This window comes from Arthrobacter sp. C152 (assembly GCF_054890965.1).
In genome coordinates this window covers 110,847-204,466 of sequence record NZ_JBTZSU010000007.1, presented here as the reverse complement: position 1 = coordinate 204,466, position 93,620 = coordinate 110,847, and the positions used below count along the sequence as shown (strand labels likewise).

Here is a 93,620-nt window from a genome sequence, read left to right as displayed (position 1 = left end):
AGGGGGAGGAGACACCGCGCCTTGGTAGAAACCGAAGAACGAGGAAAGACATCGGGGGGAACGGTCGGGGCACCTGCCCGGCCGCGCCTGACAGGGCCGGTGCGGCGGTCAGCCGCACCGGCCCTTAACACCAGCGTCGACTCAGGCCGCTCCCATAGACTGGGACCATGACGCAGCAGAACCTCAGCTCTCCCGGCCCTGACGATTTCGACCCCTCCGCCAGTTCCCTGGCCGGCCAGGTGGACAACTCGGTGATGGCTGAACTGCTGTCCATCCGTTCGAGCATCGACAACATCGACGCCACCCTGGTCTACCTGCTGGCGGAGCGTTTCAAGGCCACGCAAAAAGTGGGCTTCCTGAAGGCTGCCCACCGGCTGCCCGCCGGCGATCCCGGGCGGGAGGCGGCCCAGATCGCCCGCCTCCGGCGCCTGGCGGAGGACGCGCACCTGGATCCCGCGTTCGCGGAAAAGTTCCTGAACTTCATCATCGGCGAGGTGATCCGCCACCATGAGGCCATCGCGGAGGACCACCAGGCCGCATCCGGACCGCAGGCCTCCGCACTGAGGTGAGCGGGGAACAGCGGCAGCCCGGCAGCGGGAAGCTTCCGACCACGGCTGCCCCACCGACCGAAGTAACTGCCACAGGGCTGGGCCCGTGGCCCGGCGAGGATCCGCTTGAAGCCGCGCGCATCATCAGGGGCGAGCTGGGCAGTCCGCACCTGCCGTTCCTCGCCGAGCTGCCGGACCGCGGTGTCGGGTCTGATGCCGTGGGCCGCACCGCTTCGCTGCTGGAGGAGCTTGCGGCCGACGTCCAGCCTTACGGCTGGCGGCTCGTTGACCGTCCCGGCAAGGACAGCCGGAGGGCCGCTTCCGCGCTGTCCACGGACATCAACGTCCTGGCCGACGTAGCCGGGGCGGAGGAGTCCTCCGCCCCGGAGCTCAAGGTCCAGCTGGTGGGCCCGCTCAGCCTGGCAGCCGGCCTGCACCTGCACAACGGTGAGCGTGCCGTGGTGGATCACGGCGCCCGCCGGGACCTTGCCGAGTCGCTGGCGGCAGGTGTTGGCAGCTACCTCGCCCGGGTTTCGGCGGCCGTGCCCGGCGCCCGGCTGGTGGTCCAGATGGACGAGCCGGACATCGCGGCGGTGCTGGCGGGGGCGATACCCACCGCCAGCGGCTACCGCACGCTCAGGGCCGTTCCGGCGTCTGAGGCCCGTGAGTCCTGGCGTGTGGTCCTGGATGCGCTGCGCTCCGCCGGGGCGGCGGAAATCGTGGTGTCTGTGCCGGAGATAGAAGCACCGTTCGAGCAGATCCTGGCGGCCGGGGCGGACGGCATCGCGGTGCCGCTGAAGGCCCTGACCAACCGTCAATGGGAGCAGCTGGCCGGGGCGGTGGAGGCCGGCAAACGGCTCTGGGCCGGCGCCTTGGACGTCTCCGGCGGTGCGCTGCCCAAGGTGGCCGACTGCGTGGACTCGGTCTGGCGCCCGTGGCGCCAGCTGGGGCTTTCCGCATCCCTGCTCGGCGCGATCCGGGTGACGCCGGCGGCCGGGCTGGCCGGCCACACGCCCGCGCAGGCCACGGCTGTCCTGGGCACGCTCACCCAGCTTGCCGACGGACTGAACCAGCGTGCGCTGGGGTAGGCCTCAGACCCGGTTTTCCCAGCGGTCCGGCTGGGCGTAGCGCGGCAGGAAGCTTTGCGCGGCGCTGCCGCCGGTGTAGGGGCGGAGCCTGTAGTCGAAGGCCCCGGCGTACACCAGGACCAGGCCAATCTGCGGCTGGATCACCTTGACCTGGATGCGGTGCCTTCCGCTGCTGCCCGCCGCCGGATCCCACCATTGTTCGGCGTACGCCTTGGCATCCAGTGCGGCGGGAAGCGGTATCCGCAGCGGGCCGATGAACAGCCGTGAAGCCTCGGAGACACCGCGGAGCCTTCCCTCCGGGGTGACGCTGAGGTTCAGGTCCGTCACCAGCCGCCGGAACCGGCCCACGTAGTCCACCAGCTGGGTGGCGCCGCCTCTGGTGGTGGCGCTGGTGGTGTCCTGGAACAGCCGGGTGCGCCCGGGGAACCGGATCTCCCGCCGGGCCGTCAGGCTGGAGCGGCCAAACGGATCCTGGTGTGCGTGGTTCTCGATCCTGAACGGAATGTTCTCGCCGTATTCCGGGAAGAAGGCCTCCTCGCCGCTGGTGAGCCGCAGCAGGGGGCGAAGCCAGCGCTGGCGGCACCCGACGACGTCGAACGTCCCTTCCCCCACGCCGTACTGTCCGGAGCCTGGCGCCAGGGAGAAGTACTCCTGCAGTTCGGGCTGCAGCCGCGCGAACCGTGCGCCGAGGGCCTGCTCGTAGATCGGGGTGTTCACGGAAAGGACCTCCTGGTGGCGGCGATGGGCATCTGCTGTATCCGGCTTCACAATCTACCGGCAGCCTTGAGCCTGATGTACATGTCTGCGAGCCGGGGAGGCAACTCGTGGGGCTCGGCGTCCACCACCTCAACCCCGCAGCGCCGCAACTCGGCGGTCAACGCGGCACGTTGCAGCAGGGCCCGCTCCGCAGCGGCCGCCCGGTAGACCCCGGTGGCGTCATCGCGCCCGCGAAGCATGGTTCCAAGCTGTGGATCACGGACGGCCGCGACCACCACGACGTGCTGCCCTGCCAGCCGCTCCGCCGCCGGCAGCAGGCCCTCTTCGGGTGCCCCGCCGTCGAGCGTCGTCAACAGCACCACCAGGGACCTGTGCGGGGAAACTGCCCTGACCTGCGCCGGAAGTGCCGTCCAGTCCATCTCGATAAGCTCGGCCTCCAGCGGGGCCATGGCCTGGACCAGCCGGCCCAGGATGTGACCCTGCCCGGCGGAACCTGCCCGAGCCCGGATCCGGCGGTCAAAGGCGACAAAGTCCACCCGGTCGCCGCCGCGCTCGGCCAGCACCCCCAGCAGGAGCGCAGCCTCCATTCCGGTATCCAGCCGGGTTTCGTCACCGATCCTGGCTGCCGAGGTGCGGGACGTATCGAGGACCAGCACCACCCGCCGGTCCCGTTCAGGCCGCCACGTCCGCACCACCACTGCCGGGCGCCGGGCAGTGGCCCGCCAGTCGATGGAGCGGACATCGTCGCCGCGGACGTAGTCGCGCAGGGAATCGAATTCGGTCCCGGCGCCACGGATCTGGACGGCGGCCCTGCCATCGAGCTCGCGCAGCTGACGGAGCTTTGACGGCAGGTGCCGGCGGGAGTGGAAAGGCGGCAGAACCCGCACCGCACCGGGGCATCCGATGGTGCGCTGGCGGGCGCCCAGCCCCAGCGGGCCGAAGGAGCGGAGCGTCACATGGGCGGTCTTGAGGTCGCCGCGCCGGACGGGACGGAGACGGACGGCGAGCCTTCGGCCTTCGCCGGCCGGGACGTCGATGTCCTGGACGGGATTCTGCACACCGGCGGAGGGCTGCCAGCCGTCGCGAAGGGTGCCCTTCAGCCGCCGCACGCCTTCGTTGCGGACTGTCAGCCCAACCTCCAACGTGCTGCCCAGGGCTGCGTTGTCCGGACCGCCGCGCGCCAGGAGGACAGGCCGGAGCGAACCGGCAAGCAGCAGGTCTGCGCCCATCAAGGCCAGGAGCAGGGCGCTTGTCACCAGGACCGTGGCCCACCCCGGAAACAGCAGGACCGGAACCAGGCCCAGCAGGACCAGCGCCACGAAGCGTCCGGAGATGGCCATCAGCGGGGGACGGGGACGGTGGCCAGGATGCTGCCCAGAACATCGTCAACGCCCACGCCATCCATCTGGGCTTCGGGCTGGAGTGCCACGCGGTGCCGCAGGCAGGGCAGCGCCAGGGCCTTGACGTCATCGGGGGTGACAAAAGGGCGCCCGGAAAGCCACGCCCAGGACCGTGAGGTGTTGAGGAGCGCGGTGGCACCGCGCGGCGAAACGCCCAGCAGGAAGGAAGGGGCGGCCCGGGTGGCCCGGACCAGGTCCACGATGTAGCCGACGATTTCCGGATCCACCGCCACATCCGCAACTGCAGCGCGGGCCAGCGCCAGGTCCCCAGCGCCCGCGACGGCCCGGACCCCGGCTGCCTCCAGGTCCCGGGGGTCGAAGCCTGCCGCGTGGCGCCGGATGACCTCTATTTCGTCGTTGCGCCCGGGCAACGGCATGGTGAGCTTCAGCAGGAACCGGTCCAGCTGGGCCTCGGGCAAGGGATAGGTTCCCTCGTACTCCACCGGGTTCTGGGTGGCTGCCACCAGGAACGGTGACGGCAGCCGGCGGGACTGTCCGTCCACCGAGACCTGGCGTTCCTCCATGGCTTCGAGCAGCGAGGCCTGCGTTTTAGGCGGGGTGCGGTTGATCTCATCGGCCAGCAGGAGGTTGGTGAACACCGGACCTTCCCGGAAGCTGAATCCGGAAGTGTGCGAGTCGTACACCAGCGACCCCGTGACATCGCCCGGCATCAGGTCGGGGGTGAACTGCACCCGCTTGGTGTCGAGGCTTAGCGCCGCGGACATCGCCCGCACCAGCAGGGTCTTGGCTACCCCCGGGACGCCTTCCAGCAGTACGTGCCCCTGCGAGAGAAGGGCGATCAGCACGCCGGTGACCGTGCCGTCCTGCCCCACAACCGCTTTCGCCACTTCCCGGCGGACCTCCAGCAGGGCCTGCCTGGCGGGGTCTTCCGGGAGGGGGCGGCCATCGTCCGAGGCGTTGAGTGTCCCGGGGGCGCTGTTCTGTTCGCTCATTGGCTCATGACCTCTTTCTCCAGTTTGTCCAGCGCCTGCGACCAGGCGACCAGCCGGGCCTCCGTGCGGGGGTGTTCATTGACAAGGGCGGCGATGCCGGCGGCGTCACGGCCCAGCAGCGCGGCGGCCGCGGTGATGATGTCCGCCGGCGTGCTGCCCGGGCCGAGCCGGAGCCTGCCGGCCAGCCGTGTGAGCAGCCCGGCGCGAAGGTTGTCCCGGGCGTGGCCGATGGCATGTGAGTCGTGGTAGAGCCGGGCACGTCCTTCGGCGGTCTCCGCTGCCTTGACCACCACCGGCAAAGGCTCGAACACCAGCGGCCCGTGGCGGCGGCCGCGCCAGGCCATGGCCGCGGCCGCGACGACGAGGAGCCAGGGACCGAGGAAGCGCGCCCAGTCCGGGGCAAGGTCATCGAGCGTCGTGCCGGCGCCGTCGGGGGCCACGTCCTGCAGTGTGGGCAGGTACCAGACGAGGTCCGGGGACCTGCCGAGCAGCCGGATGGCGAGGGCCGCGTTCCCTTCCCCGGCCAGCTTGCCGTTGGCGAGGACGGCCGTGCTGCCCAGCACCGTGACCCGCCCGGCGGCGCTGGCTGCAAGCAGCCCGGCGGCACTGCCGCCCGGACGGTAGCAGGTGGTGCCGCCGTCGTACACAAATCCCGGTGAGCCCGTGACCGGGCCTGCAGCCTCCGCATCCGGCAGGGAGCACCCCGGCTCCAGGACCGGGAAGGAATCGGGAACCACGCCTGCCTGGTGGATGCCGCTGTCCATGGCGGTGAGGATGTCCAGCCGCGGCGTGACCACGACAACCCGGGCAGCGTGCTCCATCAAGGCACGCACCTGCGGGCCGTCCAGCAGTCCGTTCCGGTCATAGAGCAGGAGGGTGGGGGAGGAACCTGACTGCAGTGCGGCCATGGCGGCACCGAGCCTGTCCGGGGTGTGGACGTTGACGCCGTGCTGCTGCAGGATCCCGGCCAGGGCCTTGGCTCCGTCCGGGCCGGCGTTGCCGGCCGAGAGCGGAATACTGTCGCCCCGGGGGGCCAGTTGCGTCCCGATGGCCAGCGCGAGGGCGGCGGCCACCACGGCCCCTGCGGCCGCAAGCCGGCGGTGGCGCCGGAACCAGGATGTGCGGGTGGTCGCCGCCGGCGACTGCCCGGCAGGCAGGTCCTGCTGGTCCGCGGCGGCGGCATCCGTGCCGGCGGGGAGGGCGCTGGTCATTGCGGGGGCACCGTGCTTTGGGCGGGGGAACGGGCGGGCTTGCTGGCTGCCAGCGACGCGTCCAGGGCCGCCATCTCCTGGTAGTCGGCGCTGCCCGCGGCCCGGTTGCCGTAACGGATTCCGTCGAACACGGCGGCAGCCCGTTCCAGGCGCCGGGCTTCCGGACCGAACGGCAGGGCCAGCGCGCGTGCCGCTTCGTCCGCGGTCCGGCCCGCCTGCGGCTCCAGGATGGCCCGGTCTTCTGCGCTGCGGACCAGCGCCCGGAAGCGTTCGACGACGGCGTCCCCCCAGTTTCCGGCGGCGGCCGCGGCTTCCGCGCGGGCACGGTAGCCGGCGGCACGGAGGGCGGCATCGCCTTCGAAGACCTCCCTGGCCCGCCGGGCCCGGGCGTTCAGGCGGGGGCGGGCGAGGATCACGGCGGCCGCGATGATGGCCGCGATGACAAGGGCGATGACCGCTGCAGGCACCTGGGCGGGGTCGCCCGGCGAGCCACCATCCAGGGACCGCAACCACTCAAGGAAGCCCCGCCAGGCCGACTCAAGCCAGGAGGGCCCGGCGTCGCGGTATTCGGGTTTGGCCAGTTCCTCCGCAGCCCAGCGCCGGGCCTGTTCCGCGGTGGGCAGCACAGGGGGCTCAGCGGCCATCCGGCCATCCCTGCGCCGGAGCGCCATAGCCCGGGTAGGGTCCGGCCACGCCCGGCAGGACACCCCGGCCCGGAACGCCGGGGTCGGCGCCGGACTCGTGCTGGCGCAGCAGGGTGACGTCCAACCCGTCCTTGCGCATCCGCAGGTCCAGGTACAGCAGGGCCATGACCGATGTCTGGAAGGCGTAGCCCACCGCGCCGGCCAGCGCCCCGAGCACCGCTGTGGCGATGCCCGCCGCCACGGCCGTTGCTGCCTGCTGTCCACTGCCGCCATGCGGGGAGACGACAGTGGCGAGGAAGCTGGCCACAAAGGTCACCGGGATCAGGGCCAGCTGGCTGATGACTCCCACGAGGATGCTTACCACCGCGGTGATTCCGAAAATGCGCCACCAGTTGGCCCGGGTCAGTTCCCAGGACCGCCGCAGCCCGCCGAAGGCGCCCAGTTCCTCGACCACGACTGCGGCAGGAGCCACCAGGAACTTGACCGCCACCCAGGCGAACAGCAGCACGACGACGAAGAACAGTGGAATCGCCAGCAGGATGCCCATGCCGCGGGCATTGGAGAACAGGAGCGCCATGGCCGCTCCCAGGAGCACCACCGCCAGGACTCCTGCCGCCATCAGCAACGCTGCCAGCCGGACCAGCGCCCACGTCCTGGACCGGGACAACTGCCACATCCGGCGGAAGCCCGTACGCCGGTTCAGCGCCGACCTGGCCACGGGCACCACCATGGCCCCCTGGAGCACAACGGAGACGAACACGGCCAGGATGGAAAAGAGGACGACGCCGGCCAGGAACCCTAGGCCCGCGGAGGCAAGGGCCGCCGGCGGCGCGGTTTCGGCCCAGGCCTCGATGGAACCGGCGGAGACGGCGCTGGACGTGGTGACGACCGCCGCGACGATGGCGGCCAGGGACTGGGCGAGGAGGGCCGCGCCGAGCATCGCGCCGGGGTTGCGCCGGATGGCATGGAACGCCCCATCCAGGATCTCGCCGAACATCAGGGGCCGCAGGGGAACAATCCCCGGCTTGGGCGGGGCAGCGTAGCGGGGCTGGCCGTACGGGGAGTAGCCGTTTGGTGCCATGCCGTAAGGCGGGGTGCCATATGGTGCGGTGCCGTAGGGTGCTGTGCCGTAGGGTGCTGTGCCGTAGGGGGAGCCAGGGGACGGCTGTTGCCACGCGCGCGGCGGCTGCCACGGGTGCTGGTCCGCCGGCTGCTGCCACGCCTGCCCTCCTGCCGGCGGCGCCCACGGCTGCTGGTCCGCCGGCGGTACGGGTCCCATGCCGCCGGAAGGCGCGGCCCCGCCGTCGTACTGTCCACCGGCCGGATGCTCCCGCGCGGGATCCCCGGACCCGGACTCCTGTGGTGACACTGATTCCTCCCCCATGCCAGTGCGCCTGCCGCCCGCGGCGCCCCGCTATCAACGGCCGGCGCAGGCCTCGCGGCGCATGCCCCCAGACTATAGTTCCGCCGTCGGCCGGCCTAGTACCACGCCATGCCGGAAGCCCCTGAACAGGACAAAGCCATCCTGATAAGGGAATATATAACTATGAAGGCACGCATTCTGGTGGTTGATGATGACGAAGCGCTGGCCGAGATGATTGGAATTGTCCTCCGCAACGACGGCTTTGAGCCGGTGTTCTGTGCGGACGGTGCAAAGGCGCTCGACGTCTTCAGGTCATCCAGGCCGGACCTTGTGCTGCTCGATCTCATGCTTCCCGGCATGGACGGCATCGAGGTCTGCCGGCAGGTCCGGGCCGAGTCGGACGTCCCCATCGTCATGCTGACCGCCAAGTCCGACACCTCCGACGTCGTCCGGGGACTGGAATCGGGCGCGGACGACTACGTGCCCAAACCCTTCAAGCCTGCTGAATTGGTGGCACGTGTTCGGGCACGCCTCCGCCCGGGTGACCAGAAGGCACCGGAGACGCTCAAGATCGCGGACATCACCATCGACGTCGCGGGGCACACCGTCAGCCGGGGCAACGACCGGATCTCGCTGACACCGCTGGAATTCGACCTCCTCGTGGCACTTGCCCGCAAGCCCTGGCAGGTCTTCACCCGGGAGCTGTTGCTTGAGCAGGTGTGGGGCTACCGGCATGCTGCCGATACCCGGCTGGTCAACGTCCATGTGCAGCGTCTGCGCTCCAAAATCGAGCAGGACCCGGAAGTTCCGGAAGTCGTATTGACGGTGCGTGGTGTCGGCTACAAAGCAGGGGTCTGAGCCCGCCTCCCATGACGGGGGAGTGGCCCGTCCCGACCCCGCGGACGCACACCGGCCCGGTGGTGCTGCGGAGCCCGGTGCAGCCGATCCGAAGCCCGGGGACGGCGCCGAAAGGCAGGATGACGGCACGGCCGTGACGCCGGGCGTGCGCCGGGTGGCATTCCGTGCCCGCATCTGGCAGCGCAGGGCCCTGATCGTGTCGTTGCGGGTCGCCAGGCTGGTCCGGATGGGGGTGCGCCGGTTCCTCCCCGGCCTGAGGTACCTCGGACGTGCGCTCCAAAAGCGCTGGCGCCGCTCGCTGCAGTTCCGCACGGTCCTCACCACCCTGTTGCTCGCGGTGACGTCGTTTGCCGTGGTTGGCGCCTACCTGTCCAACCAGATTGCCAACAACCTGTTCCAGGAACGCCTCACGCAGGCAGAGTCCGAGACCCGCTACAACGTCAAACAGGTGCAGGAAACGTTCGACGGCGCCCAGGTCACCGACCAGTCCAGCGTCATCACCCTGGTGTATGACACGTTGAACGCGGTCGAGGGGCGGGGCTCGGTTATCCAGCGCCGCTACGTTTTCGAGGCGATGCCGGAGCAGACCAAGCCCCGGAACAGGTGGGTGGAGTCGCGCGCTTCCGACCAGTTGACTGTCAGTGTCATCCCCCCCGGAACTGCGCAAAGCCGTCCAGCAGTCCGGCAAGGACCAGTATTGGGCCTCCACCGTCATTCCCGTGGGTACCGAGGACCGTCCCGGCATCGCCGTGGGCAACAAGGTGACCTTCAATGGCACCGTCTACGAGCTCTACCTGATCTACGACCTCAACACGGCGCAGCAGACGCTCAACGAAATCCAAAGCGTGCTGTGGGCGGGCGGAGCGGTGCTCGTCCTGCTGATCGGAGCCGTCGCCTGGTACGTCACCCGCAACGTGGTCAGCCCTGTCAGCCACGCGGCCATGGTGTCGGAGAAACTCGCCGCCGGCCAACTGCAGGAACGCATGGTGGTCCGCGGCGAGGACGAGGTGGCACGCCTGGGCGCCTCCTTCAACCACATGGCCGCCAGCCTGCAGGAGCAGATCACCCAGCTGGCGACCCTCTCGCAGATGCAGCAGCGCTTCGTCTCCGACGTCTCCCACGAACTGCGGACCCCGCTGACCACCGTTCGGATGGCGGCAGAGGTGCTGTACGACGCCCGCGACGATTTCGATCCAATCAACAAACGCTCCGCCGAATTGCTCTACAACCAGGTTGAACGCTTCCAGTCACTGCTCTCAGACCTGCTGGAAATCAGCCGCTTCGACGCCGGCGTGGCCGTGCTCGACGCCGAGCCCGAGGACCTCGTCCAGGTCATCGCCCACGTCATCGAGGGCGCCGCACCGGTGGCGGCCGAGTATGGCTCCGACATCGTCCTCACTGCGCCCAACGAGGCCATCATCGTGGAAATGGATGCCCGCCGGATCGACCGGATCCTGCGGAACCTGATCCTTAACGCCGTCGAGCACGGTGAAGGAAAGCCGGTGAACGTCACCGTCGCGGCGAACCAGACTGCCGTGGGAGTGGCGGTCCGGGACCATGGCATCGGCATGGAACCGGCGGAGGCTGCACGGGTCTTTGACAGGTTCTGGCGTGCGGATCCCGCCCGGGCCCGCACCACGGGAGGAAGTGGGCTGGGGCTCTCGATCGCCATGGAGGACACCAAGCTGCACCACGGCTGGCTGCAGGCCTGGGGCAGGAAAGGCAACGGCGCGAACTTCCGCCTCACCCTTCCCCTGCGGCAGGAAGAGGAAGTCGCGGAGTCCCCCGTCCAGCTCGAACCCCGTGACGCCGTCATACCAGGGACGCCGGGCAATATCCCGGCCGAACAGGATTACAGCAACATGCTGGTGCTGGAGACCGGTGCCGCCCGGCCCGGCCCGGCGCCCGCCCCCGAGGAGACACCATGACCGGCCATCCGCCCCGGGCGAAGTCCACTGCCGCGCTGCTGGCGCTGGTGATGGTCCTCCTGGCAGGCTGTGCCCGGATCCCCACGTCCGGCCCGGTCGGCAAGAGCAGCGAAAGCAGTGCCGGCAACGTCAGCGCCCCCGTCTTCCTGCCGGCCGCGCCGCAGCCGGGTGCCTCGCCGGAAACCATCATCGACTACTTCTATCGAGCCGGCAGCGGCTACGAGGACGACTACGCCGTCGCGAGGCAATACCTGACCCAGGCGTCCGCCGTGTCCTGGAAACCGGACAAGCGGGCGCTGGTCTACCGGGAAGCAAGGGTGGTGCCGACCGACACGGAGAACGTTTACAACTACGAACTCGACGTCTCCTACACCGTGGACGCGGACGGCATCGCCACCCAGTCCCCGCCGGGCACCGTGGAACGGATCCCGGTGACGGTCAGCCAGGTGGACGGGGAATGGCGGATCTCGGCGATCCCGGACGGAACGGCCATCGCGGAGGAAACCTTCAAGGTCATCTACGGCGCCTACCCCATTTACTTCTACGACCCCACCTTCACCTACGCCATTCCCGATGTCCGCTGGTTCCTGAAGAACAAGACGGTCAAGGCCATGACCAGTGCCCTGCTCGCCGGCCCCGCCCCCTACCTGCGCGGTGCCGTGGCCAGCGCCTTCCCGTCGGGGATCAAGCTGGCGCGCGAATCCGTGCCCGTGGTCTCCGGCGCCGCCCAGGTGGACCTCACGGCCAAGGAACTGATGGAAACATCCGCCGAAGACCGGCTCCGGATGCAGATGCAGCTGACCCTGACTTTCCGCAGCCAGCCCGACGTCGTCAACGTCGAGCTCCGCGCCAACCAGGACCTGGTGCGGGTCGAGGACAACGGGGCTGTGCTTCCTCCGGTGCTGGACAAGACCGTGCCGTCCCGCCAGATCGCCATCAGCGGCAATGAGCTGGTGCGCTACGAAAACAACCGTGTCTCCCCGCTGCCCGACATGCAGCCGGTTTCCGCCCTCAGCCCGCGGTACCCGGCCGAATCCCCGGTATCCCAGACCGCGGCGTTCCTCAACGACAGCAGGACCACCCTTTACAGCATCAGCCCCGGCCAGCCCGCGCGTGCCCTGACCACCAGGAGCATACTCAGCAGGCCCTCGTTCAGCGTCAACGACTGGGTGTGGACTGCCGGTCCCGGGGCAACGGGGGCTACCGAGGTCGTGGCCTTCCACCCTTCAGGGGTGGCTGAAGGCGCGGCGGTTCCGTCCGTTACGCTGGCCCCGTCCTGGCTGGCCGGCCGGACGGTCAAGGAGTTCAGGGTGTCCCGTGACGGCGTCCGTGCGCTGGTCATCTCGGAACAGAACGGCAAATCCCGCGTCCAGGTGGCCGGCATCATCAGGGCCGGCGACGGTACGCCGCGGGAACTGACCACCCCCGTTTCGCTCGTCTCCTCAACGGACCCGGACCAGGGTGTGTGGGTCAGCAGCACCACAGTCGCCGTGATGAAGGGATCCGCCGGCTCCAACGTGACGCCCGAGCTGCTGTCGCTGGCCTCGGGACAGCCGCAGCAGCTTGCGGCGTGGCCCGGGCTCGTTGCCATCAGTGCCGGCAACGGGGCCGATGACATCTACGCACAGTCCGCGGAAGGCATCTTCCAGCGCCTGGGCAACGGCTGGTCCCCGCAAATCAAGGGCCCAATCGATCCGGCTTTCCCCGGCTGAGACCTGTTGCCCACATAGCGCCACCTGGGGCTTTCCCGTGAGGAGACAAAGCCCCAGGGTACAAGGGTGATCATCGTCCCCAGGAGCAATGCCGGCGCCGGGCAGGGAAGGCCGCCGAAGCCCGACCCCGACCTGCACCCGCCGCCCGCCTCTCCGGCCAAACACCGGCAGGATCACCAGGCCGTCGTGCTGCGGCTCCTTGACTGGGTTGCCGGGGCCGTTGATGAGTTCCTCGCCCTCGCGGCCCCCGTGGACTGCGTGTGCTGCGGAGCGGAGGACCGTGCACTGTGCGCAGCATGCGCCCGGCGCATCCGGCAGCTCACCAGGCACCCGTTCCGGGCCGAGAGCGCGGCTCCGTCGCTGATGGACGTCGGCGGGAACGTCCTGCTGCCGGTGGTGGCGGCCGGGGTCTACCGCGACGAGCTGGCCCAGGGGCTGCTGTCATTCAAGCGGCACGGCCAGCGCCAGCTGGGATCCAGCCTTGGGCGTGCCCTGGCGGGAGCAGTGGGGGCTGCGGCCGGGGGCGGCGGTGGGCTCCTGCTGGTCCCCGTGCCCACCAGCACCGAGGCCTACCTCCGCCGCGGGTTCAGCCCCGTCCACCTGCTCCTCAAGGAGACCGCGCGGCGGCTCCCCGGGCTTCCCGTCTCGGATTGCCTGCGCAAGGCGGGCCGGCCGGACCTGCAGCTGCCGGGAGGGCAGAAGGGCCTGGGCCGCGGTGCCCGCTCGCAGCGGGTCCGGGGCTCCATGAGGGTCCGTCCGCGGGCACGCCCGGGGGTAGCTGGCCGTGGTTGCATCATCGTCGACGACGTCCTGACCACCGGAGCCACGCTCGGCGAAGCAGCCCGCGCCCTCCATCTGGCAGGGGCGGTGGTGAGGGGCGCCGTCGTGCTGGCTGCGACGCGGCCACCCGGTGCGGACGTGCCCGCCGGGGCAGCATACCCGCCTGCAGCGGCCACCCATGACTTAGAAAAAAATAAACCGGGAAAGGATGAATAACGGGTGTCTATGAACTAACGTCGGTGGTGGGTACCAAGACAGAATGTACCTTTCGATGGCGGCTCGGAAAGGGGCTCGACTGTCAAACAGCCCGGCCCATGGAAGTGCCGCCGTCGTGTCACCGAAGTCATTTGGAGGGCACCATGGAGTTTATGATCAGCGGACGAAATCTGACAGTTTCAGACCGGTTCCGCGAATATGCCGGGGAAAAGATCGCAAAGATCGAATCGCTGGGCGACAAAGTCCAGCGGGTAGACGCGAAGGTCTCCAAGGAGACGAACGCCCGGCAAACCGGCGACCAGCTCACCGTTGAGGTGACGGTCCTGGGCCGTGGGCCTGTAATCCGTGCCGAAGCGAGCGCTGCAGACAAATTCGCCGCCTTTGACCTCGCGTACAACAAACTGCTTGAACGGCTCCGCCGGGCCAAGGACCGGAAGAAGGTCCACCACGGGCGCCACACGCCCAAGGCCGTCCGCGAGGCAACCGCCTCCCTTGAGCCGGCCAGTGCCCATGAGCCGCTCTACCTCGAGGCCAACCACCGCAGTGAAGCCGCAGCGCCGACGGACGAAAAGACCCCCTACGACATCGAGAACGATATTCCGGCCGGCAAGTCGCCGGTCCTGATCCGGCGCAAGGTCTTTCCCGCAGCGTCGATGACCCTTGACGACGCCGTGGACAACATGGAGCTCGTAGGCCACGACTTCTACCTCTTCGTGGACAAGGAAACCAACACGCCCTCTGTCGTATACCGCCGCCGCGGCTGGACCTACGGGGTGATCACGCTGGACCATGAATGCGAGCCCGGGGACACTGTCGTGGAGGAAAAGGTCCTTGCATACCGCTCCGACGACGCGCCCGCGAAGGTTTAGGGTGGTGTGATCCACCAACAGAGAGGACTGAAGTGCCGGCATCGCTGAGCCTGGACCAGGCACGGCGGATCGCACTGGCAGCGCAGGGACTCCACAAAGGACGGCCCACCGGCCCCGTGTCAGCACGGACGGTGGGCCGTACTTTTGCGCGGCTCCAGCTGGTCCAGATCGACTCCGTCAACGTCCTTATCCGAAGCCACTTCCTGCCTTTCTTCTCCCGGCTTGGCGACTACGACCGCTCGATCCTGCAGCGAATGTCCGGCAGCCATCCCCGCAGGATGCTGGAGTACTGGGCCCACGAAGCGAGCTACATCCGGCCTGAGCACTACCAGGATCTGCTCCTGTGGCAGAAGCGGGCCTGGGTCGGGGCTTCGCGCCTGGATCCTGAGGTCCGCAGTTCGGTATCGGAGAAAATCCTCGCGGTGCTTGCCCGGTCCCGGCCGCTGACGGCTGCCGAACTGACGGCGCGGATTGGCCACGTCGAGGAGAAACAGAACGACAACTGGGGTTGGAACTGGAACGCGGTGAAGCGGGTCCTGGAGCACCTCTTCGAAGAAGGGGTGGTATCGGCGGCCTCCCGGACCGGACAATTCGAGCGCCGCTACACACTGACCGCGAAGGTCCTCCCACAATTGCCTGCGGGCGGCGAAGCGGATCCTGCGGCCGCGCTGGACCGGCTGACCGAGGCGGCCGCCAGCGCGCACGGCATCGGAAGCATCAAGTGCTTCGCCGACTACTTCCGTACCCCCGTCAAGGCGACGGCACTTTCCGTCGGGCGTCTGGTGGAGCAAGGCCGGCTCGAGCGGGTACCGGTTGCCGGCTGGGGCCGGGAGGTCTTCCGGCACGTGGAGGCGGCCATGCCACGGCGCGCTGTCGGACGGGCGCTGCTGAGCCCGTTCGACTCCCTTGTTTTCGAACGCAGGAGGCTGTGGGAACTCTTCGGATTCCACTACAGAATCGAGATCTACACCCCGGAGCACAAACGGCGCTATGGCTACTACGTGCTGCCTTTCCTGCTCCGGGACAGACTGGTGGCCCGCGTCGACCTGAAAGCTGACCGCTCCACCGGTCGGCTCCTGGTGAAGTCCGCCTACGCCGAGCCGGATGCCCCGCCCGACACCGCCGTCGAACTTGCCGCCGAGCTGACGCTGATGGCCGGCTGGCTCGGCCTGCCCGGGGTCGAAGTGGGGCAGGCCGGGGACCTTGCCGCCGGGCTGGCGCACGACCTCCGGCGTCTCTGAGGCGTATCGCTCTCAGGGAAAACGGGCACCGCCAGGGTGTCTCTCCCGTAGACTGAACACGCCAGAATTCGGCGGCATCAGACTGGGAGCAACTTCACGTGGCATCACTTATCGAAAAAATCCTCCGTACGGGTGACAAGAAAACACTCCGGCAGCTGCGGAACTATGCCGATTCCATCAATGCCCTCGAAGACTCGTTCAAGACCTTTACCGACGCCGAGCTTCGGGAAGAAACCGACCGCCTCCGCGAACGCCACCGCGACGGTGAAAAGCTCGACGACCTGCTCCCCGAAGCCTTCGCCGCGGTGCGGGAAGCCTCGTCACGGACCCTGGGCATGCGCCACTTCGACGTCCAGCTGATGGGTGGTGCAGCCCTGCACCTGGGCAACATCGCTGAAATGAAGACCGGTGAAGGCAAGACCCTGGTGGCGACCGCTCCCGCCTACCTGAACGCCCTCGCCGGCAACGGCGTCCACGTGGTCACCGTGAACGACTACCTCGCCGAATACCAGTCCGAACTCATGGGCCGCGTGTACCGCTTCCTTGGCCTGACCAGCGGGGTCATTTTGGCCAACCAGGACCCAGCCGTCCGCCGCCAGCAGTACGCCGCCGACATCACCTACGGGACCAACAACGAGTTTGGCTTCGACTACCTTCGCGACAACATGGCCTGGGACCGCAATGAGCTGGTCCAGCGCGGCCACCACTTCGCCATTGTTGACGAAGTGGACTCCATCCTGATCGACGAGGCCCGTACACCGCTGATCATCTCCGGTCCGGCGCAGGGGGATACCAACCGCTGGTACAGCGAGTTCGCCAAGGTGGTGCTGCGGCTGCAGCCGGAGAAGGATTACGAGGTCGACGAAAAGAAGCGCACCGTCGGTGTGCTCGAGACCGGCATCGAGAAGGTCGAGGACTACCTTGGCATCTCGAACCTCTACGAGTCTGCCAACACCCCGCTGATCGGCTTCCTTAACAACGCCATCAAGGCAAAGGAACTGTTCAAGCGTGACAAGGACTACGTCATCCTCGACGGCGAAGTCCTGATTGTCGACGAGCACACCGGGCGCATCCTGGCCGGGCGGCGGTACAACGAGGGGATGCACCAGGCCATCGAGGCCAAGGAAGGCGTCGAGATCAAGGCCGAAAACCAGACGCTTGCCACCGTGACCCTGCAGAACTACTTCCGCATGTACACGAAGCTTTCCGGCATGACCGGTACCGCCGAAACCGAAGCCGCCGAATTCATGAGCACCTACAAGCTGGGCGTGGTGGCCATCCCCACCAACCGGGACATGCAGCGTGTCGACCAGCCGGACCTGGTGTTCAAGAACGAAGTGGTCAAGTTTGATGCCGTGGTCCGCGATATCGCCGAGCGGCACGAGAAGGGCCAGCCGGTCCTCGTGGGCACCACCAGCGTGGAAAAGAGCGAGTATCTTTCCAAGCTCCTCGCCAAGGAGGGCATCCGGCACGAGGTGCTGAACGCCAAGAACCACGCCCGTGAAGCGGCGATCGTCGCGCAGGCCGGCCGGAAGGGTGCCGTCACGGTGGCCACGAACATGGCCGGCCGCGGTACCGACATCATGCTGGGTGGCAACGCGGAGTTCACCGCTGTCGCCGAGCTTGCCAAGCGGGGCCTGGATCCCGAGGAAAACTCCGAAGAGTACGAAGCAGCGTGGCCTGCGGCCCTCGAGGCGGCCAAGCAGGCGGTCAAGGATGAGCACGAGGAAGTCCTGGACCTCGGCGGACTGTATGTTCTGGGAACCGAACGCCACGAGTCGCGCCGCATCGACAACCAGCTCCGCGGCCGGTCCGGACGCCAGGGTGACCCCGGGGAATCCCGCTTCTACCTTTCCCTGCGCGATGACCTTATGCGGCTGTTCAACTCGGGGGCGGCAGAGCGCCTCATGAACAGCTCCATTCCGGACGACGTTCCGCTGGAATCCAAGCTTGTTTCCCGGGCGATCGCCTCGGCTCAGGGCCAGGTGGAGGGCCGGAACGCCGAGCAGCGCAAGAACGTGCTGAAATACGACGACGTCCTGAACCGCCAGCGCGAGGCCATCTACAGCGACCGCCGGCGCATCCTGGAAGGCGATGACCTGCACGAGAAGGTGCAGTTCTTCGTGGAGGACACCATCACCGCGCTGATCGATGCCGCCACCGCCGAGGGCAACGGGGACGACTGGGACTTCCACCAGTTGTGGACCAACCTGAAGACCCTCTACCCGGTCAGCGTCACCGCCGAAGACATTATCGACGAAGCCGGCGGCAAGTCCCGGGTGACGGTCGAACTGCTCAAGGAAGAACTGCTCTCCGACGCCCGCCTGGTCTACCAGGCCCGCGAGGAGGCCATCGGTTCGGACAGCATGCGGGAACTTGAACGCCGGGTGGTCCTTTCCGTCATTGGCCGGAAATGGCAGGAGCACCTCTACGAGATGGATTACCTCAAGGAGGGAATCGGCCTGCGTGCCATGGCCCAGCGTGATCCGCTGGTCGAGTACCAGCGTGAGGGCTTCGCCATGTTCCAGAGCATGATGGAAGCCATCCGCGAGGAGAGCGTCGGGTTCCTCTTCAACCTTGAGGTGGAAGTCACCCCGGCCCAGGATGTTGTAGTCCAGGACGCCGCCGGCGGCCACACCGAGCATGTGGAGCCGCAGGTTCACGCCGCTGGCCTGGAAGCTCCGGACAAGCCTGCCCAACTGCAGTACACCGCCCCCGGTGAAAGCGGTGAAACCGAGACCCGCGTGGAGACCCGTTCCGGCGGACGGTCGGGGAACCCGGCCAAGGCAGCGGCGCAGGATGCTGCCAGGCGCCCAGCGAAGAAGAGGAAGCGCTAGCTGCCGGTTGGAGCCAACCATTCAGTACGGGGCAGGGACGCAGCATTCCTGCCCCGTTTGCGTTCCCGTCACGGCTATCCAATGACAAGTTCAACCACCCGCCAAATGTGCTTGCTCCGCTCAAGCCGGACGGCAACTGCGCGGGCACGGACATCATCCACCACAACAGCACTGGCTTCGTAGATCCCGTCAGCCACCTCACACACCCTGACGGACCTGACAATGGAGTTGCGGTGGAGTCGGGCCAGGGCAGGGTTTCCTGTCCGGGTCATTTCGCGACGGATGAGCGCCGCACGGTGCTGCAGCGCTGCCAGGCAGCGTGGGTCGAGGCGCCGTGCGAGCTGATGGACTGGACGGATCCCGGCCAGGACCTCCATGGCCGCCTGCACCGTGCCACGGGTGATAGCAAGTACTTCCGCGCTCTCACTGGCAGTCCGCAGGGAGGCAGGCCTTAACGGGTGGCTGGTGCGGGGGAAAGCCCCGCCCGGGCGTGGTTCACCGGACGTGCCGGGTGGCTTGCCGGCTTCCCCCGCCTCGGCGGTCTGCATGTGGACGGCGCGGATAGGCGTTGCTGCACTCATGTTGTTTCCCCTTTGTTTGATTGGCCGGACCAGGTGGCACGGCTGTGTTTTACGCCGGCGCCGGCGCCAGAAGAATTTGGCCGGGAAGCAACACATCCGGGCTCGGGCCAATCAGCGCCCGGTTGGCCGCATACCAGCGCGGCCACTCGAGGGCTATCTGTACGTCGGAGGCGCCCGGCCCCAGGTGGGCTGCGACGATGTCCCACAGGGTGTCACCCGCCAGCACCGTCACCGCGTCCTTCCCGCCGCCCGCACCAACTTCCGAGGCTGGCCGGGTCTGTGCTCCTGCCAGCGGGCCCGGTTCGACCGGAAGAGCAACCGGCTGCCACCTGAGGTCCAGCGTGGCCCCGGGCAATGCCGCGCCGGCATCCACTGCGCTTTCCACGGAAGCCGCCCCGCTGACAGGATCCGGCCCAGCGACAGAAAGGGTTTCCTCCCAGCTCTCGTCCTGCGTGTGCGGCAGCGCGGGAGCCCCCGCCGGGTCCGAAGGGGCAGCCGAGGACTGCGCCGCCGTCGGAGCCCACTGTGGCCTTGGCGCGCTGACGGCGGCTTGTGCCGCTGCTCCTGAGGCGAGCTGGAGCGAAAGAGCTGCTATGGCCAGGCGCTGCATGAAGACTGGGGAGAACCGGCGGGCCGCTGCCGCGGCCCTGCGCTGCCCGCCGCGCTCCAGGAGGACGCCAGCCGCAGCCGATATCAGTGAGGTGATCCACCAAAGCAGCAGGGCCGTACCCGCCGCTGCAGCCGCGAGCCCAAGAAGGCTGTCCAGGGACGGCTCCTGCTGAAGGCCGGCGGACGCCTCCCACTGCCCAAGCAGGCCCCGCCCAAGAAGGCAGAGCACGACTCCAAGGGTTAGTAGGGCGAGCGCGGTCCCGATGTCTCCCCGGTTTGGCTTGTGGGTCTCCATGATGCCTCCGGATCTTTTGGTGCAGTTTGATGCAGTTTAATGTCGTTTGCATCAGTGTGAACCGTTACGACTCTATTTGTCCATACGCTGGAGGGAACTTCGCGGAGTGTTGACCGTGTCCCGGCAGGGCTCTACGCTGGCCGGATGCGCTGGGATGCCCTCTTCAACGACGTCGAAAGCCAGTTTGCGGAGGCGGACAGGCTGGCTTTGGATGCCGAAATCAACGATCGGACGCGCGCCGAACTGGTTAACTTCCCGCTGGAAGACCGGCTGCGCGCGGCTTTGGGCTACAGGATCGGCGTATACCTGGGTTGTGGCGAATCCGTGCAGGGCGAAGTGGCGCACGTCGGAGCGGATGCGTTGTTGCTCAATGATGAGCACCACCAACAAGTGCTCGTCCCTTTTGCGTCAGCATCCCGGTACGTGGGTCTGGGCAGGCATGTCCGTGCGGAAGCATCGACCGTCCGCCGGGCGATAGGACTGGCCCATTCGCTGCGCTGCCTGGCCCGTGACCGCGCAGACGTATCCGTGATGCTGGGCGGTGGAGCCGGAGAGCGGCTTTCCGGGGTGATCGACCGCGTGGGCAAGGACTACCTCGACCTCGCGACAGTCAGTCCGGGGGAAGCCCGCCGCGGCCGGAACGTTGGCCAGGTCTCGACCATACCCTTCACGTCACTGGCCATGGTCCGCTCGCAAAGGCAGGGTGAGCTTTAGCGCCGCACCCATTGCCGGGCCATCCGGATGTTCCGCAGCATTCCTGCGGCCATCAGACTGACTTGGAGCGCGACTCCTGGATCATGCGCGAGGCCTCGGCGTAGCGTTCCTCGATGTACTGCTCCAGCATCTTTTCCTCAACGCGCCACTGCCCGCGGCCTCCGACCTGTATGGCCTTCAGCTCGCCGCTGCGGACCAATGCGTAGGCGGCAGGGGAGTTGATCTGGAGCTGCTCTGCGACGTCCGCGAGCGTGAGGAACCTGGGCATGGTTCCATTTTGCCACCACATGGTGCAGTTTGCCGGTGTTATCCACAGATTGACGGTATTTAGGCAAATGACTTTTGTTCCTGCGGCCTTGCCGTAACAATGAGGTGTCCGGTCCAGGCTGCAGGCCGGGATACCTGGGGGGAGAAACGGTATGGTTCCTGAATCAACTGCCACTGCGGCACGCCTCAAACGGCCCTCGTGGAAGGACCCGCGGCTGATGGTGGGAATCTTGCTGGTCCTGGTCTCAGTGGCCGGCGTTGTTTTCCTGGTCGGCAGCGCAGACCGCACCACGGAGGTGTATGCGGCCCGGGACGGCATAGCGGTGGGGGAAAGCCTGACTCCGGAAAAAGTGGTCCGTGTCAGAGTGCGCCTGGGTGACTCCGAACAGCATTACATCACGGCCGCTGAGGGTCTTCCCGTCGGAACAGTGGCCGTGCAAAGGATTGCCAAGGACCAGTTGGTTCCACGGGCGAGCCTGGGCGACGTGGACCAGCTCAACCGAAAGCCGGTAGCCCTCACCGTCGAGCAGAGTTTGCCGTCCCAGGCCGTGCCGGGTGCTCGGGTGGATGTCTGGGTGGCGCAGCCTGACGCAAAGAACGGATTCAGTGAGCCAAAGCTTATCCTTCCCGGTGCGGAGATCGCCGAGGTGACCACGGGGTCGACCACACTTGGCTCGTCCCGGACCACGGTTCTGATGGTGCTCGTCGAAGACAGGCAGATGCCTGCATTGCTCGGCGCGCAGGCCAACGACGCGAAGATCTCCGTTGTGTGGAACCCCGGCGGGACCCGATGAGCATTCCTGTGGTCACCGTGGGCCAGAGCCGGGAAGACCTGGTCGGCGGGTTGGAGAGGCTGCATGGCCCGGTCACCGTGGTGCGCAGGTGCACTGAACTTCCCGAGCTGCTGGCCGCGTGCCAAAGCGGACTGGCGCGGGCCGCCGTGGTGGCAGAGGGGTCGGAGGGCCTCAGCGCCTCCCTTGTGGACAGGCTCGGGGCGGTCGGAGTCGCCATTATCGCCCTGACTGACAGCCCCGAGGAGGCCGCCAGGCTCCACCGGATCGGGGTGGCATCAGCGCTGACGGGCGTGGAATCGGCGGAACTGTCTGACCGGATTGCCGATGCCGTCGCACAGCTGACCGGTGCCGGGCGTCCCGTGGACCTCAGCGCGGCCGCCGACACTGGAAACGCGTTGGGCATGGAACCGGCGGAGCCGCGGGCGGAGCCGGAGGGGCCCGGGGCCGGGAAGGTTATCGCGGTCTGGGGCCCGGCCGGATCGCCGGGCCGGACCACGGTGGCGGCAAACATTGCCGGTGAGCTCGCCGCCGACGGGCAGGAAGTGCTGCTTGTCGACGCCGACACGTACGGTGCCAGTGTCGCAGCCGTCCTGGGGCTTCTGGATGAGTCAGCCGGACTTGCGCAGGCGTGCCGGCTCGCCGACCAGGGCCAGCTTGATCCGGACGCTCTTCGAAAGATCGCCAGTACGGTGGCAACCGCAGCCGGGACGTTCCGGGTGCTCACCGGGATCACCCGGGCTGACCGCTGGACGGAGTTGCGGGCCACGTCCCTGGCGTTGGTGCTTGAACGGGCCCGGTCGGTCGTCGACGTCGTCGTGGTGGACACCGGTTTTTGCCTGGAGGCTGACGAAGAGCTCAGCTTCGACACCATGGCACCCCGGCGGAACGCCGCTACGTTGCGCCCGCTGGAACTCGCCGACACGGTCTATGCAGTAGGGGCGGCCGACCCTGTGGGGGTGCCCCGGCTGGTCCGGGCGCTCGCCGAACTGGAGGCCGCGGTACCCCAGGCCGCACCCGTCGTCGTCATGAACAAGGTCCGCGCATCCGCGGTGGGCAGGGCGCCGGAACGCCAGCTGCGGGATGCCTGGGAACGTTTTGGGCCTGCCGCGCAGCTCACGGCGTTCCTCCCGTATGAACCCGCCGCTGCGGACGCCGCGCTCCTGGGCGGATCCCTGCTGCTGGAGGTCGCGCCGGAGTCGCCCCTCCGCCACTCCATCCGTGAACTTGTTTGTGCACCCGTCCAGCAGAATCAGAAATCCTCTGTATTTTCTTCCACTCCGCGGCGAAGGGCAAAGGACTAGGCTCGCCATAAGAGCTGCAAAGGTGCGGCGAAAATCTTGTGATGGAGGCGTTGTCGATGTCGTCTGGATCCAGTGTGGAGGATCAGCCCCTCTCCATTGAAGGCCTTGAAGGTTTCATGGGGGACTACTACCAGCACCTAGCCGAGGAGGATGCCCGGAGCTACCCCCGGGACGTGCTGGTGGCCCGCGCGGAAGAGCACCGGAAGACGGCGTCCGTGCGCCAGCGCGGCCAGGCGAAAGTGTCCATCGTTGACGAAGAGGACAGCAGCGTCGTGTTCGTCGTCACCGATGACATGCCGTTCCTCGTCGATTCGGTCAATGCTGAGCTGGTCCGGCAGCATGCCGCCATCAAGCTGGTGGTCCACCCCCTTTTCGTTGCCACCAGGAACCGGGAAACCGGGGAACTGGTCAAGGTCAACAAGGTTCCGGCGCACCTGGGCATCTCCAGTGGCGACACCGCCGCCATGCCCAACCTCTCGCACCTCATCGCCGAGGGCGAAAACGCCTCCCACATGGAGTCGTGGATCGCGGTCGAGATCCAGCGTGTCCCGGACGAGGCGAAGGCGTCGCTGCAGGCCGGGCTGGCCCGTGTCCTGAACGACGTAAGGGCCGCCGTTGAAGACTGGCCCAAGATGCGCCAGAAGGCCCTGCAGATCGCCGAAAGCCTCGACCAGGTGGCCCACCCCGGCCAGATCGCGGAACTGCGGCAGGCCAAGGACCTGCTCCGGTGGCTCGATGACGGAAACTTCACCTTCCTGGGCTACCGCGAGTACGACCTCGTCAACGTGGACGGGGAGGACGTCCTTGAGTTGCGCGAAGACAGCGGCCTGGGCCTGCTGCGGGCCGCCGCCGACTCGCCGCACATCCAGCACCTCACCGATACCGGCCGTAAGAAGGCCCGGGAGAAGCGGGCGCTCGTCATTACGAAGGCGAACTCGCGCTCCACGGTCCACCGTTCGGCCTACCTGGACTACATCGGCGTCAAGAGCTTCGACGCGGCAGGCAACGTCAATGGCGAACGCCGTTTCATCGGGCTCTTCGCCACCAGCGCCTACGCTGGATCCGTCCGGGACATTCCGATCGTGCGGGAGAAAGTTGACGCGGTCCTGCAGAACGCGGGCTTCCCGCCGGACTCGCACTCCGGAAAGGACCTCCTGGGGATCCTGGAAACGTACCCCCGCGACGAGCTTTTCCAGATCGAGATCCCCGATCTCGCCGCAACCGCACTGGGAATCCAGAAGCTCCAGGAGCGGCGGCGCACCCGGCTGTTCCTGCGGCCGGACATCTACGGCCGTTTCATGTCTGCGGTCGTCTACCTGCCCCGCGACCGTTACACCACCAACGTCAGGCTCCGCATCGAACAGGAGCTGCGGGAAACCTTCCAAGCCGTGTCCATCGACTACGAAGCCCGGATGACCGAGTCGGCGCTCGCACGGCTGTTCTTCCGCATCCGGCTGCCCAAGGACGCGGACGTCAGCCACGTCAACAGCGAGGAACTGGAGAAGAGGCTGGTTCGGGCGGCCCGTTCCTGGAGCGAGGGCATCGCCGAAGTCCTGCGCGAGGGACGCGATCCCGCCGAGGCCAAGGAACTGGCAGCCATCTGGGCCGAGGCGTTCCCCGCCAGCTACCGGGTGGACTACGAAGTCGAGGACGCGCTTGAGGATATTGCACGCTTCGAAAAGTACGGCGCAGCCGCCGAGCGTACGGAGGGTGTCCCGCAGGACCGGCCGGGCGTCCACGTGTACCTTCCCGAAGGAGCCGGAGCCACGCTGGAGGAGGACGCGCGGGTCAAGCTCTACATGCTGGAGCCGAAGAGCCTGAGCCAGATCCTGCCGTACTTCCACAACCTTGGCCTCGAGGTCCTGGACGAACGCCCGTTCGAAATCGAGACGGCGGACCGCCGTGATTTCTTCCTCTACGACCTGGGACTGAAGTACCCGGCCCGGGTGGATCCGGTATCCACGGGCGCCCTGCTTGCCGACTCGTTCGGCGCGGCTGTCACCGGCGCGGCCGAGTCGGACAGTTTCGACCGGCTGGTGCTGCGGGAGGGGCTGCACTGGCGGCAGATCACCGTGCTCCGGGCCTACGCCCGCTACATGCGCCAGATGGGCAATTCCAGCTCCTTTGGCTTCATGGCGGACACCATGCTGGCGAATCCGGATGTCACGCGGGGGCTGATTGCACTCTTCGCAGCCCGGTTCGATCCTTCCCTGGGCGATGCCGAGCGTGCTGAAGCCCAGGCCGCCGCGCGCAGGGACCTGGCAGCATCCATCGAAAAAGTTGCCACGCTCGACGCCGACCGGGTGCTGCGGACCTTCGTCAACCTCATTGAGGCGACGCTGCGCACGAACTATTACCAGGACAAGCCGCACCTGAGCTTCAAACTGGATCCGGCCCACATTGAAGGCCTGCCGTTCCCGCGCCCGATGTTCGAGATCTGGGTCTACTCGCCCCGCGTGGAGGGCGTGCACCTGCGGTTCGGAAAGGTGGCCCGCGGCGGCCTTCGCTGGTCGGACCGGCGGGAGGACTTCAGGACCGAGATCCTGGGCCTGGTTAAGGCCCAGACGGTCAAGAACGCGGTCATCGTTCCCACCGGCGCCAAGGGCGGCTTCTTCGCAAAGCAGTTGCCGGACCCCAGCGCTGACCGCGCCGCCTGGATGGCGGAAGGCGTCGAGAGCTACAAGACCTTCATCAGGGGGCTCCTTGACCTCACGGACAACCTCCTAACGGAAGGCGACAGCGAGCGGCTCGTGCCGCCGTCGAACGTTGTCAGGCACGACGACGACGATTCCTACCTCGTCGTCGCCGCGGACAAGGGGACGGCTACTTTCTCCGACATCGCCAACGGACTGTCGGCGGAGTACGGGTTCTGGCTGGGGGACGCCTTCGCGTCCGGCGGATCCGTGGGCTACGACCACAAGGCCATGGGCATCACCGCCCGCGGCGCCTGGGAATCGGTCAAGCGCCACTTCAGCGAACTCGACCTGGACACCCAGACCGAGCCATTTACCGTGGTCGGCGTCGGGGACATGTCCGGCGACGTGTTCGGCAACGGGATGCTGCTCTCCCGGCATATCCGCCTGCTGGCAGCATTCGACCACCGGCACATCTTCCTCGACCCCAACCCCGACGAGGAAAGCTCATTCGTGGAGCGGCAGCGGCTCTTCGAACTGCCCCGTTCCTCCTGGGACGACTACGACAAATCGCTGATCAGCGAGGGCGGCGGGGTCTATCCCCGGCAGGCCAAGTCGATTCCGGTCTCCGCCCAGGTACGGGCCGCGCTGGGGCTGCCGGCAGAAACCACAGAACTCAGCCCGCCGGAACTGCTGCGCGCCATCCTGCTCGCCCCCGCGGACCTGCTCTACAACGGCGGAATCGGCACCTACGTCAAGGCCAGCTCGGAAACCAATGCCTCGGTGGGGGACAAGGCCAACGACGCCATCCGCGTGGACGGCCGGGACCTGCGCGTCAAAGTCGTCGGTGAGGGTGGAAACCTGGGCATGACCCAGCGCGGCCGGATCGAGGCGGCGCTGCAGGGTGTCATCCTGAACACCGACGCGATCGACAACTCCGCGGGCGTGGACTGCTCCGACCACGAGGTCAACATCAAGATCTTCGTGGACCGAATGGTCGCTGCCGGCAAGCTCCCGGCCGACGAACGCGCGGCGTTCCTTGCGGCCATGACCGATGAGGTGGGCCGGCTGGTCCTCGAGGACAACATCGACCAGAACATCCTGCTCCTGAATGACCGGACACGCGTGGCGGAGTGGAGCCCAAGCTACGAGCGGCTCATGGACTGGCTGGAGAAGTCCGCGGACCTGAAGCGCGATCTTGAGGCGCTGCCCAGCACGGAGACGCTGCGGGAACGGCTGCAGCAGGGGCAGGGCCTGACGTCGCCGGAGCTTTCGGTGCTGGCCGCCTACGCCAAGATCGAGCTGGCCTCGGCATTGCGGGACAGCGACCTTGCCGACGATCCGTGGTTCCGCAGCACGCTGCGGTCCTACTTCCCGCACCAGCTCCGCGAACGTTTCGACACCGAGCTGGACACCCACCCGCTGCGCCGCGAGATCATCGCCACGGTCGTGGCCAACGACATGATCAACCTCGGCGGCATCACGTTCGCCTTCCGGGTCATGGAGGAGACCTCGGCCAGTGAAGTGGCCGTGGCGAAGGCGTTCGTTGCGCTGCGCGAGGTGTACGAGCTGGACGCGATGGTGGATGAGCTGAACAGCCTTCCGGCCTCCTTCCCCACAGAGCACTGGAGCACGGTCCACCTGGACATCCGGCGGCTGCTGGACCGCGCGGTGCGCTGGCTGCTGGGCCAGGAGAGTGTTTCCCGGCCCATCGCCGACGTGGTGGCGGAATTCAAGCCGCTCATGGACCCGATGCGGGCGCGCCTGCTGGACTACCTGCGCGGCGATGACCGCGAGCGGGTGGCGGAGTGGCTCGAGAAGGGGCGCGAGTGGGAGCTTCCCGAGGTCCTTGCACTGCGCTGGGCGGAGCTGTTCGAAAGCTTCGTGCTGCTGGATGTCGCGAAGATCGCCCGGACGCGCAAGGACCCGGTGGAGGAGATCGCGGCGGTCTACTACACGGTGTTCAACCGGTTCCACGCGGACTCGCTGCTGGAGCGGATCAGCAGCCTGCCGCGGCAGGACCGTTGGCAGGCCCTCGCCAGGGCAGCCCTGCGCGATGACCTCTACTCAACGGTGTCGGATATGACGACGGCGGTGCTGGACGCAACGTCCGCGTCCGACTCGCCGGAGTCCCGGCTCAAGGACTGGGAGGCGCAGAACGCCGAGCAGTTGGGGCGGGCAAAGAGCATGTTCGATGAGGTGAACGCCCTCGAGGCCGACGACATGGCCTCACTGTCGGTAGCATTGAGGCTCTTGAGGTCAATCGTCCGGCGCTAGCAAGGCGGCGCCGTAACTGGAGGTGCAGTGGCAATCTTTACGGACCCTATCAGGGAGCATGCTGATTTCGGGCCGGGCGATGCTGAATGGCTGCACCTCCTGGTGGGGGACTGGCAGATGGTCGCGGACCTGGCGTTCGCCGACCTGGCATTGTGGTTCCCCCACCCGGAGCTTGGCTACATCGCGTTGGCCCACGTGCGCCCCTCCACCACGCATACCGCGTTCCACAGCGATTTCGTGGGGGAGGGGATCCGCTCGGACTTGCAGCCGCTCGTGGACAAGGCCTGGAACAGCCGGTCCATCGAGCGCTCCAGTGAGACAAACTGGAACAGCGAGATGGCGCTGAGGGTCGAGGCCGTCCCCATGGTCCGGAACGGACGGACTCTTGCGGTGGTCACCACGCACATGGACCTGTCCAGTTCCCGGATGCCGTCCCGGCTGGAGCTGACATACCGCCAGTGCGCCTATGACCTCCTGCGGATGGGCACGCTGGGGCTGTGGCCGGACTTCGCTTCGCCGACAGGGTCGCGCCGCGGTGCTCCCCGCGTGGGGGACGGGCTGATCAGGCTGGACGCCGATGGTGTGGTGCAGTACGCAAGCCCCAACGGGGTTTCCGCCTTCCGCCGCCTTGGTGACGGAGAATCCCTCGAGGGACGCTCCCTCGCCGAAGTCACCGCCGGACTGCTGAAGGACCGGCGGATGGTTGATGAGACCCTGCCGCTTGTCGTGACCGGACGGATGCCCTGGCGCAGCGAAATCGAATCCCGGGGCGTCAGCCTCTCCCTTCGGGCCATCCCGCTCCGCGACGAGCAGCAGCGGTTTGGCGCCCTGGTCCTGTGCCGGGACGTCTCAGAGCTCCGGCGGCGGGAAATGGAACTGGTGACCAAGGACGCCACCATCCGGGAAATCCACCACCGGGTCAAGAACAACCTTCAGACGGTCGCCGCGCTGCTGCGGATGCAGTCCCGGCGGATGGTGAGCGACGAGGCGAAGCAGGGGCTGGAACAGGCGATGCGCCGCGTCGCCACCATTGCCCTGGTCCACGAAACTCTTTCACAGGGCCTGACCCAGAGTGTCGATTTTGACGAACTCATCGGACGGCAGTTCCGGCTTTCCGCCGAGGTCGCCTCCCCGTCGCAGCAGGTCAGGACCGAACGCTCCGGCACGTTCGGCGAACTGCCCAGCGACCTCGCCACCCCGCTGGCCCTGGTCATCAATGAACTGGTGACCAACGCCGTCGAGCACGGCCTTGAGGGACGGGCCGGGACAGTGTGGCTGATTGCCGACCGTTCCGAAGGCGAGGACGGCGAAGAACTGACGGTCACTATTGCCGACGACGGTGTGGGACTTCCCGAGATCCCGCACGTGGAAGGGCTGGGGTTGCAGATCGTACGTACGCTGGTCACCAGCGAGCTCGGCGGAACCATCCAGTGGAAACCGCGGGAGGGTGGCGGAACGGCGGTTCAGATCCGGCTCAGCCTGGCCGGCAAGTAGCGACGGGACCGGTTCCCGGGCCTCCGCGTCCGGAGCACGTAAAGAGGCCCCTGGGACGATCCTTGCGGATTGGTCCCAGGGGCCTCTTTCAATCCAGTGCCGGGCGCCCGCGCTGCCCGGCGTCGTGAGCCTGCTGTCGTGTGCCTGCTTAGGAAGCGCGGCGTGCGCGGGCGGCCCGGCGTTTCAGGGCGCGGCGCTCGTCTTCGCTCATGCCACCCCAGACGCCGGCGTCCTGGCCGGACTCGAGGGCCCACTGCAGGCACGTGTCCACGACGGGGCAGCGGCGGCAGACGCTCTTGGCTTCCTCGATCTGGAGAAGGGCAGGGCCGGTGTTTCCGACGGGGAAGAACAGTTCCGGGTCCTTGTCGAGGCACGCTGCGCGGTTACGCCAATCCATGCTGATCAGTTGCTCCATTTCTGGGAAATGCCTTTGTGAAATTATTCACTAGTGGCTACAAAGGAAAAGGGCCCTTCGGGGCCCCGTTGGTCATCTGAATCAAGCCTGTCATGTTAACGCTGTGTAAACAAGGGGTAATAGCGCTTGATATCCCGGGAATCCTGAGCGATGCATCACACTGGCGGCGCGGGCCCTCACCAGTGTCCGACTATGTCCGGTAGGGTGCCAGTGTGTCAAGACCCCCGGCTAACCCTGCAGGCACCCCGCCGCACTCGAACGACCCCCGACATGAATCCGGCGCTGCTCCCGGACGGCGCACTGTACCTCCTGGTGCTGTCGTCGTGGCAGTCGTCGCAGCGGCAGAGGCCACCGCGCTTATGGTCGCGGCAGCCTGGTACGCCTATGAACTGTTCACCGGCAGCCCGGTTCTGTCCTTCTGGGGCGCCGTCTTTACCTTGGGGCTCCTGCTGGCGTTTTCCGCGTGGTTGTATGCGGTGGCAGTCTTCCTCTACCGGGGGTACCGATGGACACGGGCCGCTGCGCTCGTGGCGCAGCTGTTTGTGCTGACCATCGGGGTTCCCACAGTGACCAGCGGGCTGGTTCTCCCAGGGCTGGCGATGCTGGTTCCCGCGGCCACTGCGATCATTCTCCTGTTCTCAACCACAGTGATCAGCTATGCCTCCCGAACGGGGAGCGCGCCGCCCACGCTCTGAGACGCGAACCGGCCGGTCCCGGTACCTGTGACCTGCCGTCCTCAGTCCACCTTGCCGGCATCCTCGTGGCAGACGGCGTCCTTGTCACAGCCGGCGCCGCCGTGGCCGGCGTTCTCATCGCCGGCCCACGCGACCTGAACCGGGGAGGACTGTCCGGCCGCGATGAGGATCCCCCGCCCCGGCGGTGCGTTCGGCTCGACCTCGAAGCGGATCCCGAACAGATCCCCGTCGCCCATCGAACGGGGCGCCAGCAGCAGCCCGGTCCCCGCGGCCCGGGCCTCCATGATCAGCGGATTCCGGGGGACCAGGGGGCTGAACCCAGCGGTAACCACCAGCGCGTGACCCAGGGCATTCAATTGGACCAGGTCCCTCACGGCGGCCGGCGTGAGCAGGTCGACGTCATCCGCGAGCACCACGGTTTCCTTCGGCAGGGACCCGGAGTCTGCCCTGCACAGGAAATCCTTCCACGATGCGTCACGTGCGCAGCCCGGCGCAGGGGATGCCCAGGCCGTTCCGGGGTTCAGGGCACGCAGGGCCCGCAGGGCATTGCTTTTGCCGCTCCCGGGTCCGCCAAGGATGGCTATAACGCCGCCTTCGGGTATCCGAAGGGAGGCGGCGGCAAGTTCATTCCCTGACACGCCGAGGATCACGTTCCCCCGTTGCCCGGCGTGGCGTCCCTCATCGGCCGGCAACAGGCCGCGGGGAGGCGCGAGCCCCGGGACCCGGCTGGCCGCGATCTTCTCCGGTAGTGGTTCAATCCTGAACGGGTGCGGCCCCGCAGGGCGCCCAGTACTGCCGCCACAGGCCGCTCCAGCGGGCGCGGCGGCCGGACGATGGAACTGGCAGACCACCGGTTCACCCTTCGACACCGGCCCATAGACCACCGCTCTGCCCCGTAGCGCCGGGACCGAGGGCAGCCTGGGCCAGGCGGTCCGGGATTCTTCAGTGGAACCGCACGGAAAGTAGAACCGCGTGGGGACTGTTCCGTAAAACCGGGCGGTCACAAGTTCCCGCTCCCCGGAAATCAGAAGTGTGATCTTCGCTCGTGCGCCGTCACGGACAAGGTCCTGGACGAGGTCTTCTGCCCAGGCCAGCGGGCCCGAGCGGAATGCCGACACCCAGGATCCCCAGCCGCTGACAACCAATGCCAAGGGGACGTCGTCCGGGCTGGGACGGCTAAGGCGCCGACCCAGCTCCTGGGTGAGGCGCTCCAGGATTCGAACTGCCCTCCGCAGTTCGTGTGGCCCGGCATGGGCGCCAGTCCGGCCGGCGGCCGCGTAGGGCAAGAACGCGCCGGCCGAATCCAGGAAGTAGAAGTGTGCTTCAGCGTCGGCGGCCATCAGCCGGCTGGCCAGCAGTTCCAGGCCGTCACCGGCGCCCGAAGCGGGACCTCCGATGAAAGCAACGTGGCCGTCCCGGTCCGGGGTCCAGACCAGCGGCGCGACCATTTGCTTCGCGGGCAGGTCCATCAAACCCAGGCGAACGGTCCGGCCGTTCTCTGCCGGGACGGCGGCGGCGCCTGGAGGCACGAGGGAATGCTCGTCCAGTACATCCGGCAGGGGTGCGGCGACCGGCCGCCGCGGCAGCTGGCCTTCCCGCCCAGCACACAGGTCCTTCACCATGTCCGCCAAAGGGGCCACGGCCTGTGCCGGTGTTTGCAGCGACGCAGTTCCCGGGTGCGCGGCGACCTCCGGGCGGGCGAGGTAATCCGTCGTTAGCTGCACGTTGACGTCAGTCCGGGGACCGCGGGCGCGTACTGCCCCCAGGGAGGCAGCCTGGAATTCCTGTGCCGGCTCCATGCCGCGCGCCACGTAGGCCCGGCCGGGAATATCGACGCCGATGGAGGCGGCGGCCTTGGAATTGATGATGTCGGCGGACTCCATCTCGGACTGCACCCGAAGCGCGATGCTTGAAGTGACGTTCGCCCTGATGTCGGCCGTCAGCGCGCCCTGCGGCCGCTGTGTCGCCATGACCAGGTGGATGCCCAGTGAACGGCCGATCGATGCTATCCGCATCAACTCCCGGAGCGCCTCGGGCGCGTCATCGACGAGCATGCGGAATTCGTCGATCACGATCACGAGGTGGGGGAGTGGGAAGCCCTTCGCCGGGGGCAGCCAGCGGTACGTGGTGACGTCAGGGACATTGGCTGCTGCGAGGCGTTCCTCCCGCAGCCGCACTTCGGCCCGGAGCGACGTCAGGGTCCGCTCCAGTTCGTGTCCGGAAATATCGGTCTGAAGCCCAACACAATGGACCAACCCGGTGAGCGGCGCCAGGCCCGATCCCCCCTTGAAGTCTATGAAGAAGAAGTTGACCCTATCCGGCGGGTAGGTCAGAGCCAGGCCCAGCACCAGGCTGCGCAGCAGCTCGGATTTCCCTGATCCGGTGGTACCGGCCACCAGCAGGTGGGGGCCGTCGGTCTGGAGGTCGATGTCCCGTACCCCGAAGGCGCCTATTCCCAGTGGAATTGTCAGCCCGCAGCCTTGGTGGCTGGAGTCCCAGCGGCTCCTGACATCCGCCATCGACAACGGCAGTATTTCGTCCAGGGCGCATGTGGTGGGGACGTGTTGGTTCCGGTTGTCCCGTGGCTTCGCGTCAGCCATGCGGCGGCAAAAGCTGGCAAAGACTTCCTCCGGCGCCAGGTCGGGGACAAAGACCGTCTCTCCGTGCGCCTGCCGCAGGACGGACCGGCGCTCGGAGAGAACCACACCGGACTTCACAGACGCTGCATTTCCGGGCGCCATGTGGATGACCTGGCACCCCCGCTCCAAGGCGGCATCGCGGACAGTGTCGCTGTCGTCCAGCCAATTCGACGTGCTTCGAAGAATTACCACCTGGCGCTCTTGGTGGCCTGACTGGCCCTTTTTGATTGCACGGAGCCCGGCAGATGTCGTGGACGTGAGAGTCACGCCGGGAAGATACCGGGCAGACAAGGGAAGGTCCTCGGGCCGCCCATGGATGATGACACGGGTGGATTTGCCCAGGGGGTATCCTGCCAGTTGCATGACAAAGGACCTGAGCAAACCATCGACGGCAAGTGGCGGGCCAGCCACGGTGGTGAGTGCGCCGCCGGGGTCCAACATGATGGGGACGTTGCCGGCCGAAGGCACTGCCATTGGCCCGCCCGCCGGCTCGATCCGGATGTTGGCCGCCTGTTCTGCCTGTCCAAGGCGCAACCAGACGGCGTCGGAGCCGGAAGCGGCCCCCGGATTGTCTGGCGAGGATTTCGCGGCCAAGGCGACGATCGGCAGGGAAGGCGCGGTCCGCCGCCGGCGTTCCCGGTCTTCCTCTGCAGCCGCCCGAAGTGCCGAGCGCAGGTCTCTGCGCTGCCGTGTCCCGGTGATGAGCGGAACCAGGACCGAAACTGCTGATGCCGCAGAGAAGGCAAGGAACATCCACATCCCGGTATAGACGGCCAAAGCCACGCCGACCGCCAAGGGAAGGAGCGCCCCCAGAAGAAACAGCGTCCTGTTGCCGGCGTCGGGACGGGCACGGACCGTGAGCGGTTCCGTGACGGACTTTCCAGCATCTGCCAGCATCCGTTCCGGCAGCCCGCTAAAGAGCAGCGACATCAGCGTGTTCCCGCAGCGGATGCTCGAGTCCGTGGTGATGGCGGTATTCCTGACTCTCTCGCCGTCAACGTACGTGCCGTTCGCACTGTCGAGGTCGATGAGGAGGATATCTGTGTCCGTAACTACGATCTCTGCATGCTCGCGTGACAACTCAGGGTCAGGGATGACGATGCGGGTTCCGCTCCTGCCGATCCTGTAGCTGCCCCGGTTCAAGGGCACCGCTGTCCCCGCCGCTGCCCCGCTGTGGACGGCGAGGACGAGGCTGCCGGCGTCCTCAGCAGCCCGCCGCGGACGGATCCGCCGTGGCGGGCCGGCCGCGCCCCCATCGACCAGCACGGCACCGTTGACAAGCGGTGCCCTGCCGACGGTCATCGAACGGAGGTGTACGCCATCCACGGTGACCGCGCCGGAACCGAACTTCCGCACCAGCTGGTCATGGATGGCGGAGCCATCGGTGCCGTCCGGGGCGTCGATCGACAGTTCCAACAGCGGCTGGCACTGCTTGGACCCGGGGCCGGCCACCAGGGTGCAGTGGAGTGTCATGGTCAGGTGTCCTTCGTGGTTTGCACCCACGCTAGCCGGGCGCACCGGACCCGTCGCCCCTTCGCCGTCCGTATGTGGAAAACCTCGGGTGCGCGATCCGCACACTCCGAGGTGCTGCCGCCTGATTCGACGGGCCATGCGGTGGCTCGGGTAGGCTAGAGCAGCAGACAATGCGCCACCTTGCGCTGCCCGCATGCAAACCAGGAGATTTTGTGACCGCTGACCTTGTCATCGTAGGGTCCGGCTTTTTTGGCCTGACAATCGCAGAACAGGCCGCCAGTGAGCTCGGCTTGAAGGTCGTCGTTATCGACCGCCGCCATCACATCGGCGGTAACGCCTACAGTGAAAAGGAAGAACAGACCGGTATTGAGGTTCACCGGTACGGGGCCCACCTGTTCCACACGTCCAATGACCGTGTGTGGGAGTACGTCAACAGGTTCACGACGTTCACCAACTACGTGCATAAGGTCTACGGCGTCCACAAGGGCGAGGTTTACTCCCTGCCCATCAACCTGGCCACCATCAACCAGTTCTTCAGGGCCAATCTCACACCCGGCCAGGCGCGGGAGCTCATCCAGGAGCAGGCCGGCGAGCTGGCGGGAACCGATCCCCAGAACCTCAATGACAAGGGTATCCAGCTGATTGGCCGCCCGCTGTACGAAGCCTTCATCAAGCATTACACCGGCAAGCAGTGGCAGACGGACCCCAAGGACCTGCCGGCAGGCATCATCTCGCGGCTTCCGGTGCGCTACAACTACGACAACCGGTACTTCAACGACAAGTACGAGGGGCTGCCCACCCACGGGTATACCGCCTGGATCGAGAAGATGGCGGAGCACCCCAACATCGAGGTGCGGCTGAACACGGATTTCTTCGACGAGTCGCATGAGTACAGCAAGAACAAGGTCGTAGGCAACATCCCGGTCGTTTATACGGGGCCTGTGGACCGCTACTTCGACTACGCCGAGGGCGATCTTTCGTGGCGGACCATCGACTTCGAAGAAGAAGTCCTCGAGGTGGGTGACTTCCAAGGGACGTCCGTCGTCAACTACAACGACGACGATGTCCCCTTCACCCGGATCATCGAACCGCGCCACTTCCACCCCGAACGTGAATACCAGACCGAGAAGACGGTCATCATGCGCGAATTCTCGCGTTTCGCTGAGAAGGACGACGAGCCGTACTACCCGGTTAACACTTCAGCCGACAGGGAACGCCTCCTTAAATACCGGGACCTTGCGGAGGCTGAAAAGGATGTCCTGTTCGGTGGACGGCTGGGCACCTACAAGTACCTGGACATGCACATGGCCATCGGATCGGCGCTCAGCATGTTCGACAACAAGATCCGGCCGCATTTCGAGAGCGGCGCCAAACTTGAAAGTGGAGGAGTCACCGCATGAGCGACGGGGACGCAGTAATCGACTGGCGCACGATCCAGCGGGTGATCCTGCCATCGGCAGACCAAACGGACACCATCCCCCTCTATGTGGACGCCGGTCCCGCCAGCGGCATCCGCCTGCGGGAAAACGACGAACTCGCGCGGGCCCCGAAGCTGCCCGAAGACAAGCTGCAGATGTTCAGCTCCGGCGTGAGCCAGGCACACTTCGAAGACCTTCTCTCACGCGAATCCATGCGCGTCCGGTCCGGTGAACAGATCTCCTTCGGCACCTACTTCAACGCCTTCCCGGCCAGTTACTGGCGGCGCTGGACGTCCGTGCGCGACATACGGCTCGTTGTCACAACCAAGGGCACCGGAACGGTCACGGTCTACAAGTCAAACGCCCGGGGCTCCATTCAACGCGTGGACGGCCGGCATGTCGAAGGGGAAGCCACCTCGGCTTTCGAGCTGACGCTCAAACCGTTTGGCGACGGCGGCTGGTACTGGTTTGACCTTGCCGCCACCGGTGACGGGCTGCTGCTGGAAAGCGGGCAGTGGGAGACAGCGGAAGCGGCCCGCGAAGCCGGGCAGGTCACGCTGGAAATCACGACCATGAACAAGCCCGATTTCTGTTTGAACAACGCCCGTATCCTCGCCGGGAACCAGGACGTCCTGACTTCCGTCAAAGAGATACTGATTGTCGACCAGGGCACCCAGAAGGTGCAGGATCAGCCGGGATTCGCAGAGGTTGCAGCGTCCCTCGGCGGCAAGCTGCGGGTGATCAACCAAGCCAACCTGGGCGGTTCCGGGGGCTTCGCCCGTGGCATGTACGAGGCAGTCGAAAATGGCAGCGACTACGTCCTCCTGCTTGACGACGACATCGTTGTGGAACCCGAGAGCATCGTCCGGCTGCTGACCTTTGCGGACCACTGCCGCAAACCCACGATTGTCGGCGGACACATGTTCGACCTCTACAGCCGCAGCGTCCTCCACACCTTTGGTGAAGTCGTGGACCCCTACCGCATCGTGCCGGCACAACCGCACGCTGACATGGAACTGCGCCACGATTTCAGCGTTGCGAATCTCCGTCAGACCGCCTGGCTGCACCGGCGCGTCGACGTCGACTACAACGGCTGGTGGATGTGCCTGATACCCACGAGGGTCATTGAGGAAATTGGGCTTTCCCTCCCGCTGTTCATCAAATGGGATGACGCCGAATATGGTCTCCGCGCCCGCGAGGCCGGCTTCGCCACGGTCTCGATGCCCGGCGCAGCGGTATGGCACGTCTCCTGGGCCGACAAAGACGACATGGTCGGCTGGCAGTCATATTTCCATGGCCGAAACCGCCTGATCACCACGCTCATCCACAGCCCCTACCCCAAGGGGGGCCGTGTGCTGCGGGAATCCGTCCAGGCAGACGTCAAGCACCTTGTATCCATGCAGTACTTCACGGAGCACGGCCGGATCGAGGCCCTCAAGGATCTCCTAAAGGGCCCCGATGACCTCCACCGGGTCCTTGCCACCAGACTTCCCGAGATCAATGCGTTGAAGTCCGAATACCCGGACGCCCAGCTGAAGGATGACGTGGACGACTTCCCCGCGCCGAAGTTGAGCCGGGGTCCCATGGGCGGTGCCGCCATTGGCATGCCGCGCAAGAAGGACCTGGTGCCGTGGGGTATCAAGACTGTGACGCGTCAGTTGATCAAGGTCCCTGCACCCGAGAGTGCTGAGCGCCCGCAAGGATTCCTGGCCCACCGTGACAACCGCTGGTTCCGGCTTGCCCACTACGACAGCGTCATTGTCTCCAACGCCGAAGGTACGGGAGCTTCCTGGTACCGGCGTGATCCCCAGAAGCTGAAGTCGATGCTGGCTGAAGCTACCGCCTTGCATTTGCGGCTCTACCGGGAATGGGACAAGCTGGCCGAGCAATACCGCGCTGCCGTTCCCGACATCACCTCCATGGCGGCCTGGAAGAAGACGTTCGACGCCGAGAGCAAGGAAGACAGCTAGATGGCCCGACCAACGGACCAGCTCATTAAACCTGGGGTGGGTCGTGGACTCCTCGACATCTACGGCGACCGTTTCCTGCTAAAGCTGCTAGTACGCAAGGAAATCAAGATCCGCTACCGCGGGTCAGTGCTCGGCCTGATGTGGTCCTACGTCAAGCCCCTGATGCAGTTCCTGATCTACTTCATCGCATTGGGAATCTTCCTGAATCTCGAACACGGGACTCCCAACTACGCGATCTACCTCTTTTCTGGGATCGTGCTGGTCAACTTCTTCACCGAGTCCCTGTCCAATGCCACCCGGTCCATCGTTGACAACCGGGACCTTATCCGGAAGATCTATTTGCCAAGGGAGCTGTTCCCCGCCGCTACGGTCTGGGTTTCGGCCGCGCACTTCCTGCCGCAACTGGTGGTGCTGATCGCGGCCTGCCTTGTGGTGGGCTGGACGCCGTCGATCCTTCAACTGGCGGCAGCAGTCCTGATCTTCTTCATGATGGCCGTGCTTGCCACGGGCCTGGGGCTGATGTTCGGCGCCGCCAACGTCTACTTCCGCGACTCGGAGAACATCGTGGACATGATCGTCATGGTCGTCACCTGGGCCTCCCCGGTGCTCTATGTGTGGACCATGGTGGAGCGGGTCATGGGGCCGTGGTATTGGCTTTACCAGCTGAACCCGATCACCACAGCCGTCGAAGTCTTCCACTGGGCTTTCTGGGAACCGACCCTGAAGCCGGACCAGGCAGTCGGCGATATCATGCCCCCCGACCTGCTTGGCTTCTGGCTCCCCGTCTCCCTGCTGACTACGCTCGCCATCCTCTTCCTTGGCCAGCTGATGTTCCGCAAGCTTTCCGTACACTTCGCCCAGGAGCTCTGACATGACGAAGCACGGCCACGTTGCAATCAGCTGCGTTGACATCCGCAAGCAGTTCGTTTTGCGTCACACCAGATCCCTCAAGGAAGCCCTCGTGTGGCTGGTCAAGGGGCGCAAGGGAGATCTGTCCAAGAAGTTCCTGGCGCTCAAGGATGTCTCCCTGGAGGTCAGACAGGGCGAAACCGTGGCGCTCATGGGCCTGAACGGTTCCGGGAAATCGACCCTGCTGAAGCTTATTTCCGGCGTACTTCAACCCGATGGGGGCTCCGTGCGCACCCGCGGACGCGTGGCGGGGCTCATCGAGGTCGGCGCGGGATTTCATCATGACCTCAGTGGACGCGACAATGTCTACCTGAATGGTGCCATTCTTGGCATGACCGAGAAGCAGATCGACGACATGTTCGACTCTATTGTCGAATTCTCGGAGATCGGCGAGTTCATTGACACCGAGGTGAAGTTCTATTCCTCGGGAATGTACCTCCGGCTCGCCTTTTCAATTGCGGTCCACACTGATCCCGAAGTGTTCCTGATCGACGAAATCCTGGCCGTCGGCGATGAACCGTTCCAGCGCAAATGCATCGCCAAGATCAAAGAACTCTCGGACGCGGGCAAGACCCTCTTCGTGGTCAGCCATGACCTTGATCTTGTAGCCACTGTGTGCGAGCGTGGCGTGCTGCTGGAACATGGCGAAATTATTATGGACGGTGACGTGCACGACGTCGTTACTGAACTCAGGCGACGTTCCATGGATCCCGCATAGTCCCGCATGATCAGGGCATCGCAGGCCCGTAAGCTTCTTGTCATTGCCGTCCAGTTTTCCTTCAGATGTTCCTGAAAGTGGTGTTTCCGTGTCCTGGTGGCAATCCATGCCAGTAATCCTTACGGCCGTTCTTTTGATCTTGCTGCCCGGTCTGGCGACGTCGATGGCTATCAGGGTTCGCGGAATTCTTGCCCTCCTCATTGCGCCGGCCTTCAGCGTCGGAACCATGGGTTTCCTGGCGCTGGTATTTCCGTTCGTGGGGATATCCTGGACCCCCGCGCCGGTCCTGGCCGGCTGTCTTGTGGTCTCTGCGGCCGCTTTTCTCATATCGAAGTTTTGGGGATCGCGGCGGGCACCCGTCGTGGCGCAAAGCAACAGCGGCCAGGTAACGGCAGTGGTTGCCGTAGGCTCCGTCATTGCCGCTGTTGTCATTGGCGCCCAAATGGCCACGGCAATGATCCATGCGGACTCCATTTCGCAAACCTATGACAACGTCTTCCACCTCAACGCCGTCCGTTGGGCCCTGGAGTCGCAGAATGCTTCGCCCTTGAACCTGGGGGCTTTCACCGGCATCAGTGCCTATCCTGCGGCCTGGCATGGAATTGTGGCGCTCGTTGGAGAGCTGACCGGTGCGTCAATCCCTGTCCTCGTGAATGCAACGAGCATTGGGATCGGCGCTGTGGCATGGCCTCTCAGCACGCTCTTCCTCGTCTTTGCGGTCGCCGGCTACCGCAAGGCGGCAGCTGTGCTCGCGCTGGTCTTCTCGTCAGGCTTCGCGACGTTCCCCATCCTGATGATCGACTGGGGAGTCCTGTACCCGAACCTGCTTTCCATTTCCGTTCTTCCCGCCGCCCTGGGACTGGCGTTTACAGCGCTGGGGCTGGGCTTCCATGAACGTCCAGCCGCCCCGGTTGCGTGGTTGAGCGCAGCCCTCGCCGCTGCCGGCGTGGCCCTGGCCCACCCGAGCACCCTGATGGCACTCCTGGCCTTTGCGCTGCCCGGGGCCCTCGGCCTGTACTACTGCAAAATGCGGGACCTTCGTGCCCTCGACACCGATGACTCCAGGCGCAGGATGTTTGTACTGTCCGCCGTACTCCTTGTGGGGCTCCTGGCGCTGACGGCCCTTTGGTACTTCCTTCGTCCTCCAGCGGACGCGGCAAACTGGCGCGTTGTGGAGACCCCCGCGCAGGCGCTGGGTGAGCTGTTGCTCAATTCTTTCCTCGGCCGTCCCACCCAGGAATTCCTCAGCATCTGCCTTATCGCAGGACTGGCGCACCTGTGGATCACGAAGTCGCGCCGTTGGCTCATTGGCACGTACTTGATCGGTGCGGGGCTCTTCTTCTTTGCTGCGGGATACGACGCTTCGATCAGGCAGTTCATTACCGGTGTCTGGTACTACGACAGCTACCGGCTCGCCGCATTGCTGCCGGTCGTTGTTATCGGGCCGGCTGTCATCGGGGCCCTGTTTCTCATGGACTGGCTGCGAGGAAGACTGCAGGCCGTGGACCGGACCACGTTTATGAAGACCCGGTTCCCGGGCCGTCCTGGCCTGAGGAGGCAGAAGGTCCTTGCCGGGGGAGTCTACGCCCTGGCCCTCGTCTCCCTCGTCCCCCAACTGCTGCCGACGAATTCTGCCGCCTTCCGGGCCCATTGGAGTTACCGAAGTGCGGAGGATTCAGCGCTGCTGTCACCGGAAGAGCGGACCCTGCTGGAGCGCCTGCCACAGACAACAGAACCGGGAGCCGGCATCGCGGGCCTTCCAAGCAGCGGTACGTCGCTCGCCTACGCCTTGGCGGGGCGGACCGTCATACAGCCCCACATCCTCACGACCCACGGGTCCGACGTCGATGTTGTGAATGCCGGGCTCAAGGATGCAGCGCAGTTCCCTGCAGTCTGTGAAGCTGTCCGGAAGCTCAACGTCCGCTACGTGCTGGACTTCGGCACCAGGACTGTTACAGGTACGCTCCCCGGGTACGGCGGCGTCATGGATCTTCACGAGAATGACAGCCTGCAGCTCGTCGATTCGGAAGGGCCCGACGCACGGCTCTTCAAGGTCGTTGCCTGCTGGTAGCTAATACCGGGGCAGGGCTGGCGTAGCCGGATTGACGGCGTTCACGGCCGGCAAGGCGGTCACGACAATGTTTGTGCCCCAGGGGTCGTCGCTGTGGCAGCTGATCAACACCAGTCTGTGGGGCACTATGTTCCAAATGTCACTGTCCCTCAACGTCGACTTTGAGTAACTGGCGACGGCATCCACCCGGTAGTCGATGCTGCCCGCCGCTGTCACCACCGTGAGCATGTCCCCCGGGGAGGCAGCAGTGCTGAGATGGTTGAAGGGGGCGTCCTGCCCCACCCAGCTGTGGCCGGCAATGTACGTGGTGTTCGTGGAACCAGCACCCGGGGAACCGTACCTGGCCAGCCAGTAACCGTCCGTCGTCTGCGGCGGTACAAGGCTGCGGCTGGCGATGTCATCCGGACCCGGGTCGAGGGGGTGGACTTGGACAACCACTCCAGCCTTCGGATAACTCAGCCGCAGGGGCGGTGACGCCGCGGGTTCGCCGGCCCCCGGTGGAGACAGTCCCGGCCACATCGGCAGGTGGTCCGACTGCAGGATGCCGGTGGACGGGGCGCTGGCAGGAGACGCCCCAATGCCTGAAACCAAGAGCAGAACTGCACTGCAGACCGCGACTAGAGTGACATCCCGGTGATGCCCGTGCGCGGTGCGCTGGGCAACCACCTAACGTGCAACCTTCCTCGCCCGGACCCATGCGATTCCGGCCCAGCCTGCCAATGCGGCCGCGATCACGGCCCAGCCGCCTTGCGTCCACAGGTTGCTGGCGTTCCCCGACGCAGCAGGAGCTGCGTGACTCTGGACGGCCCCGTCCACGTTGTACCCCAGATTCCTGGCGGTATTAGGTGGAGCTTGTGCCGGTGACGCCGGTGCAACGGCCTGCACGGGCCCTGAGGGTGCGGCGACTTTTCCGACGCAGCCATTGTTGAGGATGAAAACGTTCTCCGGGGTCATGTTCTGCCCGGCGGGATCACCGCCGAATCCGGGAAACGGAATGATGTCGCCCGTGTGGGCGGCATGGCCATTCAAATCGTGGATCAGTCCGTGAACGGATACAAAAAATGGTTCGTATGTTCCTGCCTCCGTGAGATGGCAGATCATCGCACCGGGAGGCGTCGTGTCCGTAGCTGCCGCCGCAGAGGTGGGGCCGCCTATGCTCCCCAGCGTTGCAATTCCCAAAGCGGCAACACTGTTTCGCATTCTCTGGCCCCCACCACACTAGTCACCCGATCCCGCAGCTGAATCGAACGCTAAAACGGAATCTCCGATAAGTCCAGCGTTGGGGACTCGCCCGGTGGCTGATCCGAGCCGGACTGGCTTATTTCTGTGTGACGGTCCCGAGAACTGGCTTGAGATTGTCCCAGGTATCCACGTTGCAGGTGTTGTTGCGGCGGAAGCTGGTCCTGACCTGCTTGCCGTCAATCTCTCCAAAAACATCGGCGATGTTCGGCTGGTTGACTGCTTCGCACTCGTCGCTGTTTTCCGAGGGCTGGTAATCCAGCAAAGTGGGTTCGCGGTCCAGGAGGCTGCACGCCTTGTCCGCATCCGGCAAGTCCGTTCCCTTGACGGCCGTAGAGCGCACACAGACAAGGTGGTGGGTTGACTGATCTGCAGCATTTCCGGAGAGCGTGGTTACTGTCAGCCGTACTGTGGGTTCCTCGGCCGACGACTGGTAGGTTGGCGTCGCTGTCGGGGTCGGTTGGGTTGTGGGTGTCGCCGACTCCTTGGGGGGTGAGTCGCTGATGCTGCAGGAGCTAAGTGCCATCGCGGCCACAACTACCGAGAGAACAGCTTTGAAGGGGGGTCGCATTGAGTTCCTTGGTGAAGTGCAGCCCGGCACGGCAGTGGATGAACCGTCCGCTGGAGGGATGTCAAAAGAGCAGCTTGGTCAGGAGGGCCGGCTACAGCGGCTAGTTTTCCAAAAGTTCCAGCAGGTAGGAGCCGTAGCCGCTCTTTACCAGGGGCTCCGCGCGACGGCGCAGGTCGTCATCAGTCAGGAAACCCAGGCGCCACGCGATTTCTTCGGGTGCGCCGATCTTCTGGCCCTGCCGGTTTTCGACCGTTCGAATGAAGTTTGATGCATCGCTGAGGTCGTTGAAGGTACCCGTATCCAGCCAGGCGGTGCCGCGGGGGAGGATCTCGACCTGGAGGAGCCCGCGTTCGAGATACACCTTGTTGACGTCGGTAATCTCCAATTCCCCGCGGGGGGAAGGCCTCAGGTTCTTTGCGATGTCGATGACGTCGTTGTCGTAGAAGTAGAGCCCCGGGACGGCGTAGTGGCTCCTTGGCTTTTCGGGCTTCTCCTCGAGAGACAGTGCCTTGCCGTCTGCGTCGAACTCCACCACGCCATAGGCGGACGGATCCTTGACCCAGTAGCCGAACACCGCGCCGCCTTCGATGTTGGCGTGACGGCGAAGCTGCGTGCCCATGCCCTGGCCATAAAAGATGTTGTCCCCCAGGACCAGGGCGACGGTATCGTCGCCGATATGGTCGGCACCGAGGATGAACGCCTGCGCCAGGCCATCAGGGCTGGGCTGCTGGACGTAGGACAAATTCACCCCGAACTGCGAACCGTCCCCCAGGAGGCGCTGGAACTGGTCCGCGTCCTGCGGGGTGGTGATGATGAGAATGTCACGGATCCCGGCAAGGATCAGGGTCGACAGGGGGTAATAGATCATCGGCTTGTCGTACACAGGGACCAACTGCTTGCTGATGCCCAGAGTGATCGGGTGAAGCCTGGACCCGGTGCCTCCGGCAAGGATAATTCCGCGCATTACTCCATCATTGCTGCCGCTTCGGCGCGGGGCAAACCGGGGGTATCGCCTGGCACGGTAGAATTGCGTGTCACCGTCAATACCATTGAGCCGAACCCGGAGTCCGCGTGTCATCAAGAAAAACCCCTGCAGGACTGCTCGTGGGGCGGCCGCTCGATCCCCGGAACAACAGCCTGAACCTCATCCGGCTGATCCTGGCACTTGCGGTGTTGGTCCACCACAGTTGGCCACTGACCGGGGCACCTCACGAACCGATCTTCGCGGGCGAGACACTCGGCGGCTGGGCCGTTTCAGGCTTCTTTGTGATCAGCGGCTACCTCATCACCGGCAGCAGATTCAGTCACGGACTGGGCGACTACCTCGTCCACCGGCTTGCCAGGATCATGCCGGCCTTCATTGTTTGCCTGATCACGATGGTGGTTTTCTTCGCCCCAATTGGCTATCTGGTGGCAAAGGGCAGCCTTGAGGGGTACTTCGGCACAGCGACGTCACCGTTGAATTTCCTCATCTCGAACCTGACGTTGAAGATGAACCATTACGATATTGCCGGGACGCCGCTAAACGTTCCTTACGCCGGTGCATGGAACGGCTCACTGTGGAGCCTTTACTATGAGTTCCTTTGCTACCTCGTGGTCGCTGCGCTCGGCTGCTTTGCAATCTTCCGCAAATCACCTTGGTTTCTTACTCTGCTTTTCGCCGCGTCTGTGGTGGCGCAGGCAAACATTGAAGTGATCAACCGGTACACGAATGGCAACTTCGATGTGGTGCTTCTGTTCAAGCTCCTGCCGTTCTTCCTCGGCGGAGCAGTGCTGTTTGTTTGGAAATCCAGGATCGGCATCCACTGGCTGCCCGCCGTCGTCAGCCTCCTCGTGTCTCTCCTCATGGTCTCCGTGTTTCCAGCGTGGGGTGGGCAGGCATCGGGCGCGCTCATCGCCTATGGCACTCTCTGGATTTCCACCTGGCTCCCGCAGCCCAGGATCATTGCCAAGAACGACGTTTCGTACGGCGTCTATATCTATGCTTTCGCGTTCCAGCAGCTGATCGCGGTATTCGGCGGCTACGAGTGGGGTTTGGTGTTGTTCTCACTTGCGGCCGCTGCGCTGACGATTCCAACGGCAATCGCCAGCTGGGTGTGGATTGAACGCCCTGTGATGCGCAGGGTCCGCAGCAAGGACCACCGGCCCAAGTCTGGACCGTCAGCTGGAGTCTCGCCCGCCTTGGCTGACCGGGAACCCGTGGCCAGCGCCGACGCCGTACGTGCGCGGTCGTGACCTCCGCGCAGACGAGGCGTTCAACCCGGCAGGAGACGGCGCCCGCGAAGCGGCTCGACGGTAGCCGATGGCTGTTGCCCGCCCGGCAACAGCCCAGGCGAGGCTCGCTGTTGTGGGCAATGGCAGGGGGCGTCGCCGCGGCCGGCGCCATCACGGTCCTGCGCCTTGCCGGCGCACTGACAGGCCCATGGAGCCTTGTCCTCCTGTTTGTTTGTCTGGTGGCATTGCCTACCGCGAAAACATTCTCGGGCCGCCTTGCTCTGTCCCTCAGTGTCCTGTTTGGACTGGTTCCGTTGCTTTGGTGGATTCCCTCGGGTTTCGGTCCGATCGGCCGGGGAACGTTCGTTTTGGCTGCGGCGGCGGGACTGCTCATCTTTGCAGCCTTAAGAAACGGTGTCCGCGGTGCTGCCCGCCGGCTTGTTCCGGCGTTCCGCTGGCTCGATGCGGTTCCCGTGCTCGCCGCCGTCCTCTCGTCCTGGGTCCACTGGAAACTGCTCTCAGTGCATGCCTACGACAAGGCGCTGAGTCTCCTCACCATGAACTGGGACAACGCGTCCCACTTCGATATCTTCCACATGCAACGGCTCTACGGCAGGGTGGTGCCTTTGCTGGGCGCGTCACCCGATGGCAGCGACTGGTCCTTCACGGACTACCCACAGGGTTTCCACGGCGTCGTGGCGATCATTGCCGAGCTGACATTCGGAAAGTCGGTAGGTACCCCGGCCGAGGAACTGGTGAACTATGCCACTGGGAGCGCTTTGGTTTCCGTCCTCGTGGTGGTCATGGTGCTGGCTGCCCTTGCTTCGCTGCCTGCGTTCCGTCGCCGGTCCATCGTGGCTTTCCCTGCGCTGGCCCTGGTGGCCTCCGGATGGATCTTTGGCCCGGGGTCGTCGGCGTCCCTGCATGGCTTCCCTAATTTCTTCCTGGCCGTAGGTTTGGCTTCTGTCGCCCTCGTGCTGGCAACTACCATGGACCGGCCTCTCAGCCCCGCAGCACTGCTGCCGTTCGTTGCCTGCGTTGTTGGTGTCGCGCATAACTGGGCGCTCCTGGAGGTCCTGGTTCTGGGCGCCATGGTGATGGTGCTGCAGCCCTGGGACCGGCTGCGGTGGCGGACAACCCGCGCCGGCTACCTGTCCGCCGCCCTGATCGTCCTCATCGGCGTCGCGGGCGCAGCCCTCGCAGTTAGCCAGCTCGTTGGGGTTTCCACGGAGGCCGTTCTCTATGGTGTGGGTGGGGTTCCCATCCCTGACCTTGGCCAGCTGGCGGTGATTGTGCTTGGCACCTCAGCCCTTGCCGCACTGGTCTTCGCCAAGGGCACCCGGAACACGGGCGGCACCTTGCAGAGGCTGCGCTGGTCCTTTGCGGGCCTCGCCGCCGGTGTCATGCTGGCATCCGTCATGGCCGCGGCCCAGCTGGCCAAGGGTGGAACGTTGACGTACTACTCCCACAAGTTGGCCATAGCACTGTTCCTGGCGGGGCTGGTGACATTGGCCTTGGTCCTGGCCGCATGGCTGGAAACTGTTCGCGGCCGGAGCCGGCAGGACGAACCCAGGAACCGGGTGGAGGCCCACAGCAGCACCCACCGGAGGGGCGAAGGCAGGAAGCCCGGTGCCGTCGCCGCTTCCGCCCTGGCTGCCGTCGCCGCGACACAGGCCTTTGGCTTCACCTTCCCACTGGCGGCGCAGGGGCTGCCGCCGTCGTCCCCGTCGGCTGTGGCCATGGCAAAGGAATCGAAAGTCCTTGCTACGGTGCCGCCCTCGGTTAGCTTGCTGATGGCGGCGGCCAGGGGCCGGGAAGGTCAGCCGGCGGTCTACGTCACGACCCGGCCCGCCGATATTGACGCCATCCTTGCCAAGCAGTGGTACGACGGCCTGACGTCGACGTACACGGAGAAAGGCTGGAAGCTCTCCCTAAACATGTTCGAACTCAGCGGCGGCGTGGACAACCTCCGGCTCGTGGTCAACAAGATCAAGAAAGCGGACCCATCCGCGTTGATCATCGTGGATCCGGATAACCAGGCGGCGCTCAACTACATCCTGGCAACATTGGACGGGTGAGGATCGGTCTTCGTCCCTCACTCGGGATCGCACAGCTTAAAAGCCGACGACGGCGGCACCCGCGTGGGTGCCGCCGTCGTCGGCTTAGGCGCTGCCCTAGTAGGGCTGGACGTCCGGCTGGGCGTTGATCCACGTGCTAAGCCGTTCGATGCCCTGCTCAAGGTTGTACTGGGGCTTCCAACCGAGCGTTGCGGTGGCAGCTTCGACGTCGGCCCATGCGTGCCGTACGTCGCCTTGGCGGTACTGCCCGGTGACGTGGGGCTCGGGCGCACCGTACCGGGCCGCGATGATCCTGGCCGCGGTGCCGATGGTCTGGAATTCCCCCGACCCGATATCCATCGGCTCGCCCTGGACGTTGGGGGACAGGGCTCCTGCCACGATGGCGGAGGCGACGTCGTCGATGAGTACGAAATCCCGGCGCACTTCCCCGTCCTCGTACAGGGGGATGGACTTGCCACCCATGGCCATGCGGCAGAACAGGCTCATGATGCCCGTGTAGGGGTTAATCAGGGACTGCCCAGGGCCGTAAACGTTCTGGAGACGCAGGATGACCGTCTCCACGCCGTAGGACTTGGCCCAGGCCTGAAGAATGTTTTCCTGGGCGAGTTTGGTGGCCCCGTAGACGCTAACCGGGGCGGGGAACGTCTCCGAAGCCTTCATTGCGGCAGGCGCGGCGTTCGGAAAATCCCATTGGCCTTGGTCCAGGGTGGCGCTGGTTCGCTGTCCGGGGTAGAACCGGTGCCCGTCGGCGTCGACCCAGGGCCCTTCGCCGTAAATGGCGCGGCTGGAGGACAGGACGATCCGCCGCGGCAGTTTCCCGTGCCGGTTCAGCCCATCCAGGAGTTGCGTCGTGCCCACAACGTTGACGTGTGCATGCCGCGTTGACTCCTCCAGTGATTGGCCGGTGCCTGTCTCGGCCGCGAGGTGGATGACGACGTCAGGGGTGACGTCGGCCAGGACCTTGTCCCAGGTCTGCGCTTCGGTGATGTCGGCAACGACGAGCTCGGCATCCTCGTGCAGCTCGGAGGGACGCTCGCCGGAGGCGTGGATCTGCGGGTGCAGGTTGTCCACGACGACCACCCGGCCGAAGTTGGCAACCAGGTCGCTGGAGATGGCGCAGCCAATGAAACCGGCACCGCCGGTCACCAGGACCGTTCCCTGTGCCTGGGTTTCCGGGGCGGGTGTTGTCATGAAGGGCCTTTCTGGAGCTGACATTTAGTTACCGAAGGTGTGGCTGAGGAGAACTTTCACGGCGGGAAAATTCTTGTTGGCCAGGGCTTTTGGCAAGAGAGCGAGGGCGTGGGCCCGGGAAGTGAGCCGAAGCTTTGCCGCCCGTGAAGCCTTCGTCCAACCGTTGAGATTCGCCTGTTCTGCCGACACCGCGAAATAGTCGCGCTCACCGGCGAACCTGGAGCCGTCAACCAGTTTGGTGGAAGATGCACTTTCCGAGTGGCGGCGGTAGGAGAAGCAGACGGTGGGTTCAAGGAGAAGCTGATCACCGCGGTAGACCATGTCCATGACCAGGGCCAAATCCTGGATGATGGGGAACCCGGAGCGGAACTCGACGCTGCGGATCTTGTCGGTGCGGAAGGCAAGCGAGGGCCAGTAGAGCCAGTCGCCGTGCATCAGGTTGGCGGCAAGGTGCTCTCCAGAAAGCAGGCGTGGCCCGCGGGTACGCGGCCGGACGATGTGCTGCTTCGTGCTGTCCACCAGGGTCCGCACCACGGTGCCCTGTTCGTCAATGACCTGGACGCCCGGCTGGATAATCGCGGCTTCGGGGAACCGTTGGTGGGCCCGATTGATCACGGTCACGTAGTTGGGCAGCAGAACGTCGTCACAGCCGAGGATGACCATGACTTCTTCGGTGGCCAGTGAGACGCAGGTCTTGTAGTTCTCGGTGATTCCGGCGTTCTGGTCCTTGCGGATGTACTTGACTCGCGGATCATCGATTGACGCCATGAAGCGCTGGATCTCGTCGCCTGGGTAAGCGTCGTCCACAACGGTTAGGAGCCAGTCGTCAGAGTCCTGGGCGAGGACGCTGCGGACCGTCTCCTTCATGTAGTCCGGGTCGCCCCAGTAGGGAATGAAGATATCAAGTGGCATGCGGGATCCAATGGGTCGGGGTATGGCTGGTGTCAGCCGCGGTCAAGGGAAGCCGGGTCGGTTACAGTCGGAGTCCGGGACGGCTCGGCCAGTTCGGCATCCAGGCGGGCCTCAAGGCGCTCAATGTGGGTACGAAGGATTGCTGCTTCCTCCGCCAGGGTGCGGGTCTCGTCTTCCACGACCGATATCTCCCACGACAGGTGGAGGCAGACGCCAAGGGCCAACAGGATCGTCATCGCGAACAGGAGGTTCGACGGGACCTGGACTCCGAGGAGCCTGGCTGTCAGGGCCAGGAGTTGCGGGAAGGCCGCAAGGACCAGCGTTGCCAGCCCCACGACCAGCCAGAGCACCGCATACTTTTCCCGGAGCTTCTTCCGACGGAGCATCTCGACCACGAGGACGACGATGACGAGGGCAAGGATGAAAGCGGCCAGAACGGACAAAATCATGCTCTTTCGAGTTGGGGAGAAGGAGTACGGATCTCCGAGCGGCGCCGCGTCAGGGCGAACAGCAGGGCGAAGACGGACCGGCCAAGGTAGATGGCGGACTTGACGGGGTTATGGCTGGGCGTCCCGCCCTGGCGAACACGCATCTCCACAGGAACCTGCGTGATGACGCAGCCGGACCGGATGGCCACCACGAGGGAATCGATGGTGTCGCCAAGGTACTCGGCAGGGTAATGGTCGATGAACTGGTCGATACCCCGGCGGTTGGCCGCCTTGAAGCCCGAGGTAACATCCGTCAGGCGGGTGCGGGCCAGCCCCGAAATGACCTTGGCCAGCAGGACCATCGCCCAGCGCCTTGGACCGGAAACCTTGTAGGTGCCGCGGTCCGCGAAGCGGGCGCCAATGGCGATGTCCGCGTCGGCCAGGGCCGCCAATACCCGGGAAATCTCCTTGGGATGGTGCTGTCCGTCTGCGTCCACCTGGATAACGGCGTCGTACCCGTTCCGCTTTGCGTACTTGAATCCGGCCCGCATGGCCCCTCCGACGCCAAGATTAAAGGGGAGGTCAAGGACCACGGCGCCGGCCTCTGCAGCTACTGCGGCCGTGCTGTCCTGGGAGCCGTCATTAACCACGAGTACGTCATAGCCTTCGCGGAGCGCCAGCACTTCGCGGACCGTATTGCCAACGGATTCCTCTTCGTTCCACGCCGGCATGATGACGAGGGCGCGGGTGTAGGGGGGGATTGACATAGCTACTAATCTATACCAGAACCGGTACCCGGGGTGGCTGGCGGCACGGCCGCGGGGGGTTGTGCCGGCGCCGTCCGTGGCTTCCCCACGCCGTATGCGGCACGGATGTGCCGCAGGTAAAGATAGGAGTAAACCCAGGGTGCCAGCTTCAGCAACGCTGCCCCGGCCCCAATGATTCTGTGGACGGAGAGGGCGCGGACAAGCATTTGCCAGCTGATGTCACGGCGGCACTCCGCGACAGTGCGGGCCGCAGGCGCTGAGCCGCGGCCGCGGGCGATTGCGCTTTGCGCTACCAGCAGGAACACCAACGTGCGCATGCAATCGTAAGCCGCAGCATACTTGCCCTCCTTGAACCGCTGGTCCAGGTGCTGGTCCAGATGGCTAAGGGCCACGGTCGTGTCGGCCACGGTTGGAACGCGGCCCCAGGTGAGGGAACCATCCATGATGTGGTAGCGGTACACCGGTGTACTGATTGAGCGGACCCGGCGCGCCAGCGAGTGAAGGATGATGTTGGTCGCCATGTCCTCGAACCGGGCGGCACCTTCGGCGAAGCGGACTTTGTCGAAGAGATCGCGCCGGATCAGCTTGTCCCAGGGAAATGGCGTGAGTTGGTCGCACATGGCGAGCCGGCAGGCCTCGGCGCCATCGAATTCACCCAGCGCTGGGGAGGCAGAAGTTCCCTCCGTCCCGTCCGGCTGCACTACGACACGGCCGCCCACTACCACATCGACGTCGGGTGATGTTCCGGCGTGCATGGTTTCAAGGAACGTTGGAAGGTACTCGTCGTCGCTGTCTATGAAACTGATCCAGGACCCCCGGGCGGCATCCAGGCCGGCATTCCGGGCTGCTGACACACCAGAGTTGGCCGGCAGGGCGATGACCGTCAGGTTGTCGAACTCCTGCTCGAGGGTTCGGGCCAGGGCCAGGGTGCCGTCAGTGGAGTGGTCGTCCACCACCAGAAGCTCGAAATCCGGCTCGGTCTGCGCCATGACGCTCCTCACCGCACGCTCGAGCAGTCCGGCGGCATTGTAGGCGGGCATGATCACGCTGGTTCGGGGAGCGGGGGAGTTGTTGGGCACTGGCCTTCCTTCATGTGTGTGGGTCCGGCAGGTGGCGTGGCGGTGGTCAGATGGAGGCTGCGACGGCGGATTTCCCGCGCCGGACAATCGAGGCGATATGGATGGCTGCACCGAATGCCGGTCCCGCGGCCAGGGCCAAAGCCGTCCGGGCGGACAGCGGCAGGGGAAGCAGCAGGCACAGGACGCTGACGGCCGTCCCGGATACCCAGCCTATGGAGTAGGCGCGGTGGATTCCCACCGCAAGGGCGGCCGTCCCCGTGAGCGTCAGGATGGCCATCAGTGCTGCATCGAACGTGAGAGCCGCCAGGAGCCAGGCCGGGACGTCGTATTTGCCTGGGAACAACAGGTCCATCAGCCAAGGCCCGAGCAGTCCGGCCGCGATGCCGCCAGCGACGCCCACGGCGATAAAGAGCGCTGCCGGCTTGTACAGTGCCCGGATACCACGGTCGCGCTGGTTGACGAACGCGGCGATGGCGACGCCTTGGAAAGCCTGCAGCGGCACCATGATGGGCGCGCGTGTGAGCTGGATGGCCAGCAGCAATCCGCCAGCGGATGCCAGTTCCGTGGCCGTGCTGGTGAAGCTGAGGATCACGGGGAATCCCACGATCAGGGCCGCGGTGGCGCTGGACGAGAGCATGGCATGGCCGGTTTGCTGCATGTACACGGGGCGGGGAACATCGGCGCGGGCCGCTGCGGCACCCCGCGCCGTGGGGGACAGCAGGAGGAAGGCCAGCCACAGGCCTGCAGCAAGGGCGCAGGCGAATTCAAGGCCCAGAAGTCCGACGCCGAGCAGGACTACGCTGCCAACGGTCGCCAGGCGGAACAGAGCCTCAGCGCCCATCAGCCTGGAGTACAGGTTCCACTCCTGGGCGCCGGCGGATGCGCCGGCGAGGGCTGAATGACCTGAATAGGCGATTGCGGCAACGGCCAGGGTGGGCAGGAGCCACGGCAGATTGCTGCCAAGGACGGAGGGTGCCCACGCCCACGAGGAGGCCAGGAGCAGGAGAGCCACGATGGCACCGACCACAAGGCCGTTAACCAGAACCGAGGGATGGCTACTGGTACCGGCCCGGTTGACGCCTATTGATTCCGCAGAGCGGACGGCGCGGGTTGTCTCACTCTGAACACCTGAGAGCACGCCGAAAATGCCGAACAGGGCACCCCAGAATACGCTGAACTGCGCGTACTCCTCGGGACGCAAATGGTTCCCGGCGATGACGAGAATGATGAAACCGGCAGCGGCCGCGACCACGGATGCGACGCCCACTCCGGATGCGCTCTTGGTACTGATGGTCCGGCTGCCGGCAGCGTCGCCGTCTACCTCCGGCGGCCTGGCGGCGGGTTTCTTCCAAGGCAAATTCATGTGGGGCTTTCCGTGGCAGCGCGAAGACCTGTTCTTCCCAGGTGCCCTTCGATCTTACGGTAAGCCTCTTGGCGGGTTGCGGTTCCGGGGTTGGGGCACAGGCGCAGGGGCCTGGGATATTAGAATCGGCTGCACGGGCCCGCAAGCACCGGCCCGTGAGCAAGCAATACCAGGAATTTTCGTTTCCATCGACCAGTCAGGTGCACATGAAACGCGTTCGGGTTGCCACTCTTTCGGGCTTTTTCGCCGTCCTTTGTTTGCTTGCCGGCTTTGTAACTGCAGTTCCCGCTGGTGCAGGTACGCCGATTCAGGACAAGTATCAAATGCTGGGCGGAGAAGCCGGTGCCCTGGGCGCGGCGGCTGGACCTGAACGATGCGGGCTTGCGGGCGGCGGCTGCTATCAGGACTTCCAGCAGGGGCAGATCCATTGGACGCCCGCAACCGGTGCCCGTGCCACGTGGGGCGCCATCGGTTCGGCCTGGCGGCAACAGGGGTGGGAACAAGGCGGCTTGGGCTACCCCGCGACGGATGAAGTTTGCGGCCTGGTCCGCTCGGGCTGTTACCAGACTTTCCAAGGCGGCCAGATCCATTGGTCGCCGGCGAGCGGTGCCCGGCAAACGCAATGGGGTGCCATCAGAAACCGCTGGGCAGCCAGCGGCTTCGAGTCCGGCCCCCTGGGCTATCCGGTGGCTGCCGAAAGGTGCGGCCTTACGGCAGGCGGCTGCTATCAGGCCTTCCAGGGCGGCCAGATCCATTGGGCGCCGGGTATCGGCGCCTACGCCACCGGCGGATCCATTGACTATGTCTGGGGAACACTGGGGTGGGAGAACGGGCGCCTCGGTTACCCGGTGGCCGAAGAAGTTTGCCCGGGCGACGGCGGCTGCAGCCAGGGATTCCAAGGGGGGACGCTCACCTGGTATCCGGGCTCGGGCGTAACGGTCAACTACTACCAGCCCGGTGAGTACCAGCACGTCATTAACAAGAGGAACCCGCTGTCGCCGATCGACTACACGCCTTCTGACATGGTCAACGTGGGCGGGCATGCTTTGCGTTATCAGGCCGCCCTCGCCTTTTGGCGCTTTACGGACGCCGCTGCAGCCTCTGGTGTGGCGACGACCGTGGTGAGCGGTTTCCGGAGTTATGCCAGCCAGGCGTCCCTTTACCAAAGCTACGTTGCGTTGTACGGACAGGAGCGGGCAGACGAGATCTCGGCGCGGCCTGGCTACTCTGAACACCAAAGTGGTTTGGCTGTCGATATAGGAAACCCGAGTGGAGTGTGTGGACTGCAGGAATGTTTTGCCTCCACGCCGGCCGGTCAGTTTGCCGCGGCGCATGCTCACGAGTTCGGTTTTGTGGTCCGTTACCCCGCGGGGATGAGCTACTGGACCGGTTACGCGTACGAGCCATGGCACTTGCGGTATGTCGGGAAGGACGTGGCGATGGATATGCACAACCGGGGCATCGATACCCTTGAGCAGTACTACGGTTACCCGCCTGCACCGACATATTGAGCACCCAGGGCACGTGCGGGCCGGTCTGCAATGACAACCCGGCAACCCCCAGCCGGTAACCTAGGACTATGTCGCGACTCCTCGTAACCGGCGGTGCCGGGTTCATTGGCTCAAACTTCGTACATTACGTTCTGCGGGAGACCGACCATACGGTCACAGTGCTGGACAAGCTCACGTACGCGGGCAACCTGGAGTCCCTCAAGGGTCTGCCAGCGGACCGCTTCAGTTTTGTGCGGGGCGATATTGCCGACGCCGCCCTCGTTGACGGCCTGGTCGCCGAATCTGACGTCGTCGTCCACTACGCTGCGGAGTCGCACAACGACAACTCCCTGCACGATCCGCGGCCGTTCCTCGACACCAACATCATCGGCACGTATGTGCTTATCGAAGCGGCGCGGAAGCACGACAAACGCTTCCACCACATCTCCACCGACGAAGTGTACGGCGACCTTGAACTCGACGATCCTGAGCGCTTTACGGAGCAGACGCCGTACAACCCGTCCAGCCCGTACTCTTCCACGAAGGCCGGATCCGATCTGCTGGTCCGGGCGTGGGTGCGCTCGTTCGGCCTCCAGGCCACGATCAGCAACTGCTCGAACAACTACGGTCCGTATCAGCACGTGGAGAAGTTCATTCCGCGTCAGATTACCAATGTGATCGACGGCATCCGGCCCAAGTTGTATGGCAAGGGCGAGAACGTCCGGGACTGGATCCACGCGAACGACCATTCGTCGGCCGTGCTGGCGATCATCGATAAGGGAGTTATCGGTGAGACATACCTGATCGGAGCCGACGGTGAGAAGAACAACAAGGACGTTGTGGAGCTCATTCTTACGCACATGGGCCAGTCGCCGGACGCCTACGACCACGTGGTGGACCGCCCGGGGCACGACCTGCGCTACGCCATCGATTCAACACGCTTGCGCACCGAAATCGGGTGGGAACCGCAGTTTTCCAATTTCGATGCAGGAATCGAAGACACCATCGCCTGGTACCGCGACAATGAGGACTGGTGGCGGCCGCAAAAAGCGGTGACGGAAGCAAAATATAAGGAACAGGGCCAGTAACCCATGGCGATCGAATTCGCGAAAAAACTGACAGCCCGCGAGACTCCGATTCCCGGCGTCGTTCTCTATGAACTCCCGGTCCACGGGGACAACCGTGGCTGGTTCAAGGAGAACTGGCAGCGGGAGAAGATGGTTGCCCTGGGTCTGCCGGACTTCCGGCCCGTGCAGAACAACATTTCCTTCAACGAGAAAGCCGGCACCACCCGCGGAATCCATGCGGAGCCGTGGGACAAGTTCATCTCCGTTGCCACCGGACGAATTTTTGGCGCATGGGTTGACCTGCGCGAAGGCCCCTCCTTCGGCACCGTCTTCACTGCGGAAATGGACGCCAGCCAGGCAATCTTCATTCCACGTGGAGTCGGCAATGCCTTCCAGACCCTCGAAGACAACACCGCCTACACCTACTTGGTCAATGACCACTGGTCCGCCGAGGCGCAGGACCAATACACCTTCCTGAACCTGGCTGACGAAACAGCTGCTATCCAGTGGCCCATTCCGCTGGACCAGGCTGAATTGTCCGAGAAGGACAAGGCCCATCCACGGTTGCCGGACGTAACGCCCATGCCTGGAAAGAAGATCCTGGTGGTCGGTGCGGACGGACAGCTGGGCAAGGCGCTGCGGGCACTCTACGGCAGTGACGACTCCGTGGAATTTGCGGGCCGGGCTGAATTCGACCTCGGCAATGAAGACGCCTTCCAGGCCAGGAACTGGAAGAACTACTCCAGCATCATCAACGCGGCCGCCTACACGGCGGTGGACACAGCAGAGACCCCTGAAGGGCGCGCGGCTGCCTGGGCCATCAACGTGGCAGCCGTTTCACGCCTGGCGAGGACCGCCGTCGAGCATAACCTCACCCTGGTGCATGTTTCGTCTGACTACGTGTTCGACGGCGGGTGCGAGATCCACGACGAAAAGGAGCCTTTTACGCCGCTTGGCGTCTACGGCCAGACAAAGGCTGCAGGCGACGCCATCGTCAGTGTGGTCCCGCGGCACTACATCATCCGGACCAGTTGGGTGATCGGCGACGGCAACAACTTTGTCCGGACCATGGCTTCCCTGGCCCAGCGCGGCATCGAACCTTCGGTGGTCAACGACCAGGTCGGCCGGCTCAGTTTCACCGCAGACATAGCGTCGGGGATCAGGCACCTCCTTGACACCGGTGCGGCGTATGGAACCTACAATCTGACGAACGACGGCGCGCCGCAGTCCTGGGCGGACATCGCGGCGGATGTCTACGAACTGGTGGGCGAAAGCAGGCAGGCTGTCACGGGCGTCAGCACCGCAGAGTATTTCAAGGATAAGAAGGCTGCTCCCAGGCCCCTGAACAGCACACTGGACCTCGGTAAAATTGCCGCTCAGGGCTACGTTGCGCGCAACTCGCAGGAAGCTCTGAAAGAGTACGTACACGGCCTGCGGCCCCACGGCAGCTAGAGCGCTCAAACAGCAGCGGCAGGAAACTTTGATGTTTCCTGCCGCTGCTGCCATGCTGGGCGGAACCGTTACCAGCGGTAGACGCTGACCCCGGTCGTCGGGGTCCAGATCAGCGATCCTCCCTGGAAATCCTGCCGGCACTCGCTGTAGGCGTTGCAGTATTCGTCGGTGTAGGGGTAGCCGAGCCAGCCGTTTTCAAAGTTTTGGGTGGCCCACACATAGCGGATGGATCCGAAGGGGCTGAAGTGTGCCCCTGTGGCGGATGACCAGATCATCGAACCACCCTGGAAGAACTGGTAGCAGCCGCCGTTCTTCAGGCCGCACACTTCGTTGCTGACCGGGTAGCCGGTCTGGCCATTCTCGGAGCCGAGTCGCTGGAAGTTGGCGCGGATGGCTCCGGCGCTAACGGCGAACGCTCCCGAGGCCGGCGACGAGTAGATATCGCCTCCTTGGAACGTCTGCACGCAGCCTGAAGCTGCATAGCCGCAAACCTGGCCCGACGTCGGGTAGCCCAGGACGCCATTTTCGAATCCCATTGCCGCATAGCGGTCCCGGATCGGGCCTGCGGGGCTGATCTGGGCACCGGTGCCGGCACTCCAGATGATGGCGCCTCCCTGGAACATCTGGTAGCAGCCACCACCCTTAAGCCCGCAGATTTCAGGTCCCACGACCGGGTAGCCCAGCAGTCCGTTCTCCGATCCGGCGCGCTGGTAGGTGCCCCGGATCGCGCCTTCGCGAATGGCGTGGGCGCCGGTGGAAGGAGACCACTGGATAGTTCCGCCTTGGTAGATCTGGTAGCAGCCGTTGTTGACCAACCCACAGGCTATTGGCCCCCACGGATTCCCAATCCACGACTTGGAGGCCAGGTATTCCTGGTTGAAGGCGGCTTCTATGTTGTCGCCGGCCAGTGCAAAACGCTGCAGGGACGAGTAGTCCCCGTTCCACACGTTCGAGTCACCGGCGAAAGGACCCGTGCTGCTGTACTGCCAGATGCTGTAGGTGCCCCAACTGCCCGATGGAACCGGGCCGGCGTCGTTCGTGGGGGAGCCTGGATAGGCAGCAATCCACAAGGGGTAGTCGCCAAAGCCTGCGGGGTTTCCCAGGCACTGGTTCCACCAGCTTGTGTTTGTGTAGATCACGGGCGAGCGGCCGGTCAGTGCCCGCATCGTGTTGCCGAAGTCCTGCACCCACGAAGACAGCTGGCCTGGAGACATGTTGTAGCAGGTGTTCCCGAAGTAGAAACCGTTGATGGTCCTGCCTTCGTAGGGGTTGAATTCAAAGTCGAGAACGGGCGGCATCGTGTAGCCATCGGCAGACCAGCCGCCCCCGTTTTGGACGAAGTAGCGTGCCTGGTCTGCTCCTGAGGACCAGTTCGGGATCGCGAAGTGGTACGCGCCCCGGATCATGCCCACATTGCGTGCGCCCTGGTACTGCGAGCTGAAGAGGTCATTGGTGAAGTAGTTGCCCTCGGAGGCCTTCACGTACGCGAATCTGGCACCCATGTTCCACTGCTGCTGCCAGTCGACGCTTGTCTGATGGCCGCTGACGTCGAGCCCCTGTACACCGAAGGTCGGCGTCCAGCTGCCCTGGCTCGAGAGCGTCTCGGCGCTGGGCTTGGAGGCTGGGCCCTGGGCGGCTGAGGCGGCGACGCGTGCTGAGCGCTGGCCCATCTCGGCACCCCCGGGCCCGACGGCTTCGGCCATCGACTGCGCTTGCGGGCTTGGGGTGGCGGACGGCATTGCCGTCTGGGTTGCGGCCGCCGTTGGCTGCGGTGTGGTGGGAGCCCCCTGGGAGGCCGACGGCGAGGCTGCGGGTTCGGCAGTGGCCGACGGCAGTTGCGTGGGCTCCGCCGTTGTGGTTGCGGGGGAGGGTTCGACAGCGAAGGCTGCGCCGGGTCCTGCTAACAAGCTGAGTGCCAACAGTGCTGGCCCCATGGATTTCATGACGGGGCGACGGGACTGAGACGGGTTCCGCTTCATTTTTGGCTCCGGAGACAATGTGGCGCTTCACAGGCGCTCATTAGGTTGCTGCTCGGGCGGTTCCCCCAGGAACAGGACCCGACAGTCGGTGGATCGATAAATTGTGCGCCTACCATAACACCGGAGTTACATTTGGGACTAGTGATTCAGGTGTTACTGAGGTGATTCCGACCCATGTTGGATCACGCCTTTGGGTCCCTACGTTAACTTCGAGTGTGCTGCCTCCCGGACTGCAAAGGGCGAGCCGCGGATTGGGCGGGGCCTTCGCAGTCCTGCGCAGGTTGAATCAGTCACGGACAAGACGTTGGCCCCGAACGGTCTTGCCGTCCGGGGCCAACTCATCCAGCTATATATTTGTTTTCCGCGGATCCTAGGCGTACACCACGCTGACACTGCCCGAGCGCCACGTTATGCGGCCGCCCTGGAAGTCCTGGGCAACGCCGCCGTTACCTGCCGAATACTCGCCGGTGGTCGGATAGCCGAGGCGGCCACCCTCCGAGCCCAGGCTGACCCAGGCGGACCTGATGCCACCGGTGACGATGCGCGCACCCGAAGTGGGAGACCAGACGACTTCGCCGCCCTGGAAGTACTGCTTCGCACCGCCTCCCACGAGACCGGCTATTTCGTCGGTAGTGGGGTAGCCGAGGCCGCTGGCCGGGCCGCCTGCGTTGTCCCAGGTGGCGCCGATGCCGCCCTTGGTGATGTGTGAGCCGGTGGCGGCGTTCCAGGAGATCTTGCCGTATTGGAAGCCCTGCATGACGCCGCCGGGTATCGGGGCATATTCATCGGTGGTGGGGTAGCCGAGGCCGCTGAGGGGGCCGCCCGCGTTGTCCCAGGTGGCGCCGATGCCGCCCTTGGTGATGCGGGAACCGGTGGCGGCGTTCCACGAGATCTTTCCGAACTGGAAGTTTTGCATCACGCCGCCGGGCATGGGCGAGTATTCGTCCGACGTCGGGTAGCCAAGATCGCCGTCCTGCGCGCCACTGCCCGTCCACTTGGTGTTGATCCCGTAGACGACGGCAAAGGCGCCCGTGCCGGGCAAGTACGTAATGATTCCATGCTCGAACTCCTGGTAGGAGCCCCCAAACCGCTGGTTCGTTACCTCGTTGGCGATGGGAAGCCCAACGATGCCGGACACTTCGGCGTACTTATCCCCGATCGGGCCCTGCACCGGGTACGGGAGGGAGCTCTTTACAGCCAAGTCCGCGAACCAGTACCGCTTTGCTGACTCATCGCTGGCCAGCACCACGATGCCGCTGGCGCTGGTGACGGGCTGCTTGGTGGTGGTCGGATTATTGACGGTGGCCGAGGCGCCGTTCTGGATGACCGGAGTTCCACGGCCAGATCCGAACACAGGGTTGTCCATGTCAGCGGTCTTCTCATAGATGCTGCCCGAAACTCCGGCGTAGGGGCACCCGCTGACATTCGTGGACGGCCCCGTCTGGAAAGCGTGGACCTTGTTGTTCTCCGGGTCCAGCACAATTTGCGGGCGCGTCTGGCAGTCGCCAAGGGTCGAGATGGTGGACTTCGAGAATGACCCCGTGCCCGGCTTGAAGACCAGCAACTGCAGCTGGGGTTGTGTCACGTCAGAGGTGATCTCGTCGAGGCTTGTCTTAACGGCGGCGTAGACCCGACCGGCGGTGTCTGCCTGGAGCGACTTGAGGTTCAGGTGGTCATCGGCGATGCCCTTGCCCTGCACGGCCGGTTGGGATTTCCAGGTAGTGGGTGACGTGCCGTCGGTGCGTGTGGCCCACCAGACCGAGCCCGTGGTCTGATCCGACCACATGATCCCGATCTGTTTCTTGTTAAACGCCACTACTGCAGAAATGTCGTCCACTGCCGGGTGGACGTTGTTGACTGGAAGTATGAACGGGCTGCCCCAACTCGAGCCGCCCGCCGCCGAATTGTTCACCATCACGTTGCTGGTGTAACTGCCTGTTGCAGTTGCGTTGACCTCCGTCCACGTGGCCCAGATCGCACCTGTGCTGTCCTTGTCAATGGTCATTGACTCGCTGCTCTTGGTAGCGATCGTCGTGGGGAAGCCGCTGTCCAGCTTGTACGTTCCGTTGGCATAGCTGTACCGGTAGAGCTTGGCCGGTTGGTTGGGGAGGGACGGTTCCGTGATGGTCTCGGAGGATGCGGTAACTACATGGGATGCGATGTAGAGATGTGTACCGTCCCAGAGAGTATCGGCCAGGGTATCGGCGCGGTTGTCGATGGGGACGCCGGTGTCCACCCACTTCTTGTTGGCCCGGTCCAGTTTGTAGATGTGCCAGCCACTGCCGCTGGTCCACATGTCTGCCCACCAGGAACCGTCATTCCACCACAGCTTGCTTTCCGGTTTGTCGGCCGTGGGAGGATTGGACGCTCCGGTGTAGCTGATGCTTAACGTGCCATAGTCCGGTGCCGTAGCTGCGCTGGCCGGCCCCGCAGTTCCCACCCCCACACCCGCAAGCAAGAGGACTGTGGCCAGTCCTTGGCTCAGGGCGCGTCTTGTCCGTATCTTCACGATTCTCCTTAACTCTCAGCCCCAACGCTGCCGCATCCAGGCCCCCAAGGAAGCTGGTGCCCCCGTTGACCATTAACCGCGCGTGTACGTGCCGGGGCACGGGTAGCCGGTACTTCATTTGCCCGGTTCCGGCTACTAGGGCCGGGCAATTGGGTACTCAGAACCGGCAAGCGCCACTTTCGGCCGCTTTTGTCCACAGCTTCGCCGATGTGACTTGTTGAGCACGGGCAGTCTCCCTAGGCTTTACCCAGTTGCACTGCCTCCGTTGGGGGCGGCAGTTGTTTGGGGGAGCACATGGATGCGCTGGGAATAGTTGAGGATGAAGTCCGCGAACTCATCCGCCGCCGCGGCCTGGACCCGCTGCGGCAGGCAGGCGAAGTCCGGCGTCTGGTGGAAGCGGCGGTCACCGACTATGACGAACGTGCCCTCCTGGGACCGCTGCCGCCCCTCGGTCCCCTGGATGCTGCCCGTCGGTTCCTCTTCGACGCCGTAGCAGGCTTCGGAGTACTCCAGCCGCTGCTCGACGATCCCTCCATTGAAGAGATCTGGCTCAACGCTCCCAATGAAATCTATGTCGCCCGCAACGGCGAGTCAGAGCTCACCTCCCTCAGCCTGTCCGAGCAACAGGTACGCGACCTCGTCGAGCGGATGCTCAAGAGTTCCGGCCGGCGCCTGGACATGTCCTCGCCCTTCGTGGACGCTGCACTGCCGGACGGTTCCAGGCTCCACGTGGTCATCCCGGATGTGACCCGCCGCCACTGGGCGGTCAACATCAGGAAATTTGTGGTCAAGGCCAGCAGACTCGAGCACTTGGTTGAACTGGGCACGCTGACACCCCAGGCCGCCCGATTCCTGGGGGCAGCCGTGTCCAGCGGACTCAACATCCTCGTCTCCGGCGCGACGCAAGCCGGTAAGACCACCATGTTGAACTGCCTGGCCGCCAGTATCGGAAGCCGGGAGCGCGTCATCACCGTCGAGGAAATTTTTGAGCTGCAGTTTCCCCTCAGGGATGTGGTGGGCTTGCAGTGCCGGCAGCCAAACCTTGAGGGCGAGGGCGAAATCCCGCTTCGCCGCCTGGTCAAGGAGGCCTTGCGGATGCGCCCCGACCGGCTGGTGGTGGGGGAGGTCCGTGAAGCCGAGAGCCTGGACATGCTCATTGCCCTAAATTCAGGCTTGCCCGGGATGTGCACTGTCCACGCCAACTCCGCCCACGATGCCGTCACGAAAATCTGTACTCTTCCGCTGCTTGCCGGCGACAACATCTCCAGTGCCTTCGTGGTACCCACCGTGGCCTCCTGCATCGACCTCGTAGTGCACTGCAGCCGGCATCCCGACGGGCGGCGGCAGGTCACGGAGATCCTGTCACTGGGCCGGCGCGTGGAAAACGGCATCATCGAATCGTCCCTCGTCTTCGCCGCCGACAACGGTGTCCTGCAACCCCGTGCCAATTCCATGCCGGCAGCCGAGAAATTCAGCCGTGCCGGCTATGACGTCGCTGCCCTGCTGGACCCGCGATGATATCGGCACTCGTGGGCGCGACTGGGGGCGTGGGGCTTTTCCTCATCTGGTGGTCCTGCTGGGAGACCCCGGACAAGGGAAACCGCGAGCGCAGACCCAGCCGCCTGTCCGACCTGCTGGCGGCTGCAGGGGTCGACAAAGTCTCAACCTCCGGCCTGGCAGGAAGCTGCCTCGGACTGGCGTTATTCGTGGCACTCGTCTTCTTTGCTTCGAGCCGGTCATGGCCCATTGCAGCGTGCTTTGGCCTCTTCGCCGCCTGGCTGCCGATCGCCGTCCTGCGCTGGCGGGCGAAGAAGCGGCGTGCAATGCTCCGGCAGCTGTGGCCCGACGTCGTCGACCACCTCCGGTCAGCGATCCGCGCCGGCCTGCCCCTGCCTGAAGCCCTCATCCAGCTGGGCGACAAAGGACCGGAGCAACTGCGGCCCATCTTTCGGGAGTTCGGGGCCGACTACCGGGCCGGCGGCCAGTTCGACGGCTCCCTGGACAAATTGAAGCACAGGCTCGCCGACCCGGTTGCGGACCGCATTATCGAAGGACTCCGCCTGACCCGCGAGGTAGGCGGATCCGACCTCGGCCGGTTGCTGGGCACGTTAGCGGAGTTCCTTCGCGAAAGCGCGCGCACACGCAGCGAGCTGGAGGCGCGGCAGTCCTGGACGATCAACGCTGCACGCCTTGCCGTCGCGGCTCCCTGGATCGTCATGATTCTCCTGGCGACCCGGCCGGAGGCAATCCGGGCCTACAACACGCCGCTCGGCGCGGCTGTCCTGCTCGGCGGCCTCGTAGTGTCGCTGGTCTGCTACACGGTTATGCTGCGGATCGGCGCCCTGCCGCAGGACGAAAGGGTGCTTCGATGACCACCGCCTCCACGGCCGCCGTGCTCTGTGGGATTGCCCTCGGCGTCGGCCTGTGGCTTATCGTCTTCAGGTCACCGCCGATGCGGGCCATAACACTGTCCGAACGGATCGAACCCCAGCTCAAGTCCCAAAACCTCGAATCGCGGCTGCTGCGGGCAGGCGAGCAGAATCTGACGCCATTCGGGCCCCTGGAAAGAATTCTCCGGCCGGTACTCCACGACTGGCTGGCCGCCCTGAGCCGGCTTAACCCGTCATCCGGGGCCACCGAACGTCGCCTGGCGCAAGCGGGGATCGACAAATCGGCCATCGACTTCCGGGCAGAACAACTGCTGTGGGCAGCAACCGGCTTCGTCGGCTCCCTCACTGTAATTCTGATCGGCGCGGCGGGGGGCCGCTTCAACCCCCTCCTGGCCGCCGTGGCCATCATCGGTTGCGCCGCCCTGGGCTTCGTCCTGCGCGACTACTGGCTGGGCGTCCAGCTTCGTCGCCGGGAAGCACGCATGATGGCGGAATTTCCCAGCCTTGCCGAACTGATGGCTTTGGCCGTCCGCGCAGGCGAAAGTGCCACCGGCGCACTTGACCGGGTATGCCGAAGCGCCAGGGGCGAATTGTCCAAGGAATTCTCGAAGATCCTGGCCGAGACGAGGGCGGGAAAGCCCCTGGTGCTCGCACTGCAGGAGTTCTCCGCCCGGACCGATCTCCCGCCCCTGGTCAGGTTCGTGGACGGCATCATCGTCGCGGTGGAACGGGGCACGCCCCTTGCGGACGTGCTGCGCGCCCAGGCGCAGGACGTCCGTGATACGGCCAAACGCGACCTCATGGAGGCTGCCGGCAAGAAAGAAATAGCGATGATGGTGCCGCTGGTCTTCGGAGTCCTCCCGCTGACGGTTGTCTTTGCTGTTTTCCCGGGCATCGCCGCAATCAACCTGGGCTTTTGAACCGTGTGTCCATGCGCACCCCTAGAAACCAAGGAAGAGGTCAGAAAATTGAAACTCATGGTAATCCGCTCCGCGATGCTCCTCGCCGGCCTCGCGGCATTCCTCCGGATGGAGTTGCCCCGAGCCGGCAGCCACAACCGGATTGTCGCCGCCGTGCGCCGGCGTGGTCGGGAAAGCGGTCCGGGTTTCCGCTGCTCTGATGGTCGCCGCGAACTGCGCGACCACCCGGAACGCGGCGATGTCCCGGGATGGGTGATGATTACCCTCATGTCAGCGGTCCTGGTCGCGGCCCTGCTGGCGCTGGCCGGGCCGGCTCTCGAAGCCATGTTCAACCAGGCGATGGACAAGGTCGGAGGCTGATGCATGAGCAGATCCACCACCGGAGGACCGGCACAGCGTGAGCTGCGCCGGGCGGACGAGCGTGGGTCCGCGGTGGTGGACTTCGTCCTGGTGGGTGGCCTGCTGACCATGTTCTTCCTCGCCATCCTCCAGCTCACCCTGGTCCTGCACGTCCGCAATACACTGATCGATGCTGCAGCGTCCGGCGCCCGCTACGGCACGTTGGCGGACCGGAATGCGGCCGATGCCGCGGAGCGGACGCGCAGCCTCATCGGGACGGCCCTGAACCACAGCTTCGCCGAGGAAGTCAGCACCGCCGAGGTGGATATGCACGGTGCCCGCGTCCTGGAAGTCACGGTCAGGGCGCCGTTGCCCGTTATCGGTTTTATCGGGCCCCGGGACCTCCTGGAGGTGAAGGGGCATGCGGCCCTTCAAAGCTGACCTGGGACACCGGCTACGATCCCGGCTGGATGAGGCCCTCTGCCTGCCGCCGCCATGCGGCGAGGCCGACTTCACGCCTGAAGAGGGGAGCGCGGTGGTCGAGTTTACCTTCCTTGCCCTCCTGCTGATGGTGCCCGTGGTCTACTTCGTCATCACGGTGGGACAGATCCAGGGCGCGTCATTCGCCGTCGTGGGAGCAGCGGACCAGGCGGCGAAGGTCTACGTGGCCCAGGACGACGCCGGTGCGGCACAGGCTGCTGCGGAGCAAGCGGTGGCCCTGGCCCTCGGCGATTTCGGCCACCCGGCGGAGGAAGCCACCATAGTGACCACGTGCAACCAGCCCGATTGCCAGGCCGCCGGCGCTGCGGTGACCGTCACCGTCAGGCTCGCCGTGCCCCTTCCCTTCGTGCCATTCGCTGATGGACTTTCCGCCACGCAGGTGGAGGCCTCGTCCACGCAGTTGGTGGGGCGGTACAAGTGAAACGCCACACTGCCGATGAAGGCGGTCAGGTGACGGTGATCATCCTGGGCTACGTGGTCCTGGCTCTCCTGGTGGCCACGGTCGTCATGGGAATTTCAGCCGTCTACCTCGAGCACAAGCGACTCCTGTCCCTCGCGGACGGCGCATCCCTTGCGGCGGCAGACAGCTACACGCTCGGCGAAGTGGACTCCCGTGGGGGAACGCCCTCGGCTGTCCTCAATCCCGCGCGGGTGAGGAACGTGGCCGCGGACTTTGTAGCCCAGAGCCCTTCAGCCCAACGCTTTAGCGACCTGGCAGTGACAGGGGCGACGGGCACCCCGGATGGCGCCACCGCCGTCGTGGTCCTGACAGCAGCGGTTCACCCTCCCGTGGTGAACTTCCTGGTGCCCGACGGCATCCGCATCCAGGCCACGTCGACGGCGCGCTCGCGCCTGACCCGCTGACCTCCCGCCAGCCGCCCGGTCCCGCCACAGGACCGGGGGTGTTACGCGCTCCGGAAGCCGCCCGACCGGCCGCGCAAGCCCGTATGCCGCAATAGCGTAGGCTTAAACCACCATGGCCAATATTGATTTTTCCGCTGAAATCCGCGCGCTTCGCGCCACCTACGAGTCCATCGAACGGGTCACTGACGTTGAGGCGCTCAAGGAAGACATCGCCGAACTCAGCGAACGCGCAGGGGAACCGGACCTCTGGGACGATCCCGCAGCTGCGCAGAAAATCACTTCCAGGCTTTCGCACCGGCAGTCCGAACTGGAACGCCTCACCAACCTGGCAGCCCGGATCGATGACCTCGAAGTCCTGGTGGAACTGGGCCAGGACGAGGATGACGCCGCCTCGATGGGGGAGGCCGCGGCCGAACTCGAATCCATCAGGAAGGCCCTCAAGGACCTCGAGGTGGTCACGCTGCTGTCCGGCGAATATGACGAGCGCGAAGCGGTGGTGTCCATCCGCGCGGGCGCCGGCGGCGTGGATGCCGCAGACTTCGCCGAGATGCTCCTGCGCATGTACCTGCGCTGGGCGGAGCGCCACGGGTACCCCACCACCGTCATGGACACCTCCTACGCGGAGGAGGCCGGACTGAAATCCGCCACCTTCGAAGTCAAGGCACCCTACGCCTACGGCACCCTCAGCGTGGAAGCCGGAACACACCGCCTGGTCAGGATCAGCCCCTTCGACAACCAGGGACGGCGCCAGACCTCGTTCGCGGCCGTCGAAGTCATCCCGCTCATCGAACAGACCGACTCCATCGACATCCCGGACAACGAAATCCGCGTCGACGTCTTCCGCTCCTCCGGTCCCGGCGGCCAGTCGGTCAACACCACCGACTCCGCAGTCCGGCTGACCCACATCCCCACCGGCACCGTGGTTTCCATGCAGAACGAGAAGTCGCAGCTGCAGAACCGTGCCGCGGCCATGCGGGTTCTGCAGTCCAGGCTCCTGCTCCTGAAGAAGGAACAGGAAGACGCCGAGAAGAAGGCTCTGGCCGGGGACGTCAAGGCGTCCTGGGGTGACCAGATGCGGTCGTACGTGCTGAACCCCTACCAGATGGTCAAGGACCTGCGCACCGAGCACGAAGTGGGCAACACGGCGGCAGTGTTCGACGGCGAGATCGACGACTTCATCGATGCCGGCATCCGTTGGCGCACCGACAACCGCAACGCCGAAAGATAGGCCGGAGGCAGGCGCCGGCGCAGCCAGGCCAACGGCCTATCCTGCGACACGCCCGCGATAGCCTGCCACATCAAGGGCGGTCCTGAGTATAGTCAAGGGGCCGGGGCCCACTTCCCCCAAGCGAACACCCGTGCACCGGCTGCAGAACTGGGCTGCATTTATCAGAATCAGCCATGCCCTGCAGGGTACTTAGGGCCATGATTCGATTCGAAAATGTCACCAAGGTCTACGACCAGACAGCCCGGCCGGCGCTGGACTCCGTCAACCTTGAGATTGACCGCGGCGAATTCGCCTTCCTCGTGGGCGCCTCCGGCTCCGGCAAATCCACCTTCCTGCGCCTGGTGCTCAAGGAGGACCGCGCCACGTCCGGCGCCGTCTACGTAGCCGGGCAGAACGTCGCCAAGATCTCCAGTTGGCGCGTTCCGCGCCTCCGCCGCGGGATCGGCGTCGTCTTCCAGGACTTCCGCCTCCTGCCCCAAAAGAACGTGTTCGCCAACGTGGCCTTCGCCATGCAGGTGATCGGCAAGAGCCGCAGCGTCATCCGCGACACCGTTCCCGAAGTCCTCAAGACCGTAGGCCTTGAAGGCAAGGAACACCGCATGCCGCACGAACTTTCCGGCGGTGAGCAGCAGCGCGTGGCGATCGCCCGCGCCGTGGTCAACCGGCCCGGGATCCTCCTCGCCGACGAACCCACCGGCAACCTCGACCCCACCACCTCCATGGGCATCATGGGCGTCCTGGACAAGATCAACCAGAACGGCACCACCGTCGTCATGGCCACCCACGACGACGACATCGTCAACGAGATGCGTAAACGCGTCGTCGAACTGAAGAACGGCGTGGTCATCCGCGACGAGGCCAAGGCGCTGTACACGTCGATGATCCCCGTCGTCGGCCAGTCGCGGCGGCTCAAGGACGCCAGCGGCAGGGAAGCGCCCGACGACGGCCTGCCGGGCGAACGCGGCGAAGGCGAGGCGCAGCGATGAGGCTGGCATTCATCCTGTCCGAAATCGGCAGCGGCCTGCGCCGCAACGTGTCGATGGTGGTTTCGGTGATCCTGGTGACCTTCGTGTCCCTCACCTTCGTGGGCGCGGCAGGGATGCTCCAGATGCAGATCAACCAGATGAAGGGCTACTGGTACGACAAGGTCCAGGTGGCCATCTTCCTCTGCAGTGAAGGCTCGACGGCGCCGGGTTGCGCCACAGGGTCCGTCACCCCGGAGCAGCAACAGAGCCTCAATGCCCTGCTGGAATCCCCGGCCGTGGCACAGTACGTCAACGACTTCCAGTTCGAATCCCGGGAAGAGGCCTACAAGCACTTCAAGGACCAGTTCTCGAACTCGCCGATCGTTGACTCCGTCACCCCGGACCAGCTGCCGGCATCCTTCCGGATCAACATGAAGGACCCCGAGAAGTACCAGATCATCAGCGAGACGTTCTCCTCGCAGCCGGGTGTCGAAACGGTCATCGACCAGCGCCAGCTGCTTGAACGCCTCTTCTCCGTCATGAACGGCGCCTCCCTGGTTGCGGTCGGCATTGCCGGCGTCATGATCGTCTGCGCCATCCTGCTGATCGCCACCACCATCAGGCTTTCGGCCTTCAGCAGGCGCAGGGAGACCGGGATCATGCGCCTCGTCGGCGCCTCCAAGACCGTGATCCAGCTGCCGTTCATCCTGGAGGGCGTCATCGCCGCCGTCATCGGTGCAGCCCTTGCCTCAGGCACCCTGTGGGCGGTGGCGCAGTTCTTCCTCGGCGACTACATGTCCCGCCAATACCCGGATACAGCCTTCATTTCCTCCGGCCAGACCCTCATCCTGGCCCCTGCTTTGCTGATCCTTGGCGCATCCTTGGCAGGAATTTCGTCTCTCTTGACCTTACGCAGATACTTGCGCGTCTAGGCTATGCAAACCGACCAAGGAATGCTCATGAACGTAACCGACAACTTGTCCCCGCAGCCCCGGCACCGCCGGGGGCGCGCGGCCGCCCGCCGGCTGGGAATCATCAGCGGCGTCCTCACCGTCATGCTGTCCGCCGGGCTGGCAGCGCCTGCACCGCTGGCGGTCGCCGATGACCTTGAAGACCGGCAGGCAGCCCTCCGGGACGAGGCGGCCCGGGTCCAGGCATCCCTGGAGTTTGTCGATTCCCGCATCGCGAAGGCAGCCAGCGACCTGGTGATCTACCAGGGCCAGCTGCCGGCCGCCCAGCAGGCGCTGCTGGAGGCACAGGGACGGGTTGCCAGCGCCGTCAAAGAAGTCGAAGCCCTTGCCGCCCGCGTCGACATGGCCCAGCAGAACAAGGCCAAGATCACCCAGCAGCTTGAAACCGACAAGCAGAAGATCGCGGAAACCAAGAAACTGATCGGCCAGATCGCCACCCAGGCCTACAAGTCGGGCGGCGTCCCGTCGAACCTGTCCCTCTTCTTCGGCTCCAACGCCGGCGGCAGCCTGACCGAGACCATGGACCTCGCGGACCAGGCCATGCGCAGCCAGAACGCCGCCATGGACAAGCTGTCCCAGCAAAACGCCACCAACGTCAACTCCGAAGCCCGCCTGCAGGCCGTGGAAGCGGAGATCAAGGACCTCAAGGCGAAGGCGGATGCGGCGCTGGAGCGGGAAAAGGCTGCCCGCGACGAAGCGGCAGCCAAGAAGGCGCAGGTCGACCAGCTCATTGCCGACACCACCCGCCTCGACGCTGAACTGCAGGCCGCCAAGCCCGGCATCCAGGCCCAGCTTGCCGGTGTCCAGGCCAGCCAGAACCAGGTGGCCAACGAGATCGCCGAACGGGACCGCAAACTCCGGGAGGCCTGGGAAGCGGAACAGCGCAGGCGGGCCGAAGCCGCCGCCGCAGCCGCCGCCGCAGCAGCGGCAGCGGCCAACCGCCCCGCCCCGCCTGTCCAGCCCTACGTCCCCAGCACCGGGTCGCCGTCGGCCTTTGGCCTCCGTCATCCCTTCGATGGCAGCATCCCCATCACGTCGGGCTTTGGCTACCGCACCACCCCGCCGGGCACGATCGACTTTTACGGCACCGGCGGTTACATGCACACCGGCATCGACTTCGGGGCTGCGTGCGGCACCCCCGTCTATGCGGCGGCGGCAGGGGAAGTCTTCAGCTCAGGCTGGAACTCCGCGGACGGCGGCGGCTGGCGCGTCAAAATCTCGCACGGGGTGGTCGAAGGCAACTCCCTGACGACGATCTACTACCACAACTCCAGCATCGTGGTCTCGAACGGGCAGCGGGTTTCGCAGGGCCAGCTGATCGCCTACTCGGGCAACACTGGCAACTCCACAGGATGCCACGCCCACTTCGAAACCTGGCTGAATGGCGTCGCCGTCGACCCCATGGGGCTGCTGTAGGGCTCATCACCCCGCTGTAGACTGGTAAGACTCCGTGCCGCTGGCGCGGAGGACATCCCATCTCAACCCGAGGAGTTTCACCGTGCCCAAAGAAAGTGGCCGTAAGGTGGTGGCCACCAACCGCAAGGCCCGGCATGACTACCACATACTGGATACCTACGAGGCCGGCATCGCGCTCATGGGGACCGAGGTGAAGTCCCTGCGTGAAGGCCACGCCTCGATGGTGGATGGATTCTGCACGTTCTACAACGACGAGCTGTGGATGGAAGCGATCCACATCCCGGAGTACAACCAGGGCAGCTGGACCAACCACGCCGCCCGGCGCCGGCGCAAGCTGCTGCTCCACCGCGAGGAGCTCATCAAGATCTCCCACAAGGTCCGGGAATCCGGCTACACGATCGTCCCGCTGCAGCTCTACTTCGTCGACGGCCGCGCCAAAGTGGAAATCGGCGTGGCCCGCGGCAAGCGCGAATACGACAAGCGGCAGACGCTGCGCGAACAGCAGGATAACCGTGAGGCCCAGCGCGAAATGCGCGACCGCAACCGGCGGCGGTAGGAATTATTTCCCCGCAGCATGCGTTAGTATTGGTAGTCCGGCAGGCGTGCCAGCCGGGTTGGTAACAAAATATGGGGATGATCGGTTTCGACGGTGTTTGTCGCGACAGGTGAAGCGGGCCGAGGATGCAGAATTATCTCGTTAACGCTGTCTGCAAAACAATAAGTGCCAAACAAACGCGCACTGACTTCGCTCTTGCTGCCTAAGCAGTAAGACAGTCCGTCAGCCCGGGGATGCTATCGCCCCGGTTCCTGGCGTCATTTAGATAGCCACTGCTGTTTACCTCCGTCATCGGGGTGAACGGGACTCTTAGATGACTGGGCCCGGATCAGCCAGCTGTTTGCAGCATGGCTGGGGCCGAGAAAATCCGACGCAAACTGCGCCCGGAGAAGCCCTGACAACACGACATCGGACGGGGGTTCAATTCCCCCCATCTCCACATAAGATAGCCCCTAGATCCGCGAGATCTAGGGGTTTTCTTTTTGCTTGTTGGCGGAAACCCTGATTTTGTTGGCGGGAAACGGGACCGAACGGGGACAGGGACATGAAAGCTGAGGACGTGCAGAGGATCGCGGGAGTAGATCGGGGGGACCTGGTCCGCCTCGTCGGCTTCACCGGCAGGGCCACCGGAGTCACCGCCACGGTAAGCCGGATCACCTCGCGGGGCGTGTGGGTGACAACCAAAACCGGCAGCCGGGAGTGCTGGCACCCATCCGACGTGCGCCGCGTCCGGAAGGCGGTGACGGCCCGTGGCTAGCATCCGCGAACGCAAAGGCGCCAAGGGCGAGACCAGCGCCTACACCGTCAACTGGCGCGACCCCGAAACCGGCCTGGACTACCGCACCTTCAAGGTCAAGGAGTACGGCGAAGTCCAGGCCCGGGACAAAGCCCAGGAACTCAAGGACTTCCTGGACGCCAACGGCAACAGCTTCAAGCTGGCCGCCACCGCCAAGATCCGCAAAGACGCCACCGCGCCCACAGTCGCCGAGGTTGTGAAGCACCACATCGACCTGCTCCGCAAGCCCCAGCCCGGCACGATCGCGAAATACCGGCGCATGGCCGCGGCCCACATCGACAACAGCGACCTCGGCAAGACCCCAGTAGACAGGGTGACCAAGGCCGCCGTCATCGACTGGCTGGACGGCCTCGTCGTGCAGTCCCGCGCCAACCAGACAACCGGCCAGCCCCTGTCCCGCAAGAGCAAGGGCAACGTCCACGCCATCCTGTCCGCAGCGTTCGCCACCGCCGTCGACGAGGAAGTCATGCGACGGAACCCAGCCAAGGGCGTAGCCGAGGCGGACCTCAACGAATCCCGCGAGGCGGTCTACCTGTCACCCGATGACCTGGTCATGCTCTCCGAACGGGTGAATCCCCACTACAAGCTGTTCCTCCGCTTCCTGGCCGGCACCGGCCTCCGTTATTCCGAGGCGACCGCGCTGCGGCGGAGGGACATCACGATCCGCCAGGGCCGCGCCTCCGTCCGCGTCGAGCGGGCCTGGAAGTCCAAGGGCAAGGGCGAAGAGATTGGGCCGCCCAAGACGCCCAAGGCCCGCCGGACCGTGACGTGCAATGCGGCCCTGTCCGAATCGCTGGCCGAGCACCTGCAAACGCTGCAGCCCGATGACTTCGTGTTCCAGCAGCCGGACGGCGAGTATGTCCGGAACGCGCGCTTCCACAAGTACGTGTGGCAGCCGCTCATGGTCGAGCTGCTGGAGGACGGCAGCCTCGACCGGAAACCGTGGATCCACGAGATCCGGCACGCCCACACCACCCACCTGCTCGAGGCGAACGTCCCCGTCCACGTCGTCCAGGCCCGGCTGGGGCACGAGGACCCGCAGACCACCCTGCGCGTCTACGCCCGCTTGTCCAAGGCATCGGATGCCGCAGCCGCAGACGCTCTCGGCTGATTCCCTGGAAACAACCGGGGCCGGTTGAGGTCAGCCGAACTGCACGAACCGTCCCCGCCACTCGCCCTCAGCTGGCCGGCGGACGTCGGCGGCGCGGACCCAGCAGGAGAGGTGCGAGAAGACCTCGTCAGTCCAGGCGACGCTGACCCAGTCCTGGTTGTAGTGGGTGGCGTAGCCGTGCACCTCGACGGTATCGCCGGCCTTCAGCGGGACTTGCGCGATGATCTTGGGCTCGCCACCGTACACGAACCTGCGAACACCCTTGGCTGGCAGCTCCGGCCGCGGATCCGCGTGCTCGTACTCGGTCCCGTCCTGCACGAACCGGGTTGGCATGTCGAAGAGTCCCACCGGTCAAGCATAAAGAAAGGCTCCCGCCCACCGAAGTGGACGGGAGCCTCGACCATGGCTGTCAGGCGGCGCCTGCCAAGAACGCGGCCACGACGTGGGAGGCGTGCCGGTCGTGGTTGTGCCTGGCCCGGTCATACCGCGCCGTGATGCGGGGGTCGCTGTGCCGGGCCGCGACCTGCACGTCACGCAGCGGCACGCCCGCGTCCAGGGCAGCTGTGACGAAGCTGTGCCGGAGCCCGTGCGGGGTGACGTTCTTCTTGATGCCGGCCTTCCTGCAGAGCCGCGCCACGGTCAGCGCTGCCGACTTCCTGTTCACGGGTTCCCCGGACTTGTTGCGGAGCAGCAGCGGCCCCGACGTGCGGTCGCCTGCCGCGGCGTCCAGGGCGCGCAGCACGGGCACCGGCAGCGGGATGGTGGCCGGCTTGCCGCCCTTGCCGACGAGGCGCAGGACGCGGTGGCCGCGTTCGATGTCCTGGTAGTCCTCGATCTTCACCGCGCAGGCTTCGGAGACGCGCAGGCCCAGCATGCCCATCAGGGTGATCAGCGCGGCGTCGGACGGCGAGGATGCGCGGGCGCACTGGATCACGGCGCCGAGCTCCATGCGGTCCAGGCCCATCGTGCGGGACTCGTCCTGGAACACGCGGGGCATGCGGATGTGCGCGGCGGGGGACCGGTCGATGTAGCCGTCGATCTCCGCGAAGGAGTAGAAGCCGCGGATGATGGACAGGTGATGGGCGACCGTGGCCGGGCTGTTGCCGCGCTCGTCCTCGAGGTACCGGGCGAAGAGTTCCAGGACCGGCCGGCGCATGCCTTCCAGCGGATCCACGCCGAGGCCGGCGCACCAGTTGAACAGGAGCTTCAGGGACACCTTGTAGGTCTCGCGGGTGCTGCCCCGGTAGCGGGCGAGGTAGCCGGCGGCCGCCAGCTCGGCCGGGGTGGTGATCCTGGTTGTGGGTACGCCAATGAGGGTAGTGTTATGCACAGTCGTCTCCATGATGCTTCGCAGTGGATGGATGACGGCATTAGGCCCTGTCAGTGTTCCCGCACTGGCGGGGCCGCCGTCGTTGAAGCACCCATGTTACTCCACCAAATGGAAAATAGCCCCACCCTCCGAAGAGGATGGGGCAATTTTTCCAGGGGAACTTAACCGGTCTTATTGGCCCCTAGTATCGAGGTCATGAACACGTACAAAGTGACCGATACCAACAATCAAGAGGCCGACCTGGTCACGTTCCAAGCGCGGGACACGAATGACGCAAAGGAGCTTGGCAGGGAGCACGCCAACGCCGCCCGCGTGGTCGTGTTCCGCCTCTGGGTTCAGCAGCATGATGGCGGCTGGCTTCAGGTCTGACAGCCGGTAGAATCAAGGCAATCACATCTGCTCTTTGGGGGACTCTTGCGCCATATCCTTGCCGCTGCCGTGATGGCCGGTTCGATTGCTCTTGTCACGGGCTGCGCGTCCTCACCGCCGCCGGTTTCTGAGAAGGTGCAGAAGTACTACGACGAGCACGTTGCCAGCGCTAAGGCGACTCTCCCGGCAGCCGTGAAGCAGGTCAAATTTGCAGCGTTCGGTGATTCGATCACCGAGGGTAACAGCCCGGACTTCGTCGGCGGCAAGTTTGGTGACCGCTCCTGGGTTAGTTACGTTGCGTCGAACTCCCTGCCTTTTGCTGGCGGTTGGGCCGATGGTGGCGCGCAGACCCGGGCCATGCTTGATCATACGCAGCCAGTGAAGGCAGATGTCGTGGTGATTCTCGCTGGCACAAACGACGTGTTGAACAACGTGCCCTTTGAGACCACGACGCAGAACGTCTCGGGAATCGTCAGAACGTCTGGCGCGACGCGAGTCGTGGTTTCGTCCATCCCTCCGCAGGATGCCCGCCCTGAAGCTGCGGTCGCTTTCAATGAAAAAATGAAGGCCTTCGTTACCGGCCAGGGGTGGACATGGGTGGACGCTGCGGCAGGGTTGCGCGATGGCCAGACATACAAGCCGAGTCTGACGGTTGACGGAATTCACCCGACGCCCGAGGGCAGCGCCATTATTGGCGCCGCCCTCAAGCCAGCAATTCAGGGCTAGGCGAGCCCTAGCGCTGTCAGGTTGATCGGTGTTACCTGGCCCCATGAGACAACGCCCGTGCCTGCGTTCGCGATCAGGTCGATCATGATGTTCGTGGTGCCCGTCGGGACGGTGTATTCCTGGTAGAAGAACCCCCGAGTGATTGGTGCGGTGATGTCTGCCGGGGATGCCGTCCCGCCGTTGCCGGTGAACGTGGCCTTGACCTGGGTCCGCACGCCCCCGTCCGTTGTCATGACGCCGCACACGGCCACCTTGTCCCCGACGTTGAAGCCAGTGAAGGACCGCTGCAAGGCCCGCAGTGAAGCGTTCGCAGACTGGGTGATTTGCATCATCTTGCCGCGTACGTTGGCGTCTGTGACGAGCGCGTGCGCGTAGCCCGTGGACCCGCCGTAAGCGAACCAACCATCCGGGACGCCGTCCGCGTTGCTGTCAGTCAGCAGGATCGGATTGGACGGGTATAGCTGCCCGGTGTCGCCGTTGTCCACAGCCAGAGGAGGCGTCCAGTTGGGGAGCAGCGGCCCGAGCTTGTCAGCGACGAGCTGCCCCATCGCGATGTACCCGGAGACGCTTGGGTGGGTGCCGTCCGTGTTGTAGGTGGAGAGGTAGCCGCCCGCGGCCGGGTCCACCATGAGGGTGTAGAAGTCGAGGGTGATGATCCCATTGGCAGCCGCGTAGTAGCGCAGCCAGGTGTTCCACTTGATCGTGGTTGGCTTGTCCGTGCCGGTGTTCACGGGCGGGATCAGACCAAGGATGGGCGTCGCGCCTATGGCCCGCGTCTTAGCCACCATGGCGATGACGTTTGCCTGGTAGACGCTGAGCGTGATGCCCTGTGCGATGTCGTTGCGTCCTGCGAGGATGACCACGGCGTTTGGCTTGTACGGGGTGATGTCAGTGTCGAACCGGGCGAGGATCTGGTCCGAACGCTCACCCGAAATGCCGGCGTTTCGTACGGTCAGCACACGCCCTCCCGATAGCATCTGCGCGTAGAGCGGGTACGACGAGCCGCGGAGCTGCGTGGAATTCTGCCAAGCGGACTGCGTGATTGAGTCCCCCAGGAAGGCCACACGGTTCCCCGGTCGGGCGGCGCTGGCGTCGGCAATGCTGAAGCTATCGAGCCGGCGGCCGGTGGAGTCCTTCGGGATAACGGGTGCGTCGAGGATGCCCATATTTAGCTCACCACAATCTGAGGTACGAGGGTCGCTGCGCCGGCAGCGTTCCGGGTGATGGCAGGCTGCGTGAAGGTCTTGATGACCGGCGAGCCGTAGGTGATGTTGTAGGCCAGGACGGCGTTGTTGGCGTCCCTGCTGGTGATCGTCATGGTTCCCGGTTTCCCGTCCGGCCATACGACGGCAGCACTCGTGACCAGGTTGTTTCCGTCCACCGTGACTGCCCCCGCGATGATCGAATCCGGGTTCTTTGCCAGGTTCGCGTAGGTGGCATAAGTGGCAGAAAGTTCCCCTGCGGAAAGCCGGTCGGGAAGGTTCGGCTCGTCCACTTGGACGGCCGGCGGAAGGGTGAAGTCGTCCCCGACGGAGACAAGTCTTTGCGTCATGGGTCATGCTCCAATCAGGTAGAAGCCCGGGTTGTCCGGGTCGGGGGAAACGGTGAGAGTGGATTCCAGGGTGGCCGGGTCCACGGGCGTGAGTGCTGTGTAGTCGACGGGCCCGGTGTCGGGGACGGCGACGGTGCGGCGCTTGGCTGGCTGCCCGGCGAAGAGTTCCGTCACGGTCCACGCCCAGAGGTTGGTGGAGGGTTCGACGTCCACGGCAGCAATGCCGCCGACGAGTGGGACGGTGAAGCCGGCGGGCAGGACCAGGGCGCCGTCCGCCCCGATCCGCCGCCCGGTCGGCTCCCACCGTAACGAGCCCTGCGCCGCGACTGGGCCGCCGTCCGCCGGGGCCTGGACGCTGATGTTCACTACGGTCACGGCACGCTCCTAGAAGGTGAACAGGCCGGGATTGGCCGGGTCAGGGGTGATGGTGGGGCCGGCGAAGTAGTACAGGCCCGGGTGATCAGGGTCAGCGGACAGGCCGACGCCGCCGGCCCCGGCGTCGATCTTCGCCTCGGCGACGCCGATCCGGGATGCCAGGGCGTTGTCTGCTGCTTCCCTCGCGGCCAGCAGATCGTCGGCCTTCTGGGCGTTGTCCGAGATCATCCCGGCGCCGTTCTTCACGAGCTCCGTCAAGCCGTCCGGTTTCTTGAACCCGCGCGGGGTAACTCCTACAGCCACGAGGGCCTCCTACTGTTTGGTCTTGCCCTCGGGTGCGAGCAGCGGCAGGTACGTGCGGAGCCAGTCGTTGACCTTCTGCATGGCCAGCACGCGAGTTACCCAGGCTGCGAGCAGGGCCGTGGCGACCAGCACGCCGTTCAGCGCCGGGAAGATCCACGCCGGCAGATAGATCTCGTACGGCTTCAGCAGCTCGATGGTGAGAGCAGCGATGCCGTTGAGAACTGGGATCAACGCCAGGACTGCGGCGCCGGTGCGGCGCACGGCCGCCCACGGGTTCCGCTCCTGAGTGGTGAGGGCTACGTGGTCGGCCACTTACTTGCCTTCCAGGATCTTCACGAGCTCGTCGCGCACGGCGGCGGCGAGGCCGGCCGCGTCGATCTTCGCGGCGAGGTCCGGGGCCGGGGTGTTGGCCAGCAGATTCTTGGACTCTTCGGAGTTCCAGAACGTCTTGCGGGCGTTCCCCACGACCTCGTCCAGCTTCTCGTTCATGCCCTGCAGGAAGGACAGGGTTTCGTCCTGCTTCGGGTTGATGCGGGCGAGTTCCACGGCGACGGTGGAATCCTGGCCGTCCGTGCGTTCGATGGGCCAGGACAGTACTTCTTGTGCGCTCACGTCGTCCTCCAAGGGTGTGATGGTCGTGCTTTGGTAGGTGATTCCGGTGGTGGTTGTTCCGACGGCAGCGGCGTAGGTGGCGAGGAACAGGTCCCAGTCGAAGTTCGTGCCGGGGTCGTACCGGGTGCCGGGGTTGGTTTCGCCGTGGCCGTAGAAGCCGGCGGCGGTGCCGTTGATGGCTTGCTGGGCGGTGATCCGCTGCGCCGGGGGCGGGGCGTCGAGGACGCCGTGGGCGATGGCGTCGCGGACGAGCATGGCCGCGGCGACGCCCATGTTCTTCACGATGCCGGCGGCACGGTCCGGGGCGATGTCGCGCCAGCGGGCCGCGTCCATGGCGCCGGAGACGCTCATGGCGTGGACGTTGTTCGTGGTGTCGGCCCAGGCCGCGAATGTCGGGCGGGTCATCGGAACGATGGTGTCCCAGTCGGCAATGATGTGGTAGCTGCCGTAATCCGTGCGGCGGGCGATGAACGCGGCGGTGTTCTCGGCGCCGGGGTCCGCCCCTGATGGGATGACACCAGATTCGGTGGTGTGCACGCCGATGACGCCGCTCACCCGGTTCCGGGGCCAGCCGTACTGGGCAGTGTTCGGGTTGGGGTGCTCTTCAAGGTAATAGCCCATGGTGGCTCCTAGTCGTAAAGGCCCTCTGGCCACTCGGGCGGCGGGGGCGGGTTCCCTTGGTTGATGTGGTCCCGCAGCTTGTTGATGTAGTTGTCGCGGATCAGTTCGCGTCTTTTGGCTTTGTTCTGCTCTGTTTCAAGGCCGCTGATGCGTGCCGCGTGCCGGGTCAGTTCTTCCTGCAGCTGGTCGATGAGCGCGTTTTCGGGGCGCCCTTTGTGCTGGATCTTCGCGACCAGCCACGCGCCAAGCAGGCTCATGACCGGGAGGATCACGTACGGGCCGATGTGTTCCCAGTTGATCTCCATCATTCGAGCTCCTGGGGTTGCCGCCGCGCCCTCAGCATGTCCTGTAACGCCGTGACCTTCAGTAGGAAACCGAAGATGAACGTCGCTGGTCCCAGCCAGCCGATAGCGGACGATATGAGGGAGTAGTCGGTGAAGCCGGTAATGGCCCAGATGATCGCGTAGCTGAAGCCCCACACGGCGCAAATACTGACCAGGAGGGACAGCCCGTGCCTCGTGTGGCGATTCACCATGTCCGCGATGCACAAGGTAGCGACCATGCCCCAGGCGGCGCCCCAGAAGCCCAGCAGGTGCCCGTCGGCTGTGATGACGGACTGCGCTCCGGACAGGGATTCGGGTTTGACGGTTGCGTAGTAGATCGATCGGGTCAGTGCGTAGAGGATGCCCGCGCCCAGGGTGATATTTCGGCCCACGATCACCCGTTTCTCGGGTTTACTCCACCAGCTCATGATCAGAACCCCACGGCCACGTAGTTGACGTAGATCGCGGAGCTGGGAAGGCCGGCCCCGGAGGCGTTGTAGGCGACGAACTCGGCGTAGGAGGGCTGCTTGTCGGTGATTCGGAAGTTCACGACGGTCAGCGCACCTGTGGAGTGGGTGAGGGTAATCCCTCTGCATGCGTTCGGGAACGGTGTCTCGAAGACGACGCGGCCGGTGCTGAACTCCGTGGTGGTGACCAGGACTTCGCGGCCCTTGATGATGCCCCGGCTGTTGCCTTGCCCGAACTCCAGTTCTGGGGCGACAGCGATCCACGCCCCGGCGCTGTCGTCGGCCCCTGACCAGGTGAACATGGGCTGGCCGGGCCAGTCCGTCCGCACCATTGGGGTGCCTGGCCGTTTCCCGGTGATCGAGTTCATGGCCGTATCGGAGGACACGCGGCGGATCACCTCGGTGGTGTCGGCCATCTTTGCCATGTCAGCTGGCGGGTTGTACGGGTCGGAGGGGACGGGGACTTCGATCCCGTTGTTCCGTACCTGCGTCATGCCGATCTCCAATCAATGTCGGTTTGGCCGGAAGCGCCGTCGTCGAGGCGCCCGTTGAGGCCGACGTAACCGCCGCCGGCAATGGAAACGCCGCCCCCCGACTGGAGAACGGCGTGGAAACTACTGGGCAGGACCACCCATCCATTCGGGAGGCGGGGATCCAGGTTGTGGACGTTCGGGTCGTAGCCGGCCGGGAGGTTCACCGTGAAGGGGCCGGCCACCCTGTTCACGTCCCCGGAGGGGCGGGCCTGCGACGTGTGGGCGTACAGATTGATCGTCACCGGCCCCGACGTGCCCACGCCTGGGAGGCGGGCCGGGACCCGGAACCGGGCCTCGGTGATCGTTAGGCCCGCGAGCGAGGTTCCCCAGGGCCCGTAGAACCACGAGCCGGTGACGGTGTAGCCGCCCTGCGTGCCGGAGTAGACCTTTTCCCGCCCGTTGGTGGAGCCGGCCCAGGCGCCCCAGCCGTTCACTGACCAGGTGTCGGAGGCGGTGGCGATCAGGTGCGCGGTGCCGGAGCTGCCGCTGGATGCCGGGGCCGCCGCTGCGGGGGCCGTGACGGTCATTTCGGCGATCTTGCCGATGATGGTGGGGATGCCGGCGGTCCAGTCGATCAGGACCGGGTCCCCGACGTTGTACGTGCCGACGAACCGGGACGTCGTGTAGTCCTTGTCGTCCTCCGCTGTCACCCTGATCTGCGTGGCTGTGCCGGCCGGGATGATCTCCTGCACTGTGCCGGTCCCGGGCCGGGGTTGCGGCGTGATGCCGCCCAGCACCAGCGCCGAGGACTGCCCGCGGCCGTCCGTGACGAGCAGGTAGGCGATAGGCCCGGACTGCACGGGCTGGATGGGGTCCAGCCACATCGCGGACAGGAGGCTTCCGTTGTCGTCGATGCGCCATTCCGTCCCGTCCCACCGGGCGGAGCCGTACCGTACCGTCACCCCGCCACCGGGGATCTGCGCCATCGTGTGCCGTAAATCCATGCAGGCCTCCTACGGCAGCGCGTCCCATGTGATGTTGGGCAGCCGGCCCCACGTGGAAGGCATGCGCTCCCAGGTCAGTTCCGGTTTCTGGTCGGTCAGGTACTCAGCCCAGGGGCTGGTGGTCAGGGCGTGGTCGACGTCGCCGTAAGCGCAGGCGACCCGGATCCGGGTTTCGCGCGGGGCCTTGTCGCCCTGCCGGCTGATCGAGGTGATGGTTCCGGGGACGTAGACGACGTGGCCAGCGGCGATGGGGCAGCCGACCTCGATCCGGTCGCCGCCCTGCAGCTCGGGCCGCGGCACCGTGGAAACTTCCAGCTCGACGGCGAGGGAGGCGAGGAACTCGTTCCGGAGCTTCAGCGCGTAGGCGTATGCCTGCTCCCAGGACTCGATCATGGTGGAGCTGTAGAAGAAGGGGATCCGGCCGTGGGGACCGTCATAGCGCAGCGGCCCCTGCTCGAGGGATACTGCGGCGGTGACCTTGGAGCCGTCCGTTGCTTCCTTGCCCTCCACAACCCAGCGGTTGTACAGGCCGGTGATGGACTGCTTCCGGGACACCGACACTAGCCCGGCGTCCGGTTCGATCCGGAGCACCGGGGCGCCGCCCGGCATGTAGGCCTGGCACTCGCCGTCGCCGCCCATCCGGTACCGGGCGCCGACCACGGAGAGGATGTCCTGCCCGGCTTCGAGGCGTTCCTTCTGGAAGATCAGCTGCGAAGAGAGGGGCGAGTCCGGGACGCCCGGTTCGAACACTGTCGGGAAGTGCCTGGCCATGAGCCGCTGGAACTCCGACCGCACTGTCGCTCCGGATGGCGGGGACACCGGGGCCTCGAACTTGTCGTTGTCCGCGTCGACGGTGAGGTCCACGGCGTCGATGCGGACGACGGCGCGGGTGATGTAGATCCTGCGCTTGTGGGGCGGGAGGGAGCCGTCGGGTTCGATGTACCCGTACTCGTTGATGACCCTGGTTTCGGTGACTTCATCGGGTGCGTTGTCGGTGATGCGGAAGCGGCCGAAGTTCACGGCCCCGGCGCCACCGATCTTGTACACGACATGGAGGCGGGTCCCGGCCACGCCGAGCACGTCGTCCAGCCGCCACGCGCCGAGCTTTCCGCTGTTGTCGGCGATGGTGAAGGTCATCTTCTGGTTGACCTTCACCGAGTCGCCGGCGTCGTCCTGCCCGGACCAGTCGATGACCTCCAGGGGTTCGGGCAGGATGAGGTTCCCGCCGCGCCACACCCAGGCGATCAGGGTGTCGGCGGGGCGGGAGCCTTCCAGGGCCCGCCGTGACACGTCGTCGAGCAAACGCACGCGGGTCTCCTATCCGAGGGGGTTCTTCATGTCGTCCAGGTAGGACTTGCCGGCCATGGCGTTGAGCTTGTCCTGGTAGGTGTCGAACAGCATCATCACGTCGCCGTAGGTGAAGATCGCGGTGAGGACCTTGATGGCCGGCGCCTGGACGACGTCGGACTGCAGCGACCACCAGGTGAGGTTCCCGCCGTAGCCGACGCTGACCGGCTGCCGGCGGAAGGAAGGGTTCGCGAGGTACAGGCTGCCGGACAGGCCGAGGTCGCCCCATTCCGGGAGGGGCCGGAAGAGCAGGTTCGCAGAGTTCTCCAGCAGCGCGGCGAGCTGCGCGTTCTGCTGCGCCGACCTCGTCGCTACCGAGGTGTCCACTCCGAGCTCTGCCATGCGGCCACCGATCAGGGCCATGGGCTTCTTGGAGCCCATGACCTTGAAGATGGACACGTCAGCCTGTTTCTCGAAGTCGGACAGCGCCGATGCCCGGAGAGTGATGTCCTCGTTGTCGCGGCGCTTCCCGACGATCGCGACGGCGGACTGCGGGTCCAGGGCATCCTGCAGGTACCCGACGGGGGAATCGACCGTGAACGCTTCCGAGGTGATCCTCGCGGCCCCGTTCGGGCCGCTGATGACCTCGACCTCGTAGCGGACTGGGCGGCCGAGTGGCACCGCCCAGTCCTCCACGAAAGCAGCGTCATTCATGAGGTACCGCCGGTACCCCTGCACTGGTTCCCGTTCGTTGTCAGCGAGCTGCCACACGGTGACGATGGAGTCCCCGATGCCGAGGTCCGTGATCGTGATCCCGGCCCAAGCGCAGGGATCCTCCAGGTGAGGTTCGACGAGAACAGCAACCATTAGGGGGTCCTTCCGGGTCGTGTGTAGCGTGCCTGGCCGTCGGCCGCCGCGATGGCACCGGCGGCTTCCTGCCGGGCCACGCCGCGGAACGTTGCCATGGTGGCGTCCGCGTTGAGTTCCATCACGCCGACTACCGCCAGCCCGTCAAGGCTTATGGCAGGCGTTCCCGCCGCGGTGCCTGCGAAGCCGTTGAAGGTCTGCACCTGGCCGTAGCCGCCGGCGACGGACTTGGACAGGGGCGCGTACCCGTTGTTGTAGGCGTCAAAGGTTTTGACGCCGTACTGGGCGACCTTCGAGGCGCGGATGACGTATTCACCGTTGGACAGCCGGGCGTTGATCTCGTCCGAGGTCCCGGTGCCGGGGCCGCGAACGTAGCCGGCTGCGGCGAACTTGCTTACCCTGCCGCCGGCCTGGAACTTGCTGATCAGGCCGCCGTCGCGCCGCCGGTCGGAACCGTAGAGGCCGCCACCGTCCGGTTCGTTCCCGTTGGCTGCTGCCACGCGCTCTTCATATTTGATGACGTGGCGCTCGGTTACTTCCTTGGTGGTGACGGTGATGGTGCGGCCGTCGATGGCGTCCATTGCGCCCTTTGTCTGCTCTGCCATCCTCTTGGCCTCGCTGGACATCCAGGATTCGACCTTCACTCCTGGCGGGATGTGCAGGATGGACCGGATCAGCGCTTCGGATTCCTGGGTTCCCAGGCCGAAGCCTTCGGCTGTACGTTTCATGGCTTCGTAGGTTTTGCCCAGCTGCTCCTGTACGGCAGGCTGGGAGTCGCCGTTCTTGGCCATGGCCTCCGCTGCGCCTAGACCCTTCTGGGTCATGTCGGCGAGGACATCGTTCGCTGCCCGGCCCGCTTCGGAGTACAGGTCGAGGTCCGTTTTGGACTCGTTGAGCACGCCACCGTGGGCCTGCTCCGTGGCCATGATGTTCTTGATTTTTCCGTCAAGCCCATCGAGAGCCTCATCGAATTTGGCGGTCGCGTCCCGGCTGGACAGCGTGAGCAGGCCTGCGTTGATGAGCGCCGTCGTGAAATTGGACAGGTTCACGATGGCGCCGTCGGCGCTGATTCCAAGCTCCTCGAGCTTCTTGGACTGCTCCTCCGTCACCTGGGCCTGGTAGGCCTCAGCTGCAGCGGCGCCTTCGGTCGTCTCCTTGATGGCCTGCATCCGGGGAGGGATCTTGCCCAGCGCCAGCTGGTGCAGCTCCTCATCGGTGAGCTTCAGCCCCAGCGCGGTGCCCTGGCGCTTCAGCTCCTCGGTGTACTGAGGCATGAGCTTCAGCATCTGGTCCACGGAGAGCTTCGACTTGCCCTGCGCCTCGGCGGACTTGTTCGCCTCGTCGGAGAGGATCTTGAAGGACTCGCCGGCTTTCTCCGCCCCGCCGTTCTGGACCAGGGACACAAGGGTGTTGTCGAGATTCTTGACGCTGTCCCGGAACTGCTGCGTGCGGGAGATGCCGCCGACCATGTCGCCAGCCCAGTTGTTCAGGTTGTCGTACCAGTCGAACTCGTTCACCCGGACCAGGGCGTCGCCGACGCCGTTGATCTGGGTTCCCAGGCCGCCCGTGTTCTTCACGACAGAATCGAGATCGGCCGTGGAGGTCTTCAGGGTGAGGAAGGCCTGCGCGTAGTCCTGGACGGTCTTGGTTTCCCCGGCCCAGATCTTGGACACGGCACCGGCGACCTGCAGGGCCACCAGCGCGGTCCCGGCCGTAGCCGCAGCCTTGGCGACCTTGCCGATTCCGGCCGCCGCTTTAGGCGACGAATCGGCGAGCTCGTTGAAGGCCTTCTTCGTTTCAAGGATCCGGGGGAAGGCCGTGAGGAAGGCCCCGCCCAGCAGGGCGGCCCCGCCGGCCGTGGCCGTCAGCCCCAGGCTGGTCTGGAGGATCGGGCCGGGAATTTGTCCGATGGAGTCCAGGAAGGTGTTGGCTGTCTGCGCCAGTGAACGCAGGACCTCGTTCGCACCGGAACCGGACTTCAGGAAGACGGAGTCGAGCGACCCGCCGACCTTCTCGATGTCCCCGGCCAGGTTGTCCTGCTTGATAGCTGCGGTAGCAGCGGCGTAACCGGAGTCGTTGACCTTGGCGGTCCAGTCGGCGATCCCGGCCGCGCCCTGTTCGTACAGGACGTTCGCGGCGCGGACGGCGTCGGACCCGAAGATGATCTTCATCGAGGCGTTGCGCTGCTCGTCCGACAGGCCCTTCATGGAGTCCTGCAGGATGCCGGCGAACTTCGACAGGCCGACGAATTTGCCCTGGTTGTCGTAGGCGTGGATGCCGAGCTTGGCCATCTCTTCGGAGGCGGCTTTGCTGTTCGGATTCAGCGACATCAGCATCGTCTTGAAGGACGTGCCGGCATCGGAGCCGATCAGCCCAGCCGAGGCGAAGGCCGCGAGCCCGCCCGTGGTTTCCTCGATCGACAGACCCGTCGAGGCGGCCACAAGGCCACCCTGCTTGAGCGCCATGCCAAGGTCCTCGACCGAGCCCTGGGCCTTGCCCGCGCCAGCCGACAGCAGGTCGGCCAGGTGGGTGACCTTGTCACCGCCCAGCTTGAACTGGACCATTGCCGTGGCTGCCAGTTCGGCCGCGTCAGCGACGCCCAGGGACCCGGCGGCGGCCAGAGTCAGCGCGCCGTCGAGACCGCCGGACAGGATGTCCTTGGTGGTGACGCCGGCCTTGGACAGCTCGGTGATGGCGTCCGCTGCTTCGCGCGCCGAGTAGGAGGTGTCCGCGCCGGCCTTGATCGCGGCGGCCCGGAGTTGCTCCATGTCGCCTGCGGAGGCGTGCGTGGCTGCCTGCACCTCGGACATGGACTTGTCGAATTCCATGTAGGACTTGATCGCCAGGCCGACCCCGACGCCGGCCGCGGCGCCGAAGCCGAGCAGCGCGGTCCCCGAAGTGGACCAGGCGGCCTCGTGCTTGGTCGCGGACTGCACCAGCTGGCCCAGCGCCGTGTTTGTCTGGGCGGCCTTGTCTGCGGCGTGCTGCTGCTCGGCAGCGAATTCGCGGGTCGCTTCGCTCGTGGTTTCGAGGCCGAGGGCCGCGGCTTTCGCGTTGGTGACGAGACGCCCGAATTCGTCGCGCAGCTGCCCGCTCGAATCGTAGCTGAGGCCGAAGCCCTTGGCTGAGGTCTGCGCCGCGGCCCCGGCTTTGAGGAGCTCGTCCCGGACTTCGCCGGCTTTCTTCGCGGTCTCGTCCAGCGGCTGGGAGGTCTTGCTGCCCGTCTCTTTGACGGTCTTGCCAAGCTGTTCGGTGACCTTGGTGGCTTCCTGCATCTGCTTCCGGAAGTCGCCGATTTCGGCGCGGATCCGGACCAGTACCTGACGCTCAGACACAGGCAGGCCTCCATCTCTTGATTCAGTTGTGGTTTGATGCAGGGATGAGCGAAACGAAAACCAATAAGAAGCCCGGGGACGCACTCATTGGTTGGGGCGCGATGCTCGCGATCCTCGGCGTCGTGATCTACGTGATTGCCCTGGGATCGGGTGGTACTGGGAACCCGCTGCTGATGTTCGCGATGATCGTGATCGGCATCCTGCTGGCGATCCTCGGCTACGTGAAGCGCAGGGCGGAAAGCTAGTCCCAGCCCTCCACTTCACGAAGCACGATCTTCTGCCCAGGGAACGTGGGCCGCTTGTTGTCTGCCTTCATGGACTCCAGCGGCTCACAACCGTGGCAGATGACCTGGTCGTCGGCCTCGTGCCGGCCAACGTTGTGGTCGCCCTGCGCCACCAGGTAGTGCAGGCCGCAGCCAGGGCACAGCCCGTCCTCGTAAGCGGTAAGGGCCAACGCCATGATGCGGTCCTTGTCGGACCACTTGCCGTCGTCCGGCCGCCCGCGCAGGACAGTGTGGGGGATCTTCCATGCGCGGGCGGTGCGGGCCTCTAGGAGGAGGTGCCGCCACTCTGGTCGGACGAAGGCCTCGACGATTTTGGGACTGCCACCAGCGGGGCTTCGTGCTGGGCCCGGGAGTACGCCATGGTGAGCAGCTTGAACTGGGCGTCACCGATCTTGCTGTACAGCCTCCGGACGTGGTCCGGGGTCATGCGCGGGGAGACGACCGCCGCGGCGCAGGTCCGGATGGACACCTCCCGCTCGGCGACGGCTTCAGCGGCTTCGTTGGCCATGTTCCGGGCGACGTTGTTGATGTCGTTCGGGTTGGTGATTTCCAGCCGCCGGCACTTCTCCTTGGCCTCTTCACGCGCGGCCTTGGCAGCCTCGTCCAGCTGGGCTTTCAGGTCGCGCTTGACCTCGTCCCGGATGGCCTTCTGCTCTTCGTCGTCGATGAACGAGACCCGGACGACCAGCTTGGACGCGTCCAGGGCGATGTACAGGGCGTCGATCTTCTCCTGCAGCTTCCCGCCGCTGGACTCGGCGTAGCCGCGGTCCTCTTCCGGGACGTCGGCCAGCTGCCGCTTCTGGGCTTCGAGCTCGTCGATGTCGGCCAGCAGGTCGGCGCGGCCGTAGAGGGTGACGGAGCGTTCGGTGCGCTGTACTCCGTCGAGCCACTCGTCGAAGTTGATTTCGTTCTCGGACATGGGGAAAACCTCCAAGGTTTTTCTCGTTGCGGGGTCAAGGTTTAGGGGTGAAGCGCCGGCCCGGGTGGAACCTTGGAAAACCACCCGGGCCGGCCGTCTTACTAAGCGGCGGCGACGACCGCGCGCTCGTCCACGAGGTCCTGAACGGAGAAGACCTGGCGGAACTTCTCGTAGCCGGCGCCGGAGGGGGCGAGGACCTGCGGGGTGTTCGTGATGACCTGGAAGACCCGGACCTCGTCGGCGGCCGCCCAGGCAACCTCGTGGGCCTTCTCGCCGTCGGCGATCTGGCCGATGCGCTCGACGAGGTACCCGTCGATGCCCTTGTCGGTGAACGTGGTCCAGGCCGAGTCGTCGGCGGCGTTCTTGAAGCGGTAGAAGTTCATGGCCGCTTCGTAGTTCGTCCGGCCGGGGCTGGTCGAGTTGGACGAGGCGCAGTACGCCGGGTCGTTGATCGCGTCGTCACCGGTGGAGCCGAGGGCGAAGTCGGCCGCGGTGATCAGGCAGGACAGGTCCTTGCCGGCGGTGATTTCCGCGACGGTGGGTGCGTGGTAGTTTGCGATGGTGGGTACCCACGCCAGACGCCGGTTCGCGTCCGTGAGCATCTTGGGGCCGAGGACTGCCATGACTACTTACCTGCTTTCTTGGAGGGGGTTTCGGAGAGGTTCGGGAAGCGGCCGTCCAGCCACGTTTCCGGGACCGGGTTGGGGAGCTTGTCGCCCGTGGTCGTGTCGTAGACGTAGACCTTCTTGCGGGGGTCGTACTTGCGGCCCTCGACTTTGTCGGGGATCGCCGGGTCATCGACTTCGGTGGTCGGTTCGTCGGCAGGAGTGGAGCTGGTGCGGGTAGCCACGCGGGCCTCCTTCAGGTGGTGGGGTTGTTTCAGCGGCCGGACATGACCGTGAACTCATCGACCGCGAAGAGCGGGTGCGATGAGGTTTCGGGGACGGTCACGTCGAAGTCCGTCGTGATGTCCAGCAGGGACTCGTGCCGCAGCCGCCCCGACGACCAGCCCGGGACGACGAGCTTCCGGCCCACGAGGACGGGCCGCACCATGTAGATGGCGGTGAGAACCGAGTCGAAGGTCAGGCCCGCGTAGGTGAGCTTGAAACGCAGCTCCAGGGAGTCCGGGTCACCGGCGTAGGAATCGCCCGTCTCAGTGCCGGCCGTGCCGCCCAGGACGATGTAGGGGTAGTCGGCCTCGACGGGCTTGTCAGGGGCGGAGCCGCGGAACACGGTGAGCCCGGCGGGGATGAGCGCTTCCAGCGCGTCGTAGTGTTCGACGCTCATGGCAGCAGCTTCGCGAGGATGTCGTCGGTGGCCTGGAGGAAGTTCGGTTCCTCATCCTGCAGCGCGATCAGCGGGTCAGGGACTGTGCCGCCACCACCGCGGGAACCACCGTGGATGGCGATGCCCACTAAGGTGCCGAAGCCTTCCTGGTCGACGTAGGGGCCGATTTCGGCTTCGATGCTGTCTGCGGTCTTGGTGAGGTTGTACCGGACGTCACGGTTCCAGTTGATCGACTTGCCGCCCTTGAAGTGGCGGGAGGACTTGAAGTCCTTGATGATCTTGTTCTTGACGTTCAGGGCGCCCTTGGAGACGCTGGCGCTGACCTCTTTGAGGATGCCGTCGCCGGCTCCCGCGAAGTCCCTGGCGAGTTTCTCGAAGTCGCTCACGAGGTCATCTCCTTCACTGGCAGCCGGGCGGCAGTGTCGTAGGTGTCCGGGGTGAACCCCTCCACAACGTATTCCTTGCCGACGGTGAAGGCGTTGAGCGCGGATCTGGTCATGATGACGACATCGCCGTCTCTGACGTCTGCCGAGTTCGCGGGGATCTTCACTTGCCGGGAGACGACCGTGAAGGAGTGCTCGCCGGCTTCGGGGCGTGCGGTCGACGCGTTCTTCGACTGCACTTCGCATTTGCCGGCGTAGACCTCGCTGCTCGCCTTGGTGACCTTGCCGGTGGCCCTGTCGGTGACCAGCTGCCCGGTGCGCCGCACGATCCGGCACTCGTCGATCATGCGTGCTTCAGCTTTTGCCCTGCCTCTTTCGAGGGCGCGAACAATGTTCATCCGCCCAGCCCGATCACGTACATGCCGTAGACCGGGGCGATCGGCAGCGGTGTGAGCATGGCCAGCTCGTCCGCGCTGATGTACATTTCGCCGCTGGAGATGGCGCTGTCGAGGGTGCGGGAATCGGTGCTGTCGTCGATGGACTCGGAGATGATCCTGGCGCTGTCGGGGTTCTTCAGCACCCGGATGATCATGGAGACCATGACGTCCTGGATGATCGCCTCGTCGATCCCGGATTCGTAGACGTCCGGGAGCTTCGCGACGATCCTCAGCCAGGCCCGGTTCGACAGCCCGGGGACGACGGCGGTTTCCTGCTCGGTGAGAGGGCGCCACACCTTTTCGATGTCGGCCTTGGTGACGGTGACCTGCGGCATGACGCCCTCCTACCTTGCTACTTGCGCCGGGACTCGCCGGTCTCGATGTTGCGGACGACGCGGACGGGCTTGCCGTCCGGGCCTTCCACCTCGTACTCCTCGGTGCGGGCCTCACCCTCGGGCGCGGTTTCCTCGACCGGGGGGAGCGGCAGCACGGCGTTCACCGTGCCGACCTTCAGCGCTTCCTCGCCGGGCTGGGGCGTGACCGTGGTTGCCCGCTCCTTGGGGTCGGTGGTGTCGGCCGGGCCGTCGCCGGGTGCGGTTACGGACGGCTTGGTGACGTCGCTGTCCAGCGTCGTCGTCTCTTCGGTCTGCTTGCGTGTTGCCATGGCTGTTTGCCTTCCTTCTAGGAGTTGAGGACGCCGCGGAGGCGGGCTGCTGCCTTGCCACCGAAGATGCCCAGACCGCAGTAGAACTCGATGCGGGTCCGGTAAACGGGCTGGGACTGCAGCATGCCGAGGTCATCGACCATGACGCCGCCGTTGGTCAGGCCGGTGACGGCCTGATCCGCTTCGCCCTGGCCGAACTTCACGGCGTAGATCGAGGACGCGGTACCGGAGGCGGTGCCCTGGGTCTCGTTCTGGGCGAGGATGGTGGCGCCGGCTGCGGTGGATCCCGGGTCGAGGACGGGGATGCCGTTCCAGGTCAGGACGCGCTTGCCGGTGATGTCTTCCTTGACGAGGTCCACGCCACCGAGCCGGCGCCCGGCGGAGCGGATCTTGCTGAGGATGGACGAGTTGGCGTAGATCGCACCGTTGGTGCCGTCGATGCCGGGCACGGCAGCGACGAGCGCGTCCAGGGCGTCGAAGAACGCCTGGGCGTCGGTGGATCCGTTGCCCAGGACCGGGGCGCCGTTGGTGCCGGCGTCGAGGACCTGCGCGCCGGTGAGGCGCTTCTTCAGCCCGTCGAAGGACTTGGGATCGACGGTGACGTCGCCGTTGAAGAAGGTGTCCTGGAACTTGTAGGACGCGGCCTTGACCTTCATCGCGGTCTGCACCGCGCGCTGGTCGTTGAGGTTCCCGCGGGTCTTGACGATGAAGCGGTCCACGTCCGCGTCGCCACCGAGGATGACCAGGGACTCGGTCCGCTGGTTCACGGTGCCGGTCGACTCGGTGTACGCCTCGTTGACGGAGCGGAACGCGACACCCGGGAGGGTGCCTTCCTCGTTGTAGGCGTAGGCGTTGCCCTCGATGTCGAGGAGCGGCAGCCGGTCGAGGACGGGCGAGGCCTGGACGAAGGTTTCCAGGACACCGCGCTGGAGAGTGTTCTGCGACAGCGTTGCTGCCTGTGCAAGGGTGACAGCCATTGTGGCTTACCTCTTTCTGTTTCGGATGGCCCGCAGGCTGTCGCCCTTGGGGGTCTTACTTGCTGGTTTCGGCGTAGCCCTGGGTGAGGGTTCCGATGCCCGGGGTGGTCTGGACGCGGGTCTCGCCGCGTGCGCCGGCGCCTGGCACTTCGCCTGGTGCCGAGGAAGCGAAGGACTTAGCGAACTCGTCCGCGTCGGCCTCGATCTCTTCCCGGGTAGAGCCCTGGAGGCGCAGCGCGGCTTTCAGGTCCAGGCCCTTGGCCGCGGCGATCTCGTACCGGAGGAGCTTGGCGTCGCGTTCGGCGATCTGAACGTCCTTTTCCCGGTCGGACTTCTCAAGGTTGGCGACTCGCTCGCGTTCCTTTTCGTCCGTGGACTTGGTGGCGTCCTCGAGCTCTTTGACGCGCGCTTCAAAGTCCGCTGCGCGCTTATCGGCTGCCTTGCGGGCATCGCGCTCCGCTTGCAGTGCCCTCGGCCCGCCTTCGCTTTGGAACTGGTCGGCGCCGCCGCCGGCCGGATCACCGGCAGGAGGGGCAGCAGGGGGAGCACTGCCTGCGGGGTCCCCGGCGCCCGCGCCGCTGCCATCTCCGCCGTCGCCGGCTTCCATGACTGCGTCACCGAACGTTGCCCGGTGCAGGGCAAACAGCTGGGTCAGGCCGCCGGGTGCGAACAGGTCGATCCCGTGGGCGCTTTTGGTGAATTTCTTGCTCATTGGTTTCCTCCATCGCAGAGGTAAGACCCGTCAGCCTCGCGCATCAGGGTTGGATTTTGGGGCCGCCCATGGCCTTCCGGGCGGTTATCTGGGCCGCCGCGTCACCGTTGACGATGATGCGGCGGAAATCGTTCTCGACGGCGGCAGCCAGCTCGGGAGTGAGCCGGTAGTTGCCGTAGGGGTTCCGTCCGGCGAGGACCGCGTCCCAGTTCACCTGGGCGTCGAACACGCGCCGCTCGGCGGCCGTCATGGTCGCGCGGACGGCAGGGTTCCGCTCAC

General features: G+C 65.4%; 90 protein-coding genes, 1 other RNA gene and 2 pseudogenes (1 of these 93 only partly in view). 43 read left to right on the top strand and 50 right to left on the bottom strand.

Features of this window, described 5'->3' with window-relative positions:
• Positions 1 to 167 precede the first annotated feature (167 nt).
• The gene (locus ACYSM9_RS07825; protein WP_461856411.1) at positions 168 to 569 is read left to right on the top strand and encodes a chorismate mutase; all 402 of its coding nucleotides are present in this window, start codon (positions 168 to 170) and stop codon (positions 567 to 569) included.
• Positions 566 to 1,636, top strand: a complete 1,071-nt coding sequence (locus tag ACYSM9_RS07820) for a uroporphyrinogen decarboxylase/cobalamine-independent methonine synthase family protein (protein ID WP_461856410.1) — start codon at positions 566 to 568, stop codon at positions 1,634 to 1,636. Before ACYSM9_RS07825 ends, ACYSM9_RS07820 begins: the two co-directional genes overlap by 4 nt.
• 3 nt (positions 1,637 to 1,639) lie before the next feature.
• On the opposite strand, the gene ACYSM9_RS07815 is transcribed toward ACYSM9_RS07820, so the two are convergent.
• From ACYSM9_RS07815 to ACYSM9_RS07790, 6 genes are read right to left on the bottom strand one after another with little or no spacing between them, the layout of a single operon-like run.
• On the bottom strand, positions 1,640 to 2,353 hold the full coding sequence (locus ACYSM9_RS07815; protein ID WP_461856409.1) for a DUF4166 domain-containing protein: 714 nt from the start codon (positions 2,351 to 2,353) through the stop codon (positions 1,640 to 1,642).
• Between the two features lie 47 nt (positions 2,354 to 2,400).
• Positions 2,401 to 3,693 (bottom strand): DUF58 domain-containing protein, encoded by a 1,293-nt coding sequence (locus tag ACYSM9_RS07810; RefSeq protein ID WP_461856408.1) that lies wholly within the window; start codon positions 3,691 to 3,693, stop codon positions 2,401 to 2,403.
• The gene (locus ACYSM9_RS07805; protein ID WP_461856407.1) at positions 3,693 to 4,706 is read right to left on the bottom strand and encodes an AAA family ATPase; all 1,014 of its coding nucleotides are present in this window, start codon (positions 4,704 to 4,706) and stop codon (positions 3,693 to 3,695) included. The genes ACYSM9_RS07810 and ACYSM9_RS07805 overlap by 1 nt, the downstream gene beginning before the upstream one ends.
• Positions 4,703 to 5,917 (bottom strand): DUF4350 domain-containing protein, encoded by a 1,215-nt coding sequence (locus ACYSM9_RS07800; protein ID WP_461856406.1) that lies wholly within the window; start codon positions 5,915 to 5,917, stop codon positions 4,703 to 4,705. Before ACYSM9_RS07800 ends, ACYSM9_RS07805 begins: the two co-directional genes overlap by 4 nt.
• Positions 5,914 to 6,561 (bottom strand): DUF4129 domain-containing protein, encoded by a 648-nt coding sequence (locus ACYSM9_RS07795; protein ID WP_461856405.1) that lies wholly within the window; start codon positions 6,559 to 6,561, stop codon positions 5,914 to 5,916. Before ACYSM9_RS07795 ends, ACYSM9_RS07800 begins: the two co-directional genes overlap by 4 nt.
• On the bottom strand, positions 6,551 to 7,930 hold the full coding sequence (locus ACYSM9_RS07790; protein ID WP_461856404.1) for a DUF7847 domain-containing protein: 1,380 nt from the start codon (positions 7,928 to 7,930) through the stop codon (positions 6,551 to 6,553). Before ACYSM9_RS07790 ends, ACYSM9_RS07795 begins: the two co-directional genes overlap by 11 nt.
• Before the next feature lie 177 nt (positions 7,931 to 8,107).
• Here ACYSM9_RS07790 and mtrA point away from each other — a divergent pair, with 177 nt between their 5' ends.
• The 7 genes and pseudogenes from mtrA to secA all read left to right on the top strand — a co-directional run bounded on the left by mtrA (position 8,108) and on the right by secA (position 18,365).
• Complete coding sequence (gene mtrA / locus ACYSM9_RS07785) at positions 8,108 to 8,782, top strand: MtrAB system response regulator MtrA (protein WP_461856403.1); 675 nt, start codon at positions 8,108 to 8,110, stop codon at positions 8,780 to 8,782.
• Between the two features lie 226 nt (positions 8,783 to 9,008).
• A pseudogene (gene mtrB / locus ACYSM9_RS07780) lies at positions 9,009 to 10,710 on the top strand (MtrAB system histidine kinase MtrB).
• Entirely contained in the window at positions 10,707 to 12,422 is a 1,716-nt protein-coding gene (locus ACYSM9_RS07775; RefSeq protein ID WP_461856402.1) for an LpqB family beta-propeller domain-containing protein, read from the top strand. Before mtrB ends, ACYSM9_RS07775 begins: the two are co-directional and overlap by 4 nt.
• Positions 12,423 to 12,488: 66 nt before the next feature.
• Positions 12,489 to 13,418 carry a ComF family protein gene (locus ACYSM9_RS07770; RefSeq protein ID WP_461856401.1) on the top strand — a complete coding sequence of 310 codons (930 nt, stop codon included), beginning with the start codon at positions 12,489 to 12,491 and terminating at the stop codon, positions 13,416 to 13,418.
• Between the two features lie 143 nt (positions 13,419 to 13,561).
• Positions 13,562 to 14,287, top strand: coding sequence for a ribosome hibernation-promoting factor, HPF/YfiA family (hpf, locus tag ACYSM9_RS07765; protein ID WP_461856400.1), 726 nt, complete (start codon positions 13,562 to 13,564; stop codon positions 14,285 to 14,287).
• A gap of 32 nt (positions 14,288 to 14,319) precedes the next feature.
• The gene (locus ACYSM9_RS07760; protein WP_461856399.1) at positions 14,320 to 15,528 is read left to right on the top strand and encodes a winged helix-turn-helix domain-containing protein; all 1,209 of its coding nucleotides are present in this window, start codon (positions 14,320 to 14,322) and stop codon (positions 15,526 to 15,528) included.
• A 98-nt stretch (positions 15,529 to 15,626) separates the two neighbouring features.
• Entirely contained in the window at positions 15,627 to 18,365 is a 2,739-nt protein-coding gene (gene secA, locus ACYSM9_RS07755) for a preprotein translocase subunit SecA (protein ID WP_461856398.1), read from the top strand.
• Between the two features lie 74 nt (positions 18,366 to 18,439).
• Here the strand turns inward: secA and ACYSM9_RS07750 are convergent, their stop codons facing one another.
• Together ACYSM9_RS07750 and ACYSM9_RS07745 are read right to left on the bottom strand one after the other, a co-directional pair.
• Entirely contained in the window at positions 18,440 to 18,946 is a 507-nt protein-coding gene (locus ACYSM9_RS07750) for an Rv3235 family protein (RefSeq protein ID WP_461856397.1), read from the bottom strand.
• A 49-nt stretch (positions 18,947 to 18,995) separates the two neighbouring features.
• Positions 18,996 to 19,850 (bottom strand): LysM peptidoglycan-binding domain-containing protein, encoded by an 855-nt coding sequence (locus ACYSM9_RS07745; RefSeq protein ID WP_461856396.1) that lies wholly within the window; start codon positions 19,848 to 19,850, stop codon positions 18,996 to 18,998.
• A 144-nt stretch (positions 19,851 to 19,994) separates the two neighbouring features.
• On the opposite strand from ACYSM9_RS07745, the gene ACYSM9_RS07740 reads away from it, so the two are divergent.
• Positions 19,995 to 20,564 (top strand): hypothetical protein, encoded by a 570-nt coding sequence (locus ACYSM9_RS07740; RefSeq protein WP_461856395.1) that lies wholly within the window; start codon positions 19,995 to 19,997, stop codon positions 20,562 to 20,564.
• Between the two features lie 52 nt (positions 20,565 to 20,616).
• On the opposite strand, the gene ACYSM9_RS07735 is transcribed toward ACYSM9_RS07740, so the two are convergent.
• Complete coding sequence (locus ACYSM9_RS07735) at positions 20,617 to 20,832, bottom strand: helix-turn-helix domain-containing protein (RefSeq protein WP_018768505.1); 216 nt, start codon at positions 20,830 to 20,832, stop codon at positions 20,617 to 20,619.
• A gap of 151 nt (positions 20,833 to 20,983) precedes the next feature.
• Here ACYSM9_RS07735 and ACYSM9_RS07730 point away from each other — a divergent pair, with 151 nt between their 5' ends.
• From ACYSM9_RS07730 to ACYSM9_RS07715, 4 genes are read left to right on the top strand one after another with little or no spacing between them, the layout of a single operon-like run.
• Positions 20,984 to 21,625 carry a hypothetical protein gene (locus ACYSM9_RS07730; RefSeq protein ID WP_461856394.1) on the top strand — a complete coding sequence of 214 codons (642 nt, stop codon included), beginning with the start codon at positions 20,984 to 20,986 and terminating at the stop codon, positions 21,623 to 21,625.
• Positions 21,622 to 22,926 (top strand): AAA family ATPase, encoded by a 1,305-nt coding sequence (locus tag ACYSM9_RS07725; protein WP_461856393.1) that lies wholly within the window; start codon positions 21,622 to 21,624, stop codon positions 22,924 to 22,926. The genes ACYSM9_RS07730 and ACYSM9_RS07725 overlap by 4 nt, the downstream gene beginning before the upstream one ends.
• 56 nt (positions 22,927 to 22,982) lie before the next feature.
• Positions 22,983 to 27,836: an NAD-glutamate dehydrogenase gene (locus ACYSM9_RS07720; RefSeq protein WP_461856392.1), complete on the top strand. Its 4,854-nt coding sequence runs from the start codon at positions 22,983 to 22,985 to the stop codon at positions 27,834 to 27,836.
• 27 nt (positions 27,837 to 27,863) lie between these two features.
• Entirely contained in the window at positions 27,864 to 29,330 is a 1,467-nt protein-coding gene (locus tag ACYSM9_RS07715) for a sensor histidine kinase (RefSeq protein ID WP_461856391.1), read from the top strand.
• Between the two features lie 148 nt (positions 29,331 to 29,478).
• On the opposite strand, the gene ACYSM9_RS07710 is transcribed toward ACYSM9_RS07715, so the two are convergent.
• On the bottom strand, positions 29,479 to 29,727 hold the full coding sequence (locus tag ACYSM9_RS07710; protein WP_003804966.1) for a WhiB family transcriptional regulator: 249 nt from the start codon (positions 29,725 to 29,727) through the stop codon (positions 29,479 to 29,481).
• A gap of 230 nt (positions 29,728 to 29,957) precedes the next feature.
• On the opposite strand from ACYSM9_RS07710, the gene ACYSM9_RS07705 reads away from it, so the two are divergent.
• Positions 29,958 to 30,440: a hypothetical protein gene (locus ACYSM9_RS07705; protein WP_461856390.1), complete on the top strand. Its 483-nt coding sequence runs from the start codon at positions 29,958 to 29,960 to the stop codon at positions 30,438 to 30,440.
• A gap of 41 nt (positions 30,441 to 30,481) precedes the next feature.
• On the opposite strand, the gene ACYSM9_RS07700 is transcribed toward ACYSM9_RS07705, so the two are convergent.
• Entirely contained in the window at positions 30,482 to 34,552 is a 4,071-nt protein-coding gene (locus tag ACYSM9_RS07700; RefSeq protein WP_461856389.1) for an FtsK/SpoIIIE domain-containing protein, read from the bottom strand.
• Between the two features lie 212 nt (positions 34,553 to 34,764).
• On the opposite strand from ACYSM9_RS07700, the gene glf reads away from it, so the two are divergent.
• The 5 genes from glf (at position 34,765) to ACYSM9_RS07675 (ending at position 41,638) form a co-directional block, all read left to right on the top strand.
• Positions 34,765 to 35,952 (top strand): UDP-galactopyranose mutase, encoded by a 1,188-nt coding sequence (gene glf / locus ACYSM9_RS07695; RefSeq protein ID WP_461856388.1) that lies wholly within the window; start codon positions 34,765 to 34,767, stop codon positions 35,950 to 35,952.
• Positions 35,949 to 37,940 (top strand): glycosyltransferase, encoded by a 1,992-nt coding sequence (locus tag ACYSM9_RS07690; protein ID WP_461856387.1) that lies wholly within the window; start codon positions 35,949 to 35,951, stop codon positions 37,938 to 37,940. Before glf ends, ACYSM9_RS07690 begins: the two co-directional genes overlap by 4 nt.
• Positions 37,941 to 38,810, top strand: coding sequence for an ABC transporter permease (locus tag ACYSM9_RS07685; protein WP_461856386.1), 870 nt, complete (start codon positions 37,941 to 37,943; stop codon positions 38,808 to 38,810).
• Position 38,811: 1 nt separating this feature from the next.
• On the top strand, positions 38,812 to 39,567 hold the full coding sequence (locus tag ACYSM9_RS07680) for an ABC transporter ATP-binding protein (protein ID WP_461856385.1): 756 nt from the start codon (positions 38,812 to 38,814) through the stop codon (positions 39,565 to 39,567).
• A 106-nt stretch (positions 39,568 to 39,673) separates the two neighbouring features.
• Positions 39,674 to 41,638, top strand: a complete 1,965-nt coding sequence (locus ACYSM9_RS07675) for a DUF6541 family protein (RefSeq protein WP_461856384.1) — start codon at positions 39,674 to 39,676, stop codon at positions 41,636 to 41,638.
• Here the strand turns inward: ACYSM9_RS07675 and ACYSM9_RS07670 are convergent, their stop codons facing one another.
• From ACYSM9_RS07670 to rfbA, 3 genes are all read right to left on the bottom strand, one after another.
• Positions 41,639 to 42,076, bottom strand: a complete 438-nt coding sequence (locus tag ACYSM9_RS07670; protein ID WP_461856383.1) for a class F sortase — start codon at positions 42,074 to 42,076, stop codon at positions 41,639 to 41,641. It lies immediately after the preceding gene.
• Between the two features lie 880 nt (positions 42,077 to 42,956).
• Complete coding sequence (locus tag ACYSM9_RS07665) at positions 42,957 to 43,190, bottom strand: hypothetical protein (RefSeq protein ID WP_461856382.1); 234 nt, start codon at positions 43,188 to 43,190, stop codon at positions 42,957 to 42,959.
• Between the two features lie 358 nt (positions 43,191 to 43,548).
• Entirely contained in the window at positions 43,549 to 44,412 is an 864-nt protein-coding gene (rfbA, locus tag ACYSM9_RS07660) for a glucose-1-phosphate thymidylyltransferase RfbA (RefSeq protein WP_461856381.1), read from the bottom strand.
• Between the two features lie 140 nt (positions 44,413 to 44,552).
• On the opposite strand from rfbA, the gene ACYSM9_RS07655 reads away from it, so the two are divergent.
• Together ACYSM9_RS07655 and ACYSM9_RS07650 are read left to right on the top strand one after the other, a co-directional pair.
• Positions 44,553 to 45,683, top strand: coding sequence for an acyltransferase family protein (locus ACYSM9_RS07655; protein WP_461856380.1), 1,131 nt, complete (start codon positions 44,553 to 44,555; stop codon positions 45,681 to 45,683).
• 119 nt (positions 45,684 to 45,802) lie between these two features.
• Complete coding sequence (locus ACYSM9_RS07650) at positions 45,803 to 47,740, top strand: hypothetical protein (protein WP_461856379.1); 1,938 nt, start codon at positions 45,803 to 45,805, stop codon at positions 47,738 to 47,740.
• 96 nt (positions 47,741 to 47,836) lie between these two features.
• On the opposite strand, the gene ACYSM9_RS07645 is transcribed toward ACYSM9_RS07650, so the two are convergent.
• From ACYSM9_RS07645 to ACYSM9_RS07620, 6 genes are read right to left on the bottom strand one after another with little or no spacing between them, the layout of a single operon-like run.
• A complete protein-coding gene (locus ACYSM9_RS07645; protein WP_461856378.1) occupies positions 47,837 to 48,931 on the bottom strand; it encodes an NAD-dependent epimerase/dehydratase family protein in 1,095 nt (364 codons plus the stop codon).
• Positions 48,932 to 48,955: 24 nt separating this feature from the next.
• A complete protein-coding gene (locus ACYSM9_RS07640; protein WP_461856377.1) occupies positions 48,956 to 49,843 on the bottom strand; it encodes a glycosyltransferase in 888 nt (295 codons plus the stop codon).
• A 32-nt stretch (positions 49,844 to 49,875) separates the two neighbouring features.
• Positions 49,876 to 50,286 carry a DUF2304 family protein gene (locus ACYSM9_RS07635; RefSeq protein ID WP_461856417.1) on the bottom strand — a complete coding sequence of 137 codons (411 nt, stop codon included), beginning with the start codon at positions 50,284 to 50,286 and terminating at the stop codon, positions 49,876 to 49,878.
• A 2-nt stretch (positions 50,287 to 50,288) separates the two neighbouring features.
• Positions 50,289 to 51,038 (bottom strand): glycosyltransferase family 2 protein, encoded by a 750-nt coding sequence (locus tag ACYSM9_RS07630; RefSeq protein WP_461856376.1) that lies wholly within the window; start codon positions 51,036 to 51,038, stop codon positions 50,289 to 50,291.
• A 5-nt stretch (positions 51,039 to 51,043) separates the two neighbouring features.
• Positions 51,044 to 52,117, bottom strand: coding sequence for a glycosyltransferase family 2 protein (locus ACYSM9_RS07625; protein WP_461856375.1), 1,074 nt, complete (start codon positions 52,115 to 52,117; stop codon positions 51,044 to 51,046).
• Positions 52,118 to 52,163: 46 nt separating this feature from the next.
• Positions 52,164 to 53,480, bottom strand: a complete 1,317-nt coding sequence (locus tag ACYSM9_RS07620; protein WP_461856374.1) for a polysaccharide biosynthesis protein — start codon at positions 53,478 to 53,480, stop codon at positions 52,164 to 52,166.
• 155 nt (positions 53,481 to 53,635) lie between these two features.
• On the opposite strand from ACYSM9_RS07620, the gene ACYSM9_RS07615 reads away from it, so the two are divergent.
• The 3 genes from ACYSM9_RS07615 (at position 53,636) to ACYSM9_RS07605 (ending at position 57,489) form a co-directional block, all read left to right on the top strand.
• Positions 53,636 to 54,991, top strand: a complete 1,356-nt coding sequence (locus ACYSM9_RS07615) for a D-alanyl-D-alanine carboxypeptidase family protein (RefSeq protein WP_461856373.1) — start codon at positions 53,636 to 53,638, stop codon at positions 54,989 to 54,991.
• A gap of 68 nt (positions 54,992 to 55,059) precedes the next feature.
• Positions 55,060 to 56,058, top strand: a complete 999-nt coding sequence (rfbB, locus tag ACYSM9_RS07610) for a dTDP-glucose 4,6-dehydratase (RefSeq protein ID WP_461856372.1) — start codon at positions 55,060 to 55,062, stop codon at positions 56,056 to 56,058.
• A gap of 3 nt (positions 56,059 to 56,061) precedes the next feature.
• Positions 56,062 to 57,489: a sugar nucleotide-binding protein gene (locus ACYSM9_RS07605; RefSeq protein ID WP_461856371.1), complete on the top strand. Its 1,428-nt coding sequence runs from the start codon at positions 56,062 to 56,064 to the stop codon at positions 57,487 to 57,489.
• Positions 57,490 to 57,557: 68 nt separating this feature from the next.
• On the opposite strand, the gene ACYSM9_RS07600 is transcribed toward ACYSM9_RS07605, so the two are convergent.
• The 3 genes and pseudogenes from ACYSM9_RS07600 to ACYSM9_RS07590 all read right to left on the bottom strand — a co-directional run.
• Positions 57,558 to 59,396: a GH25 family lysozyme gene (locus tag ACYSM9_RS07600; protein WP_461856370.1), complete on the bottom strand. Its 1,839-nt coding sequence runs from the start codon at positions 59,394 to 59,396 to the stop codon at positions 57,558 to 57,560.
• A 442-nt stretch (positions 59,397 to 59,838) separates the two neighbouring features.
• Positions 59,839 to 60,225, bottom strand: coding sequence for an LGFP repeat-containing protein (locus ACYSM9_RS07595; RefSeq protein ID WP_461856416.1), 387 nt, complete (start codon positions 60,223 to 60,225; stop codon positions 59,839 to 59,841).
• A 117-nt stretch (positions 60,226 to 60,342) separates the two neighbouring features.
• A pseudogene (locus ACYSM9_RS07590) lies at positions 60,343 to 60,834 on the bottom strand (LGFP repeat-containing protein); the annotation flags it as partial.
• A gap of 1,437 nt (positions 60,835 to 62,271) precedes the next feature.
• Between ACYSM9_RS07590 and ACYSM9_RS07585 the strand changes: the two are divergent.
• The 15 genes from ACYSM9_RS07585 to ACYSM9_RS07515 all read left to right on the top strand — a co-directional run bounded on the left by ACYSM9_RS07585 (position 62,272) and on the right by ACYSM9_RS07515 (position 74,034).
• Positions 62,272 to 63,495 (top strand): CpaF family protein, encoded by a 1,224-nt coding sequence (locus ACYSM9_RS07585; protein ID WP_461856369.1) that lies wholly within the window; start codon positions 62,272 to 62,274, stop codon positions 63,493 to 63,495.
• Positions 63,492 to 64,349 carry a type II secretion system F family protein gene (locus ACYSM9_RS07580; RefSeq protein ID WP_461856368.1) on the top strand — a complete coding sequence of 286 codons (858 nt, stop codon included), beginning with the start codon at positions 63,492 to 63,494 and terminating at the stop codon, positions 64,347 to 64,349. The genes ACYSM9_RS07585 and ACYSM9_RS07580 overlap by 4 nt, the downstream gene beginning before the upstream one ends.
• Positions 64,346 to 65,287 (top strand): type II secretion system F family protein, encoded by a 942-nt coding sequence (locus ACYSM9_RS07575; protein ID WP_461856367.1) that lies wholly within the window; start codon positions 64,346 to 64,348, stop codon positions 65,285 to 65,287. Before ACYSM9_RS07580 ends, ACYSM9_RS07575 begins: the two co-directional genes overlap by 4 nt.
• 48 nt (positions 65,288 to 65,335) lie before the next feature.
• Entirely contained in the window at positions 65,336 to 65,647 is a 312-nt protein-coding gene (locus ACYSM9_RS07570) for a hypothetical protein (RefSeq protein WP_461856366.1), read from the top strand.
• A gap of 3 nt (positions 65,648 to 65,650) precedes the next feature.
• Positions 65,651 to 66,067: a TadE/TadG family type IV pilus assembly protein gene (locus ACYSM9_RS07565; RefSeq protein ID WP_461856365.1), complete on the top strand. Its 417-nt coding sequence runs from the start codon at positions 65,651 to 65,653 to the stop codon at positions 66,065 to 66,067.
• Entirely contained in the window at positions 66,048 to 66,548 is a 501-nt protein-coding gene (locus ACYSM9_RS07560) for a hypothetical protein (RefSeq protein ID WP_461856364.1), read from the top strand. Before ACYSM9_RS07565 ends, ACYSM9_RS07560 begins: the two co-directional genes overlap by 20 nt.
• A gap of 29 nt (positions 66,549 to 66,577) precedes the next feature.
• Positions 66,578 to 66,991 (top strand): pilus assembly protein TadG-related protein, encoded by a 414-nt coding sequence (locus tag ACYSM9_RS07555; RefSeq protein ID WP_461856363.1) that lies wholly within the window; start codon positions 66,578 to 66,580, stop codon positions 66,989 to 66,991.
• Positions 66,992 to 67,103: 112 nt separating this feature from the next.
• Positions 67,104 to 68,219: a peptide chain release factor 2 gene (prfB, locus tag ACYSM9_RS07550; protein ID WP_461856362.1), complete on the top strand. Its 1,116-nt coding sequence runs from the start codon at positions 67,104 to 67,106 to the stop codon at positions 68,217 to 68,219.
• Between the two features lie 197 nt (positions 68,220 to 68,416).
• A complete protein-coding gene (ftsE, locus tag ACYSM9_RS07545; RefSeq protein WP_461856361.1) occupies positions 68,417 to 69,205 on the top strand; it encodes a cell division ATP-binding protein FtsE in 789 nt (262 codons plus the stop codon).
• Complete coding sequence (ftsX, locus tag ACYSM9_RS07540) at positions 69,202 to 70,116, top strand: permease-like cell division protein FtsX (protein WP_461856360.1); 915 nt, start codon at positions 69,202 to 69,204, stop codon at positions 70,114 to 70,116. The genes ftsE and ftsX overlap by 4 nt, the downstream gene beginning before the upstream one ends.
• Before the next feature lie 27 nt (positions 70,117 to 70,143).
• Positions 70,144 to 71,571, top strand: coding sequence for a peptidoglycan DD-metalloendopeptidase family protein (locus ACYSM9_RS07535; RefSeq protein ID WP_461856359.1), 1,428 nt, complete (start codon positions 70,144 to 70,146; stop codon positions 71,569 to 71,571).
• Positions 71,572 to 71,653: 82 nt separating this feature from the next.
• Positions 71,654 to 72,127, top strand: a complete 474-nt coding sequence (smpB, locus tag ACYSM9_RS07530) for an SsrA-binding protein SmpB (RefSeq protein WP_221386729.1) — start codon at positions 71,654 to 71,656, stop codon at positions 72,125 to 72,127.
• Positions 72,128 to 72,200: 73 nt separating this feature from the next.
• Positions 72,201 to 72,569, top strand: a transfer-messenger RNA (tmRNA) gene (ssrA, locus tag ACYSM9_RS07525).
• Between the two features lie 102 nt (positions 72,570 to 72,671).
• Positions 72,672 to 72,884, top strand: coding sequence for a hypothetical protein (locus ACYSM9_RS07520; RefSeq protein WP_461856358.1), 213 nt, complete (start codon positions 72,672 to 72,674; stop codon positions 72,882 to 72,884).
• A complete protein-coding gene (locus ACYSM9_RS07515; RefSeq protein ID WP_461856357.1) occupies positions 72,877 to 74,034 on the top strand; it encodes a tyrosine-type recombinase/integrase in 1,158 nt (385 codons plus the stop codon). The genes ACYSM9_RS07520 and ACYSM9_RS07515 overlap by 8 nt, the downstream gene beginning before the upstream one ends.
• A gap of 30 nt (positions 74,035 to 74,064) precedes the next feature.
• Here ACYSM9_RS07515 and ACYSM9_RS07510 read toward each other — a convergent pair whose 3' ends face one another.
• Together ACYSM9_RS07510 and ACYSM9_RS07505 are read right to left on the bottom strand one after the other, a co-directional pair.
• Complete coding sequence (locus ACYSM9_RS07510) at positions 74,065 to 74,367, bottom strand: hypothetical protein (RefSeq protein ID WP_461856356.1); 303 nt, start codon at positions 74,365 to 74,367, stop codon at positions 74,065 to 74,067.
• A gap of 76 nt (positions 74,368 to 74,443) precedes the next feature.
• A complete protein-coding gene (locus ACYSM9_RS07505) occupies positions 74,444 to 75,364 on the bottom strand; it encodes a tyrosine-type recombinase/integrase (protein WP_461856355.1) in 921 nt (306 codons plus the stop codon).
• Positions 75,365 to 75,559: 195 nt separating this feature from the next.
• Between ACYSM9_RS07505 and ACYSM9_RS07500 the strand changes: the two genes are divergently transcribed.
• Both ACYSM9_RS07500 and ACYSM9_RS07495 read left to right on the top strand, forming a co-directional pair.
• Positions 75,560 to 75,733: a hypothetical protein gene (locus ACYSM9_RS07500; RefSeq protein ID WP_461856354.1), complete on the top strand. Its 174-nt coding sequence runs from the start codon at positions 75,560 to 75,562 to the stop codon at positions 75,731 to 75,733.
• 45 nt (positions 75,734 to 75,778) lie between these two features.
• On the top strand, positions 75,779 to 76,459 hold the full coding sequence (locus tag ACYSM9_RS07495; protein ID WP_461856353.1) for an SGNH/GDSL hydrolase family protein: 681 nt from the start codon (positions 75,779 to 75,781) through the stop codon (positions 76,457 to 76,459).
• Here ACYSM9_RS07495 and ACYSM9_RS07490 read toward each other — a convergent pair.
• Genes ACYSM9_RS07490 through ACYSM9_RS07430 form a run of 13 tightly spaced genes read right to left on the bottom strand, consistent with a single transcriptional unit; the run spans position 76,456 to position 87,678 of the window.
• Positions 76,456 to 77,625, bottom strand: coding sequence for a GDSL-type esterase/lipase family protein (locus tag ACYSM9_RS07490; RefSeq protein ID WP_461856352.1), 1,170 nt, complete (start codon positions 77,623 to 77,625; stop codon positions 76,456 to 76,458). The two genes, ACYSM9_RS07495 and ACYSM9_RS07490, sit on opposite strands and share 4 nt — an antisense overlap.
• A gap of 2 nt (positions 77,626 to 77,627) precedes the next feature.
• The gene (locus ACYSM9_RS07485; RefSeq protein WP_461856351.1) at positions 77,628 to 78,011 is read right to left on the bottom strand and encodes a hypothetical protein; all 384 of its coding nucleotides are present in this window, start codon (positions 78,009 to 78,011) and stop codon (positions 77,628 to 77,630) included.
• 3 nt (positions 78,012 to 78,014) lie between these two features.
• On the bottom strand, positions 78,015 to 78,386 hold the full coding sequence (locus ACYSM9_RS07480) for a hypothetical protein (protein ID WP_461856350.1): 372 nt from the start codon (positions 78,384 to 78,386) through the stop codon (positions 78,015 to 78,017).
• Between the two features lie 9 nt (positions 78,387 to 78,395).
• The gene (locus ACYSM9_RS07475; RefSeq protein ID WP_461856349.1) at positions 78,396 to 78,689 is read right to left on the bottom strand and encodes a hypothetical protein; all 294 of its coding nucleotides are present in this window, start codon (positions 78,687 to 78,689) and stop codon (positions 78,396 to 78,398) included.
• Positions 78,690 to 78,698: 9 nt separating this feature from the next.
• Complete coding sequence (locus tag ACYSM9_RS07470; RefSeq protein WP_461856348.1) at positions 78,699 to 79,001, bottom strand: hypothetical protein; 303 nt, start codon at positions 78,999 to 79,001, stop codon at positions 78,699 to 78,701.
• Positions 79,002 to 79,922 (bottom strand): hypothetical protein, encoded by a 921-nt coding sequence (locus ACYSM9_RS07465; protein WP_461856347.1) that lies wholly within the window; start codon positions 79,920 to 79,922, stop codon positions 79,002 to 79,004.
• An 8-nt stretch (positions 79,923 to 79,930) separates the two neighbouring features.
• Complete coding sequence (locus tag ACYSM9_RS07460) at positions 79,931 to 80,230, bottom strand: hypothetical protein (protein WP_461856346.1); 300 nt, start codon at positions 80,228 to 80,230, stop codon at positions 79,931 to 79,933.
• On the bottom strand, positions 80,227 to 80,673 hold the full coding sequence (locus ACYSM9_RS07455; RefSeq protein WP_461856345.1) for a hypothetical protein: 447 nt from the start codon (positions 80,671 to 80,673) through the stop codon (positions 80,227 to 80,229). Before ACYSM9_RS07455 ends, ACYSM9_RS07460 begins: the two co-directional genes overlap by 4 nt.
• 2 nt (positions 80,674 to 80,675) lie before the next feature.
• Positions 80,676 to 81,206, bottom strand: a complete 531-nt coding sequence (locus ACYSM9_RS07450; RefSeq protein WP_461856344.1) for a gp53-like domain-containing protein — start codon at positions 81,204 to 81,206, stop codon at positions 80,676 to 80,678.
• Positions 81,203 to 82,189: a hypothetical protein gene (locus ACYSM9_RS07445; RefSeq protein WP_461856343.1), complete on the bottom strand. Its 987-nt coding sequence runs from the start codon at positions 82,187 to 82,189 to the stop codon at positions 81,203 to 81,205. Before ACYSM9_RS07445 ends, ACYSM9_RS07450 begins: the two co-directional genes overlap by 4 nt.
• A 9-nt stretch (positions 82,190 to 82,198) precedes the next feature.
• A complete protein-coding gene (locus ACYSM9_RS07440) occupies positions 82,199 to 83,497 on the bottom strand; it encodes a hypothetical protein (protein ID WP_461856342.1) in 1,299 nt (432 codons plus the stop codon).
• A 9-nt stretch (positions 83,498 to 83,506) separates the two neighbouring features.
• The gene (locus ACYSM9_RS07435) at positions 83,507 to 84,343 is read right to left on the bottom strand and encodes a hypothetical protein (protein WP_461856341.1); all 837 of its coding nucleotides are present in this window, start codon (positions 84,341 to 84,343) and stop codon (positions 83,507 to 83,509) included.
• On the bottom strand, positions 84,343 to 87,678 hold the full coding sequence (locus ACYSM9_RS07430) for a phage tail tape measure protein (protein WP_461856340.1): 3,336 nt from the start codon (positions 87,676 to 87,678) through the stop codon (positions 84,343 to 84,345). The genes ACYSM9_RS07435 and ACYSM9_RS07430 overlap by 1 nt, the downstream gene beginning before the upstream one ends.
• A gap of 44 nt (positions 87,679 to 87,722) precedes the next feature.
• Between ACYSM9_RS07430 and ACYSM9_RS07425 the strand changes: the two genes are divergently transcribed.
• The gene (locus ACYSM9_RS07425) at positions 87,723 to 87,923 is read left to right on the top strand and encodes a hypothetical protein (RefSeq protein WP_461856339.1); all 201 of its coding nucleotides are present in this window, start codon (positions 87,723 to 87,725) and stop codon (positions 87,921 to 87,923) included.
• Here ACYSM9_RS07425 and ACYSM9_RS07420 read toward each other — a convergent pair.
• The 12 genes from ACYSM9_RS07420 to ACYSM9_RS07365 form a co-directional block, all read right to left on the bottom strand.
• Positions 87,920 to 88,138 carry a hypothetical protein gene (locus tag ACYSM9_RS07420; RefSeq protein WP_461856338.1) on the bottom strand — a complete coding sequence of 73 codons (219 nt, stop codon included), beginning with the start codon at positions 88,136 to 88,138 and terminating at the stop codon, positions 87,920 to 87,922. The two genes, ACYSM9_RS07425 and ACYSM9_RS07420, sit on opposite strands and share 4 nt — an antisense overlap.
• Positions 88,139 to 88,227: 89 nt before the next feature.
• Positions 88,228 to 88,881 carry a hypothetical protein gene (locus tag ACYSM9_RS07415; protein WP_461856337.1) on the bottom strand — a complete coding sequence of 218 codons (654 nt, stop codon included), beginning with the start codon at positions 88,879 to 88,881 and terminating at the stop codon, positions 88,228 to 88,230.
• A gap of 101 nt (positions 88,882 to 88,982) precedes the next feature.
• Positions 88,983 to 89,504 carry a phage tail tube protein gene (locus ACYSM9_RS07410; RefSeq protein WP_461856336.1) on the bottom strand — a complete coding sequence of 174 codons (522 nt, stop codon included), beginning with the start codon at positions 89,502 to 89,504 and terminating at the stop codon, positions 88,983 to 88,985.
• Positions 89,505 to 89,506: 2 nt separating this feature from the next.
• On the bottom strand, positions 89,507 to 89,731 hold the full coding sequence (locus ACYSM9_RS07405; protein WP_461856335.1) for a hypothetical protein: 225 nt from the start codon (positions 89,729 to 89,731) through the stop codon (positions 89,507 to 89,509).
• A gap of 29 nt (positions 89,732 to 89,760) precedes the next feature.
• Positions 89,761 to 90,168: a hypothetical protein gene (locus ACYSM9_RS07400; protein ID WP_461856334.1), complete on the bottom strand. Its 408-nt coding sequence runs from the start codon at positions 90,166 to 90,168 to the stop codon at positions 89,761 to 89,763.
• The gene (locus ACYSM9_RS07395) at positions 90,165 to 90,554 is read right to left on the bottom strand and encodes a hypothetical protein (RefSeq protein WP_461856333.1); all 390 of its coding nucleotides are present in this window, start codon (positions 90,552 to 90,554) and stop codon (positions 90,165 to 90,167) included. The genes ACYSM9_RS07400 and ACYSM9_RS07395 overlap by 4 nt, the downstream gene beginning before the upstream one ends.
• On the bottom strand, positions 90,551 to 90,949 hold the full coding sequence (locus tag ACYSM9_RS07390; protein ID WP_461856332.1) for a DUF6093 family protein: 399 nt from the start codon (positions 90,947 to 90,949) through the stop codon (positions 90,551 to 90,553). The genes ACYSM9_RS07395 and ACYSM9_RS07390 overlap by 4 nt, the downstream gene beginning before the upstream one ends.
• Positions 90,946 to 91,323 (bottom strand): hypothetical protein, encoded by a 378-nt coding sequence (locus tag ACYSM9_RS07385; RefSeq protein ID WP_461856331.1) that lies wholly within the window; start codon positions 91,321 to 91,323, stop codon positions 90,946 to 90,948. The genes ACYSM9_RS07390 and ACYSM9_RS07385 overlap by 4 nt, the downstream gene beginning before the upstream one ends.
• A gap of 17 nt (positions 91,324 to 91,340) precedes the next feature.
• Entirely contained in the window at positions 91,341 to 91,652 is a 312-nt protein-coding gene (locus tag ACYSM9_RS07380; RefSeq protein WP_461856330.1) for a hypothetical protein, read from the bottom strand.
• Between the two features lie 17 nt (positions 91,653 to 91,669).
• Positions 91,670 to 92,629: a major capsid protein gene (locus ACYSM9_RS07375; RefSeq protein ID WP_461856329.1), complete on the bottom strand. Its 960-nt coding sequence runs from the start codon at positions 92,627 to 92,629 to the stop codon at positions 91,670 to 91,672.
• 55 nt (positions 92,630 to 92,684) lie between these two features.
• Positions 92,685 to 93,341 (bottom strand): hypothetical protein, encoded by a 657-nt coding sequence (locus ACYSM9_RS07370; RefSeq protein WP_461856328.1) that lies wholly within the window; start codon positions 93,339 to 93,341, stop codon positions 92,685 to 92,687.
• Between the two features lie 43 nt (positions 93,342 to 93,384).
• Positions 93,385 to 93,620 carry the 3' end of a hypothetical protein gene (locus ACYSM9_RS07365; RefSeq protein ID WP_461856327.1) on the bottom strand. The gene runs 1,024 nt beyond the window's last position, so the window shows 236 of its 1,260 coding nt (coding positions 1,025-1,260); the start codon falls outside the window, past its right edge — the gene reads right to left on this strand; it ends in the stop codon at positions 93,385 to 93,387.

Coding starts and splice junctions, on each gene's coding strand:
- ACYSM9_RS07645 (WP_461856378.1), bottom strand. CDS start 48,931: ATGACAACACCCGCCCCGGAAACCCAGGCACAGGGAACGGTCCTGGTG.
- ACYSM9_RS07370 (WP_461856328.1), bottom strand. CDS start 93,341: ATGAGCAAGAAATTCACCAAAAGCGCCCACGGGATCGACCTGTTCGCA.
- ACYSM9_RS07460 (WP_461856346.1), bottom strand. CDS start 80,230: ATGATGGAGATCAACTGGGAACACATCGGCCCGTACGTGATCCTCCCG.
- ACYSM9_RS07585 (WP_461856369.1), top strand. CDS start 62,272: ATGGATGCGCTGGGAATAGTTGAGGATGAAGTCCGCGAACTCATCCGC.
- ACYSM9_RS07410 (WP_461856336.1), bottom strand. CDS start 89,504: ATGGCAGTCCTCGGCCCCAAGATGCTCACGGACGCGAACCGGCGTCTG.
- ACYSM9_RS07825 (WP_461856411.1), top strand. CDS start 168: ATGACGCAGCAGAACCTCAGCTCTCCCGGCCCTGACGATTTCGACCCC.
- ACYSM9_RS07445 (WP_461856343.1), bottom strand. CDS start 82,189: ATGGATTTACGGCACACGATGGCGCAGATCCCCGGTGGCGGGGTGACG.
- ACYSM9_RS07490 (WP_461856352.1), bottom strand. CDS start 77,625: ATGGGCATCCTCGACGCACCCGTTATCCCGAAGGACTCCACCGGCCGC.
- rfbB (WP_461856372.1), top strand. CDS start 55,060: ATGTCGCGACTCCTCGTAACCGGCGGTGCCGGGTTCATTGGCTCAAAC.
- ACYSM9_RS07690 (WP_461856387.1), top strand. CDS start 35,949: ATGAGCGACGGGGACGCAGTAATCGACTGGCGCACGATCCAGCGGGTG.
- ACYSM9_RS07735 (WP_018768505.1), bottom strand. CDS start 20,832: ATGCCCAGGTTCCTCACGCTCGCGGACGTCGCAGAGCAGCTCCAGATC.
- ACYSM9_RS07425 (WP_461856339.1), top strand. CDS start 87,723: ATGAGCGAAACGAAAACCAATAAGAAGCCCGGGGACGCACTCATTGGT.
- ACYSM9_RS07455 (WP_461856345.1), bottom strand. CDS start 80,673: ATGAGCTGGTGGAGTAAACCCGAGAAACGGGTGATCGTGGGCCGAAAT.
- ACYSM9_RS07720 (WP_461856392.1), top strand. CDS start 22,983: ATGTCGTCTGGATCCAGTGTGGAGGATCAGCCCCTCTCCATTGAAGGC.
- ACYSM9_RS07435 (WP_461856341.1), bottom strand. CDS start 84,343: ATGGTTGCTGTTCTCGTCGAACCTCACCTGGAGGATCCCTGCGCTTGG.
- ACYSM9_RS07805 (WP_461856407.1), bottom strand. CDS start 4,706: ATGAGCGAACAGAACAGCGCCCCCGGGACACTCAACGCCTCGGACGAT.
- ACYSM9_RS07750 (WP_461856397.1), bottom strand. CDS start 18,946: ATGAGTGCAGCAACGCCTATCCGCGCCGTCCACATGCAGACCGCCGAG.
- ACYSM9_RS07450 (WP_461856344.1), bottom strand. CDS start 81,206: ATGACGCAGGTACGGAACAACGGGATCGAAGTCCCCGTCCCCTCCGAC.
- ACYSM9_RS07685 (WP_461856386.1), top strand. CDS start 37,941: ATGGCCCGACCAACGGACCAGCTCATTAAACCTGGGGTGGGTCGTGGA.
- ACYSM9_RS07520 (WP_461856358.1), top strand. CDS start 72,672: ATGAAAGCTGAGGACGTGCAGAGGATCGCGGGAGTAGATCGGGGGGAC.
- ACYSM9_RS07420 (WP_461856338.1), bottom strand. CDS start 88,138: ATGGCGTTGGCCCTTACCGCTTACGAGGACGGGCTGTGCCCTGGCTGC.
- ACYSM9_RS07730 (WP_461856394.1), top strand. CDS start 20,984: ATGGTTCCTGAATCAACTGCCACTGCGGCACGCCTCAAACGGCCCTCG.
- ACYSM9_RS07675 (WP_461856384.1), top strand. CDS start 39,674: ATGCCAGTAATCCTTACGGCCGTTCTTTTGATCTTGCTGCCCGGTCTG.
- ftsE (WP_461856361.1), top strand. CDS start 68,417: ATGATTCGATTCGAAAATGTCACCAAGGTCTACGACCAGACAGCCCGG.
- ACYSM9_RS07415 (WP_461856337.1), bottom strand. CDS start 88,881: ATGTCCGAGAACGAAATCAACTTCGACGAGTGGCTCGACGGAGTACAG.
- ACYSM9_RS07710 (WP_003804966.1), bottom strand. CDS start 29,727: ATGGATTGGCGTAACCGCGCAGCGTGCCTCGACAAGGACCCGGAACTG.
- rfbA (WP_461856381.1), bottom strand. CDS start 44,412: ATGCGCGGAATTATCCTTGCCGGAGGCACCGGGTCCAGGCTTCACCCG.
- ACYSM9_RS07575 (WP_461856367.1), top strand. CDS start 64,346: ATGACCACCGCCTCCACGGCCGCCGTGCTCTGTGGGATTGCCCTCGGC.
- mtrA (WP_461856403.1), top strand. CDS start 8,108: ATGAAGGCACGCATTCTGGTGGTTGATGATGACGAAGCGCTGGCCGAG.
- ACYSM9_RS07485 (WP_461856351.1), bottom strand. CDS start 78,011: ATGACGCAAAGACTTGTCTCCGTCGGGGACGACTTCACCCTTCCGCCG.
- ACYSM9_RS07810 (WP_461856408.1), bottom strand. CDS start 3,693: ATGGCCATCTCCGGACGCTTCGTGGCGCTGGTCCTGCTGGGCCTGGTT.
- ACYSM9_RS07560 (WP_461856364.1), top strand. CDS start 66,048: ATGCGGCCCTTCAAAGCTGACCTGGGACACCGGCTACGATCCCGGCTG.
- ACYSM9_RS07640 (WP_461856377.1), bottom strand. CDS start 49,843: ATGCCACTTGATATCTTCATTCCCTACTGGGGCGACCCGGACTACATG.
- ACYSM9_RS07510 (WP_461856356.1), bottom strand. CDS start 74,367: ATGCCAACCCGGTTCGTGCAGGACGGGACCGAGTACGAGCACGCGGAT.
- ACYSM9_RS07535 (WP_461856359.1), top strand. CDS start 70,144: ATGAACGTAACCGACAACTTGTCCCCGCAGCCCCGGCACCGCCGGGGG.
- ACYSM9_RS07745 (WP_461856396.1), bottom strand. CDS start 19,850: ATGGAGACCCACAAGCCAAACCGGGGAGACATCGGGACCGCGCTCGCC.
- prfB (WP_461856362.1), top strand. CDS start 67,104: ATGGCCAATATTGATTTTTCCGCTGAAATCCGCGCGCTTCGCGCCACC.
- ACYSM9_RS07500 (WP_461856354.1), top strand. CDS start 75,560: ATGAACACGTACAAAGTGACCGATACCAACAATCAAGAGGCCGACCTG.
- ACYSM9_RS07800 (WP_461856406.1), bottom strand. CDS start 5,917: ATGACCAGCGCCCTCCCCGCCGGCACGGATGCCGCCGCCGCGGACCAG.
- ACYSM9_RS07795 (WP_461856405.1), bottom strand. CDS start 6,561: ATGGCCGCTGAGCCCCCTGTGCTGCCCACCGCGGAACAGGCCCGGCGC.
- ACYSM9_RS07650 (WP_461856379.1), top strand. CDS start 45,803: ATGGCAGGGGGCGTCGCCGCGGCCGGCGCCATCACGGTCCTGCGCCTT.
- ACYSM9_RS07565 (WP_461856365.1), top strand. CDS start 65,651: ATGAGCAGATCCACCACCGGAGGACCGGCACAGCGTGAGCTGCGCCGG.
- ACYSM9_RS07630 (WP_461856376.1), bottom strand. CDS start 51,038: ATGTCAATCCCCCCCTACACCCGCGCCCTCGTCATCATGCCGGCGTGG.
- ACYSM9_RS07390 (WP_461856332.1), bottom strand. CDS start 90,949: ATGAACATTGTTCGCGCCCTCGAAAGAGGCAGGGCAAAAGCTGAAGCA.
- ACYSM9_RS07400 (WP_461856334.1), bottom strand. CDS start 90,168: ATGAGCGTCGAACACTACGACGCGCTGGAAGCGCTCATCCCCGCCGGG.
- ACYSM9_RS07740 (WP_461856395.1), top strand. CDS start 19,995: ATGCGCTGGGATGCCCTCTTCAACGACGTCGAAAGCCAGTTTGCGGAG.
- ACYSM9_RS07725 (WP_461856393.1), top strand. CDS start 21,622: ATGAGCATTCCTGTGGTCACCGTGGGCCAGAGCCGGGAAGACCTGGTC.
- ftsX (WP_461856360.1), top strand. CDS start 69,202: ATGAGGCTGGCATTCATCCTGTCCGAAATCGGCAGCGGCCTGCGCCGC.
- ACYSM9_RS07775 (WP_461856402.1), top strand. CDS start 10,707: ATGACCGGCCATCCGCCCCGGGCGAAGTCCACTGCCGCGCTGCTGGCG.
- hpf (WP_461856400.1), top strand. CDS start 13,562: ATGGAGTTTATGATCAGCGGACGAAATCTGACAGTTTCAGACCGGTTC.
- ACYSM9_RS07605 (WP_461856371.1), top strand. CDS start 56,062: ATGGCGATCGAATTCGCGAAAAAACTGACAGCCCGCGAGACTCCGATT.
- ACYSM9_RS07595 (WP_461856416.1), bottom strand. CDS start 60,225: ATGCAGGGCTTCCAATACGGCAAGATCTCCTGGAACGCCGCCACCGGC.
- ACYSM9_RS07380 (WP_461856330.1), bottom strand. CDS start 91,652: ATGGCAACACGCAAGCAGACCGAAGAGACGACGACGCTGGACAGCGAC.
- ACYSM9_RS07375 (WP_461856329.1), bottom strand. CDS start 92,629: ATGGCTGTCACCCTTGCACAGGCAGCAACGCTGTCGCAGAACACTCTC.
- ACYSM9_RS07580 (WP_461856368.1), top strand. CDS start 63,492: ATGATATCGGCACTCGTGGGCGCGACTGGGGGCGTGGGGCTTTTCCTC.
- ACYSM9_RS07620 (WP_461856374.1), bottom strand. CDS start 53,480: ATGAATTTGCCTTGGAAGAAACCCGCCGCCAGGCCGCCGGAGGTAGAC.
- ACYSM9_RS07680 (WP_461856385.1), top strand. CDS start 38,812: ATGACGAAGCACGGCCACGTTGCAATCAGCTGCGTTGACATCCGCAAG.
- ACYSM9_RS07385 (WP_461856331.1), bottom strand. CDS start 91,323: ATGCCGCAGGTCACCGTCACCAAGGCCGACATCGAAAAGGTGTGGCGC.
- ACYSM9_RS07465 (WP_461856347.1), bottom strand. CDS start 79,922: ATGGGCTATTACCTTGAAGAGCACCCCAACCCGAACACTGCCCAGTAC.
- ACYSM9_RS07700 (WP_461856389.1), bottom strand. CDS start 34,552: ATGACACTCCACTGCACCCTGGTGGCCGGCCCCGGGTCCAAGCAGTGC.